Genomic DNA, 115343 nt, shown 5'->3' with positions numbered 1-115343 from the left:
CAACGCTTCGTATGATTGCCGGTTTAGAAGAAATTTCAAAGGGAGATTTTTTCATTGATGGCAAGCGAGTGAATGATGTCGCTCCTAAAGATCGTGATATTGCCATGGTATTCCAAAACTATGCATTATATCCGCATATGACCGTTTATGATAATATGGCGTTTGGTTTGAAACTTCGTAAGTTTCCAAAGGATGAAATTGACCGCCGTGTAAAAGAAGCAGCCAAAATCCTTGGTTTGGAGCCTTATTTAACTCGTAAACCAAAAGCACTCTCCGGTGGTCAGCGTCAACGTGTTGCATTAGGTCGTGCAATTGTTCGTGATGCAAAGGTATTCTTAATGGACGAGCCATTATCAAACCTTGATGCTAAGCTTCGTGTCCAAATGCGTGCAGAGATTGCAAAGCTTCACCGTCGACTTAACACCACAACGATTTACGTAACCCATGACCAAACCGAGGCAATGACAATGGCGACTCGCCTTGTGGTCATGAAAGACGGTATTATCCAACAAGTTGGTTCACCAAAAGAAGTTTATGAAAAACCAGAAAATGTTTTTGTTGGCGGTTTTATCGGTTCTCCAGCCATGAACTTCTTAAGTGGGAAGCTTGAAGATGGAAAATTTGTCATTGGCAAAAACTCCATCGCCGTTCCGGAAGGTAAAATGAAATACCTTCGTGAGCAAGGCTATGTCGGAAAATCCATCATTCTAGGGGTCCGCCCTGAAGATATTCATGATGAGCCAGTATTCATTGAAGCTTCAATCGGTACAAAAATTTCTGCAAAAGTGGATGTGGCTGAATTAACTGGTGCGGAATTAATGGTTTATTCATCCATTGGCGAACAGGATTTTGTTGCCAGACTAGATTCACGCGCTGATGTTAAACCAGGAGATACCATTGAACTTGCATTTGATTTAAATAAAGCACATTTCTTTGATGTCGACAACGAATTCCGTATTCGACCAAACAATGAAAAATAGGTTCTTCTTTGGAATAAGCCCGTTTTATACGGGCTTATTCTTTTATAAATACAACTGTATCGGCTAAACAGGATGGGCATCGATATAGATGAGGGCACTTATTCCCTGAATATGAATCCGGATATCCATCTTCCATTTTCATTAAATCAATCTCCATATAAGGACTGTAGTCATCATAAAAATCCATCAGTCTTCCACTTTCTAACATAGGATCTCCGCAATTCGTGCATAGTAAGTATACTTCCCGTAATCCATTACATACCGGGCACACTGACATAGCTCTCACCCTTTAGGTTATAAGATGAAATTAGTTTGCTCGTTTTGGAAAACAAAAATAGTGGAATAAACTACCAATCACTCATTCGCATAAGCTTCTCATTTTTAAACATAATAGAGAATACAAAGCAACACAAAAACACAAACACACAGAAACACAGAAACATTTCAACGATGGGTTAGGCCAAGGCGGCAATGGTTCAACCATTATGGTTCAATTCCATACTGACCCCAAATTTATTAAGAGGAGTGTTATTCAACTATGGCAAGTAACAACAACTCTAATCAACTTTTAGTACCAGGCGTTCAACAGGCACTTGATCAAATGAAGTATGAAATTGCATCAGAGTTTGGCGTAAATCTTGGAGCAGATACTACTTCTCGTGCAAATGGATCTGTTGGAGGAGAAATCACAAAGCGTCTTGTTGCAATGGCTGAATCTCAACTTGGCGGCGGCGCATTCAACCGTTAATCAAAGGGTAATTTGGTAAATAAAAAAAATAAATAATATGGCTAAGCCCCCTCTTTCGAAGAGGGGGCTTTCATTTTAGACCATTTTTTCAGGTTTAATCCATTCATCAAATTGATCTGGAGAAACATAACCTGTTTTTTCAGCAGCTTCTTTGAGCGTGGTGTTTTCTTTAAATGCCAGTTTGGCTATTTCTGCAGCTTTTTCATAACCGATATGCGGATTTAATGCTGTGACCAGCATTAACGAATTTTCTACATGCTGCCTGATTATATCCACATTTGCCTCTATTCCTTTTGCACAGTTTTCGTTAAAGGAGCGCATTCCGTCAGAAAGTAATGTAATCGACTGAATTAAATCAAAGATAATCATTGGTTTGAACACATTTAATTCAAAGTTCCCCTGACTTGCAGCAAAGCCGATAGCAGCATCATTTCCAAAAATCTGGCAAACAACCATTGTTAAGGCCTCACTTTGAGTAGGATTTACCTTCCCTGGCATAATCGAACTTCCCGGCTCATTAGCAGGAATACTGATTTCACCGATACCGCTTCTTGGACCGCTGGCAAGCCATCTTATATCATTGGCTATTTTCAATAAATCGGCAGCAAGTGCTTTTAATGAGCCGTGAACAAAAACAATTTCATCATGACTGGTTAAAGCCTGAAATTTATTTTGTGAGGAGCGAAAGGGATGCCCCGTCAGCTCTGAAAGTTTTTCAGCCATTTTAGCTCCAAACTCGGGATGTGCGTTGATACCGGTTCCTACTGCTGTACCGCCAATCGCCAAGTCAAGTAAATATTGGCAGGCATCCGTGATCATTTTCTCATTTTTTTCAAGCATCGCTCTCCAGCCGCTTATTTCCTGGCCTAATGTTAGTGGAGTTGCATCCTGAAGATGAGTTCTCCCAATTTTAACTAATCCCTTAAAGGAAATCTCTTTTTCCTCTAGTGTGTTTTTTAGTTCTTGAAGCGAAGGAATTAAGTGCTCAATTAATTTCTTATAAGCGGCAATATGCATGGCGGTTGGGAAGGTATCATTCGAACTTTGTGACATGTTTACATCATCATTAGGATGTATTTTCTCTGCTTTCCCCTCCCCTTTTAGCCTTTCATTTGCACGATTCGCAATCACTTCATTTACATTCATATTCGTTTGAGTCCCGCTTCCTGTCTGCCAGACTGCCAGAGGAAAATGCTCATCATATTTCCCGTTAAGAATGTCATCACATACACTCTTGATGGCCTCCATTTTTGTTTCATTCAACTTTCCAAGTTGCCCATTTACCATTGAGGCTGCTTTTTTTATGTAGGTTAAAGCATAAACCATTTCTAATGGAATTTTTTCTCTTCCAATTTTAAAATTTTCCTTACTGCGCTGTGTTTGTGCCCCCCAGAACTTATCCGCAGGCACATGAACCTCTCCTAGTGTATCCTTTTCAATTCTGAAATTCTCCAAAAAACCCACCTCACTTGTTTTTTCCTCTACATATATATTCCCATTCTTATCCATTTTATTTATAAAAATGGTGGAGGGGGCTTGTGTTAAATTAAAAAACTGCAGACAATCTGTCTGCAGGCTTATACTTTCACGATGGTATATATAATATAATAAGATAGGATTAAAAAACTTCCGATTGTCAGCACTACAGAATACTCAGACATACACATGTCCCTCCTTATAAATATACTTAAACAATTTTAAGTTATCATAGGAAGCAGCGTAATCCTGTGATAAATATCAACAACTTTAAGGTTAGGAAGTGAACTTTTTGTGAACATTTGCCTTTTGGGAGCAACAGGGAGAGTGGGTTCGATTATTTTAGCTAACGCCCTTTCCGACCAACATGATGTACAAGCACTTGTAAGATATCCAGATAAACTATCCTTAAATAAGGATTCCCGGTTATCGATGATTAAGGGGAATGCTTTAGAAGAAAGTAAAATTGCTCAGGTGATCAAAGGTGCGGATGTAGTAGTTAGTGCCTTGAATACGGATGGCATGTCTACACTTTCTGATTCCATGCCACTGATTATAAAAAATATGAAGAGCGAAGGGATTAAACGAATCGTCACGATTGGTAGTGCCGGAATTCTACAAGCCCGTTCAGCACCTCAGCTTTATCGTTTTCAATCAACGGAATCAAAACGAAAAACGACCCGTGATGCTGAGGAACATTTACGTGCTTATTTAATTTTGAAAGAATCAGGCCTTGATTGGACGATTGTCTGTCCGACGTATTTACCGCTTGGTGAAAGAATCGGGCAATACCGCTATGAAAAAGATGTTCTTCCGAAAAATCCTTCGTCGATTTCTGTTTATGATACGGGTGATTTTGCCTATCAGCAATTGTTTCGTGAGGATTTTGTTGGTTTTCGGGTGGGGTTGACTTATTAGTTTTTATAAAAAACCTCTGTTAAACTTAGTTGTTGATTTCCGCTCCAGGATGCTCGCTTTCCGCGGGGCGGGCGGTGAGCCTCCTCGGCACTTGAGCGCCTGTAGGGTCTCACCTGTCCCGCTGCTCCCGCTGGAGTCTCGCACCTTCCGCTCCAATCAACGTTTTTAAAAATCAACATTGTCCTTTTACACAGCCTATAAGAAAGTAGGGAAACCTCTCTCGAGGCTTCCCCCTTATCAAACCGTACGTGCCCTATTAAGGCATACGGCTTACCAAATGTTACAATGTTTATCAAGAGGATGCATTCCAGGCATTTTGCATCTTTTGTAAGCGATGAGGGGTAAAATATTCCTCACCTTTTTCTTTTGCTCTTTTGACTTTGTATTGGAATCTTCTTTTTGCAGATTTACTCATATCGCTTAGGTATTGTTCTATAGTGTATCCGTAGGCTTTATTTAGATAAAGCCAATAGGATGGGATTAGTTTAATCTTTAAAAAGAATTCGTTATTCCAAAGGGTATTCATTCTCATACCTTTTCTTTGGGTTGGGTGCTTATGGATTAACGCAACACGCAGTCTTTTTCTTATATATCCATCAATTCGCTCAAGAATTTTCCTTATCCATCGAGTTCTACAGTGACTCTTTTGTCCGTATTCTTCGTTTGCTTTTACCGCTTTGATAATAGTCACATAGTAATTTACCTTACCTCTAATAATAGGATTTACCCGATTTATCCATTCTTCTTTGCTAAGAGTTAGGGATTTCCTAGTCTTTTCCTTGATTTTCAATCGAAAATCCCTGATGGATTCTTCCTTTGGTGTAACATTAAAGAAGGGTTTATTATCTTTCCTTCTCTTTGTCCAATGATGGAATGTGAACCCTAAAAAGTCAAAGTCGTCCTTATCAAAGTTGACAACTCTGGTCTTCTCTTTAGAGATTTCCAGTCCCAACTCAGCTAACTTATTCTTAGTTAAGGTAGCCGCCTTCTTGATTTCTTCGTTTGATTTAGCAAATAACAAGAAATCATCTGCATATCTGACAAATCGAATACCATTCAAGTCCCACTCCCAGTCAAGTTCATTAAGGTATACATTTGCAAGTAGTGGTGAGATGACGCCGCCTTGAGGTGTGCCATAGTCAGAATGGATAAGTTTCCCCTCTTCCATGTGCCCAGCCTTTAACCATTGTTCAACCAAACTCAGGACCGTACGGTCTGACACATATTTCTTTAAAACCCCAATCAGTTTATTATGGGGTATATTGTCAAAGAAACCTTTTATATCACAATCGTAAATATGGTTATATCCTTGTTCAATATTCCAGAGGATTATTTGCAGGGCTCTTTGTACCCCTCGATTCGGTCTGTATCCAACCGACCAGTTATGAAACAACAAATCTTCAAATTTTGGCTGTAGTACATTTACAATACTTTGTTGAACTATGCGGTCCCCGATAGTTGGAATACCTAAAGGACGTTTCTTTCCATTCTTCTTTGGTATGTATACTCTTCTGACTGGTTGAGCTTGGTAAGTCTTTGCTCTCAATTTGTTTAGAAGTTCCATGATGTTTTCTTGTAATTTGGCATCATAACTTTCAATTGTTTCTCCGTCGATTCCTCCTGCCCCTTTGTTTGCTTTAACTTGTTCGAAGCTTTGGGTTAATTTTCGGTCAAACAATATCTGCCCATATACACTGTGTAATTTAAACTTCCACTCTTGATTCATTGCGTATTCCACGCCTTTCCTTGATGTACATTCAAACGGTTTTACCGCAGTAACATGATTGTTTACATTACACCTAGTTAATGGCTTGGAGCCATAGGTCGTTCCCCTTCCGTTCACTCGATGTTATGGTCATCGAATTACTTCCGTACTATGAGAACGTCTGACTTCTCCACCCGTTCCTCGTCATTTCGGATTACCCTTATAGACTAGAACCCTGCCTGTTTGGTAAGGTGGAGACCTCACGGGGTTATCGCATTTCCCTTCTAGACATACCCTGCACCACCACGTTATAAGTCACATTTTCTCGCTCTGACTTCTAAAGAAAATGCCCCTTTAGCGGGCTTCCTCACTTTTCGAAGAGTCGCCAACTTATCCCGCCGCCGTGCTTCACACTTATTGCATTAGGGTCTATCTAGTTGCCTACGGGTCTCTCGACTTACCGCATCTCCTTCAGACAATACCTCACGGTATTGCCCTAGATTAAGCTTCCCGAGCTAGGTCAGTCTCCTCGGAGATGGACTTTCACCATCTGGGATTCAGTATCATCATCATCAACCAGTCGTTTCACCGAGATGACGTCTCTGTCAGATAATGAAAAGAAGAGTGTCGACAGATCAACACTCCATGCGACTGCCCGTCGCACAAAAAGGGAACCAACTTGGTTCCCTTTAAATCCTATCCTGCGAGCTCTTCTCCACCCTGCTGGAGCTGGTACATTTGATAGTATTTTCCTTTTAAAGCCATTAAATCATCATGAGAGCCTTGCTCGACAATCTCTCCCCGATCTAAAACAAGAATCTGATCCGCATTTCGAATCGTTGAGAGTCGGTGGGCAATGATAAAAGTGGTCCTCCCCTTTTTCAGAACGTCCATCGCTTCTTGAATCAATGCTTCCGTCTCCGTGTCAATACTGGATGTCGCCTCATCTAAGATCAAAATTGCAGGATTAAAGACAAGTGCCCGGGCAAAGGAAATTAACTGACGCTGGCCGCTTGATAACGTACTGCCCTTCTCAATGACGGGTTCATCATAGCCTTTTTCTAAATTCTTAAACACCATTTCAGCGCCTACATCCTTTAAGGCTTTCTCCACTTTTTCCCGCGAAATCCCCGGGTCATCCAAACTTACATTTGAGGCAATCGTTCCCGTAAATAAATACGGATCCTGCAGAACAATCCCCATATGATTTCGAATCGTTTGCCGTGGAATACTTTCAATATCTTTTCCATCTATAGTAATTTTCCCCTTTTGGCAATCGTAAAAACGAAACAGCAAATTCATAATCGAACTCTTTCCTGACCCCGTATGGCCAACGAGCGCTACCGCTTCTCCGTGATTCGCTTCAAAACTAATATTCTTAAGGACGAATTCCCCTTCTTTGTAACCAAAGGAAACGTGATCAAACTTAATGTTTCCTTTGAACCTTGGGATTCGTTCCGTGCTGACATTTTCTCCCGGCTCATCCATGAGCTTGAATACGCGTTCGCCTGCAACCAATGCTTGCTCTAAATTCGCCAATTGGTTCACGATACCTTGAACAGGCTGGAACAGCCGATTCACATAGTCAACAAACGCATATAGCATACCAAGGGAGATGACGGCAGAAGGTGTCAGTGACTGCCCGCCAAAATACCAAATAAAAGCGACAAACACAAGATTTCGTAAAATCCCCACAAGATTATGGGAAGTAAGTGAATTTAAACTTAACAATTTGTTTTGAAATTTAAAATGCTCATGATTTAATTTTTCAAAATCAGCTTGTGTATGGTTTTCCCGGTTAAACGCTTGAATAATATTCATTCCCTGAATCGATTCATTAACCATTGCATTAATATCACTATTTCTTGAGCGAATAACCCGATTATACTTTGAGGCATATTTCCGATACACCAGCATCCAGGCATAAAGAATCGGTAATAATAACAGACAAATCGCAGCAAGCTTTACATTTAAGATAAACAGGGCAATATAGATGCCAGTAATATAAATAGCACTTGTAAAAAAGGTTGCCAATACCGTTACATATAGCTCACGGATGGCTTCTGTATCATTGGTAATTCGGGCCACCACTTTTCCCGCTGGAAGGTTATCAAAATATTGAATGGGTAACCTCTGGATATGACCATACACATCCTCGCGAATTTTTTGGATGATGCGGTTGGCTGACTTTTGCAGGAAAAATTTTTCACCGTATTGAAAGAAGGCCGATACCACCAATAATCCAAAATAAATAAGAATTAATTGAAAAATCCCCGGAATTTCGGGCTGATAAAAGGCAAGTAATTCACGGCCTTTAATAGTTTCTGCCTTGTATTCTGCTTTTTCATTCCCTTTTTTAATGGTTAAGAGTCCATTCTTAAAACTTCTTTTTCCATCAAAATCAATCTTTTGTTCGATAAATACAAATTTTGAACCGATTTGAAGAATACGGACGTGATTCCCTTTTTGTTCACCAGCCGAAAAATATTTTTCCCGTTTATAATATTTTTCGTGATAATTTACCGCCATTTTTCCTTTAGTGGTTTCATACCAATTTGATTCGATTCCCAATATATGCTGATCAATAATAGTCTTTGCAATAAACGGACCTGCCAAATCTGCCGCAACAGAAATCGTCAGCATCAACAGGGCAGCAATAATGATTTTTTTATACGAAAGCGCATATTGGATTAATCTTCTACCTGTAGTCATACTGACACCTCCTCGTCAGCTTTATTTTCAACTTGCTGGCGAATGAATTGTTCCTTATACCAGCCGTTTTGCTGCATAAGTTGTTCGTGTGTCCCTTCTTCTACGATGCTGCCTTCAGCAAGGACAATGATATGATCTGCATGCTGGACAGCTGACATTCGGTGGGTTGTAATAATCGTGGTTTTTTCCTGCCTAACTTTGCGGATATTCTCAATAATTCTTTTCTCCGTTTTGGCATCCACAGCTGATAAGGAATCGTCCAGAATAAGAATTTCCGGTTTTTTAATCAGGGCTCTGGCAATCGAAATTCTTTGCTTCTGCCCTCCTGAAAGAGCAACCCCTTTTTCGCCAACAAGTGTATTTAACCCATCCGGCAGCATTTGCAAATCCTTCCGGAAAGCCGCAAGCTCAATCGCTTCCTCTAAATCCATCTCATTTGCCTCTTTATTTCCGAATAGAATATTCTCTTTTACACTTCTAGAAAATAGAATATGATCCTGTGGAACATACCCAATCCAATTACGAACCTGAGCTAAGCTCAATTCTTCTATAGATGTCCCGGAAATGAATAAATCTCCTGTCCCGAGCGGGTATTGCCTTAGAAGCTGTTTAATAAAGGTCGTTTTGCCACTGCCGGTCTTTCCGACAATTCCAAGGGTTTGACCTTGGAGCAATTGAAGATTGATATTTTGCAGGTTATTAAATTTCGAAGAAGGATAACGAAAGTTTACCTCCTTATATTGAAGTGAGTTTGCTGAAAGAATCTCCTTTGGCTGTAGAGGATTTCCTACCTCTTCACGATAAGAAAGTGTTTCATTTACACGATCAAGTGAAGCATTTCCCCTTTGCATCACATTAATTAACTCACCGATGGCGAACATCGGCCAAATCAGCATTCCAAGATATACATTAAAGGATACAAGGTCCCCCAATGTAATGGCCTGATGGAACACTAAATAGGTGCCATACCCAATTCCTATTAAATAACTGATCCCAACTAAAACCTTGATGGTTGGATCGAATAAGGAATCAATCTTTGCTACTTTAATATTTTTATAAAATACATCTTCGGTTAATTGATGGAATCTTGCTGCATCAGCTTTTTCCTGGACATAGGCACGAATAACCCGGACTCCGGCAACAGATTCGAGGACGCGGTCGTTTAACTCTCCAAAGGCATCCTGTGCTTCCATAAAACGGGTGTGTATCCTTTTTCCATAAATCTGCATCAGGACCGCCATAACTGGTAGAGGAATAATTGCAGCCAAGGTTAATTCCCAGCTGATGAAAAAGCCCATCGTCAGGAGGAGGGTCAGCATCCAGGCACTGGAATCCACCAAAGTAAGAATCCCGAAACCCGCTGTAATGGAAATGGCCTTTAGGTCATTCGTTGCCCGAGCCATCAGGTCTCCTGTACGATTTTTCTCATAAAATGCCGGAGTCATTTTTAAAAGATGCCTCATAAACTTGGACCGTAGTTTTCTTTCCACCAGGAAGGCACCGCCGAATAATTGATACTGCCAAACATAGGTAATTCCATAGGATGAAACCATAATCACTAATAGAATTCCTAGGTATTGTAAAATTTTATTTTTACTCATTTCACCGAAATGAATATCATCTATCGCCATTCCAATTAATTTGGGTGGAAGGACATCCAATATACCGACGAAAATTAATAGAAAGATTGCTATAGTATACCTTTTCCTGTTTTCTTTAAAAAACCAGCTTAATTTTTTTAACACCGAAAACATCGCTGTATTCCTCCTTTTGGTTGTTTAACTAACCGCCATCTAGCTCATTTTTGTTATTTTCAATTCTCATTCCTAAAAATTTAATCATCACCTATTCCTCCTTGTTTTTTTTAATGAAGGCTCTGTTAATTTTAGTTGTTGATTTCCGCTCCAATCAACGTTGTTCAAAAATCAAAATTCTCCTTTAACACAGCCTAAATGAAAATAAAAAGAGGCATACCGCTGTTGTGCAGTATGCCTCTGATTAAAAAAAGAGACAAAAAAACACACATTACGCATCGGAAAAGAAACGTAACCTGTGTTGTTCGTAAAAAAATTCAATCAAAGGAAAGGATTACTTAGTGACCCTACTTGGACAGGTTACATTAAAATATTCAATTTTTACTGACATTTGATTCAATCCATTCATGTTCATTTTGTAACCCTCCTTTTCCTTTTTTTTCTTCCTCTGTTAGATTATCACCAGTTTATTCCAAAGTCAATTCCCATTTTTTAGAATGTTTCAGCCCAGACAGCAGTTCCATAGGCAATAATTTCAGAGGCACCCTGCATAACAGAACAGGTTTCCAGTCTCATCGCAATGATCGCATTTGCGCCCATTTCTTCTGCTTCTATAATCATTCTTTCAATCGCTTTTTGCCTTGCCTCATTTAACATGTCTGTATACTCTTTGATTTCGCCGCCAACAATTGTTTTTAATCCTGCCATTAAATCCTTGCCAATATGCTTGGACTGTACGGTACTTCCCTTTACTAACCCCAATAATTCCTTTATTTCCCAACCAGGTAATGTATCCGCTGTTACAACCATCATCCTAATCACCCCTATCATACTTCTATTTTTATTCATCTACATAACAGGATATTTTCATCATACATCCAGAAAAATAAAAATAAAAGGTACGGATTGGACCGTACCTTTTATTAATAGCCCCAGCCATTACCATGGCGGTTATTCCATTTCTTTTTCCACTTTTCCCTTTGTTGATTCCATTTTTCTTCCCACTTATTCACCTCATTATTAAACTGATGGAAAAAGTTATTTTCTTCCCGTTTTCTCTCTTCAATATAAGTAGAGATATGCGGAACATGAAAACTTTCTGCAGGTAAATTTTTTAGGGCGTCTTTCATGACTTCACGGAAAACAATCGCCGCACCCGTACCGCTTGTTGTAGTTAAATAGTGACTTTTATCTGTTCTATCATAGCCCACCCAAATGGCCCCCACGAGTTGTGGAGTATAGCCAACAAACCATTGGTCCTTGACCCCCGAGATTCCTTTAAGCGGAACTTGAGTAGAACCTGTTTTACCAGCAACTTCCCTTCCCAGTATTTGTGCACCACGGCCCGAACCTTGTTCCACAACACCAAGAAGCATCGTTGTCATCTGATCTGTTACCGATTTGGTTGTCACCCTTATCTTTTTTTCTTTCCATTGGCCAACAACTTTTCCATCCGCATTGACGATTTTTTTAATCACATGTGTTTTTTCCCGGTATCCATTATTGGCAAAAGTCGTATAGGCTTCCGCCATATTCATTGGGGAAACCCCTCTTTCCAATCCCCCGAGAGCGATGGCAAGACTGTGGTCATTTTTTTCTAGTGGGAGCCCAAACCTTTTAATCGAATCAATTCCCTTATCAATCCCGATCTCATTTAATAACCAAACTGCCGGGACATTTTTAGAGTCTTTAACCGCATCATACATCGGAACCTCACCGGCATATTTGAAATCATAATTATTTGGTTCATAATCACCGAACTTCATTGGCTCATCTTTCAGCATATCCGTAACCTTCCAGCCTTCTTCAAGTGCCGGGGTATAAACCACAATTGGCTTAAGTGAAGAACCGGGCTGTGCCTTTAATTGGAATGCACGGTTATAGCCCCGAAATGTATGTTCCCCTCTTCCCCCAACAAGAGCCCGGACACCGCCCGTCTTCGGATCGACAAGGACACCTCCGCTTTGCAAGAGCGGATCATGACCATTCGGAAATAAAGCATCATTTTGATAGACTTTTTCCATTGCCATTTGCATAGACGGGTCAAGTTCTGTGTATATTCGATATCCTTCTGTTAATAATTCATCCTGTGAGAGGCCATAAAGGTTAATTGCTTCATCTAAAACCCGATCCACATAGTAAGGATATTTTCCTCGGAAAGGATCGCTGCCCTTATCATTCAAAACAGCCTTTTCTGTTTTCGCTTGCAAAAATTGTCGATTTGAAAGATATCCCTGTTTTTTCATTTCATATAAAACAAGATTTCGTCTTTTTATTGCCTTTTCCATATGTTCATAGGGGTTTAATGCGGAAGGGGCTCGAATTAAACCCGCAAGTAAAGCGGACTCGCTGATGGAAAGATCCTTTACATCCTTAGCAAAATATTTAGCCGCCGCCTGTTTAATTCCCCACGCTCCATCTCCAAAATAAATTTTGTTTAAGTACATTTGAAGGATTTCCTGTTTGGAGTATTCTCTCTCAATCTTAAGTGCTAAGAAAACTTCCTCTATTTTTCGCTTTAATGTTTTTTGTGAGGTGAGCAACGTATTTTTTGTTAATTGCTGGGTGATGGTACTGCCGCCTTCTACTAGCCCGCCCGCTTTTAAATCACGGACCAATGCTCTTGAAGTACCGATAAAATCAACGCCATGATGCTGATAGAATCGATGGTCCTCTATGGCCACTACCGCGTTTTTCATCGATTCGGGAATTTGCTTAATCGAAATCCCTTCATTTTTATTTGCCGATATTTTACTTGCTACATGGTTATTTTGATCATAAAAAACAGTTGGTTGAGGAAGTTCATCTTTCAGTGCCGATATATCAACATCCTTTGCATAAAAATGTAAGAATCCAAAAAAGCCCAGGACAATCGTAGAAACCGATAAAACTGTCACCTGACTCATATGCCATCTCTTCCAATTTTTCCAAATATCATGAATTTTCATTATGGGCTCCTTGATATAAAAAATACCAAAATAGGCATCAGTTTCTTTTACCCAGATAGTATGAAAATTACTCATTGAATTTAAAAAAGACGGGGGATCCCGTCTTTAAATTTACTTTAATCATCGTTTTTTGTTAGTTCCTTAAAACGTTTTCTTGAGAGTTTTTCATCAAAACTGCTAAAGATTCGATAATTCTTTGAATCCAATATTCGAAAGTGCTTACTAAGAATATTTTGCTGCAGAATAAATTCATTTTTCTTTGTAACGACCCGCCACCAAATACGGCCGCCTAAAGTTTTCATTTTTCGGTAATCAATTCCTTCTCGCGCTACCGTCTCAAGAACCTCGAGCGGTTCGTTCCCGAATAAAAATTGAACGGTTTCCGTTTCCCTAAATAGTGCGCAGATGGCTACTACTGTTGACCAGTTGGCTAGAACTCTTCCTTTTTCAATTTGTACCAGTGTTTTCTTGGACACACCAATTATTTCAGCCATTTTGTCCTGTGTATAACCCGCTTCCGTACGGATCAAACGGAGTTTTTCAGAAACTAATTTTATAATATCTTCCCTGGTCACTTGAAACCCTTCCTTCGGTGGACTCTAGTGTAATTTTACACAAGATTTCTCACTTTTAAAAGTAAAAAACTGCTATCATTCTTGATAACAGTTTTTAAATAGGATTATTTTGTTTCTGACGGGATTCCGCATCCACTCGTGCAGGATTTACGAAGTTCACACGCAGCACATTTTCCCTTTTTAGACTTGTTAATGAATTTAACTACTGCAAAAGATGCATATCCAAATATTGCTGCACCAATGACAATACTCGCAATCATATTTTTCATCCCCTATAAAGTTTATCCAAGTCCGATTAATTTTCCACCTTGATAAACGATTAAAGCTAAGACATAAGCAATCGTTAATGCATAAACCATTGAAAAAACAGTCCATTTCTTTGAACCTGTTTCTTTAAAAATTGTAGCTACAGTTGCTAAACATGGGATATACAACAAGATGAACACCATAAAACTGTAAGCGGAAAGAGGTGTGAAATAATTGGCCAACAGCCCCTGTAAAGTGGCATTCTCAGGAACAAAATAGATAATATTCATCGTTGAGATAATCGCTTCTTTTGCAAGGAATCCTGTGATTAATGAGGCTGCTGCCTGCCATGTTCCAAATCCAATTGGATGTAAAATAGGAGCAATGACATTCCCAATGGCTGCTAAAAAGCTATGGTCCATATCAACTTTTAAACCGCTTGGACCTGCATAGGATAAAAGCCAGATAAATACAGATCCGCCAAAAATAAAGGTCCCTGCTTTCCGAACAAATCCCTTCCCTTTATCCCATGTACTCCTCCATAAGGATTGAAATTGTGGAAGCCGATAAGGCGGAAGCTCAATCACAAATAACGATGTTTCCGATTTTAATATGGTAGTAGAAAACAATTTCGCTAAAATTAATGCCACGACAATTCCAAGTACATAGAGGCTAAGAACAATCAATGCCTTATTCCCAACAAAAAAGCCGCCGACAAATAAAGCATAAACAGGTAAACGAGCCGAGCAGGACATTAACGGTGTCAGCAAAATGGTTAAAAGTCTTTCCCGTGGTGTTTCAATCGTCCTCGCTGCCATGATTCCCGGTACATTGCAGCCAAATCCAATCATCATCGGGATAAACGCTTTACCGTTTAATCCAACAGACTCCATAATCCTGTCCATAACTAGGGCAACACGCGCCATATACCCGGAGTCTTCTAACAAGGATATAAAGAAAAATAAAATAAAAATTTGCGGAACAAACACAAGAACTCCGCCAACACCGGCCACTAACCCTTGCAAAATCAAATCCTGAATAAAAGTGGATGCATGAATAAGGTTTAATACCTTTTCAATTCCGACCGTAACCGGCCCTGTTATCAAGGCATCCAGCCCATCCGATAAAGGTGTACCGAGCCAATCAAACGTCAACATAAACATGCAGTACATAAGCAGTAAAAAGATTGGCATTCCGAAAAAACGATTGGTGACAATCAGGTCTATTTTTTCTGATAATGGAACATGCGCCTCATTTTTATTAACCGAAGTTAAAATAATTTTATCAATTACTTCTTTTCTTTTAATATAAATATAGTTTGGAAGTGACTTTACATCGTGATCTTTTAGAAGCTGTGATTCCACATTGGTTAAAATCTCCTGTAGTCTCTCAGTACTTACCAGTTGTGATAAATAAGCTTTTACATATTCATTTCCTTCCAACCATTGCAAAGCAAGCCATCGTGGTGAATGTTCTGTTTTACCTGTAATTTCAGCAGTCAGCTCATGTATAGCTTTTTCGATTACATCCCCGTAAAAAACTAGATTTTTTTGCTTCGATTGAAATGCTTCTGTACCAATTTCTTCAATCAGCCGGTCGCAGCCTTTCCCAGTTCTTGCTACAACAGGTACAACAGGTACGCCAAGAATTTCTGAAAGCTTGTGTACATCAATTTGAATTCCGCGATTCCTTGCAACATCAATCATATTTAAACCAATTAATGCAGGTTTTTCATATTCAAGCAGTTGCAGCGTTAAATGTAAATTTCTTTCTAACTGAGAGGCATCTAAAATATTAAGCAAACGATCAACATTTTCATTTAAAAAGAAAGAAGTAACAACCCCTTCATCCTTTGAAAGAGGGTTTAAAGTATAAACACCAGGTAAATCTATTAATCTGCCAATATTATTTTTAAAAACCCCTACCTTTTTTTCAACCGTTACACCGCTCCAGTTCCCTACATACTCATAGGATCCTGTTAGATTATTAAACAATGAGGTTTTCCCGGTATTGGGGTTACCAATAAGAGCGATTTCCATTATAATTTTTCCACCTCAATCTGATTGGCTTCCTTGCGGCGAATCCCAATACACTGTCCGCAGGATTCAATCATTATAGGTCCACCGAACGGCATTACGCATTTGACACAAACTTCAGAGCCTTCTGTAATGCCTAAGTCAAGCAAGCGTCTTTGAACAAGGTGACCAACATGTGATACATCAATAATTTTTCCTCTATCCCCTGCTTTTAACAATCCAAACATGTTATCACCCTTTTATAAATGTTAATTGAGAATGATTATCTTTATATATAAGATTATTTTATCACCAACATTAGCCCATCTGCATTAAAAAAATGTGACAAAAGTTCGAAAAAAAATTTCAGTCTTTATCAAAAAGGAATTTTCCCCTTTATCAGCGAATTAAATGGTATTAAGACCTTAGGGGGAAAATTCAGCATGTTATCTGAAGTAAAGTCAGATTTACTCGCTTTTTTTGTAAAAAATAAAGATTGTTTGATAGAAGAATGGGAAAAATTAATTATTATTTCAAATGGGGACCCCTATAAAATGAAAATTCGTGCGAATGGGGAAGCACTGTTTAATGTAATTATTAATATAAACGAACTGACTGAAGAGGAGCTTATCGAAAAAATTCATAAGCTGGCCATTGAAGTTTCTGAGGAAAGAGTAAATGCAGATGTCAACATTGGAGATTTTGTCTATAATGTAAATCTTGGCCGATCTGTTTTATATAGTTATTTAGGAAAAACAGGCTTGGAATGGCCAGATTTACAGGAATCCATCAATAAGATCAATTTTTGCTTCGATAAGTTTATCTTCTTTGCCGCATCCCATTATTCAGAGGCAAAAAATCAAATTATCGAAGAAAAGACAAGGTTTATTGATTCCACCCACCAAGACCGTTTGACCCTCCTTGGACAAATGACATCCAGCTTTATTCACGAATTTCGAAACCCGCTTACATCCATTCAAGGGTTTATTCAATTATTAAAGGCTGATTTTCCAAATATGCGTTATTTAGATATTATCTCCAGCGAGTTAGATCAGCTTAATTTCCGGATTTCCCAATTCCTGCTTTTATCGAAAAAAGAGATTATCGGGAAAGATAAGGAATATTTCAAGCTAAATAAATTAATTGAGGATGTTTTAAATTTTCTTTATCCAAGTATTCTCGACAGTAAAGTCAAAATTAAAAATGATTTACGAGAGGATTTAACTCTTATTGGATATTCGGATGAAATTAGGCAGGTTTTCATCAATATTATCTTTAATGCGATTGATGTCCTCAATCATCATCGTCATTCTCAGCCAACGATTTCCATTAGTAGTTCAGTAGAAGATCAACATTTTGTTAAAGTGGCCATCTCCAATAACGGACCCATGATACCGGCTGAACTGCAAAAGACCATATTTGAACCTTTCTTTACCACTAAAACGCTTGGAACAGGACTTGGTCTATTTGTTTGTAAAGAAATCATTGAGAAACATAAAGGAAGCCTGGCTTGTTATTCCTCACCTGACATAACGACCTTTTCCATTACCTTGCCTATTAATGTAGAAAATTAAACGAACAAGTTTATTAAATCCCAGTTTGTGCACTGGGATTTTTTTATATCCCAATTTTTCTTCCCTGCATATGATGTACTAAAAAATCAGGAGAAGAAGACATGTTTACATTAAAGGTAGATCATGAAATTGAGCTTCAATTATTTCAGCCTCATCATTCATTAAAGCTGTATCAGTTAGTGGAAGAAAACCGAGAACATTTAAGGGAATGGCTGCCGTGGGTGGACAGCATGACATCTCCCATTCAATTCGAACAGATCATCCCCATCTGGCTCCAGCAATTTGCTGAAAATAATGGCCTATATGCCGGAATTCTCTATAAAGGTGAACTGGTTGGCTCTATTGGTCTACAGCAAATCGATTGGCATAATCGTTTTACAAGCATTGGATATTATTTATCTAAAAACGCAGAAGGATATGGCATCATGACTCGCACAGTCCGTGCAATCTTAAATTATGCTTTTTTTCAATTAGGTTTAAATCGGGTTGAAATCCGCTGCGGCATAAAAAACACAAAAAGCCGCGCGATTCCTGAAAAGCTTGGATTCGTAAAAGAAGGAATTATCAGAGATGGAGAGCAATTATACGGACGTTTCCATGATCTCTTTGTTTATAGTAAGCTTGCCCGTGAATGGGCGGGATAAATTTGAAAAACAGCTGTCTAAATAGGCAGTTGTTCTTTTATTTGCCCTTAAAACCCTTTTTTGAAATAATATAGTTAAGGTTTCTTGACCATTGTCAAGTAGAAAATGTAATTAGAGGATATAATGTATACACAGAGTAAATTGTAAGTGAGGTGGCTGCCTTACCGATGTAAGGTGTTCAATGGTTTGGATAAATGTATTGGTTATAGCAATGCTCATTGCATTCACAGCATTTTTTGTTTCTTCGGAATTTGCCATGATTAATGTTCGGACTACAAGAATCGACCAATTGATATCTGAGGGAAAAAAAGAAGCAGAACTTGCTAAAAAGGTGATTACAAATTTGGATGGTTATTTATCTGCAACCCAAGTTGGAATCACCATCACATCATTAATCTTAGGCTGGCTGGGGGAGCCAACCATTCGAGAAATTTTAGATCCCATTTTTGATCGGATTGAATTGCCTTTTTCCTTTAAACAGGTCATATCTTTTATTATCGCTTTTCTCATCATTACTTTTTTTAATGTAGTTATTGGTGAATTGGCACCAAAAACAATTGCCATTCAAAAATCAGAAGATATTATATTACTTTTTGCTCCCCTTCTCATTTGGTTTTACCGACTGATGTATCCTTTTATTTGGATACTAAATCGTTCCGCACGTTTGGTAAGCGGACTCTTTGGGATAAAACCTGTATCTGAGAATGACATGGTACTTTCGGAAGAGGAACTACGGATGATTCTTTCACAGAGCTATGAAAGCGGTGAAATTAATCAGTCGGAATATCGGTATGTTAATAAAATTTTTGAATTTGACAATCGAATTGCGAAAGAAATCATGGTTCCGCGAACAGAGATTATCGCACTGTCAAAGGATGCAACTATGAAAGAGATCATTGAGACAGTAAGGGAAGAAAAATATACCCGATATCCCGTAATTGACGGAGATAAGGACAATATCTACGGGATTGTGAATATTAAAGAGGTTTTGGTGGATTGCATCCAACAAAAATGCAATGAACAGGAACCCTTAAAAACCTATTTAAAACCCGTTATTCATGTGATTGAAACCATTCCCATCCAAGAATTATTAGTGAAACTGCAAAAATGTCAATCCCACATGGCGATTTTATCGGATGAATATGGAGGAACAGCAGGTATTGTGACGGTTGAAGATATCCTTGAAGAAATTGTTGGAGAGATTCGCGATGAATTCGATATCGATGAACTTCCTTTGGTCCAGAAAAAAGCCGAAGATCATTTTATTTTAGATGGAAAGGTACTTATTAGTGAAGTAAATGATTTATTAGGGACAACGCTTGAAGAAGAGGATGTTGATACCATCGGCGGCTGGTTTTTAACCCAAAAGTTTGATGTACATAAAGGAGATTACATTGAAAAAGATGGATTCATTTTCAAAATAAATGAAATCGAAGGTCATCATATCCTTTATATTGATGTAACGAAGACAAAAGCGCCTTCTGAATAGGAAGGCGTAATCGCGGCAAAAATTATTTGAATATTTCGATTTAACTATTCATATATTCGACACTTTACCATAAAATGATAATATCAACCCGTTTTGCAACCGAAACGTTTGACTGTATGGTTTAATTTATTTATAATTATTGTTAATTTTAAAAATAATTGAGGTGGTATGATGGGGCTGTCTATCGTATCGGGGAACTAGCAGAAAGAGCGAATGTATCTAAAAGAACAATTGACTATTATACATCGATTGGCCTTTTAAGTGCTCAACGTTCTAAATCCAATTACCGTATATATACCGAAGATTCATTACAGGATTTACAGTTTATCGAGGAATGTAAGAGTTTGCATTATCCATTGGACGAGATTAGAAGAAAGTTAGATATTAAGAAAGAGAAAATCATTGATTCAGAAGTTGAGAAATACGTATTGTCTGTCACACAGCAAATGAAACAACTTCACAATGATTTATTTGACCTTCTTCCGCTCTTGGAAAAATTGGATGACGGACAAAGAGAAAAATTAACCAATAATCTTAGTTTATTAAGAACTACATTATTAAAATCTCTTTTGAAAGTACCAAATTAATTTTTGTATAAAATTGGGAGGTGACTCCTTACTCGTCTAAAAACGAGCTAAGGGAACTTATTTGGACATATTTAACTTGGTTATTATAGCCACTTTAATTGCTTTGACAGCTTTTTTTGTAGCTTCGGAGTTTGCGATAGTTAAAATTCGAAGCACAAGAATCGATCAGTTGATAGAAGAAGGTAATTCAAGGGCAATTTCAGCCAAAAAGGTAATATCAAATCTTGATGAATATTTATCTGCATGCCAATTGGGTATTACCATTACTGCCCTCGGTTTAGGATGGCTTGGGGAATCAACGATTGAAAGAATACTGCGTCCATTATTCCTTGGATTGCATGTTCCTGAAAGCGTCACCCATGTACTGTCAATCGGTATTGCATTTGCAGCAATTACCTTTTTACATGTTGTAATCGGAGAGCTTGCACCGAAAACATTAGCGATCCAAAAAGCTGAAATGATTACGCTGGTTACATCACGACCACTTATCTTATTTTATAAGGTGATGTTTCCTGTCATTTGGGCCTTAAATGGATCAGCTCGAGTTACAGCCCGCCTTTTTGGTTTAAAGCCTGTCTCTGAAACTGAGATTGCCCACACGGAGGAAGAGCTCCGAATTATCTTATCTGAAAGCTACAAAAGTGGTGAAATTAACCAATCTGAGTTTAAGTATGTAAATAAAATTTTTGAATTTGATAATCGGATTGCAAAGGAAATCATGGTTCCGAGGACTGAAATTGTCTCTTTGTCCAAGGATGATACTTTAGAAACGTTTCTACAGGTCTTACGGGAAGAAAAATTCACTAGATATCCAATTATTGATGGGGACAAAGATCATATTATAGGACTTGTGAATATTAAAGAAATGACAACAGATTTGATTGGAAACGAAAAACCTTCCTCACAAACATTGGAACACTTTATTCGCCCGATCATTCGAGTAATCGAGACCATTCCTATTCATGATTTACTTGTAAAAATGCAAAAAGACCGGATGCATATGGCCATTCTAATGGATGAATACGGTGGAACCTCCGGACTTGTGACCGTTGAAGATATCCTTGAAGAAATTGTTGGCGAAATTCGCGACGAAACAGATATGGACGAAGTTCCCATGATCCGTAAAATTAATGAGAATCATTATATCATAGATTCAAAGGTGTTGGTCAGCGAGGTAAATGACTTGCTAGGTGTCGAAATTGTGGATGAAGATGTAGATACCATCGGCGGCTGGATTCTCACTGAAAACTACGACGCAAAAGAAGGCGACATCGTCCTTCATGAATCCTATACCTTTAAAATCCTTGATATGGAAGAACATCATATTAAATACGTTGAAGTAACGAAAAATGCGAGTGAAGGCGAACAGACTGTTCAAAAAATCGCTTTATCCAAATCTGAAGTACTATCTTAGAAAACCTGCCAAACAGACCATAGTTAAATGGTCTGTTTTTTTGTTTATGTGTATTCAACTAGTCCCCCTTTTTGAACTCAAGCATATTCTACTCATAAGGAGGGGATGAAAAATGAAGGATTTAGCAATTTTATTTTTAGTTTCTATTTTAGCTGGATATGCGTTGGTTCATTTACCAGCCGTATCATTCTTAGCTGGCCTTACACCGTTCTTTGATATCGTTGGGGCACTTGCTATGCTGGTATTTGCTCTCGCAATCCTATATTTAGGTGTAAAAGCATTATTTAAAAAAATGTAACCGAATACACCAAACAGAAAGGAAAAAGATCAGATTAACTGCAATCTGATCTTTTTTCTTTATTTTCCTTTTAACATAATAATTTCTTCCTCAGCTTTCGCAATTTTAATCAGATGCGTATCCAGCCGGCGGTTAATGTAATGAATTTCCTCCGTGTTTTCGTGTTTTTTCGCCACTTTTTCTATTACTGTACCTTGTAACTCTTCAATGCGCTGAAGCGAGTCCTTTATATCTGAAAGGTCAATTTGGTTTACCGCTACACGATGTTCAATACTGTCTACCTTTTCTAATCTTGATAGTCTCTGTTCAATATTTTCTAATGTTGTATTAAATGTATGGATTAATGTTTTAATATCATTCATGTTTTCAGTCAATTTCTCAAGCTTTTGTTCCATTGTCAAAAACCCCTTTTATTAAAGTAACCCCATTTTATCATCATTTTTACTATTAATATGTTACAATAACAGCAACAATCAACACTGTTTAAATTTTCCATACCCTTAGTACATATCCCCCGCATCCACATTGATCAATAAATTTTATTTTCACTTTATTGGTGTACATCTTTTCTAAGAGGGGCTGCAAATAATCAACAGGGTTCCCAAAAGCTTCAGACGTAACAAGATTAACAAAACAGCCCTCCTTTGTATCCTCCACTGCCTGTAATGCATCTTTGAGAATCAAATCAATATCCTGCTCATATTCATCATGCTCAAGGTCCTTCGTCCAATCTTTATCCATATTCAAGACCTCCATTGAAAAAAAAATGATATCTTATTTTAATTAAAACAGTTAATTAAAACAGAGTTGTTGCTCTATTTCACATATTTGAACTTTTTAAAACAAAAATTTGAACATTTTTTTAAAAATATCCAGTTAAACAATGTTCGTGCCTAATATCACAGGCAATATTCAAAAAAAATTATAGTCTTTCACTAGAGGTTAAAAAAATAGATCTATAAACTAAGAAAAGGTTGGTGCATAAATATGTTCATAACAATTGATGAAAAAGCTGCCGCTTGGTTTACAAAAGAATTCGAGCTGAACAAACCATTCAGTATTCGGATGTTTCCTCAATATGCCGGCTTTGGTCTGAAACATAAAGGCTATAGCCTTGCCTTTTCAGCTGAAATACCGGCAAATGCAGGATATTCAAAAGAGGTTAATGGAATTACTTTTTTTGTCGAAGGAAATGACGTTTGGTTTTTTGAGGATACTCAGACCCTTTTATCTGTAGATGACCGACTAGAAGAGCTGAAGGTCAGCTACAGCGAACAAGACAAATTGATTTTGAATTAACCTTTCTTAAACAAAGGCTAAGGTAAAGCTCATTTTGTAACTATGTTGATTGGAGCGGAGATCAACAGACCATTTTAAACAGCCTAAATAAAGGTATCCATGAATTTTCACGGATACCTTTTTGTGTAAACTAATTAGTGTTTTCATCAAATTTGTAGCCAACACCCCAAATGGTGTGGATAAACGGCTGTTCCTCTGTGCCAATTTTCTTTCTTAATCGTTTCACATGAACATCCACCGTACGTTCATCCCCATAATATTGGTAGCCCCAGACTTTATCTAATAATTGTTCACGTGAAAAAACCTGGCGGGGATTTTGAATAAAGAAAAATAATAAATCAAATTCTTTCGGTGTTAAACTTGTAACTTTTTCGCTATTTAAGAATGCTTCCCTTGTTTCCTTACTTATCTTGAAATGCTCTGTTTCTAGATACGGACTTTCATGGATGCTAATATCCTGTTTGAACCTTCTGGAGACTGCTTTTATTCTTGCCATTAAGGTAAGCGGACTAAAAGGTTTGGTCACATAATCATCTGCCCCCATTTCCAATCCCAACACCTGATCAGATTCAGTATCCTTTGCCGTTAAGAGAATAATCGGGACATTGCTTACCTCTCTAATTTTCTTGCAAAGACTTACCCCATCCATTCCCGGGAGCATCCAATCAAGAATGAGTAAATCCCAATCGCCTGCGCGGAAGCGGTCGTACCCTTCCAGGCCATTATGTACAAATTCCCCTTGATAGCCTTCCTTCATAAAAAACATCTCAATCATACTGCATACACTCTCGTTATCTTCAACCACTAGTATCTTCATACGAGTCACCTGCCTTTAAAAAAATCGCTTATCTCCAATTTACTGAAAAATTCATTTAAAGGCTATAGCAATTTTAAAACTATAATATACTATAGAGGGGTGATAAGATGAAATTTTTAATATTTATTGTTGGAATCCTTATATTTATCGGGATTATTGGACTTATTAGAAGTTTAACCGGCAACAAACACGTGAAAAATCAAACTGTGAAACAAGGCGATGATGATACTACCCAATTCCCATTCATTGATGTAACGCTTGAAGAAATCCGTCATGCTGTGAGAAAGTTTTCTGATCAATTACCAAAAGGTGTGTACCGGACTATACTTGTCCGTGATGACCACAGTATCGACCATAAACATATCGCCCCTATTTTGGGAGGTACTCCTTCAAGAAATGTTTACATGTCAAAGGAAACCTATGATTTATTCGAAGAAAGCGAAAAGCATATCCCACCTGTGATGGATCTCGTTCAAAAGGCTGTTGATCAATATGTAAAAGAACATAAAGAATATCCAATGCTAAAATTTGACTCTGAACGTCGAGTAAATTATTATCAATTACTGGAGCACCACTATCTTAAAGAGATTCCGGACATACAATTCTATATTACGAAACTGGACGGCTTAATTACACATGTAAAACCGGAATCAGGCAGCTCCTCTTAATGGGAAGAGGAGTTTTTTTCGGCCTGTTTCAAGTTTGAAAAATTGCATTTTACAGCTTTCTTGAGATAATAGCTTTAGAAGAATATATAAGGTTAAATATGAAGGAGTTAGAAAATGTTCACACGCAAGAAAAAATCACAGCGGTTAGCAACCATATCACTTCTTATAATGGCAGTTGGTTTTGTGGCGACCATTCCATTTCAATCTTCGATTTGGGGCATGCTGCTCCAAGGCGGCTTCGAAGCGGGATTAGTAGGCGGTCTTGCCGACTGGTTTGCTGTTACCGCCCTTTTTCGGCACCCATTAGGGATTCCAATCCCACATACAGCCTTACTGCCGAAAAATAGGAAAAGAATTATCGCCGCAATTATCTCCATGCTTGAAAATGACTGGCTGACAAAAGAAAGCATTCGTAAAAAAGTTGCAGTCATCCCTTTCATGGAAAAACTAGTAGGCATTGCCGAAATAGAACTAGAAACAGCTTCAGCTCGAAAGAATATCATTAATGGGATTCACTACTTAATTGAAAAAGTAAAGGTCGAAAAAATAGCCCCACTGGTAGAAAAAGAAGTTAAACTGCTGATTAATCGTTTGGATATGGGAGTCTATCTTCCCGTGATCATCGATGAATTAACAAAACGAAAATATGATGAAAAAGCTCTTGATTATATTTTAAATGAAGTAGATGAATGGGCCGGAAAAGATACCACTAAGGACCGCTTAGGGAGAATGGCAGTTGAGGCAATCGAAAATATTAAAGCCGATGGTTTTATGCAATTTGCATTAAAGTCATTTAGCAATCTAGTTAATGAAGAAAAGTTGGGTAATATCATTCAAAACCTCATTCAAAAAGGTGTAGATAGTTTTCGGGATCCTTATAATCAAAATCGAGTCACGCTCCTAATGTCATTAAACGATAAACTACAAAATATCAAGAGTGATGAAAATTTGATAGTTGAACTAAACAGCTTGAGGGAAAAACTAGTGACGGATTGGGAACCGGAAGAAAAGATTGTTTCTTTTCTTCAACAATTTAAGCAAAAGGCAATCGATTTTATTCAGGACCCAGCATTTTTTAATACGTACCTTTTACCGTTCTTAACTCATTTATTAAATGATTTTAAATCAAATGAAGAAAAAATCGCACAGGCTGAAAACTGGATTAAGAAACAGATTTCCATCTTTGTTGATAAAAATCATTCAAAAATTGGAAAATTGGTCGAAGAAAACCTGGAAAAATTAGATGATAAAACGCTGATTAACATGATTGAAACGAATGTAGGAAAAGACCTGCAATGGATTCGCGTGAATGGAGCGGTTTGCGGATTTTTAATTGGTTTAGTTTTAGTCGCCCTGAGATCATTCTTTTAGTTTAAAAAGCTGCCTTTAGAGGCAGCTTTTTATTTTCTCCTACAATCTACCTATAAAAAATAACTTCGTCCATGTGAATTGTCAGTTCTTTTTCAAATTCCTAAGTCATATTTACTACTGTAGTCATTATTTTTAAGTAAAAAGGAGGATGAAGAATGGGAATTAAGTTTATCAAAATCTCTGTTGTGTATTTTGTCATTGGGGTCTTAATTGGTATGTATATGTCCATGACGGAAAAATTCGACTTCACACCTGTTCACGTCCACATTAATTTACTAGGATGGATGTCAATGGCATTAGCGGGCCTTATTTATGTTGCCTTTCCAGCCGCAGCAGAAACGACAATGGCAAAAGTTCACTTTTGGCTTCATAATATCAGCCTGCCAATCATGATGATTGGTCTTGCTTTTTTGGTTTCGGGCACAACAGCAGCGGCTCCTGCAGTAGCAACCGGGGGGACGTTAATGGTTTTAGGGATTATCCTCTTCGCCATCAATATTTTAAAAAATTTAAGAAAGTAATCGTGAACTAATTTTAATTTTTTATGACTATAATAAAGGGCTCCGGTTTCAATTTACCGGCAGCCCTTTTTAAATTTTATTTTTCAACTGTAAATTTTTGATTTGGCATGGTATGCATGTCTCTTGCCGTAACATGAGCAGTAACATAGTATTGGCCCTCGTCCTTGAAGGTTTTTGTTATCGAGTAGATCCCTTTCCCTTCATTCTTCGCCTTCAGCATGTCGTGCTTGTCCTGACCAGACTTCCAAATCTCAAATTTTACTTCATCCGCATCCGATACTTTATCTTTTCCTTGTGTGACGACCGCTTCTATTTTTGCTTTTTCATTTGTAGTTATATTTTCAGGAACAAACTTGATAGCAACCTCTACCACTTGCGGTGGCTCACTACTATTATTGGTATTAGACCCACTTTGATTCGAACAGCCCGCAAGCAGCCCTAACAATACAGCTAATCCAATGATCATTTTTTTCATGATAATCTCCCTTATTAAAACATTTTCCTAACTCCTAAAAGCTTACCATTATTTAGGCATGAAACAAAACGATTTATCTCACTTTAATTGAACCTATCCTATAAGAAAGGATAAACAACCTCAGAGTTCCAAACCTACGCTTACTTTACATTTCCTTCGGCATAGATTTTTCTAAATTTAATTTTAAAAAATCAATATATACTTGAACCTCTTCTGGCAATAACACATCGTTTCGTTTCACCAAGCCCACTTGAATCAGATTGCCTCCTTCCAATGGAATAGAAATAATATTGGAGTTCATGTAATTATTCACGATACAGCCTGTTCCCAAATTGTAGCTATCCGTATTTGATAGGAGATTATTCATTGCCCCTCTATCTTTGAGATAGACTAGTTTCCCGATATTGTCTACATTCAGGGCTTCTTCCGCAAAATGTTGCAACATATCGTCCTGCTGATAGGTTTTAACTGTTCCAATGTAATGCTTTTGAGATGAGCCGAGGGTGCTCTATTCGTAGAAAGACGTGCTGTTCCAATGAAGCAAGGGGAGTAAATGTTAGTAACTTTGAAGTGAAATAACGCTCAAAAAAATGCTTGTTTAAATCGGTTAGAGATAGGATTCCAAGAATACTCCTGCTTGCATACACATCATCAATCACATCAGTCGTCTTACCCTCTCGAATCGCCAGCTCATAATTCCGCTCGGCAAAATAATCCATTAAATTTGCAACAGCCTCTATAACGAAACCATAATGTTGAGATGAAATAGAAAACTTTGTTACGTTTATTGTTTTCTCCTTGTTAAAATGATGGACAACAGACTCCATTTGTTCTAGAAGATTTTTTTGCGTAAAATAATAACTCTGTGCCCTCTTTTGTGAAGGCAACGCCTTTATTCGTTCTATCGAGAATAGTAATCCCTAACTCATTTTCGAGTTCACGCACCGCTTTGCTGATACTCGGCTGTGTTACGAAAAGTGCAGAAGCAGCTTGACTAATAGAATTATGCTTGGCAATCTTCACTATGTATCGAAGTTGTTGGGGTGACATGTACTCACCATACCTTAACTGATTTTGTTGGATCGTTTGCTATAACTTTATCCTATAGCAAATAGTTAAAAAGTTGAATTTTACGTTTTGCATGGAACAATCTACAATCAGATATAGGAAGAAAAATTTATTTTGAAAGGAAGAAAAAAATGATAAGGGAAGCAACTCAAAAAGATTTGGTCGACATTTTAAATATCTATAATGATGCCATTCTCAATACTACTGCTGTTTACTCATATAAACCCCAAACGCTTGAAAGCAGACAAATTTGGTTTGAACAAAAGATGGATGAAGGTTATCCAATATTAGTATGTGAACAAGATAATAAAGTGGTTGGATTTGCGACATTCGGTCCTTTTAGAGCATGGCCCGCTTATAAATATTCAATTGAACATTCTGTTTATGTTGATAAGGAATACAGAAAAAAGGGCATTGGGACTTCTTTAATGAAAGAATTAATCGCTATTGCCAGGGAAAGAGAGTATATGACTTTAATTGCTGGAATTGATACTGCCAATGAAAAAAGCATTGCCATGCATAAAAACTTTGGCTTTGTTCATTCAGGTACAATAAGAAAGGCGGGTTTTAAATTCAATAGATGGCTCGACTTAGGTTTTTATCAATTAGAACTTATCGGACCTAAAGAACCTGTGGAAGAATAAGAAAATATGCTTTACGATGCTTAAAATTTAGGGAATACTGAAAACAAAAAAATGAGGAAAGATATGATTATGCTTTCCAGCAAGTAAAATAAGGATAAAAGCTATCTTTTCATTAAGGGAAAGATAGCTTTATATTATGCTGAGTATATCAGGAAAGACTTTTTATCGACCAGGAAGTTTTTTTCATCATAAAAAAAAGACCCCAGAGGGCCTAGAACTATCCTTCCTAATTCAAACTATTTCTGTAAACATAAGGGTCATTCGGTTTTGGAATGGTTTTATAGCTCGTCACTTTTAATACAGGAATTTTCATTTTCATCGGTTGATAAAAAACGGTATCCATGGTTCCTGTTACCTGATACCATTGGTCATTTGGAATGTGTATGTTTTTAGGGAATTGAATCATCATTCCGAAGGCTCCGGAATCTGCCACACAGTGAATGATCCCAAACCGCAGTAAGAAAAGTTGATTCGATTGTAATCCAGGGCCATTATAGGAAAATCCTTTCATTGTGATCGTTTTTCCAGCAAAAGTCCAGGAAAATTATAAATAACTTCTAATCCGACTAAAAAGTCTTTATCTGTTAAAGCAATATTATTTTTTCCAACATAGGATTTAGACTCCTTATGGACTAAATCTTGAAAGTCGCCCTGATTCATGAATTTGCTCATATCAGGATTTAAAACTTGGTGGGTCCCGTATCTGTCATTTCCGTCCTCTAATGCAGGGAATGAAAATCCCTTTGCGTCCACTAGCTGGGAGTCAAGAGTAGCAACAGGTAAAACAACGCCTGATATAGCAGGTATTAATACAAAAGTGTATCCCAAGACTTTTTTGAATTTTTTCTTAGTGAACTTTTTCTCCTTGCCCTCTCCGTGTCCATGATGGTGATGGTGGTCATGGTCATGAAGACAATCACAATTATGTTGATGTTCCCTCTCATTTTTCTTACTTGCAAAATACCAACGAATCCCTTCCACAATGGTCAAGAAAAATAAAACGTATATCATACTATATGAAAGGAAAGAATATTTTTGGTTTATATATTTTGAGATGTTTCCCGTTGAGTGCAACATAAAAAAAAGGTTTGTGAAAAGTAGTAAAATCACAATTCGATACATTTATCCCACATCCTTTACAAAAGAAGTGAACCTACAAATACCAATCCCGAAATTAAAGAAATGAGAAGAATAACAAATCTCGGTTTAAAGGAACCAAACATCATGAGCAGGTTCTTAATGTCAACCATGGCTCCAAAGACTAAAAAGGCGACAATGGAACTTTGAGCGAAACTATTTCTGAAAGACGAAGCTACAAAAGCATCTGCTTCTGAACAAATGGATAAAATGAATGCCAAAGCCATCATTATCAATGAAGCAGTAATTTTTGTATTTCCTAAGGTAACAAGAATCTTGGTTGGTATAAAAACTTGCATGGCCGAGGCAATTAATGCTCCCATAACAAGAAATTTTCCTACACTTAAAAATTCATCAATAGTATGTGTCAGAACACTAATTAGTTTTTGTTTGGTATTTTGCTGTGAATGATCATGTGTATGTTCGACATAGTTCAGTTTTAACGGGGTTTCCTTATAGAAAAAAGAAAGAATGATACCGACTAAAATAGAAACGCCAATGGCCAACCCTGCCCTGTACCAGACCATCGTCCAACTATCACCGAATGCGATAAAGGTAGCGAAAAGAACGATCGGATTAATGATCGGGGCGGAAAGCATGAATGAAATAGCAGAATACGGCGCTAACCCCTTCTTTATTAAACGTGCAGTAATGGGAACAATCCCGCATTCACAACCTGGAAATAATGCTCCAATTATACTGGCCGTTATAACAGATAGGAATCTATTTTTAGGCATAATTCGAATAATCGTATTTTCAGAAACAAAAACTTCAATAAGTGCAGAAACAAGCGCCCCAACAATAATAAAAGGAATCGCTTCAATTACAATGCTGATAAAAATTGTATTTAATTGCAATAATCGGTCCATGGAATTCCTCCTGGTGGAAACAACTAATTAAGAACTTTGTTTATTAAAAAACATCCTCTATCATATCAAAAATTAAAGTAAAGTGTTATGTTTTCATTTTCCATAAGTAGTAGATACCTATATTAAAAGATGAATTCCCCCGAGAAATATATCGGCTATTAGAATCATAGGTTGTCTGGTCATTTTACAAAAACTTTAAGAAGCATACCAAATAACAGTTAAAATAACATTAAAAAAAAATTATAAATAGAAACACACTAAGTGATACAATTTTGTAGACTTATGGAAACAACTATACTCTCCTTTAGTAATATCGTCGAATGAAAAAACTTGGAATTACAAAAAAGCACAGCCAATGATGATGGCTGTACTTTTCTTCTATGGCTGGTATGGAACTAACCCTTCTTTTCTTAATTTAGCTTTTTCGGCATCCGATTTACTGAAATCATAATTATAAATCGCCCCTTCCCAGTCCCCATACATTGGGTTAGGGAAAACAATCATCTTTTTACCAAACTCATTACGACGGTTGTCAACTGCCTGTGACCTAGCGGATAATGATAAATCATCGAAACCGCTGAAATCTCCCAAGTTATCTCCAAACAATAGGACGATATTATGTGTTTTCGCGACTTGCTGACGGCGTGTTTCTTTCCCTTTTTCCCCAGGCTGCTTCAATAAGACATGTGCAGCATCTGCCTGTGGCGCTCCAACACTTTTTAAATTTTTAATCGTTGCATCCTTTTGTGCCTCAGTTCTGTTTGATATGTAGTATATTGCTACACCCTTGGAGTTAGCATACTTCAAAAAGTCAATTGCCCCCGGAAGCGGTTTAGCTTGAGCACTATTAATCCACTCATTCCAATTTAATGGATAGGCTTTTCCTGTAACCACATTCCACGCTTGATACGGACTGTTATCCAATATCGTTTCATCAATATCAAGGACCACTGCAGGCTTTAACGCTCTTTTCTTTGGCTTTTTCTTCAGAATTTCAGCTAATCTCATTTTTCCAACATTATAGCCTTGATAATACAAAGCTTTTGCTTCTCCTGCTTTTTGAAACCAAAGAACGGACATTGTATTTTGGTCTTGCAGTGCAGCAGTTGGGTCCGCAACATTTTGTGCTCTAGCATTGGTACTAAATATCGAAATGGTAAGGACTGCCGTTGCCACGAATGCAGTAAATTTTTTCATCGCTATTCCCTCCTTTATATAATCAAAATTAGTATGTGACAAATCTCTGGAAGGATTCATTCCTTTTTGAAGAAGAAAAAATGGAGTCCGATTGCCGGACTCCATTTTCATAATTTATTTAACTTGCTTGATTTTTTGATTTTGACGAAGAAGAATTTCTTTTATGAAAACCTTTAAAATAATAATATCCAGTAAGAGCTAATATAAAGATTGGTCCAACGATTACAGCTATTCTTTGATCAGGGTTAATCGCCATAATCACCACAACAAAAACAAGAAATGCGAGTGAAAGATAGGAAGATAGCGGATATAAGGGCAGTTTATACTTTAACTGCTGAACCTCGTTAGATTTCATGTCTTTACGATGGCGTAGCTGGGATAAAAGAATAACCCCCCAAGTCCAAATTGCTGAGAATGTTGCAATACTTGTAACCATCGTAAAAACTTTTGCTGGTACAACATAGTTTAAAACTACACCAATTAATAATACTGCTGCTGAGGCAATAATTGCAAGACCCGGAACACCAGTCCTTGTAACCTTACCAAATTTCTCTGGAGCCTCACCATGCTTCGCTAGGTCAAACAACATTCTTGCCGTACTAAAGATTCCACTATTACATGAAGAAAGAGCTGCCGTTAGTACAACAAAGTTAATAATTCCAGCTGCACCCTTAATTCCAATTTGTTCGAAAGTTAATACGAACGGGCTGCCCTTTGTTCCGATTTCCTGCCAAGGATAAATGGACATAATAACAAACAGTGCACCTACATAGAAAATCAAGATACGCCAGAAAACAGAATCAATCGCTCTTGCAATCGTCTTTTCCGGGTTCTTAACCTCTCCTGCTGTAACCCCGATCATTTCAATTCCTAAGTAAGCAAACATGACCATTTGTAATGACATTAGGATTCCTTTGAAACCATGTGGGAAAAATCCACCATGATTCCATAAATTGTTTATTCCTGTGGCAATCCCACCATTACCTATTCCAAAGAAAATCATTCCTAATCCAACAACAATCATTAAGCAAATGGTGACAATTTTAATAAGTGCAAACCAAAATTCCAGTTCGCCATAGGCTTTTACCGCAAGGAAATTGACAGTTGCCATGATGACCAGTGCGGCTAATGCCCAAATCCAACCCGGAGTCCCCGGAAACCAATATTTCATATATACTCCGACAGCCGTAATTTCTGCCATACAGGTTACAACCCATAAAAACCAATAATTCCAGCCAGTTATGTAACCTGCGAGCGGTCCCAAGTAATCTCGTGCATACTTACTAAATGATCCTGCTACAGGTTTTTGTATAGCCATTTCCCCTAGAGCACGCATGATAAAAAACATGATTAATCCACTAAAACCATATCCAAGAATAATTCCAGGCCCCGCCATTTTTATAGCTGTTGCTGAACCGAGGAATAATCCTACTCCGATTGCAGCCCCTAGGGACATTAAATTAATATGCCTTTCTTCCAATCCACGATGAAGATCTTTTCCTTGAGGGTTCTTACTCATAAATTCATCTCCTCTTTTTAATCATTTCCAAAAGCATGTAATTCTTTGATAGATTTTAAACAACTTTCACTAGAGGTTATCTTTATTAATATAGTAATAATATTATATAATTTCTATGCTCCAAAAGAAAAAATTCGTTCTCAGTAAATGCATTCGCCTCCTACCCCAAGTGTTAACGCTTACATTTTACAATTATACAAATATTTTTTATTTTTGCAAATACCTAAAATTATTTTAATAATATTACAATTTATTTCTTTTGTGTAAAAACTAGAATTTTCGGTTGTCATTTTGTATATTTAAACAAAATACATCTATTAATTTGTTTCTACCATATAGGGGGAAATCTCTTGAATTCATTATTAAATGATCCTTTTAGGGCTGACTTTGATAGTTTAGATGAGTTTGCCGATCTAATCAGTCAGGTGCTTCAATGCCCAATTACAATTGAAGATTCCAACCATCGATTGCTTGCCTATAGCACCCATGATGAAAGAACGGATCCGGCGAGAATTTCTACGATTATTGGCAGAAGGGTTCCTGAAAAGGTAATTAATCAATTATGGAAAGAAGGAACCATCCCCGCTCTGTTAAAAACCGACCAGCCCATTCGTGTAAAAAGTATGGACGATATTGGACTCAGTGATAGGGTAGCCATTTCGATCTGGAAACAAGAAGAAGTACTAGGCTTTATTTGGGCGATTGAAATTGATAAGACCTTGAACGACAAGGATTTTTTCTTGCTTAAAAAGGCTGCCGATGCTGTAAAAAATAAATTATTGCAATTACAGACAAGAAAAAACAAAAAAGGCGAGCATTTTCAAGAATTCTTTTGGAGATTATTAACGGGTCATTTAACGATTAAAGAAGAAATCATTCATAATTTCCAAACCTTAAAAATTACTCCTTCCCCTTCCTACGCTGTTCTTGTTTTTCAATTTCAGCACAACATTACCCGAAAAGAGGAGCAATCCATTTCTTATCTGCTGAAAACAAGCCAGCGCTTAACCATTATGCTATATACAATTGATTGTAACCAGCTCATACTGCTTGTATCCGCATCAAAAAACGAACGGCCGTTGGAGGAAATAGACCAATTTGCGCAATCATTTGTGTGGAAAATGAATGAACGTTATAACATTCAGAATATTACTCCTGTTTTCAGCAGTATCAATGATGATTATGGCAAGATTGGAAAAACCTATCAGGAAACATTAAAGGTTTTATCGATCAAAGAAAAATTTCCATTTGAAACCAAAAATATCTACCATTATCAACAACTGGGGATTTACCAATTTTTCGATGTCCTTTTAGAGAAGAGAAAAAACGAGGAATATGAAAACCACTCGTTAAAATCCCTTCATAAGTATGACCAAAAGCACAACAGCAATCTTGTGGAAACCCTGGAGGTTTTTCTAAATAACGACACGAATATTGCAGATGCTGCAAAGGAATTAAATGTTCACGCAAATACATTAAATTATCGATTGAAGCGGATTGCCGAAATTGGAGAGGTTAATTTTAAAGATCCCAATCAGAAAATGCTTTTATTTATAGATTTAAAATTAGAAAAATATCACCGTTTGTGAAAATCAACAAAAAGGAGAAAAATATTTCTCCTTTCTTCACAAAGAAAAAATTCATCAAACATTCTATACTAAGACCAGAGCAAAAATAACCTAAGTTTTTAAGGGGGATTTATAGAATGTTTATTGGAGTACCTAAGGAAATTAAAAACAATGAAAACAGGGTTGCGCTTACACCAGCTGGAGTTGTTTCATTTTTAAATGCAGGTCATACTGTATTAGTTGAAAAAGACGCTGGAATTGGAAGCGGTTTCTCCAATGAAGATTATGCAAAAGCCGGTGCTGAAATTATTGATAGCGCTGACCAAGTTTGGGAAAAAGCACAAATGATTATGAAGGTTAAAGAGCCTTTATCAAGTGAATATAAATACTTCCGTCAAGGTTTAATTCTTTTCACCTATTTACACTTAGCTGCTGAGCCGCCATTGGCAAAAGCACTTAAAGATAGCGGCGTCATTGCAATCGCCTATGAAACAGTAGAAGTTAACAGAACTCTTCCACTTCTTACACCAATGAGTGAAGTTGCAGGACGTATGGCTGCACAAATCGGTGCACAATTCTTACAAAAATTCTACGGTGGCCAAGGTATCCTTCTTGCAGGTGTTCCTGGGGTTAACCGCGGCAAGGTTACCATCATTGGCGGAGGAGTTGTTGGAATCAATGCAGCTAAAATGGCTGTTGGTTTAGGGGCGGATGTAACCATCATTGATTTAAGTGCAGACCGCTTACGTCAATTAGATGATATCTTTGGAAACCAAGTAAAAACTTTAATGTCTAATCCATTTAATATTGCTGAAGCAGTAGCCGAAGCAGACCTTCTAATTGGAGCAGTATTAATCCCTGGTGCGAAGGCTCCTAAACTTGTTACTGAGGAAATGGTAAAAGCCATGAAGCCTGGTTCTGTCATCGTTGATGTTGCGATTGACCAAGGTGGTATTGTTGAAACTAGCGACCATGTAACAACACATGACAATCCTACTTTTGTTAAGCACGGTGTGGTTCATTATTCTGTAGCAAACATGCCTGGTGCGGTTCCTAGAACTTCAACTATTGCTTTAACAAATGTTACAGTCCCATATGCCCTTCAAATTGCTAACAAAGGTGTATTCAAAGCTATTGTTGAAAATCATGCCTTAAAGCTTGGCGTAAACGTTGCAAACGGTGAAATTACGTACGAAGCAGTTGCAAAAGATCTTGGGTATGACTTCGTAACAGTAGAAGATGCATTAGAAAAAGAACTAGCATCTATTTAATAAAATGATATCAGGTCCCTACAAGTTTCTTGCTTGTGGGGATTTTTTAATAGTTCCACTTAGAATGAATATGGTTACAACGGAGAACGATAAAAGCAAGATGATTGAGGAGGAGTGATCCGATGCAAAGAATTTTGCTTACTATTATCGTTTTATTTACCCTTTCGCTATTTCCCGTCCCAAACCAAATTTCCGCCAAGGAATCTGCTGTAAATCCACTAGGCTCACAGCAGCCGATTCGCGGGATTTATGTAAAGGCTGAAAATACAGGCGGCCAAAGGTTTCATAAACTACTTTCATTCGTTAACCAAACAGAGTTAAATGCCATGGTCATTGATGTAAAAGATGATTACGGTAATATGACCTTTCTCCCATCAAAAAACTCACCCTATTTTTCTATCAGCAAGCCTTATATTAATAACCCTAAAGAATTAATGGATACATTAAAAACCAACGGAATTTTTCCAATTGCGAGGATTGTTGTCTTTAAAGACAGTGTATTGGCAAAAAAATCACCTAGCCTTACCTATAGAACGTCAAATGGGATTTGGAAAAACGCGCGGGGAGATTCCTTCACCAATCCATTTTTGAAAGAGGTTTGGGACTATAATATTGGGGTTGCTATCCTAGCCGCCAATATGGGGTTTAAAGAAATTCAATTTGACTATGTCCGTTTTCCAGAGAAGTTTGAAACCTTTGAAAAACAGCTAAGCTTCGAACAGGGAACCTTTCCTTCCAAGAATGGACAAAATAGAATTGCGGCGGTATCATGTTTTGTTAAGTATGCTTCAGAAACGTTAAGACCTTATCATGTTAAAGTATCTGTAGATGTTTTCGGTAACGCTACTGTCATTCCGGAAGCACCAGGTATTGGGCAAAATTTCTCTAAAATTGCCGAAAATGTGGATGTTATTTCCGCCATGATCTATCCAAGTCATTGGACAGGGATTTTTGGAATAAAGAAACCTGATTTGCACCCCTATCAGCTTGTCAAAGAATACGCGAAGGTAGAAAAGGGCCGGTTAGAAGAGTTAAGCAACCCTCCTATTTCCAGGCCATGGCTCCAAGATTTTACTGCAGCATGGCTTGGTAGTGGAAATTTTAAAGTATATGGCAAGAAAGAAATTGAAGACCAAATTCGCGGGCTGCACTCCCAAGGAATTCATGAATTCCTGCTCTGGAATGCCAGCAATAAATACACGCCAAACGTTGATTATACACCGTACTAAAAGGAATCCGAATCCGGATAACGTGAAAAACCAAGGCACCGAACACGTGCCTTGGTTTTTGTTTGCTTTAACCATCCACTAGATATATTTCCTGTGAACTCCCTTACCATCGTAGGTGAATAACATTTTTCTGTCTTCGACATTTGTTTCCATATGAACTGGTCTTCCCCAAAGCTGTTGAATATAAGGTAATACTTTTTCGAGGTATTTTACGTCCAGTTCTACCCCCTCATACCAATGCTTCAAATAAAGTTCTCCATTTTTCAAATAATCTCCATCATTTACAGTAATATATGGGAATCCCCCATTTACACGCATGTTTACAAGCTGGTCGCGAATATGCTCCCACTGCTTGTCGACAACTTTGTAGTCCCTGCCTTGTTTTTGGAAAAGATACATATCCTCACGCATCACAAGGTCCTTATTTAAGTAATTGCGCAGGAAGGAAATATCAGATTCTACCTCACGGACCTCAAACATTTTTTCCCTGCCGGAGCCTGGCTGAACGCCTCTACGTTTCATTTCTTCTGTTGGATTATTATAACGTTCTTCAATATCCTCAAAAATCTTGATACCAAGATAGTATGGGTTAATACCTGTTTTTGATGGCTGAACGACGCCGGCATTTAATTTAGCAAATTCAATCGCCTCATCACTGGTTAGGTCCATCTCTCTTAAGATACGCTGATGCCAATAGGATGCCCAGCCTTCGTTCATGATTTTCGTTTCAAGCTGCGGCCAGAAATACAGCATTTCTTCGCGCATCATTGTTAAAATATCCCTCTGCCAATCCTCTAGCTCTCTGCTGTATGTTTCAATAAATAACAATAAATCCTTTTCAGGCTTTGGTGGAAATTTCTTTTTTGTCGGCTTTTTTTCAACCTTTTTATCTTTATCATCCAATGACCAAAGATCATCATACGGAGAAGGGCTACGGTGCTCACCGCTCTCTTCTTCCTCCAAATCATCCATTGACCATGCTAATTTTGGTCTCATCAAAGATGGATCAATATGTTCGTCAATGGCTAATACAGCATCTAAAAATGTCTCTACTTCTTTTTTCCCGTATTGTATTTCGTATTTTCGAATTCTTTCTGCCGTTGCAGCCATACTTTCCACCATGTCCCGCTTGGTATTTTGGAAACGAACATTATTCTTAAAGAAATCACAGTGGGCAAGTACGTGAGCCACAATCAGTTTATTTTGAATTAATGCGTTAGAGTCCAACAAGAAGGCATAACATGGGTTTGAATTGATAACAAGCTCGTATATTTTACTTAATCCCAAGTCATAGTGAAGCTTCATCTTATGAAATTGTTTGCCAAAGCTCCAATGTGAAAACCGGGTTGGCATGCCATATGCACCAAATGTATAAATGATTTCCGCTGGACAAATTTCATAACGCATCGGATAAAAATCTAGGCCAAAGCCGCTTGCGATTTCTGTAATCTCGCTAATGGCATATTCCAGTGCTTTGCGCTCTTCCGCATTCATGAGCCATTCCCCCTTTTCCTCTTACCACAATGTATGAAGAAAAGGCAGGAATGATGAAACAAGATAGAAAAAACATAGACAAAAGACTAGATATTACTTTATTTTTTTTGCTTCTTTTGCAAGCATCAAGCCCACCTTCTTGTTCCGTTTCCATTCCTTTTTAAATACGGATAATGGGGGGTTGGTTTCTCCAACAAGATAGCTGATCTCAATCGTGAGAGCCGGTCGGTGATAAGTAGTAATAAACCAATCCGTAAAACCTCCACCCACTGCATCTTGATCGGGTCTACCTAATTTGTAGCCAGTAAGTTTGGAGATTTTTTTCGCAATTTTTCGGTCACGTTTAAGATGTTTGCCGTTTTTATACTTCCAAAAGATTTCTCTCCCGGCGGTATGATAGGCAACAGCTACTATTGGCTGCCTATGATGAATAAACTTTGTTAAGGCGATTACCTCTTCTGCCTCTAAAGGGGCTTTTCCCTTAAAAGACTTATATGATGGTCCCTTCGGATCATTCTTTATTGCTTCCCATCCTGCAGGATATTGGCGATTCAAATCGATTCCAATACCATTTGCTTTCCATCTGTCAAATTGCTCTAAACCTTCGTTCATTTTCACTAAACTAATTATTTGGCTCCGGGAAAGCTGAGCAAAATGATTTTGTTGAATCATGACACCATCTGGATTCAACATCGGAATAAACCAAATTGAAACTTCGTTTAAAATATCAGTTGACCTTTTTCCCTTTTCATATTCATCAGCATAAGTTTCGAGCATTTTCATCAGCACCATGCTAGTCAGCCATTCCCGTCCATGATGACTGCCAATCAGAACAATATTTTTTTTACCCGACCCAAGTCTGACGGCCCAAATATTCTTTTTATAATAAGTGGTTCCAATGGATTTAATCTCAACTACTGATTTATATTTTTTTTGAATCTTTGAAAGGTCCTGTTTTAAAATTTCGTACGTATAGGGTTTTTTAACTTCAACTAATTTTTCTCCAAAGGCATTGTCAGGCTGAAGTGTAAATAAAATCATGAAGCACAAGAAGTATTTGAACATATCTTCCCCCCTAAAGTAGTGGCTTACCACTAAAATTTTATACAGGTAAAAGTTGAAAAACGCGTCAATTAAGGGTGTCCAACATTTTCTGTGAAAGTTTTCGGCAAAAAATCATAAAATAAACTCAACTCCTAACAAGGAGGAGACAACTAAATGAATAAAGTGGATTATGACCGTGCGTTGTATTATACACACCGGTCCGAGTGGGATAACTTATTAATTTTAATGGTTCGAACAAAAGACCAATTTTTATCAAAGAAAATAGAACAATTCCTGCATGCCTACCATTTCGAACATGATTACTCAGTATTAGAAAAAAAATTGTATGCCTTGCTTCGATACATCGACCATGCAAACGAAGCGGCAGAAACCGACCCAAATGAGATTCCGATGTATAGTCTTTCCTGAAACAGCAAGTGAATACAGTTTTGTGTGAGAAAAATATTTACAACCGGGCTAAAGAATTCCACCACAAAAAACGGCTCCTTTTTAAGGGGGCCGTTTTTCAAATTTATAATATTTGTTCAAAAACTCCATTCCGAATAGAATAAAATACTGCTTGGATCAGATCTTGAAGTCTCAAGCTTAGCACTGTAGACGTAAAAAACCTGAAGAGAACTCTTCAGGCATTTAACAATTATGCTATTGGGTATTGTTGAATTAAAGGATGAAGGACAATTTCATCAATTAGCATATATTTTGATGCGGACGCCATATAAACAACAGCATTCGCAATATCTTCGACCTTCAGCCAATCTTTTTTCTCTGGCAGGCCTTGGGTTGACTCCGCAAAATAGGTATCCACCATCCCTGGATTGATCGTTCCAACCCGGATTCCATATTCACGTACTTCCTGAGCAACAGAACCGGAAAAGCCTTGGACGGCATATTTCGTGGCAGTGTAGGCTGCTCCATTCGGAATCGTGTATCTTCCAACATCGGAAGAAATGGTAATGATTGTACCTGATTTTTGTTCTTTCATATGCGGCAAAACCGCTTTAATTCCAAGAAATACCCCTTGCACATTTACTTCAAATACTTTTTTCCATTCTTCGACAGTCACTTCTTCGGTTAATTTAAAAAAGCCAACTCCTGCATTATTAACGAGGAGGTCAATGTGACCATATTCATCAATGGTTTTTCTTACAACCTCTTGCATATCACTCTCATTGGAAACGTCTGCCTGAATCGGAAGGACATGAGAAAAACCTTTATTCTTCAGCTCTTCTGCCGTTTGGTTAACCTGCTCAGAACTGCCGACTAATGCTAATTTCACACCTTGTTCAGCCAATTTTAGAGCAATTTCCTTCCCAATTCCCCTGGATGCACCTGTCACAATGGCTATTTGACCTTTTAACATTTTTGAAACTCCCTTTCATATTGTGGCTCTTTCTATGCTGTTATCGTGTTTCAGATACTAAATTTATTTTTTCATCGACAAGCGCCATAAAATCTTTTTCAATTTTTTCAAGCTTGCTTTTACCTTCTTCTAAGCTTCCACTATTTACACCAAAATAGAATTTCACTTTTGGTTCCGTTCCAGATGGTCTTAGGCAAACCCATGAACCATCCTCAAACGTATATTTCAAAACATTGGATTTTGGCAAATCAATTCTTTCCTCGCCATTTTTCGATAAACGAACTCCCGTTAAATAATCCTCTGAAGTCAAAGTTTTTACGGACCCAAGATTTGTTAATGGTTCAGAACGGAAAGAAGCCAAAATTCGCTGAATCATTTCCGCTCCATCTTTTCCTTTCAATGTTAAAGAGCGCAGTCCTTCCAGATAAAAACCATATTTAGCAAATACCTGCATTAGCCCTTCATAAAGGGTCATTCCTTGTTTTTTATAATAAGCACAAACCTCTGTTGCCAAAAGCGCTGCTTGAACAGCATCTTTATCGCGGGCGAAGTCTCCAATTAAATAACCATAGCTTTCTTCATACCCAAATAAGAAGGTATGTTCACTTGTATTTTCATATTCATTGATTTTCTCAGCAATAAATTTGAAGCCTGTTAATACATCAATGGTTTTCAATTGATAGGATTCTGCAATTTTTCTGCCGATTTCAGAGGTTACAATCGTTTTTAAAACGACTCCGTTTTGAGGAAGGGTGCCCTTTTCCTTTTTCTGTGAAAGCAAATAGTCAAGTAGCAATGCACCTGTTTGGTTTCCAGTCAGGACAACATATTCTCCCTCGGGATTTAGAACCGCTATTCCTAATCGGTCCGCATCTGGGTCTGTGGCAATTAAAATATCGGCGTCAATCCGTTTACCGTCCCGAATTGCTAACTCAAATGCTGCATGTTCCTCTGGATTCGGACTTTTTACAGTTGAAAACTCGGAATCTGGCAGCTCCTGTTCCTTAACAACGGTCACATTTTTATACCCAAAAGCAGAAAGTGCGTTCCGTACAGGTTTATTAGCTGTTCCGTGTAAAGGTGTAAAAACGATTCGAATATCCGACTCTTCTGCAAGAGTTGGATTTTCCGAGATGGTTTTCAATTTTTCTAAATAGGCGTTATCAATTTCGGAACCGATAATCTTAATGAGTCCTGCATCTCGAAGGTTCTCTTCTGAATCCACCTCAATCAATAGCTCGTTTTCGATTTCATTGACCCTAGCAATCACCTGATCAGCACTTTCAGGCGGAAGCTGGCCCCCATCATGCCCGTATACCTTGTACCCGTTATATTCCGGCGGGTTATGACTTGCTGTAACGACAATCCCGGAGAATGCATTTAAATATCTTAATGCAAAGGAAAGTTCCGGAGTGGGTCTTAATTCATCAAAAACATAGGTTTGAATGCCTTTTGTTGCTAATGTTTTCGCGGCTTCCATTGCAAATTCGGGAGATTTATGCCGGGAATCATAGGCAATAACCACTCCGCGTTTTTTTGCTTCAAGACCATTTTCTTCTATGTATGCAGCTAATCCGGCAGAAGCTTTTCTCACTGTATAAAGGTTCATTCTGTTTGTACCAACACCAATTTCCCCTCTCATGCCGCCGGTACCAAATTCTAAATTCTTATAAAAAGCTTCCTCCAGCTGTTTATCATCTTTCTTTAGTTCCAATAATTGATTTTTTAACTCTGAATCTAACCCCTCAAAGTTGATCCATCTTGTTGCATTTTCTTTCCAGTCCATTTTATCTCCTCCTGATGATTCTTTCTACTCTATATTGTTTCGAAGTTCAAGATTGTTACTCCTTTTAAAATTGCTGGAATTATTCCGACATTTTTCGCAGTGGAAGAAATTTTAACGAATTTTTACCATTACTATTTTAAATTTTCTTCATATCAAGCACAAGGAAATAATGGAATAAAAAATAAAGTACCTGCTTGCAGGTTTTACTTTATCAAATCTAAATTCCAATTTTTTATAATCTTTGAAAAAGGGCCTGTTGATTTCCGCTCCGGTCACTCGCTTTCCGCGGGGAGATCCTGGAGCCTCCTCGGCGCAAGCGCCTGTGGGGTCTCCAGTGACCTCTCTATCCCGCAGGAGTCGAGTGCCCTCCGCTCCAATCAACAGACCAGATAAGAGAGAGAACCATACACAAAAAAAGGGGGTGCCCCTAATTTTACTTTTAGGACACCCTCTTAGATAATTAATTCATTTGCAGCTTTTGTATAGATACTGAATATACTGTTTTTCATATTTTTCGCGTCCACAAATTGATCAAATTCAAATGGGAAGAATAGCCCAAATTCTTGTAAATTTGAAACATTCTTATTAAAAAGTGACGAATATTGATCATCAAGAGTGGGAGACTCGAGGATGGAAATAATCGTTTGCATGCTGGTCATCACTTGAAAAGCATCTTTTAATGTGCTAAAATCATCGAATTGTTTGCTAGAGGTGTGCAAAACCTTTAGCTGTTCAAAAGAACGAATTTCATCATCCGAAAAATAGAGTGGAAAAACAGTTGAATAAATATACCCCACAAGTCCGCAAATTTCTTCCTCTTGACTTGGTGTTGAGGCAAAAACAATTTTCACTTGTAACCCACCTTTGCTATCGCTTTTTTCTAATGTATATTTAATTTATCATAAGGATAACATAATTTCTTGTGTTAAAACTGTGGTAATTAAAACCATGCAAACCCTGTATTTTTAAGGAGAATAAAATGTTAAAAACAAGCAAAAAAGGTAATTGGCTCGAGTTAACGATCCCAGAAATTTGGGAAGGAATAACGATTGAAGATCTATTTCAAAAAAAATGGAATTCTCCGAAGAAGCTAACCCATCAATTTCGTATGGAACAAAAAGTATTAGTTAACGGTCAAACGTATCCTTGGAATAAATCCATTACAGCCGGCAGTAAATTACAAATAAAATTATTTGAAGAAGAGGAAATGAACCTACCTCTCCATTATATGGAGGTTACCGTTTTATATGAGGATGATCATGTTCTTGTATTAAATAAGCCGCCATTTATAAATACTCATCCAAATGACCTAACAAAGGATACCAATACACTTGTAAATGCTGCTTCTTTTTATCTGCAAGCAAAGGGGGAAATGAGAAATATTCGGCAAATCCATCGTCTAGATAAAGATACCTCTGGTGCCATCCTTTTTGCAAAGCACCCATTGGCAGGTTCCATTTTGGATCGCATGTTGGGAAATCGTAAGATTAAACGAACCTATATTGCTCTTGTTCACGGCCTGCTTAAGCAAAAAAAGGGAGAAATTAATGAACCAATTGGACGCGACCGCCACCATGCATCAAGAAGGCGGGTATCTTCCACTGGTCAAAAAGCCGTTACACATTTTCAGGTAATGAAAGTGGATGCTAAAAAGCGGCAATCATATGTAAAATGCTGGCTTGACACTGGCAGGACTCACCAAATCCGTGTTCATTTAAGTCATATCGGACATCCACTTGTGGGTGATACGCTATATGGAGGTAAACCACTTGTTAACCGGCAAGCCCTTCATGCTGCAAAGCTTGAGTTTATTCATCCTTTTACAGAAGAAAAAGTGATCTGCAATGCCCCTTTTTTAGACAAGCCGGAAATTTTTAAAGAAATTGATGTATATTCTCTCTAATAACAAAAAGCCTCCGAAAATTGGAGGCTTTTTGTTTTAGCGGTCTGTTTTTCGGAAGGCTCTCATCACTAGACTTAGCAGGAAGACTAGAACTATTGCCCCGATGACTGCCGGGATAATGGCAAAGTTTGCGACGTTAGGGCCCCAATTTCCCAAAATTAATGACCCAAGCCACGCCCCAACAAATCCCGCAATTATATTACCAATAACGCCACCTGGAATATTTCTCCCCACGATAAGGCCTGCTAACCATCCAATAATACCACCTACGATTAATGACCAAATGAAGCTCACTTGCGAACACTCCTTTTTAGTATTCATTATTTCATTTGATACAAGCATTCAGTTCCATGGACTGAATTGCTTGTATGTATAAAGTACCCAAAATTTATACTTCTAATCATATATATAAAGAAGAACCGGATTAAACATCCGGTTCTTCTTTATAAGGTCGGGGATTCATGATTTAAGGTAAATCAATAAGCATGAATTTCGCATTCTTTACGGCTTTAATTTGTAAACTCTCTGTTTCTGTAATACGGGCAGAATCCCGTCTGTTCAAATGGTGGTCCTGATTAAGGATTACTTCCCCTTCAAGCACAAAGAAAAAAATTCTGCGTCCCGTTTCCTGATGAAAACTAAGGTCCTTTTCTGGCTCTAATTCTGATAAATATATCGTAAGATCTTGATGGATATAGGCTACATCCTCACCATGATGTTTTGAAACAACTGGTAAAAGGGCATTTTTCATTTTAGCAGGATCAAAATCGGTTCTTTCATATGATGGTGTGAGTCCGTATTCCTCAGGCATAAACCATAATTGTAAAAAGTTTACTTCCTCGTCTCCGGAAGGATTTACCTCTGAATGGACAACTCCTGTTCCTGCCGACATTCGTTGAATACCGCCAAATGTAGTGACAGCACTTTTTCCTGTACTATCCTCATGCTTTAATTGTCCTTTTAAAACGATTGAAACTATCTCCATTTCGCGGTGGGGATGAGCTCCAAACCCTCTTAAGGGCTGAACGATATCATCATTTAAAACACGCATCGGCCCAAACTGCATGTTGGAAGGATCATAATACTCAGCAAAAGAAAAACTAAAATTACTTTTAAGCCAGCCATGATCTGCAGTATATCTTTCCTCCGCCTTATAAATATCAAACATGTATAAACACTCCTTACGTATTGATGATTCATGATTACTATATCCATATGAAATCTCAAAGCCAATTATCTCTAATTCGAGATAATTATATTCCTTTCCAAATGATTCGTCAACCTAGTCACTTCTCTTCCTTCGCACATAAAAATCATTTATTTGGTAAAAGTATTAGGTATCTATTAAGCCATATATATATCCACTTTCAGAAAATTCTAATGTTAAGTTTTTGTAAAGTTTGTTAAAAATAATTCTTTTTTCGACATTTATCAGATAGAATGTTTTTCGGTAATGACAACTTTTCAACAATTATATGGGGGTAAATAGACTATGGCATTCAAAAAACATGACAAGTTTTCAGTTTTGTTAAACAATATTTCTTCTAATTCAAAAGAAAGTGTAAATTTCTTTACCGAATATAAATTAAAAACCATCAGTGATTTAAAGATTTTTTCTGAAAAAATGAAGGAATATGAATCAAAAGGAGATACATTTGTTCATGAAATCATTAAAGAATTAAATGACGCCTTTATTACTCCAATTGAACGGGAAGATATTCTCCACCTTGCAATGAGTATGGATGATGTACTGGACGGGCTTGAAAGCTGCGCGGCATTATTCGAAATGTACTCCATCACACAAGCTGATGACTTTATGCTTAAATTTGTTGAAGCCATTCAAGGTAGTGTACACGAAATCGATAAAGCTGTTGGCCTTCTTTCTAATAAAAAATTACCTCAAATAAGAGAACATGCCATTAAAATTAAAGATTTCGAATCAAAATGCGATAATATTTTACGTCAATCGATTAAAAATTTATTCGCCATCGAAAAGGATCCAATTCGTATCATTCAATACAAAGAAATTTATGAAACATTTGAAGACATTGCCGATAGCTGTCAGGAAGTTGCCAATACACTTGAAACCATCATAATGAAAAATGCGTAAGGAGCAATCATATGAGCTTAATTTTTATCCTAACGGTATTAATTGTTATTGGTGCCTTGGCATTTGATTTCATAAATGGTTTTCATGATACAGCCAACGCCATTGCAACATCTGTATCTACAAAAGCATTAAAGCCAAGGCATGCAATTCTTTTAGCTGCAGTAATGAATTTTATTGGAGCAATGACATTTACTGGTGTTGCAAAATCCATTTCAAAGGATATTGTTGATCCCTTTACCCTTCACAATGGATCTGTCGTTATTCTTGCAGCAATCCTCTCAGCGATTATTTGGAACCTAGTCACATGGTATTTCGGAATTCCGAGCAGCTCTTCACATGCCATTATTGGTTCAATAGCAGGAGCAGCCATTGCTGCAGAAGGATTTGCAGCGTTAAACTATAGCGGATTTTTAAAGATTCTTGAGGCACTTATTCTTTCACCGATTTTAGCTTTCGTTGTCGGTTATATTGTTTACAGCATTTTTAAAGTAGTATTTAAAAATTTCAATTTAACAAAAACCAATCGGAGCTTCCGATATATTCAAATCGGGACAGCCGCATTGCAATCTTATTCCCATGGAACAAACGATGCACAAAAGTCGATGGGGATAATCACGATGGCACTAATTGCAAATAATATTCTTCCTCATAACGCAGAAGTTCCCCTTTGGGTTCAAGTTTCCTGTGCGATCGCAATGGGTCTTGGAACATCAATTGGCGGCTGGAAAATTATTAAGACGGTTGGCGGTAAAATCATGAAAATCCGTCCGATTAACGGGGTTGCTGCTGACTTAACAGGTGCTGCCATTATCTTTGGTGCAACCTACATCCATTTACCTGTTAGTACAACACATGTTATTTCGTCTGGAATTTTAGGTGTTGGTTCTGCGCACCGGATTAAAGGTGTTAAATGGGATACAGCACAGCGGATGATCATTACATGGGTCATCACCTTGCCTATCTCAGCTTTATTAGCATCCGTTTTGTTTTTCCTTCTTGATCTCATTTTTTAATCATTAAAGACCAGAGTTCACAAGATCTCTGGTCTTTTTTGTTCAATTTTTTATTGACTCCCTTTCTTTTAGATCCTGACCCTGGCAATTAATCTGAAAATTATTTTAAAATAATTAAATCCCTACTTTCGGTATATTAAAAACAATGTGTACAATTCCGTAAATTCCTAATATATCAACTCTTTTTACTGTTATAACTTTCTATTGACCGTTCTCTATTTATTAATTTAGAATAATAACATAATCTTTTTATCATGGACATTAGGAGGTATACAATGGACAATACAGCTTCAATAAAACAGTCCGAGCAGGCTAAAGTTGCAAAAAAGCATCCACCTGGCCTGTACTTACTATTTTTTACAGAAATGTGGGAAAGATTCAGCTATTACGGAATGCGTGCAATCCTTGTATTATACCTTACAACAGAATTCGTAAGCGGTGGGTTAGGATTTAGCGATGCTACTGCAATGAGTATTTATGGATTCTTTACAGGTGCGGTTTATTTTACACCAATGGTTGGCGGTTATTTATCTGATAGATTTTTAGGTAGACGCCTCGCGATCACTTTAGGCGGAATTATTATGGCGGTTGGTAACTTTGCATTATTTGCCGATCAAAGTAAAGCGGCTTTCTATCTTGGATTAGTATTACTTATCGTTGGAAACGGTTTCTTTAAACCAAATATCTCAACCATTGTTGGAGAATTATATGCTCCAGATGACCGTCGTCGTGATGGCGCTTTCACCATCTTCTATATGGGGATTAACGTTGGTGCCTTTTTCTCTCCTTTAGTAGTTGGATATTTATCTGATGACCTTTTCAAGACAACAATCAATGGTGTGGTTCATCACGGATTCAAATATGGCTTCTTAGCTGCTTCCATCGGTATGATTATTGGGCAGTTAATTTTTAACCTTTTTGGCAATCGTTATTTAGGTGACATTGGTAAAAAGCCAACGGGTAAAGTTGCATCGAAAACAACAAATGCAACATTAAATAAACAGCCTTTAACAAAGATTGAAAAGAAACGTACAGCCGTTATTTTTATCCTTACTGCGTTTGTCGTTTTCTTCTGGGCAGGGTTTGAACAAGCAGGAAGTTCCTTAACACTTTATACGGATCGCTTCGTTGACCGTGACCTCTTCGGATTTACGGTACCAACAGCTTGGTTCCAATCTTTAAATCCACTATTTATTGTTATCCTTGCACCAATCCTTTCTGCTTTATGGTTAAAGCTTTCTTATACGAAACGTGGTGATATGAGCGGCCCTAAAAAAATGGGATTAGGTATGGTGCTTTTAGGTTTAGGATATATGATTCTTTTATTAGCTGTATTAAAAACAGGAAGCGACGAGCATCATATCGCAATAAAAGCAAACATGATGATCATTGTCTTAACCTACTTAATGCATACACTCGGTGAATTACTTCTTTCTCCAGTTGGTTTATCACTTGTAAGTAAAATTGCTCCACTTAAACTAGCATCCCTATTAATGGGTGTATGGCTTGCCGGTTCCGGGGTTGCAAACATTCTTGCAGGACAATTAGCGGCACTAACACAGTCACTAGGTTACTTTGAAATTTTCAGTGTAATTGGTCTATTGGCCATCGTACTTGGATTAGTTTTATTAGCCCTTTCTGGAAAACTGCAACGGATGACCGAAGAAAGTTCAAAATAAATCTTTAAGAGGAAGAATCGATTGATTCTTCCTCTTTTTTATACATTCACTTCTAATTTAGATTCCTTTTCATATTTTTTAATTAAAGGGACAAGTATGGGGTGAAATAGGATGAAACAAAAAATATTAGCGATGCTTATTGGCAGTTTGCTGTTAAGTTTAGGCGTAAATGGATTTCTAGTTCCCTATCATCTGCTTGATGGCGGAGTAATTGGAATCGGATTAATCATCCATTATTTTTACGGGTGGCCGACAGGTTTAAGTATGATTATTTTAAGCCTGCCGCTTTATATCTTGGCTTGGTTTTTTGAACGGCGTTATTTCTTTTACAGCTTACATGGACTAATTATATCTTCCTTTTGTATTGATTTGTTTTCGTTCATGGACGGGAAAATTAATATAGGAATTTTACCAAGTACTATTATTGGCGGAATTCTCGTTGGAATTGGTATTGGACTCATGCTTCGCTATGAAACAAGTACAGGTGGAACAGATCTTCTCGCCCAGCTTCTAACAAAATTTACTTCTATAAATATAGGAATCATTATTTTCTTAATCGATGGTCTAGTGATTACAAGCGGTATCCAAGTGGTTGGCCTCGAAAAATTCTTTTATTCGCTAGTAACAATAATATTTGTCGGTCTCATGACCACCGTAACTGTTACAAGCAGACCCCAAACGTTTTAACATAAACTTAACAAAACTATCTAGAAAATTATTAAATAAATAGTTTTATTTTCCATTTTATTATGATAATATTCTTATGGTTGTATAGGAAAAAATAACCATAAGAGGAGAGAAAATGAAATATGTCTTGGTTTACAAAATGGTCCTTTCGGAACAAAGCCGCGATGTGGATTATGTCGATTCTAATTCTAATCATGGGTGTTGCAAGTTATTTCACCTTACCAATGGAATTCTTACCCTCTGCAGACAATCCACAAATATCGATTATTGTTATGGGGCAGGGCACTGATTCAAAAACAATGGAGGATCAGGTGACAACCCCAATTGAAGAGTCGATTTCTGGTGTAAAAGGGAAAAAGAATATCTTCTCAACAACAGGTGATGGTTACGCTAAAGTTGATATTAATTATGATTCTAAAACCGACATGAAAGATGCAAAACAAGAAGTGCAGGAGGTATTGTCAAATGTTCATCTACCTGAAAATGTTTCAAAGCCCACTGTTGTTCAATTAAATACCTCCATGATTCCCATCGCAGACGTAGCTGTAACCTTTAAAGAAGGATTGACCCCGGGAAATTTAAAATTTGCCGACAAAAAAATCGTTCCACTTTTTAAAGATATTAAAGGCGTGGCATCCATTCAAACCTATGGGATGGCCAGCTCCTATGTTTCTGTAAAAGTAAACAACTCATTATTATCAGAGAAAAAAGTAACAATTCAATCCGTGATGGGTGTTCTCCAAGGACAAAATAGCGCAATTGCAATTGGTGAAAAAACAATTGAAGGTAAAGCAAGTAATATTAAAGTAATTGGAAACATCGACCATTTATCTTCTTTAGAAAACCTTACCGTTGCGCCAGGTGTTCATTTAAAGGATATAGCTTCTATTAACGTTACAAAACCACAAGATACGATGACCCGAATCAACGGAGCGGACGGATTATTGCTAATTGTAACAAAGGATAGTCAATCAAATGCTGTAGCCATAAGTAAAGACTTAAGAGATGTTACGAAAAAAATAAACAAAAAATATAATCAACTAGAAACATCTGTGATTGTAGCGACCGCGGATATGGTGAAAACATCCGTAACGTCGATGATGAAGGAAGTCCTGCTGGGGGCCCTATTTGCAACGATTGTGATTATGCTCTTCTTAAGAAATATCCGATCTACATTTATAACAATCGTCTCGATTCCATTGTCATTAGCCTTTACATTATTCTTGTTATCCCGCTCCGGTGTTACTTTAAATATTTTAACCTTGGGCGGTGTTGCGGTAGCAGTAGGTCGTTTAGTAGATGATAGTATAGTAGTAATTGAAAATATCTTCAGGAAAATGCAAAACGAAAAATTCACCGTTCAATTAGTAATGGATGCAGCGAAAGAGGTATCTTCAGCTATTACGGCCTCTACCTTAACAACAGTTGCTGTGTTTTTGCCTATCGGATTAGTTAATGGCGGATTACAAGACTTTTTAATGCCATTCGCTCTAACGATTACCTACTCATTGCTTGCTTCATTAATCGTCGCCCTAACCGTTGTACCTTTAATGAGTGCAGGGCTTTTAAAAAATGCAAAGCTTCCTGAACATAAACCGTCAAAAAAATTTATCGGATTGGTCACTTGGTCGCTTAACCATAAATGGATCATCCTCTCACTTTCCTTTTTGTTATTCGTGGGTTCCATTGGAGTCTATTCCGTTATGCCAAAAGGTGCTGTAGACAACTCTTCTGCTGATTTTGTCCAGACTGTACTTAATTATCCAAATGATACACCAATAGGAGAAGTGAAAAATGGAACGTTAAAGCTTGAAAAATTTATTCTTGCCCAGAAGGAAGTTAAAGATGAATTTACAATGTTTGGAAACAATGAGGATGCAGCAAAGTTTGGGGCAATCGACTCTCCTACGAAAGCAAACATTAATATTGTATTAAAGGATAAGGACAATACAGATCAATTAATCAAAAAAATAGAAGCTCAAAAAAATCAATTTCCAAATGCAACGCTTACCGTTGCTGCATCGTCCTTAATGGGTGGCGGAAACCCGCAAATTACAATTGATGTCGTCGGAGACCAGCTAACCAAGCTTGAGTCCGTTTCAACCTTAATTAAAGAAAAAATAAAAGAAATTGACGGAATTGAGAAATTGGCGACCAATGAAGATGCAAAGAAGACCGTTTACTCGCTTGAAGTGAATCCTGAAAAAGGAAATCCGGCTCAAGTGGCCCAGCAGCTGTCTGTAATGCTAAATCGAACACCGCTAGGTTCCATGGATTTAAATGACCAAGAAACCGCAGTATTTCTTAATCCTGTTTTAGATCCGAAATCACCTAAGGATTTGAAAGAAATTCCTATAATGACTACATCCGGTCCCGCCCCCGTTTCGTCGGTAGCAAAATTAATAAAAGAGGAAAAAACAACAAACCAGTTCCATAAAGACGGCGACCCTTATATTCAAGTTACCGCCACTGTTGACCCGAAGAAACTTTCGAAGGTTTCTACTGAAATCGCTAAAATTATTAACGGAGATAAAAAGGATCATAAGGGGATTAAGCTGCCTTCAGGTGTTGAAGTCTTTATCGGGGGAGCAAGCGCACAACAGGCGGATGATTTCACTGATTTATTTATGACAATGGGAGCTTCAATTGGAATCGTCTTTTTAATTATGGTCATTACCTTTAAAACGATTCGAGCTCCGATTTCAATATTATTTTCATTACCACTTGCGGCTGTGGGGGCTGTGCTTGCATTACTCATCAGCAGAATTACGGTTGATATTACCTCCCTGCTCGGTGCCTTGATGTTAATTGGAATTGTAGTCACAAATGCGATTGTACTTCTAGATCGAATCAAACAAAACGAACAAAAGATGATTATTCGCGATGCGATTGTCGAAGCTGCTTCTATTCGAATGAGACCGATTTTGATGACTGCCGTTGCGACAATCTCAGCCATGCTTCCGCTATTGTTTAAAAAGGCGGAAACAGGGAATCTTGTTTCCCAAAGTCTTGCGATCGTCGTGATTGGCGGGCTTGCTGTTGCAACGCTTTTAACTCTTGTGGTCATTCCGGTGATTTACGAATTATTCCACTTTAAAAAAGCAAAAAAACAACGAAATCGTCAAAAACAATCTGGCGAAATTTCCGTTTAGTGAAAGTAAAAAGAAAGGCTGGTACTCCAGCCTTTCTTTTATTTGCGAAGATCGGTTGAAAGATATGTGTTTTTCAAAATATCATACGATTTTTTTAGGCGTTCATAATAGGCAGGCTGGTCCCATTCTTTCCAGGAATATATTTTTGCATTCGCCTGCTGAAGCTGGCCATTCACCATTTCCGGAAATGTTTGTGAAACAGTATCATTTTCCAACATTACAATTGATGTCCTAATCCCATTCAACTTCACACTGCCAGTTAATCCACTTTTCCAAATATCCCCTATCGCCGCTTTAAGACTTGGGTCCTTAATATTCAACAGCTGCCAAGGAGTTCGACCTTCTAAGACCAATTTATCCTTACTGATACTAAGAATTAAAATCTTGACTTAATGGATTGGCATTACCAAACTTTAACACTCCCGTTTCATAATCCTGAAAGGGAATCTTTTTCTTTGTTATGACCCCTTCTACTTTCAATATGCTAAATAGCTCAAGATGTTGAAGCCAGAAGCGTATGCTAGTCATAAGGATAATGGATATTCCATCCAATTCGTCTCACCCTTAACAAAGTTAAAGGTGAGTTTACGATGTGTCCAAAGGCTCTCGAATAATCCCCGGTGCCAGCGCCTTCTTTGCCTTCGAAGAATCGAAATGCTTTCAGGGACCTCCGTCCAGCATACAGGGTCAGGCACATACACAATCTTTTTCTTTAATCCTCTTTCCTTTACCATTCGATGAATACGGACTACTAATTCCATATCCTCACCAACGGTATCGGTTTTATATCCCCCTGCTTCGATCACCCAGTGTTTAGAAAAAACACCAAACGCTCCCGATATAATGAGGAGAAGATTATGTCTGCTCAGGCCAATCCGCCCCATCAAAAAGGCCCGTAAATATTCAATAATTTGCATGACAACTAAAGGTTTTTCTGATAAGCCAATTTTTATAATATGGCCATTTCGGATTTTACATCCGTTAGCAATTCGGACACTTCCGCCTGAAGCAATCACCTCTTCATTTGAATCAATAATCGGCTTCATCACTTTTAAAAATGCATCCGGCTCGAGGGCAGAGTCACCATCGAGCGAGCAAAAATAGGGATAATGAGAAAAATTAGGACCTACATTCAGAGCATCCGCTTTTCCTCCATTCTCTTTGTGAATAAGGAAAAGGTTGGAAATAATGGAGGATTGATAGATGGTTTTTATCCGCTTCGTTTCTACCTGTTTTCGGATTACTTTCTTTATTTCCTTCATATCATAATGCTCAATCATTTTTTGCAGCGTCATATCTGTTGAACCATCATTTACGACAATGATTTCAAACGAAGGATAATTAATACTTAACAAAGAACGAACGCTTTGGACAATTCCCACCTCCTCATTATAGGCGGGAACAATAATCGATACCGGTTTTGAATAGATTTCATCCATATAGTCGTCATAGGCTTGATCTCGGTCAAGTTGATATTCTTTTCTAGCGTATAACAATACTACGGTATTCAAACTCTGATAAAGTCGAAAAGTCTTTTGTTAATAATCCAAGAATATCTTCGAATTGAAAAGATGCTAGAATTCTTAAAATATGTACTGTTTCCTCATAGGAAAGTCCCCTCTTCTTTACCATCTTATAAACATCCTCTAAAAGGGGCTTAATATGGAAATTCTCAATATGATACAATACATTCATCCGACGGCTCCACCTTTTACTTTTGAGCCGTTTTCGATAATAATTTTTTAGATAAAGAGAGGCTAATGCTGATAGGGCTTTTTTCTCCTGTTCCCCTTCTAAAACATTTGCATATCTGCTAAGCATCTCCTCAATCGCTTTTAGCTGATGGTTGTTCTGCGGATTTAATTCCCTTGAATAACCACCATCGGTCAGCAGCTTAAAGATAACGGAATTATATCTTTGTTTATAGGTTTCAATGGTTCTCCTTTTTCTTATATCAAATGCTTTTCGTATAATAAGGTACGTTAATAAAATCACCAATAAACTACTAAAAGTCAGAGTGAGAATTGCCAGGTAAAAAAACTCAGTATGCAGCATTTCAAATCATCCCTATTAACAGCCTGCGTATTCTTTCTTTTAATTCTTGAATACCAAACGGTTTTGTAACATAGTCATCTGCACCAAGTAATAAAGCACGCTGAACATAAGACTCACTTTTTCGTCCCGAAAGCATGAAAACAGAAATATTTGACCCATTAGTCATCTTTTTTACAATCTCTATTGTTTTTAATATCTTTAGTAACAGGGCTCGAATGATTTCATCGTCATCAATAATAGAAACGAACTCTCTATTTTTCATTTTATGATTTGTACATCTCATTTTCTAAAATAATCACTTTTTCAGCAAATGAGGTTTTGCCAATTTCTTTCGTATTCTCAACAAGCCGAAAAATATTGTCGCAACATTTCTTCGCCCCTTTAATCAAAAGAGGTACACCTATAGCGTCAATCTTTATCCCTCTTGAAAAAAACCCACCCATGGACATTACGAATGGAACGGTTGGAGATGTATTAGAGAATATGATCTTTTCCTCAAAAGCAAACTTTGATTGTAGTAATAGGCTTAATTCCTTTAAGGCTGGGACAACTAATTTATTTCTCTTCCTTCCTATTGTATAAACTGAATTCCCGTCTTCATCAATTCCATGAAAAATGATTTTTCCAAAATCGGCATGAGTTAATTTATTAAAATATTGTACATTTAGAATTTCTTCTGTCGTTAATTTCCTCTCAGATTGAGGTAATTGTTTTAAATGATAGGCCGCTGCCAATGAGGTTGTATGTGTTCCGCCGTAATCATTATAGATATAAATCATGGCCATCACCCTTTTTCCTGTTGTGTATGTATATTATGGACATTTTTTCATTTGATTATTTTTAAAAAAAGGCTCTTAAATTGGTGGTTGAATTTCCGCTCCAGGCACAAGCGGTTCGTGGGCGTTCCGGGGAGCCTCCCCGTCACTTCGCTCCTGCGGGTCTCCCCTGCCCCGTACTCCCACAGGACACTGAATTGCTTCCTTGATTCAGCCCACGCACGAAGAAAATGCGTTAGCATTTTCGAGGAGTCTTCGTGCCTTCCGCTCCAATCAACATTGCTCAATAGTTAACATTGCCCTTTAACATAAAAAAGAGGTACTCCATATTAGCGTGGAGATACCTCTTGGGACCTAAATTTCATTTTTTAATAATTACTTAAAGATAGTTCACCTTTGCTGATTGCAACTCCTGAGCTCGCACCAATCCGGGTAGCTCCTGCTTCTACCATTGCAAGGGCATCTTCACGGCTCCTGACACCACCCGATGCCTTAACACCTATTTCCGGTCCAACGGTTTCACGCATAAGCTGGATATCTTCAACAGTCGCTCCGCCAGTTGAAAAACCCGTTGAGGTTTTTACATAATCAGCACCGGCTTTAACCGCAAGCTCACAAGCCCTTACTTTTTCTTCATTTGTAAGCAGGCAGGTTTCAATAATCACTTTCGTTAATGCGTTTCCTTTTGCTGCTTCCACCACTGCCCTAATATCTCGTTCCACTAATTCGTCATCACGGTCTTTTAGTGCTGCGATGTTAATAACCATATCAACTTCATCCGCGCCATTTTCAATTGCGTTTTTTGTTTCAAATGCTTTGGTTTCCGGTGTTGAGGCACCGAGCGGAAAGCCAATTACCGTGCAAACTTTAACCTCAGGAGTATCTGCAAGCATTTGTGCTGCCGTACGAACCCATGTCGGATTTACACAAACGGATGCAAAAGAATACTCTATTGCCTCTTCCACCAGTTTTATAATATCCGCTTTTTTTGCATCTGCTTTTAATAATGTATGATCAATCATTTTTACAATATTTTGAGTCATTGTTACCTTCCCCCTTATTTAAATAAATGCAAATTAATATTCTTTGTTCACTCTGTAACTATAGCAGATAAATGAACATTTGTAAAAACTAAAATGAACATTATTTTATACAATTACATTTCTTGTCTCTTTTAACAGTTCATTTTTGGGGAAAAGTAAATCAAAGGGGGCAAATGATTATGAATAAGCTTGGCAGTTTCATTTATCGACACCGAAAGCTTGTCCTTTTCACCTGGTTTTTTGCCATTATTGTATTAGGCTTTTTCGCAACGAAATTGCCATCCGTATTAAGTGGCAATGGTTTTGAATATAACGGGGAATACAACAAAACTAGAGAGATTCTTGAAAGAGATTTTGGACAGCCTAAATCCTCGATTATCCTTGTGTTTCAACGCGAGAAATCGATTAGTGACCAAGACTGGAAATCATTTATAAAGGAAACATTCATAAACCTAAAAAACTTTGATGGGGCAAAAGAAATCATCTCCCCCTATGAACAAGAAGGAATGGTAAAAGAAAATTATGCTTACGGGCTGATCACCTTTCAAAAAAAAGCCGAAGCTCTTGGAAAAGAAATTGTCCAATTAAAGCAAAAACTAAAAAATCGAAAGGGTCTAAAGGTAACCATTACGGGTGAACCCGTTATTGTGAAAGATTTGAATACTGCAAGCCAAGAGGACCTTGCTAAGGCAGAAATGATCGGACTTCCCATCACTTTACTTGTCTTGATCCTTGCTTTCGGTGGATTGGTTGCTGCTGCTACACCGCTCATTATAGGTGTTGTGTCCATTTTAATAACGATGGGGACGGTTTTTTTCTTTAGCTACGGAGCAGATTTGACCATTTTCATTTTAAATATTATTCCAATGATTGGACTCGCCTTAAGTATTGATTTTGCATTACTTTTTATCAATCGCTATAAAGAGGAGCTGCAGCGGAATTCCGTACCGGAGGCCGTTAAAATCACTGTTGCAACCGCCGGCCGTTCGATCATTTTTTCAGGACTTTGTGTGTTTATTGGTTTGTCAGGACTTTGGTTCATTCAAATCGATATCTTTCAAAATGTGGCTCTCGGTGGAATGACGGTTGTGTTTATTTCTGTATTTTGTGCGTTAACCTTTCTTCCTGCCCTCCTATCTGTCATTGGGAATGGAATTAATAAATTTAGCCTTATAAAGATTGCGGAAAATCAAACAAGCATTTGGCATCGGTTTGCGAAGTTTGTCATGAATCATCCTATTTTTTTAACCATAGTAGCCCTTGCGATTTTGCTGGTTGGTCTAATTCCAGTAAGACAAATGGTTCTAACCATTCCTGGCACAGATTCCCTGCCGTCAAACTATCCTTCGAGAATGGCGTATGAAGTGTTTCGCGACCATTTTATCCCGAAGAACAAGCGGGAGGAGAAAAAAGTAACGGTAGTCCTTGAATCGAAGAATGATTTTCTAAATAAAGAAAACTTAATCATGGCAGAAAAAGTCGTTAATAAAATACAAAAGGACTCATTAGTCCATACAATCAATTCTCCTTTTTCCATTACGGGAATGAAACATGCTGAACAGTTAGATCAATTTTTGAAATACGGACCAAAACAAAAGGTTATACCAGTAAAGGATTATTATTTAAGCGGAAATAAAATGCGTCTGGAAGTTTTTTTAAACACCGGTGAGCATTCCGCAAAAGCCAGGGAATGGGTTGATTCTTGGTCTAAACGGGATTTAGGAATCAAGGCTTCCTTTGGAGGCACGATAAAATTTGAGCAAGAAATATTTGATGAAATTTTCATAAAGGCTCCCTACGGCTTATTGTTAATTTTTTCATCCACCTTTTTGATTCTAATGGCAGCCTTTCGCTCGATTCTTATCCCTTTAAAGGCTATTTTGATGAATGTTTTAAGCTTGGGATGTACATTCGGCATTGTGGTTTGGATATTCCAACAGGGACATTTCGGATTAAAACCGGTGGATATTGCTTTAATTTTACCTGTATTCGTTTTTACGCTCGTATTTGGTTTATCCATGGATTATGAGGTATTTTTGATTTCAAGGATTCAGGAGTTTTATTTAAAAACAGGCGATAACAGCGTGGCAACCATAGCCGGGTTAACGTATACGAGTAAAATTATTACTTCTGCCGCTGCTATTATGATTGTTGTAACCGGTGCATTTGCCTTTACAGGTGTTATGCCGATCAAACAATTGGGTGTCGGGATTGCAATTGCGATTTTTATTGATGCTACCATAGTGAGAATGGTCCTTGTACCGGCTTTAATGAAGCTGCTTGGTGATTGGAACTGGTGGTTTTTTGGGTATAAAAATAAACAGCTTCGTAAAAATCAAAAAAGGCCAGCCTGAAATAAAATGTACCCTATAGAGTAGACACTTAAAAAAAGTGCTTTCTATAGGGTACTTTTTTTATATAATTTAATAACACAACTAGAGACATACTGGAGACGGAAAAATCATGAGTAAAAAGACTTTTACAGAGAAAGAAATCGCTATACTATCTAAGAATCCATATATACAATCTGTTAGTTCAAAAGGAATTACATACTCTGATGAGTTTAAGCAACACTTTATCTCAGAGTTCAATAAGGGGAAATTCTCGAGACAAATATTTGAAGAAGCAGGGTTTGACGTTGATATTATCGGGATACAAAGAATTAAATCAGCTTCAGAACGTTGGAGGAATGCCTTTAAGAAGGCTGGGGTATTGGGACTTAATGACACTAGGAAAGAAAGTTCTGGTAGACCACGTGTAACGGAGTTATCCCTTGAGGAGAAATATGCCAGGTTAGAAGCTCAAATGAATCTCTTAAAGGCAGAGAATGAACTCCTAAAAAAGATCCGCATGCTAGAAAGGGGGCTGGTGAAGTAAAACTCCCTGCTAGTCAAAAATATATCCTCATTCGGTACGTCATTGAGAAATACAACTTGAAGCACATGGTGAGTTTCCTTTGTGAGGCAGCTAATGTTTCACGAAGCGGGTATTATAATTATTTCTCTCAGAAGTCCGTAGAACAGAGAAAACGGCAAGATGCAAAGGATGAAGAATCAAAAGCGTTGATATTAAGGGCCTTTCACTTTAAAGGTAAAATGAAAGGGGCACGTCAAATTAAAATGACATTGGCGGGCCAATTTCAGTGTGTCTTCAATTTGAAGAAGATCCGTAGAATCATGAAAAAATATGATATTGTCTGCCCAATCAGGAAAGCAAATCCATACCGAAGAATGATGAAAGCCACTCAGGAACACAGAGTGGTTCCTAACCTATTAAACCGTCAATTCAAACAAGATGCACCAGGTAAAGTACTGCTCACGGACATCACATACCTAAACTACCATAGTGGACAAAGAGCGTACCTGTCTGTGGTTAAAGACGGGTCTACCGGGGAAGTATTGGCGCACTATCTTTCTAATCGCATCACCATGGATTTGGCCACTAACACCTTACTCAAATTAAAGAAGAATCGAAACTTTAAGAAGGCTGAAAATGCTCTTATCCACTCTGATCAAGGGACACATTATACCCATCCCGATTTCCAAAAACTCGTTCGGAAACTAAGGTTACGTCAGTCTATGTCTAGGAGAGGGAACTGTTGGGATAACGCCCCAATCGAATCATTCTTTGGTCATCTGAAAGACGAGGTAAACATAAAAGCGTGTAAGACGTTCGAGGAGCTTCAATGTGAAATAGACAAGTATATCCGCCACTATAACCATACCAGATATCAATGGAACCTAAAAAAGATGACCCCTGTACAATACAGAAATCATCTTCTTCAGGTTGCTTAATCCCTTTTTTCAAAATGTCCTTTACAAAGGGTACATTTTAAAAATCGGCTGGCTCTGTTTTATTAAATATTTTTCGCGTATTGATCACTTGGAAATTTGCTTAAGACTACATGTAGGCTGACAGTTTCATTCCCATTATTTTCAAAGGACATTTCTTCATCACTGCTTACATGGATAAGATCTGCTTTGGTAACATCCGTTTCCTCACCATCAATGACGAGCGTTCCAGCCCCTGTTATCACATATAAGTAAACCTCCGTTCCCGGATGCTTATGGACTGGAAGTTCCTGTCCAGGTAGAAAGTTTAAAACAAAGGCTGTCGTTTCTCCCTTTTTATAGATCACCCTTTTTGTAAATCTTTCTTCGCTATATTCCATAAAGGCTTCTACTGAATTCTTTTCCACTATAATTACCTCCTTAATGTAACTAATTTCATTTTAATTGAAAACCATTTTCATTTAAGTGACTGAAATCACACCGTTTAATATGTTCAAATAAAAGAAAAGGCTTTGTTAAAGAACAATGTTGATTTTTAAACAAAGTTGATTGGAGCGGAAGGTGCGAGACTCCTCGAAAATGCTATCGCATTTTCTTCGTGCGTGGGCGGATTCAAGGATGTAATTCAATGTCCTGCGGGAGCAGCGGGACAGGTGAGACCCCACAGGCGCTTAAGCGCCGAGGAGGCTCACCGCCCGCCCCGCGGAAAGCGAGCATCCTGAAGCGGAAATCAACAACCTCGTTTAACACAGAAAAAGAAAAAAATAAAAAGGAGTTCAAAGAACCCCTTTTATGACATATATGAAAGAACTACTTTTTGCGGAGGATATTTCGCATCTTGCGATTTACTCTTTAATCTTTCACATGACGGCATTTCGAAGGAAAAATCCACCACCTTTGAAGGGATAACCCCTTCTGTTTTTAATTGATCAAATACCTTCTGCATTGCTTCTTCTGTTGAGAGCTTATCGTCAGAATCATTTACTTGAAAACATTCAACACAGGTCTCAATGATATTTTCATCAATTTTTTCTTGAGCAAATACTAGCTGGGCTCCCGTTATTGCTTCTACTTCGTTGTTTTCTAATTCAATGATGGTTGTTATATTCATTTTCATTACCTCCCGCTTTGGATACCTCCATTATAGTTAAATATAACCGCGTAAAAGGGGAAAATCACATTTTTTCACTTTTTATTCATATGTTTATGACAATTTTCTGTCTAATTATATTTAACCATTAAAAACTCATACAACCTTCTTTTAAACAAATACTAAAAATACTAAACTTTTGGAGGAGATTGTTTTGAGAAGTTCTAAAAGACTTATCCTGCTATTGCTGACTCTCATGCTTATTTGGCAATCCTCCCCTACACCATCCTTTGCTGTAGAGAGCGGGTCCAATACGAGTGAAATGGTTCAGTTACGGATTCTTGAGACGACAGATCTGCATGCCTCTCTAGTGAATTATGATTATTACCAGACGAAAGTGGACAACCGAATCGGGCTTGTTAAAACGGCAACGCTAATCAAACAGGCTAGGAGAGAAGTGAAAAACTCCCTGTTGTTTGACAATGGCGACCATTTAAAGGGCAACCCTCTCGGTGAATATTTGGTACGTGTAAGAGGACTTCATAAGGGAAAAATCCATCCTGTATACCGTGCCTTTAATTATTTGCATTATGATGCAATTACCATCGGAAACCATGAATTTAATTACGGACTCCCCTTTATCAAAGACGCGTTAAAAGGACTGAAAATGCCCTACGTGAATGCAAATGTGTACTCCGTAAAAAAGCAAAAACCTTTTTTTAAACCCTATGTCATTTTAAATAAGGAGGTTCTCGATGAAAAGGGAATACCTCACGCAATTAAAATTGGCGTTATTGGCTTTATGCCAACTCAAATCATGAAATGGGATAAAACAAACCTTGAAGGAAAGGTGTTTGCCCAACCGATTGTGGATACAGCCAAAGCATTTATTCCGAAGATGAAAGCAGAAGGAGCTGACCTCATTATTGCTCTTGCCCACACAGGGATAAGCAATGAACCCTATCATCCTGATACCGAAAATGCTGTTTATTACCTTACGAAAATTCCCGGAATTGATGCCATCCTCGCTGGGCATTCGCACGGTATTTTCCCAGGACCTGCCTATTCTTTTATGCCCAATACAAATTTAGAAACGGGAAAAATCAATATGAAGCCGGTTGTGATGGCAGGCGCATTTGGAAGCAGGCTGGGGATGATCGATCTTAAGTTAAAAAAAATAGCGGGAAAATGGGTGGTTTTACAAAGCAGTTCCACTACAAGAGCGATTGCAGATGAAAATGGAGACTCACTTGTGAAAACGGATAAAACATTATTAAAACGAATTAAAAATGACCATCAAGAAACTGTTGAATTTATTAAAAAACTTGGCCTTTAGCCGGCCAAGTTTTGATAATTGAAAATAATTCTCTTTACAGCCTATTCCCCGCTCTACTATAATAAAAAAGTAAATAAATAAGCTTGTTTTTTGGGGGAGTCTGTCAACACAGGCTCCTTTTTGCTTTTTTTAGGAAATACATACGGAAAGAGGGGAAAAAATGTCAACACAAGCAATCATTGCGATAGGTGTATTTTTAATTACATACGCATTTATCGTTACAGAAAAAATCCATCGAACCATTATTGCTATGGCCGGTGGAATCATGATGGTACTACTTGGAATTGTAAATCAAGAAAAAGCCCTACATCATATTGATTTTAATACACTTGGTTTACTGACAGGGATGATGATTATTGTCGCCATCACATCCGAGACGGGCCTATTTAATTATATTGCCATCTTCGCAGCAAAAAAGGTCAAGGGAGATCCCATCAAACTTCTCGTAGCTTTAGGAATCATTACGGCACTTGGTTCAGCTTTTTTGGATAATGTCACTACGGTGCTGTTAATGGTTCCAGTCACTTTCAGTATTACAAGACAATTAAAGGTAAATCCCATTCCCTATTTAATTACTGAAATTATTGCATCCAATGTAGGCGGAACATCTACACTGATTGGGGACCCTCCGAATATTATGATTGGCAGTGCCGTAAAGGAACTTACCTTTATGGAATTCATCTACAATCTAACGGCTATTTCCTTTTTTATTTTGATTGTCAACGTGGTGATTCTTGCTTTTATATATCGAAAGCAGCTGAAGACTACTCCGGAATTAAAAGCGAATTTAATGGATTTGGATGAAAAACAAGAAATTACCGATAAAAAGCTATTGGTAAAATCTCTTATTGCCCTTGCCTTTACCATTTTAGGCTTCTTTTTGCACCAGTTATTCCATTTGGAATCAGCATCCGTTGCCTTAGCGGGAGCTTTCCTTTTGCTATTATTAACCGGGGAAAGACATTTGGAAAAAGCATTTTTTAAGGTTGAGTGGTTGACTATTTTTTTCTTTATCGGGCTGTTCGTCCTTGTTTCAGGATTAATTGAAACAGGAGTTATTTCCCTTTTAGCCGATTACTCCGTACATCTTACCGGCGGTAATGTGGCTTCATCCTCTATTTTAATTTTATGGGTCAGCGCAATTGCATCGGCTTTTATTGACAATATTCCTTTTGTGGCAACCATGATTCCGATGATTAAAGACATGGGGTCGCTTGGAATTGATAATCTGGAACCACTTTGGTGGAGCCTATCACTTGGAGCCTGTCTTGGAGGTAACGGAACTCTAATTGGCGCTAGCGCTAACGTGATTGTTGCAGGATTGGCTGCAAAAGAAGGGCATCATATTTCCTTTGGAAAATTTCTATTGATTGCTTTTCCACTAATGATTCTCTCCATTATCATTTGTACCGTTTACATTTATTTACGATATTTAGTATAAGGAGCTAAAAAAGATGAAAATAATTTATTCGTATGATGAAAAGCTTCTGGACTTAAATGAGACAGCAAATGACGATGACATTGAATTTAATATCAACAGCTTAGGTATGGATATAAAACAACAAGTATATAAAATTCGAGAAATTTTTAATGAAAATAAGGTCTTAACAGATATTCTTGTATACGCTCACACAAACCAAAGATATCAAATTATTGTTAGAAAAGATTTTTATAATGACTTTATCATTGAACTTTTTAGACAACAATTAGTTACGGAAGTAAAATGGGCATAAATAAATAAGGCTGCCATTACTGGCAGCCCTTTTTCTTTATTCAGCCCACTTTTTTCGAAAATTGGAGATGTTTTCATATTCTTCTTTAAAGAGTCTAGATAATCGAATATAGATGGGGATAATCTCTTGATACACTCTCACGTTTTCTTCAATTGGTTTATGGTGGTTGGTAGCTCCAACCATTTCAGCGACTACATTTAAGGAATCAATCTCCCCTAAACTGTACAAGCCGAGGATGGCTGCACCAAGACAGGAGCTTTCAAAGCTTTCCGGAATATTTACCTCTTGATTGAAAATATCCGCCATCATTTGCCGCCAAAGTTCAGACCTAGCAAACCCTCCAGTTGCCTGAATACTTCTAGGCTCACCAATCACCCAAATCGGAGCCCGCTCTCCCGTCATATAAGGATGAAAAATCAAACCGTCAGAGTCGGGATTTACATTCTCCGCAATTTATAATTTTTCCAAATAATAAATGTTTAAAAAAATCCACTTTCATGAATTAAACCTACAGATAGGTATACTATAAAAATATAAGGAGGGGTTAAGTTGGAAACACATAAAAAACAAGATAAAACTTTAACCTATGAATCAGATGGGAAAATGGGAAATCGCAAGAAAGAAAGTACCAATAAAAAACGAGATTTTTTTAACACAACACAAAATAGTGAGTGACGAAAAAGCTTCCCAAAAATAATGGGAAGCTTTTTCATTTACATTTTTCAACAAAAATTTAACATTTCGTTAATCCATAGTATAATTGATAAGATGTAAATTTTTACTTTATCATTATATTAGAAACGTTTTATTACAGGAGAACCATAAAATGTTAAAAGATTTTGTTTCAAATGCAGCAATTTTAATTGCTTCCTTTTCTATTATGGGACAATTATTCAAAGATAAACCATTACACCTTTCCTCTCCCCTATCGGTCAAATTTTACTGGGGATTAAGTTTTGGAATCCTTGGAAATATCTTAATGATCTACAGCATCCATATAAATGTAACAACCATTGCTGACTTACGGCATTTGGCAATTGTAACAGCCGGGGCCTTTGGGGGTTTTATCCCTGCAATGGTCGCATCCATTCTAATCGGATTGGGAAGGATTTTATTCTTTGGATTTAATAATACTTCCATCCTGGCATCCTCCGGAGTCATCCTAACAGGGCTAATTTGCGGAGGGATTTCGAAGTTTAGATATAAACCTATCATAAAAGCCTTCCTCATGAATCTTATGGGCTTAATCATAATCTCAATCATTCTCTTTATTACTATTCAAGATCGCGTTGTACTAACAAATATATTGGCGTACCATTACGTTATTTCGTTAATTGGCGGTATTTTTTCCTATCATTTAGTAGTCTTTATCACTAAATCAAATGAGGCCGAGCAACATCTTAAAGAGGCCAATAGCCTATTGAACCAACTTTCCTATATTGATGGCCTTACAGGTATTTCCAATCGAAGATATTTTGATCAAACCCTTGAAAAGGAGTGGGCAAATTTATCTTCCACAAACTCTCCGCTAACCTTGCTAATGTTCGATATAGATTATTTTAAAAAATACAATGATACGTACGGCCATCTAGAAGGAGACCGCTGTCTTCAATCCATAGCCGATGCGATAAAGAACTTAATTTATATGAACACTTCCTACACCTTTTGCCGTTATGGAGGAGAAGAGTTTGCCCTTGTTTTACCCTTCGCAGAGCAGAATGAAGGAATTCAAATGGCAGAAAAAATTCAAAAAGCAATTCAATCGCTTAAAATTCCTCATATTAGCTCAAAAATATCGGATATTGTTACATTAAGTATTGGGACTGCTACAATGTTTCCTAAAACTTCCTTAGACAGGGAGAAAATCATCCAATTGGCCGATCAATCTCTCTACTTATCAAAAACTAATGGAAGAAATAGAATTTCATCTGTTCAATCATAAAAAGCCTGGAAGGCTGGTTCACCAGCCTTTTTTCACGGGGTAAAATCACAAAATTTAGAAAATTTTGCATGAATTTGTTGAATCTTTGGGAAATAACCTGTAAAATTTTCCTATCAGCTATTTTTGGACGGTGAAATGAATGGAAATTACTAAACATCTCTTCCTAAACCTTTCCATTTTAATAATTCTCCTGTTTTTTTACTTGATATGTTTTGATAAATATAAAAAACTACTTACCTTAAAACCTATCTTGATTTTTTTATTCACGGGCTTAATATGGGTTTGTGTTCAACTTTCCTATAATCCAGTACCGTTTTCCCACTATGATCTAAGAATTATCCCTTTAGTGATTGGCGGTTTGTATCTTGGAATGGGTCCAATCCTTGTTTTAGCTTTATTAATCATTAGAAGTTTTTACGGATGGGATATCGGTTTATTGGAAACTTCCATACTCTATGGTCCACTTGCCATTGTATTTTGGCTCATAACTCCCTGGTATTGGAAGCAGAGTTCTTCAAGACGAATCCTTATTGCTGTGTTACTAGGGATGATCCTTGGTATCCTTACGATTGGCGGAATGGAACTATTCCATCCCTATACTAATTGGATTGACGCCTGGTTTGCCTTCTTAGTGATTCCTCCGCTAGGAATAGCTATTGTTTCGTATGCAATTGAATTTGTTAAAAAAAATAACCAAATGCGTCTGCAATTGATTAAAACAGAGAAATTAAAGGCAGTCGAACAAATGGGGGCGGCAATATCTCATGAAATTCGCAATCCCCTGACAGCAGCCAGTGGCTTTGTTCAGTTATTGCAGGATGATTATCTGCCACGCCATAAAAGAAGAGAGTACCTTGCACTCGTGAGGGACGAATTACTTTCTGCTGAACGGGTTATTCAAGATTACCTGACCTTTGCAAAACCTGCCCTAGAGGCGTATGAGGAACTGAATGTAAAAAGTGAACTTAAGCAAATCATAAATATACTGCAGCCTTTAGCCAATCAAAATTCTGTAGAGATTAATACAGACTTTTCGGTCATTGGTTTTATAAAAGGCGACCAGCAGAAATTTCGTCAGTGTTTTATTAATGTCCTCAAAAATGCAATTGAGTCCATGCCAAACGGAGGATACCTTTCCTTAAAAACGGAATATGACCAGGAATATGTGTCTGTTACTGTTAAGGATACAGGTGTCGGGATGACAAAAGAACAGCTTGAAAGGCTTGGCGAACCCTTTTATTCTACAAAAGGTTCAAAGGGGACCGGACTTGGAATGATGGTCGTGTATAGCATTGTTCGGGCCATGGGCGGATGGATTCGGGTAGAAAGTGAAGTAGAAGCCGGAACCGTCTTTCATTTTCATTTTCCTGCCATCAGGCCATATAGAAAAGCAGAAAATCAATAAGAAATGGACAGATGGATTTTACATCCTCTGTCCATTTTTAACGTTTCATTCGGATCATAAATTTATAACGGTCTGCACGATAGGTGGACTTTACAAACTCAACTGGAGTCCCGTCATGTAAGAATGTATTTCGATGGATGAGCATGACAGGTGCACCTGCAGAAATCTTCAAATAAGGTGCCTCAAGCCGATTGGCAATCGATGACTCAATCGTCTGCGTAGCATAATCAATTCGCAGGTTTAACTGGCCCTCAATATACTCGTATAGTGACCGATTGACAATCTCCTCTGTTATTCCCTTAATGAGATTAGCAGAGATATAATTGATTTCTATCGCCATGGGGAGATCATCCGCCAAACGGATCCGTTTAATTTCATATACAGGACCATATTCTTTTATGGCCAATTGATTAGCGATTTGGGCGGTTGCAGGAATCACCTCAAAAGACAGCAGCTGACTTCCCGGGTTTAATCCCCTAGATTTCATATCCTCTGTAAAGCTTGTTAGCCCTTGCAATGCCTGTTCAATTTTTCGGTCCGCTACAAATGTTCCCTTACCTTGCAACCGAAATAAATATCCATTATTTACCAGTTGTGTAAAGGCTTGTCTAACCGTCATCCTGCTTATTTGATATTTTTCAGCATATTCTCTTTCAGGAGGCAGCGCATCTCCCGGCTGTAATTCGCCTTTTTCAATTAAATCCTTTATATGTTCTTCCAGTTGATAATAAATTGGAATGGGGGAATGTTTATCAATCATGCTCCTCTCAACTGCGTCCTTTCTTGGCCATATCAATCGAAAGAATATCTATTCTTTCAACATTGGAATTTTCAAATCTAAAATAGCTGCTTCATCTGCAATAATTGTAACACATGGGTGATTTTTCAGTACAGAAGCAGGGAAATTTTCATTTAATTCCGAGTGCAAAAGTTGGTACATAGCATCCCTTTTGCTTTCCCCAGAAACCAATAGTAGAATTTCTTTACTCTTCATAATCGTTGAAATCCCCATTGTAATGGCCTGTGTCGGAACTTCTTCCGGACGATTAAAAAATCTTGCATTCGCTTCAATCGTCGAAGGCGCCAGGTTCACAATATGTGTTTTTGATTGAAAGGATGTTCCCGGTTCATTAAAACCTATATGCCCATTACTCCCAATTCCAAGAACCTGCAGATCAATACCGCCGTGACCCGCTAGTAAATCCTCATAACGATTACATTCCTCTTCAATATTCCTGCCATTACCTTTTGGAACAAAAGTATTCGCTTTTTTAATATCAATATGGTTAAACAAATTCTCATCCATATAATACCGGTAGCTATTTTTATCTGTTCCAGCAAGGCCGATATATTCATCAAGATTAAAGGTCGTGACGTGCTGATAGGAGGTTCCATTTTTTTGATGATCTTTTATAAGGTTTTGATAGGTCCCAGTTGGTGTACCGCCAGTAGCTAATCCAAGGGTGATGGAAGGATTATCAAGAACCTTTTTCATTATATATTCAGCAGCTGTTTCGCTCATTTGCTGATAATTTTTTACTTCAATAAATTTCATTTAGATTTCCTCCTTTTTAAAGGCCACTTTTCCTCGGCATATCGTCATATAAACTTCCAACTGATCATCTAATATTACGATGTCTGCATCTTTTCCTTCAGCAATACTTCCTTTACGATCATAGATATTTAGTTGCTTAGCCGGGTTTACTGAAGTCATTTCGATGGCGTCTTCAAGTGAACAACCTGTAAATGTAAGAAAATTTTTCACAGCATCCCCGAGTCTTAAAATACTACCCGCCAGTGTCCCATCATCAAGGAATGCTTTACCATCCCGTACATTTACCTGCTGACCGCCAAGATCGTATTGGCCGTTTTTCAAACATTTTGCCCGCATTGAGTCTGTGATTAAAATTAACCCTTCTTTGCGTTTTAGTTTGTAAGCCAGTTCAATCATTTCTGGGCGGACATGGACTCCATCTACAATCATTTCAGCAATTAGTTCATCCCGTAAAAGGGCAGCTCCCGCCACACCCGGCTCGCGGTGGTGCAGCCCGCGCATTTGATTAAAAAGATGAGTGACGTGATTGGCACCTGCATCAATGGCAGTAATTACTTCTTCATAAGCTGCATCGGTATGACCAATCGAAGCAATCACCCCATTTTCCTTAAGATAACGTATCAGTTCTAAACCACCGGGACGTTCAGGTGCTAACGTTACAAGTTTAATATTCCCCTTTGAAAGGTCCTGCCATTTCTTAAATAAAGAAAGATCCGGATCAATAATATGCTCAATCGGCTGCGCACCCGCCCTTTTTTTATTGACAAATGGCCCTTCAAGATGAATCCCCAGGATTTCAGCACTTCCTTCGGTCGATTGTGTTTCTATAAATTTTCCCGCATTGATTAATGCGGTTTCTATTTCCGCTTTTTCCTGTGTCATGGTAGTAGCTAAAAAGCTGGTCGTGCCTTCTTTCGGAAGGGCTGCCGTCATATTTTCCAAAGCTTCAGGTGTAGCGTCCATCACGTCAGCGCCATTCACCCCATGTATATGAACATCAATAAAACCGGGAATGGCTTTATATTGCGATGAAATTTCTATCATTTCGTATTCTTCTACATTTTTAAGCTCATCTGTTAATCCCAATTCCACTATTTTTTGATCTTTAATTTTTATATAACCATTTTGAATAATCTTGTCTTCTGTATAAATTTGAATACCCTTTAGTAAAATATGATTAACTTTTGCAGGCATCTTCATTACCCCTTTCAAGTTACTTTCATATTAGCACTTTTAACTTATAGTTGTCTATACCAATTAAACGCTCTTGATTCATTATAAATAAATGTTAACGTCTTTATTATTAAAGATTTTGGTAATAAATTATCCCCTTTTAATTTTTAAATTGGTATAGACATCTATAATAATCGAGTGGTATGATAACAATGCATTTTAAAAACGCTTTCACAAATAACTTCTAAAGCAAAGGAGAGAAACAGATATGTTAGGATTTTTACAAAGAATCGGAAAAGCATTAATGCTTCCAATTGCGGTGCTTCCAGCTGCCGGATTATTACTCCGATTTGGACAGCCTGATCTATTGAACATCCCTTTTATCGCCAATGCCGGTAATGCTATTTTTGCAAATTTAGCATTGATTTTTGCCATTGGTGTGGCAATGGGTTTCGCTAAAGATAACAATGGTGCTGCCGCATTAGCAGGTGCTATTGGTTATTTAGTATTAACAGAAGGTACAAAAGCAATTGATAAAAATATAAATATGGGGGTTCTCGGCGGGATTTTAGCCGGGATTATTGCAGGGCTTCTTTACAATCGTTTCCGTGATGTAAAACTGCCAGAATGGTTAGGTTTCTTTAGTGGCAGAAGATTTGTTCCAATCATCACCTCAGTCGCGATGGTGGTTTTGGCAGGCATCGCCGGGTTTGTTTGGCCGCCTATCCAAGATGGTATTAATAGTCTTGGGAATTGGATTATTGGTTTAGGTGCAATAGGTTCTGGCCTTTTTGGATTTTTAAACCGGTTACTAATTCCATTAGGACTTCACCATGTATTAAACAGTTTATTCTGGTTCCAATTTGGAGAATTTCAGGGGAAAACAGGGGATATTGCCCGCTTCTTTGCAGGAGATCCAACTGCCGGCGGTTATATGACAGGATTCTTCCCCATCATGATGTTTGGACTTCCTGCAGCAGCCTTTGCGATTATTGCTGCAGCTAAGCCTGAAAAAAGAAAATCAGTATCCGGTATGTTTATCGGGCTTGCGTTGACTTCATTTCTAACAGGAATTACAGAACCAATTGAATTTTCATTTATGTTTATTGCCCCATTACTTTATGGTGTTCACGCAGTTTTAACGGGCCTATCGATGTGGATTACTTCATTATTAGGAATTAAAGATGGGTTTACCTTTTCTGCAGGGGCCATTGATTATGCATTAAACTTCAACATTGCTCAAAAGCCATTATTGTTATTATTGGTTGGTGTAGTGTACGCAATTATCTATTTCATCATTTTTTATGGATTAATTAAGGCTTTTAATATTAAAACCCCTGGCCGTGAGGATGAAGAGGCAGCCGAGCTTAATCAAGATACTCCAAGCACGGTTGGAGGAAACAAATATGAGACCATGGCTTATCATTTTATTAACGATATTGGCGGCAGAGAGAACATCACTTCAATTGACAATTGTACAACCCGTTTACGCTTAAATATTAAAGATATGGAAAAAGTAAAGGATTCTTCTTTAAAAGCGCATGGAGCCAAAGGAATTATGAAATTGAATAAAAACAACCTGCAAGTTGTCGTTGGTACCGAGGTGGAATTTGTTGCGGATGCAATGAAGAGAATGGATATGAATCAAGTACAAGTTGACGATTCTATCACGGATTCTGCTGCTCCAATGACGGATAGCAGGATGGAATTAACGGAAGAAGACTTTGTTATGCCAATTAAAGGAGAAATTATTCCACTTTCCGAAGTGCCAGATCAGGTTTTCTCGCAAAAAATGATGGGAGATGGTTTCGGGATTATTCCAGAAAATGGATCTGTTGTATCTCCTGTTGACGGGGAAATCCTTAATGTGTTCCCTACAAAGCATGCCATCGGTATTCGTTCTAACCAAGGCTACGAAATTCTCATCCATATTGGGTTAGATACGGTAAATTTAAAAGGAGAAGGCTTTACGGTTCTCGTGAATGAGGGAGACAAAGTGACAAAGGGACAAGCGATTCTTAATTTTGATTTAGAATTCATTAAGAAATCAGTTCCATCTACGGTTACACCAGTGATCTTTACAAACTTAACAAAATTAAATGTTAAAAAGCATGGTCAAACCGAGCAAGGAAAGAACGGAATCCTCTCAATAGAATAACGGAAAAACGACAGGTGCCTGACACCTGTCGTTTTTGTTATGCGTATAATTTTGATTCTTCCTGTTGGAAGAAGCTCTTCATGGCATGGAATACATCGGCTTTTTGCTTGAGGATATAATAGCGGAAATGCTCATCCTTGATATTTTTATAAGCAGACATTAAGGTGGAGTGGCGGTTATACTGATTAACCTCGCCGTAACCAAACATATTCGACACCTTCATTAACTCCTCCACCAATTTGACACAGCGTGCGTTATCAGATGTTAGATTATCACCGTCTGAAAAATGGAATGGATAGATGTTATATTTTCTTGGACTATATTTGTCATCAATTAATTCTAATGCCTTCCTATAGGCAGATGAACAGATTGTTCCACCGCTTTCTCCTTTAGAAAAGAAATCTTCCTCCGTAACAACCTTTGCTTCGGTATGGTGAGCAATAAATTCAATTTCCACCGTTTCGTATTTCGTTCTTAAAAAGCGTGTCATCCAGAAGAAAAAGCTTCGTGCCATATACTTTTCCCAAATTCCCATACTTCCGCTTGTGTCCATCATCGCGAGTACCACTGCTTTAGAATCTGGCTTAATGACCTCATTCCAGGTCTTAAATTTTAAATCATCCTTATAAATTGGATGAAATGCAGGTTTCCCACTCATCGCATTGCGTTTGAATGCAGACATCATCGTCCGCTTTTTATCAATATTCCCCATTAGCCCTGTTTTTCGAATATCATTAAATTCAATATTCTCAACCAAATGTTCTTCTTGTTCTTTTCTCTTTAAATTTGGAAGCTCTAACTGTTTGAATAATGCTTCCTCTAATTCCATTAACGAAACTTCAGCCTCAAAATAGTCCTCTCCAGCTTGATCGCCGGCGCCTTGCCCTTTTCCCGGACCCTTTTGCCCGCTAGAACCGTCACGTGCTACTACATCCCCGACTTGGCTGTCACCGTTACCTTGGCCCACGTGTTTGTTTTTGTCGTAATTATAACGAATTTTATATTCGTCCAGTGAACGAATCGGAATTTTTACCACATCTCGACCGTTTGACATAATGATGCTTTCTTCTGTGATAAGATCTGGAAGATTATTTCGAATCGCCTCTTGAACTTTTTCCTGGTGCCGCTGCTGGTCATCGTGGCCTTTACGGTGGAGGGACCAATCTTCTCTAGAAATCACAAATTGATGGTTATCGTCTGACAATTAAAACCCCTCCCTATAAAATTTTGAAAATCCTTTGCACACATTTTTTTCTACCACATACTATAACTCGAGTGTAAAAATCCAATTGAAATATTGATTACTTTATCCTATGCAGAAACAGCGAATAATTTACAAATAATTTTGACAATTGGTGTTTTGCCTATGAAAATGGACAAGAATTTTGATAGAAAAAGACTGGCAAAATTACTTCTGCCAGTCCGTATAGCCGTTAGCGATTTAATAAGCTTCCTACATATCTCAATAGTTCGTTTGCTGATGTCGAATTATAACCATGCTCATCAATCAGCCTTGCAACAACATCATTGATTTTTTTCAATTGCTGTTCATCCGGCGTTTTCGATGATGTGGTTATCTTTACAACATCCTTAAGATCAGCAAACAGCTTCTTCTGGATGGCTTCACGCAGACGGTCATGGGAATTATAATCGAACCGCTTGCCTTTTCTCGCATAGGCCGAAATACGGATTAAGATTTCTTCCCTGAATGCTTTTTTCGCATTCTCGGAAATACCAATTTGTTCCTCAATGGAACGCATTAGTTTTTCATCTGGATTAATTTCTTCACCAGTTAATGGGTCGCGAAGCTTTGCTTTATTGCAGTAGGCTTCGACATTATCCAGATAGTTATCCATAAGTGTCTTGGCAGACTCTTCATAGGAGTAGACAAATGCTTTTTGGACTTCATTTTTCGCAATATTATCATACTCTTTCCGAGCTACTGCAATATAGTTCATATAACGTTCACGCAGTTCTGCTGTGATGGACGGATGCTGGTCTAGCCCATCCTTCAACGACCTTAATACGTCTAAGGCATTAATAGAAGGTACCTCTTTACGAATGATTGTAGAGGAAATTCGGTTAATGACATAACGTGGGTCAATACCGCTCATTCCTTCATCCTGGTACTCTTTCTTAAGTTCCTCAATATCTGCTGTATTAAATCCTTCAACACTTTCGCCATCATATAGGCGCATTTTCTTAACTAAATCGATATCACCTTTTTTCGGTTCCTTCAATCGAGTTAGTATGGTAAACATTGCAGCAACCTTTAGTGTATGCGGCGCAATGTGAACATTCGACACATCACTTTCCCGGATCATTTTTTCATAAATTCTTTCTTCCTGTGACACCTTAAGATTGTAAGGGATTGGCATGACGATAATCCTGGAATGAAGGGCTTCATTCTTTTTATTGGAAATAAATGAACGGTATTCCGTTTCATTCGTATGTGCGACAATTAATTCATCCGCACTGATTAACGCAAACCTGCCCGCTTTGAAATTTCCTTCTTGTGTTAACGAAAGCAGATGCCATAAAAACTTTTCATCACATTTTAGCATCTCTTGGAATTCCATCATTCCTCGGTTAGCTTTATTTAGTTCCCCGTCAAAACGGTATGCCCGTGGATCTGATTCGGAACCAAACTCTGCAATGGTTGAAAAGTCAATACTTCCAGTTAAATCGGCAATATCCTGTGACTTTGGATCGGATGGACTAAAGGTTCCGATACCGGTACGTTTATCCTCTGAGAAAAAGATTCTTTCCACTTGAACATCTTCAATTCTTCCGCCATATTCTTGTTCAAGGCGCATCATGTTTAATGGCGACAAATTCCCTTCAATGCGAATCCCATATTCTTCATGAAATTCATCCCGTAAATGATGGGGAATTAAATGCAATGGATCTTCGTGCATCGGGCAGCCTTTAATCGCGAAGACAGACCCTCGATCTGAGCGTGAATAACTCTCTAATCCTCTTTTTAGCATCGTTACCAATGTAGACTTACCGCCGCTGACTGGGCCCATTAACAACAAAATACGCTTTCTGACATCTAGCCTTTTAGCGGCCGGATGAAAGTATTCTTCCACAAGGCGTTCAAGTGCTTCCTCTAATCCAAATAATTGATTACTAAAGAAATTGTACTTCTTCGTCCCTTTTTCTTCTTCAATCCCCGCATCCTTAATCATATTATAAACTCGAGAATGTGCAGACTGTGCAACCCATGGCTTGTTCTTCAACAACTCCAAATAATCGGCAAAAGTTCCTTCCCAACGCAGCTTTTCTTCCTCTTCACGAAACATCTCGATTTTTTTTAAAATATCCATAAGGCCCTCCCCCTGTAGCTTAGTCAGAGACGATTAATATACTCTATGCACGTAGGAACTTGAACATGCGTAACCAAGACATTTAGTCCCTATCTTTTTTGTTACAGCCCTTTTCATTTATTAAAGTTAGGCTATAATAAAACTATATGCTCGACTAATCGAAAAAATTTGCGGGAGGGTTTACATAGTGAATACTTTTATTGTAGTTTTAGTTATGATCACATTCTTAGCTGCCATCTTCACAGCAGGATACAACGACAAGCCAGGCGCAAATAAATAGAAAAGCGGAAGCGCCTTGATCAGCACCGACAAGTGCTGGAGGTCCTGCCGGTGAAGTCGTTCTTTGACTTCATCGGCAGGACCGAAGCAACCTCGAGGGGCTAGGCGCTGGAGCTGGACAATGTAAAAGGCTGCCCAATGCCAGGCAGCCTTTTTTTATTGACCTAAAGCAGGTCCTTTATTAAGTAGGTTAGAGTAGTTTTGCTGCCTTAGTGCTTCATATACCAGAATAGCCGCTGTATTGGATAAATTTAATGAACGGACATTTTGATTCATGGGAATCCTTAACGCGCGGTCCTTATTATTGGCAATGACATCTCTAGGAAGACCTGTCGTTTCCCGGCCAAAAATAAAATAATACTCCTTGTTCAGATCGCTGTAGTCAAAAGAGCTATGCGGGATTTCACCAAATTTGGTTAAATAAAAAAATTCACCGCCTGCATTCTTTTCAAAAAATTCATCTATTGAATCATAATAAATAATGTTCACAAACTCCCAATAATCCAAGCCTGCCCTCTTCAGCATTTTATCTTCTGTTGAAAAGCCTAATGGGCGGATTAAATGTAAACTGGTATTCGTGGCAGCGCATGTACGAGCGATATTTCCGGTGTTAGAAGGAATCTCCGGCTGGTATAGTACAACGTGGTTTGACATCAATTTCACCTCAAAAAAAATCTCTACCTGCAATTATACCACTATGTTGTTTACGGACAAGAAATCAATCCAAAATCGAAAAGAACTTATATTTTATGTTTGGCGTATAGGCTGATGAATCTTCGTAGGCCCAGTACCTCATACGGCTATTGTACGTATTGGCGTTTACCAACGGCATTCCATATGCATCCTTCCCGGTCACCATCGTATTATGATTAAACCGGCCATCCCCTTCAAAATCGTAGCAAATCACGTCCCCCAATAATAATTGATCAGGACTGCTGACCTCTCTTGCCCTTAAACCACTCTTAGAGTTCCCCAAATATAATCTTAGAGAATGGGCCATCGCCCAGCTGTAGCTATAATTATGATTTTGCATCCACCAGCCGCTTCCGCGGTTCGGATACCCTCTCATCGGGGCTCCACCGGCACGAAGACATTGTGATATATAATTGGTACAATTGTTTTCAAATTTTTTATACGCAGGATTATAACTATTCCACCAGCGTTCCGCATATTGCACTGCCTTTAAACGGTCATACTGGAAGCTTGAACGTTCCTCCAATTCTTCGGTTGGAATGGATAATTCCTGATGACCATCGCCAGTTTGAACAGGTGCGATTTCTTGATCAGAGATTACTTCTCCTTTATAAAGCTTAGCGAGCCTCATTTCTGTCTCCTCTTCTAGATAAAGCGCGTCTTTTTGTTTAATAAGATATTGAAAATGAGCCATATAATGGACAGTTTCGTAATTCCCATTTTCAATTTTTTCTATGATATTGCCCGCAGCCTTTACTTTTACAATTTCAGCCGACCGTTTGGACAAAGAAGCTAATTTTCTTTCTGCCTTTGGATATAAACTTTTCTGCTCCCTCGTATTTGAAATAAATTGATGAATTCTTTTATCAAATAATTCTTGAAGGGATTCTTGCATCTCTCTCCACTCCTTTCCATTCATACATATGTGGAAAGGACGAAATTCAATCAAAAAAAGAGCCAATCATCATGATTCGCCCTTTTTTACGTATTCAACATACGTAAACCTTTTTCGATTTCCTGCTGGACCTCTATATCTGTTTCGGTTTTCCTAGCTTTCTCAAGGGCGGTATATGCGCTCTCGCCGCCAATTTTACCAAGGGCCCATGCAGCTGTTCCCTTCATTACTGGACTTTGTTCATTCTGCAAAACCTCAACTAAATCGGGAACTGCTGTTTCATCTTTAAAATGAGCAAGGGCAATCATGGCATTACGTTGGATTGGCTTCTTCCCACGCCAAGACCCTGATAAATGGCCAAATTTATTTTTAAATTCACGATTACTCATCTTTAAAATTGGGGTTAATAATGGTTTTTCAATTTCCGGATTGGTTTCCATTTCTTCATGAAAATGAAAGTCCTTACCTTTATTTGCCGGACAGGCGGTTTGACAGGAATCACAGCCATACACCCTATTACCGATTTTCTCCCTAAATTCATCAGGTATAAGGCCCTTTGTTTGCGTTAAAAATGAAATACATTGCTGAGCATTGATCTGTCCGCCGTGTACCAATGCACCTGTAGGGCAAGCCTCAAGACATTTTGAACATGTTCCGCACTGATCTTCTATTGGAGTGTCCGGTTCAAAAGGAATACTGGTAATCATTTCACCTAGGTAAACATAAGAGCCAAATTCAGGCGTGATTACCGCACAATTCTTTCCGCTCCAACCAATCCCTGCTCTCTCTGCCACAGCTCGGTCTGAAAGTTCTCCAGTGTCAACCATTGATTTAACCCTGGCATCCGGTACCTTTTCAAGGATAAATGCTTCCAGTTTTTTTAGTCGATCACGGAGAATATGGTGATAATCCATTCCCCAAGAAGCTCTTGAAAAAATTCCTCTTCGCTCTCCCTTTTTGCTCACGAGCCTGATTTTCATTTTAGATGGATAAGCTAACGCAATCGCTATGATGGAACGCGGCTCTTCAAGGAGCAGGGAGGGATTAACGCGTTTTTCTATATCCGGTTCCTCAAAACCTGATTGGAAACCTAGCTCCTGCTGGCGTATTAATCTATTTTTCAGTTCAGTAAAGGGGGCAGCAGTAGTAAAACCAATTTTATCAATGCCAATTTCCTTACTGTATGCAATTAGTTCTTCTTTAAATTGGTTAACGTTCATTTTTAAAGCCTTCTTTCAAACGGTTTCCATCAATATGATGCGGTTAATTATTCATTACACACTTTTTTATGATAAACTATTTCCAACAAATTTTGGAGGTTAAAAAGCTTGGAAATTCAATTGTCATCAAGTCTGATTGAAAAGATTCCTAATTTTAAAGTGGGAGTTATTGAATACGAGAATATCACTGTCGGGAATTCACCGCAAATGGTTAAAGGCCGTCTTCAGTTGTTTCAAGAGTCGATCTATTTTGAGCTGGAAAATAAAAATGTGACGGATTTACCTGGAATTCAGGAATGGCGAAGTGTGTTTAAAATGACGGGAAAGGACCCGAACCGCTACCGTCACTCTGCAGAAGCACTATACCGAAGGGTTCAAAAGCAGAATTATCTTTCCCCTGTTCAAAGTGCGATTGATCTCAACAACTTTTTCTCGCTAGAATATCAAGTGCCGATTGGGATTTATGATCAAGAGAAATTAGAGGGACCAGTTACAATCCGAATTGGTGCTGCTGGGGAAGAATATCGCGGTTTAAATGGAAGAATGAACTCATTAGAGAACTTAATTGTATCGGTAGATCAACAAGGACCATTTGGCAGTCCGTTTGTAGACTCAGACCGAACACCTGTAACGGTAGAAACCAAACAGGCGGTGCAAATGATCTATATTCGGCCATCTATGGATGTAGTTAACGCGAAACAGCTAACGGAATCTTTAATGAATATGTTTATTCAAGTCCATGGCGGGGATGCTTCTTATCGCATATTAGGATGCTGATAGAGGCATTCTTTTTTTGGGCAAATAAAAAAACGTAACGCATCGTTTTTCTTTGAAACGATACACTACGTTAGTCACAATATTGGAGCGGGTGATGGGAATCGAACCCACTACATCAGCTTGGAAGGCTGAGGTTTTACCAGTAAACTACACCCGCAAATTATTATAATGTAATATTTATTTTCAACACGCATTTACATGCCTCTTCCTCTAAAAGCATATTCGAAGAAGAATGATGCGTCGAGGCAACTCGAAGCTTATTCTCAGATGCTATGCTCGTGGCTGAGGTTTTACCAGTAAACTACACCCTCAATTATTACTTGAACGCTTTAATTAACTGACTTTTATTATATTACACACTTTTCATTTTTTCGTCAAGGTTTTTTGCGAAATTTGTCGATTTTTTAACTTGATTTTTAGATTGAGTGGATTAGTAGGAGAAAAAGGGCTTTTCGGTGAATGGTAGGGCGGTGCTTTTCCCTTTTTATGATAAATAACACTCTTTGCGGGTACTTTGAATCTTTGACAGTTACCACGGCCATTCTTTTTTCTCGTTTACGGGCAATTAGAACCCTCGTCAGTGACCGCTTCCACTCTTTTTTCTCCTTTACGGGCACTTAGAACCCTTGTCAGTGACCGCTTCCACTCTTTTTTCTCCTTTACGGGCACATAGAACCCTCGTCAGTGACCGCTTCCACTCTTTTTTCTCCTTTACGGGCACATAGAACCCTCGTCAGTGACCGCTTCCACTCTTTTTTCTCCTTTACAGGCACTTAGAACCCTTATCAGTGAAGAAACCACTCTTTTTTTCATTTACAACCTATGTTCAACCCTAGATGGTAAAAGTCTATTTGAGTTCGTATTTTTCAAAATTAAAGATGCTCATTCATCCACCCAATAATATCCGCAACCACTTCATCCTTATTAATCTCATTTAATATTTCATGCCTGGCATCTTCATAAAATTTATAAGTGACATCGATAATACCGGCATTTTTAAATGCTTGATAGGTTTTTAACACACCTTTTGTATTTCCTCCAACTGGGTCCATACTTCCGGAAACCAAATAGATCGGCAACTTTTTTTGAATCAACTCAATATTAGCGATTTTATTTATCGTTTCAAGACCGCCAAGCAGATCATTAAAAAAGCCTGATGAGAAAATACCACCACAATTGGGATCTTCAATATACAAATCTACTTCTCTTTCGTCCCTGCTTAACCAATCAAATTCCGTTCGATTCGGTTGAAAGCTCTTATTGTAGTTACCAAATGTAAGATTATTTAATAGTGGACTAGGAGTCCTTCTTCCTATCTTCTTCATTTGCCTGGAAGCGATCATCCTGCCGATTTTCCCCATAATCCCCGGGTCTCCGCCTGTACCTGATAAAATCACACCTACAATCCGATCACCGTGCAATTGAATATAACGACGGGATAAGAATGATCCCATACTGTGACCAAATAGAAAAATCGGAACATCTGGATAGTCCTTTTCAATGATCGTGGTAAGGGTAAACAGATCCTCCACTACTTTTTCAAAGCCCTGTTCATCTGCAAAATAACCTGAACAGTTATTTAAACTCGCCGTTTTTCCATGGCCACGGTGATCATTACCAAAAACGACTATATTTTGAGATACGAGTTCTTCTGCAAAGGAGTGATATCGCTCGATATGCTCTGCCATACCATGGGCAATTTGGACAATTGCCCGCGGATTTTCCTCCCCATCCCATTTGCTAACATGGATCTTAATACCATCATTCGTTTCAAAGGTAAAAGCAGATTGCTTAACCATCCCAATCACTCCTTAGCATCTTGACAATTGAACTTCACTAAAAAGCATTTACTTCATGATGTACCTATAGCGTTCAGCTTGACTTACCTTATCTTCCACAGCATTTTTTATACTTTTTCCCGCTTCCGCAAGGGCATGGATTATTTCTGCCGATTTTCTCGTTTGTTTTACCTTCAGTTTGTTTGGGGCTCGTTAAAAGTTCCGGTTTCAATGAATGTTCCCTTAGCTCAATTGGTGTATAGCCTTTCAAAAACCATTGCTTCGTGTTATTCATCAAATGAACCACTTGATCCATTATCGCTTGGACCGTTTCCAAACTTTCAAATTCAAGGACACTTCCTAAATAATGCATAACCTCATTCGGGCCGTCACCAATTCGAGTCGCATAGACACACTCTTCTACAATACTATCAGCTGCCTCCCTGTCCATTTCAAAATACAGCGTAAGGAACTGGACAAACTCCAGATAGCTTTGATTCTTTTCAACAAACCCGGCTTCCCCCGCTTTGAGAAGTTGTTTTTTAGTAAAAGGAAAAAATGCCACACTTTCTCTCATCCGGTGTTCTTGCTTCACTCTTTTTGGATCATACACTCTTATATTTGAGAAGCCTTCTTCATTAAGACTAATTTCTTTATGATAGGGATTGGCATGATGAATAACGTCAAGAAATTCCCGTAAACGTAACGGTTCTTTCGTGAAGGTTTCCAGCATCTCTGATAGTTGTGCTGTACTTAATGCTCCATAATAGTAACAAAGACCGTATGTAAGTTTGATCCACTCTGTATTTCTATTTATGATAGATGTGAACTTTTTATTATCTTCAAGGGATAAAATTGGAACAATCAGTTCATCCGGCACAGCCAATATCCTTTTTCCTTGAAAGATTCCCGTAAATATCAAACCACGTGCACGAAAATATTCGATTTGATGCGGTTCTAATTCTTGGGCAATCATATGCCCGCCATTATGGGCGATTTTTGTTAATAATCTCAAACGCTCGGCATCAAATGGAAGGCAAACCTTTTCGAGCGTTTTAGGAATCATTTCTTGTAACACTGTAACAAGTTCGGCTTTTTTCAAACTGCTGACGCCTTTTAATTCTAAATTTTTTCTGATGTTATCTAACTCACTCTTTGTCATTTTACCTAGTTGTTCCTGTAAGGTTACAGGAACATTCAAATTGCCCCAATGTTTTTGATCCTGTTTTACCTCTATATCTTTGGACACTTTTTTTAATCCAGACAAAGCCTTGAGAAGGCCTTCTTCTAATTGTTTATCCATCACGTTGTTGCTCATAAAACTCCCTACTTTCTAAATCCTCTCATTTTCGCAGAATGCAAGCCCCGACCTACTATCCGTATTTCTATTATATATATAAATAATATAATGCTTTCAAAGAAATCAATTTTACAAGAAATTTGAAAGGGAGTGAAGCGGTATTGGCTAAAATGGTAATAATGTATGAGAGACCTTAAAGACCCAGAAAAATTTGATTAGTACTATAACAGAAAATGTTTTTTCTATAAACAGGATAATTTACGCTAGTATATTTCAAACTAAGTTATAAAAAGGTGGCATATATGAAATCAGATTATTTTGTGTTGTTTTTATTGTGGATAATATTTCCAATCTCAATATGGAAAGTTATCCCTCGAAATCGACTTCGCGAAGCCATTGCGACTCTTTTGTTATTTCAGATGTTAACGTGGCTGTTCAGTATTTATCTAACCTATTTCGGCTTACTTGAATCACCCGTTCGAATTTTCAAACATGCAACAAAAATAAATTTTACGATGGAATATTTAGCTTATCCTTTTTTTGCTCTTCTGTTCCAGCTAAAATTTCCAAAAAACGCACATTTTATAAGACGTGTGTTACATTATTTTTTGGGGATAAAGAATGTATAAAATCAACGGTTCAATCTTCATTTGTCTCTAACCTTTCAAAGTCAGGATGTGCCATAATCCATATCACATAACGACGACATATCCAAAGCTCAATGATAAAATTAAAAAAGCTTCTTATGAGATTCTCCATACTAATCTTCATAATGTTTGTAAATTTCCCTATCAAAAACATAAAAGTTAGCATAATGCCATGCCTGCACTTTTATTTCTGTAGCATTCATACCAAAGGATAAAGTAAGAGAGGCCAGCGTCATCTTCCTTTTTCAACAGTGTGTTACATGGTTTGCTGGAATTCTCGCTGTGGGATTCCACTTATTAGAGTACCCTGTTCGGGAACTCGCAAAAGTGAATGGCACCAGCTTTTTATATGAGTTCTTTTTATATCCCGTCGTAACCATCTTCTTTTGTCTCTTTTACCCCAAAACCAATTCATTTTGGAAAAAACCCCTATATATAAGTGCATATTCCACAGCACTAACCTTACCTGAAGTCATCATGGAAAAGTATACAAATCTGATTTCATATATTCATTGGCAATGGTATTTTACCTGGACATCCGTTTATGCTACCTTATTTTTAGCATGGATATTTTATAAATGGTATTTTAAGTTAAATAACCACTAAATATTTTGTTCTCCCCTCTTGCCCTTTAGGTGGGCTTCTGGATATTTATGTTAAAATTCAGAGAGATGTTGTTTAAATAGCAGGAAAGGTTAGTTAAATGAAAACCAGGCACATCAATCAAAAATTGATTGTATGCACCTCATTCACTCAGGAGGGGAAACCAAGTGAAGAAGTTAAAATATTGGGGAGCGACGGCGGTTATTGGGTTGTTGATTGGAACAGCATTTTGGTGGGCAACATCCAAGGTGAAAGACCTAAAGGACCCGCTGAACAAATCGGATGCATTTGTGTATAGTGATAACGGCATACTTCATTGGTTTGAACTAACTAGTAGAAGAGGGGAAGTTAAGGGGAAACTTCACCAACAGAGATTCATAGAAAAAGCTGGGAAAGCTCCTATAATGGAAGAGAAACTATTCCCCCTGACTGGGGAAACAACTGAAAAGGGGTATAAATTCAAGTTGAATAATGGCGGGGAAATTATAAGCTATGAAGCTTGGTTTTCTGGTCCACATCTTTCAGTACAAGAGCAAGGAGAAAAAGACATCACACTTTACAATCCCGTAAATCATAAAGAACTCGATGGATATATAAAAGCGCTAAAAGACTATCACGCTGAAGAGAACGAAAATAAAAGAATAAGATACTTTTTTTCCAATCTTCGTAGTGTTTACGGCTATCTTTACACCGCTCAGGACGACTCCTTCCAATTGTTCGTCAAAATAGATGAAGCCTTACTAGAAGGCGAATTGACAGGTTACCTACTCATGATGGATGACAAGGGGAAAGAATCCAGGTATGTATTAAACGGAGTAACAGATGGGCGTTTGGTGAAGTTTTTCACTACAGTAGACGGAAAAACAACCAAATTGGAAGGCAAGTTTCATGAAGGTGCCACTGGATTCGACCTGTCGTTCTGGACGACCGACCAAAAACTATCGTTTCATGCTGTAACTAAGGAAGTATTTAAACATAGTTACAAGGAATTTAAAAATTAGTAGGCATTGAGAAATAATGTTCTTCCTATAAATGTAAGAAGGGGTGTCCCAAAAGTTTGACTTTTGGGACACCTTCATCAAAACACTTAACCCAAAACAACCTTATTCCTTTCTTTTGCAATCTCCGCAGCCACATCGACGATCATATCCTCTTGACCGCCCACTACTTTTCGTTTGCCCAATTCAACTAAAATATCACGGGAATCAACGCTAAATTTAGTAGCTGCGCGTTTTGCATGAAGGGCAAAACTTGAGTACACACCTGCAAACCCGAGAGTTAAGCTATCTCTTGTAATTTCTTGCGGCACTTGCAAAATGGGTGCAACAATATCTTCCGCCAAATCCATCATTTTATATAAGTCTACCCCTGTTTTAATTCCCATTCGTTCACAAACGGCAACAAGTACCTCTGTTTGAGTATTACCGGCACCTGCTCCTAAACAGCGTACACTGCCATCAATCCGAGTCGCACCCTCTTCAATTGCCACAAGTGTGTTGGCCATGGCAAGTGACAAATTATTATGGCCGTGGAAGCCGACATGAATCCCTACCGATTGCTTAAGGGCGCGAATACGTTCACGAACCTGGTCTGGAAGCAAATAGCCTGCTGAATCAACAACATATACGGTGTCAGCTCCATAGTTTTCCATTAATTTTGCCTGCTCAACAAGTTTGTCTACTGGGGCCATGTGGTTCATCATTAAGAAACCGACTGTTTCCATTCCTAATTCTTTTGCATAGGCAATATGCTGCGGTGCCACGTCTGCTTCTGTTACATGTGTAGCAATACGGGCCATTTTTGCACCTAAATGGGCGGCTTCTTTTAATTCATGCAGTGTACCGATACCTGGTAATAGAAGAACAGCAATTTTCGACTTGTCTGCTACTGAAACCGCCGCTTCGATTAATTCCATTTCATTTGTCCGTGAAAGACCATATTGTAAGGAAGATCCAGCTAAACCGTCACCATGAGAGACTTCAATAAAAGGAACATTTGCATCATTTAATGCTTTTGTTACGCTAAGTACTTGATCTACCGTATATTGATGATTAATGGCGTGGCTTCCATCTCGCAGCCCTACTTCTGTAATGAGAATATCTCTTTCAATTGGCATGGTTTTTTTGCCCCTTTCTACAGCTTAAACTGTTTCTTTCGTTAATAATTTTTTCGCGAACGCCTCTGCAATTTTCACACCAGCTGATGTCATGATATCAAGGTTACCAGCATATACAGGCAGGTAGTCACCAGCTCCTTCTACCTCAAGGAAGATGGTTACTTTATTTCCGTCAAAAATTGGTTCGGTGCGCACGCGATAACCCGGGACATACGATTGAACAACTTTCTCCACTTCCCTGATAGAGTTCCGAATCGCTTCTTCATCCATTTTCCCTTCCTCTACAAGCGTGTAAACGGTATCACGCATGAGGATTGGCGGTTCAGCAGGGTTTAAGATAATAATCGCCTTCCCTTTTTTAGCACCGCCAACTACTTCTATCGCACGAGCGGTTGTTTCTGTAAATTCATCAATATTGGCACGAGTTCCCGGCCCCGCACTCTTACTTGCAATCGTCGCAACAATCTCAGCATATTCGACTGGCGCTACTCGGTTGACGGCATGGACCATTGGGATCGTTGCCTGACCACCGCAAGTAATCAGATTGATATTGTCCTTATCTAAATGCTCTTCAATGTTTACGGCTGCGCAGACTAAAGGTCCTATCGCCGCTGGAGTCATATCAATAACCTTTATTCCCGCTTCTTTTAACACCTTTGCATTATATAGATGGGCTTTTGCGGAAGTGGCATCGAATACAATGTCTGCTTTTAATTCCGGGTCTGCCAAAAATCCATCAATTCCTGTATCAACCCCGGCATACCCTAATTCCCTTGCACGGCGTAAACCGTCAGAGTGTGGATCAATTCCGATTACAGCAATCAGCTCTAAAAATTTAGAGCGTGCTAATTTGATCATTAAATCTGTTCCGATGTTCCCTGAGCCTAGGATCGCAACTTTTACTTTTTCCATCCTATTTTCTCCTCCTATATCAAAAAGAGTTGAGGTTGATTTCCGCTCCAATCAACCTTTCATAAAAACTATTTATAAACAATAATCTTCTAGAAAACAGCCTTTGAAATAATTAATCCAAACTAATGTAATACCTCAAATTGTTTAAAACCGGTTTTGTCTGGTAAAAAATCTAATGTTTTATGATTAAAATAATGGCACTCACCTTGATCAATGATAAAATGCAGACCATCCAACATCACTTCTGTATCATTAGGCTGAATCGAATCTTCCAGCGTTAATTTTACTTTCATGAAACAACTTTTCCGCATCTGCAGGCGGATCAATGAGTTTTCATCTGAAGAATTCAATCTATTTTGCAGTTCTATTTTTGCTGCATTCGTTACAGTAAACATATAATCACCCTTATAGAAACAACTCCGGAATCATAAAGCAAAGGGACAGTTCTTTCTGCTTCCTTAAAAAGAACAGTCCCCATGCTTCATTCCTTGCAATACATCGAAACACTGCCTAATCCTTCGAAATTGGCAATGACTGAGTCACCCGGTTTAAACGCGATTGCTTCTGACATGGCTCCGCTGAGGATGATATCTCCCTTTTTCAGTCCTCTCCCGCGGGCCCCTAATTCATTTACCGCCCAGGCGATAGCTGTTGCCGGATGCCCTAATACCGCAGCGCTCGAACCTGTTTGCGCCACTTCACCGTTTTTGGACATCACCATGCCGATGTTTCCTAAATCAATCGCCCCAGGCGCGACCCATTTACTTCCGACTACAAATTTAGCCGAAGAACAATTATCTGCAATAACATCAACTAAGGTAAAGCGAAAATCCTTATACCGGCTATCAATCACTTCCAGAGCGGGAGCAACATATTTAGTTGCCGCTAACACGTCTTCCTCAGTGATGTTTTCACCTTGTAAATCTTTATCCAGCAAAAAGGCAATTTCCGGTTCCACCTTTGGATGGATCAAGCCCGAATAGGAAATTCCCTCCCATTCAAAGCCGAGCATATCTTGATGCAGATAACCGTAAATCGCTTCATTCACGCCCATCATGACTTGTTTCGCTTTACTTGTTAATCCTAATTTCAGACCAACTGTTTTGCTTCCGGATTCCGCTAGTTTACGGGCAAGCAAGCCATCCTGCAGTTCATATGCTTCCTTTACTGTCAACTCCGGATATTCGTCCGTCACTTTAATGACTTCCCGTGCATCTCGCTCTGCCGTATATAAATACTCGATAATTTCTTTGTGTTTATCCACTAGTAGAGTCATAATTTATGCCCTCACTTTATTTAGTTTCAACCGCCAGGCTTCCACCTGCGGGTCTGCTTCAACTTGAATTTTAGAATCCAGTAAAACCAATTATTCAAAATGAACAGTCACGGATCCCAGTGCACCAAAGTCGGCCTTAATTGTGTCTCCGGCTTTAACCGGTACAGCGGCAGATAAAGCTCCTGGTAAAATGATTTCATCTTTTTTCAAGGAGATTCCGAATTCATGTAATTTGTTGGCAAGCCAGGCAATCGCATGCGCCGGATGGCCAAGTGCGGCCGCACCTGCGCCTGTTGCCACAAGCTCCTCATTCTTAAATAGAGACATGCCGGCCGCACGCAAATCCACACCATCAAGCTCGGTGAATTTGTCACCCACCACAACTTTTGCGGATGATCCATTATCTGCTACTGTATCGATTAATTTAATCTTCCAATCCTTCACACGGCTGTCAATGATTTCAATCGTCGGGACAACATATTTTGTCGCCATTATCACATCTAAAAAAGTAATATTGGGACCGGTTAAATCCTCCGCTAGCACAAAACCGATCTCTGCTTCAATCTTTGGCGAAATCAATGAATCAACCTTTACGGCTTCCCCATTTTCCACCCGCATATCATCCAGCAAATGACCGTAATCCGGTTCATTTACATTCAGCATTTTTTGCATAGCCGAACTGGTTAATCCTACCTTTTTCCCGATCACCTTTTTCCCCTGCACCAACTTTGCATTTACGGCCTCCAGCTGAATCTGATAGGCATCCTCCACCGTTAAGTCCGGATCACGGTCCGTCAAGGCAGGGACAGCCTCCCTCGTTTCCTCCGCCTTCAATAGCTCACTTGCAAAATCAATCGTTCGTACTGCCACTAGAAAAACCTCCTAAGAAACGATAAACAAAAGGTGAACAAGGCGCCTTTCGCTTATCTCCATTATTTTTTCATTGTGATGGTTTTCGCTTCCGTGTAGAAATCGAAACTGTGACGGCCGCCTTCCCGGCCGATGCCGCTCGCTTTTGCACCGCCAAATGGTGTACGCAAATCACGGACATACCAGCAATTTACCCATAATAATCCTGAGAATACTTGAGATGTCACGCGGTGGGCGCGCTTTAAATCGTTTGTCCAAACCACCCCGGCCAATCCGTAGATGGAATCATTAGCAATTTGGATCGCTTCTTCTTCTGTCTTAAATGGAATGATCACTGGGACAGGACCAAAGATTTCTTCCTGTGCAACGCGCATTTTATTATTCACATCATAAAGTACAGTCGGTTCATAGAAGTTTCCTTCTGTTAGGCCCGCAACTCTCTTACCGCCAGCCGCAAGCTTTGCACCCTCTGATAAACCGATTTGTACATACTCATCAACTGATTCTAAATGCCCCTTAGACACAAGCGCTCCCATATCTGTCGATTCATCCGTTGGATTTCCGACTTTAATTTTCTTAACTGCGGCAACGAACTTCTCTAAGAACTTGTCGTAAACACTTTCTTGAACTAGAATTCGGGAACCGGCTAAACATATTTCCCCCTGGTTGCGGAAAATCGCTTCAATTGAACCGGCAACGGCTTCGTCTAGATCAGCATCTTCAAAAACGATATTGGCCGATTTGCCACCAAGCTCAAGTGAAACAGGGATTAAATTTTCAGCTGCATTTCGCATGACGGTTTTCCCTGTATTCGATTCACCGACAAAAGAAATTCTCCGGACGGATGGATGGGATGCCATCACATTGCCGACCGTGCTCCCCGGACCGGTAATGATATTCAGGACACCTGGCGGTAATCCAGCTTCATTCGCAATTTCACCAAGTAAAACCGCGCTTAATGGTGTATAAGAAGCTGGTTTAATCACTACTGTATTTCCCGCTGCAAGTGCGGCCGACGCTTTCCAGGTCATCTGCATAAACGGCAGGTTCCACGGAATGATTAAGCTGGTGACTCCTGCAGGTGCATACTGAACATATGACATATGACCGCTCATATCAAAATGCTCGTGTACCATGTATTTCGCCATTTCGGCAAAGAAGCGGAAGTTCTGCGCGGCGCGAGGGATATCAAACCCGCGGCTTTCCTTAATCGGCTTACCGACATCCAATGTTTCAATCATGGCCAGCCGGTCGACATTTGCCATGATTAAATCCGCCATTCTGCAGAGGATCCTTGATCTTTCTTCTACAGGCATATTGCTCCAAACTCCACTTGCAAATGTGCGCTGAGCCGTTTCGATGGCAAGCTTGGCATCCTCCTGTCCGCCATTTGCCACGGAAGCATGCTTCTGATTTGTTGCTGGATTTAAAGAATCAAACGTTTCCCCCGAAAGAGCGTCCCGATATTCTCCATTGATAAACAGTTTTGCATCTTGAATGATCGTATTTTCAACAACTAATCCATTTGCCACATCTATTCCTCCTGCTCCTCAATCTCAAGAATCATTTCAATTTCAATTGCTGTATTGTTCGGTAATTGTGCAAATCCTACTGCTGAACGGCCATGCTTCCCTTTTTCTCCGAAAACCTTCATGATTAGATCGGATGCACCGTTCATGACTTTCGGATGGTCGGTAAACTCTTCCGTACTATTGACCATCCCGAGCACTTTGACGAACTGCTTTACCCTGCTTAATTCGCCAATTTCATTTTTCACAACACTTAAAAGGTTCAGCATCGATTGCTGTGCAGCTAAGTATCCTTCTTCCACTGTTAACTCTCTTCCCAGTTTGCCGTGGTATTGATCCACACCTTGACCAGCGGTGAACAGCAGATTCCCCGTTCTGACACAGCCGACATAATCTCCATGTGCAGGACGTAATGGTGGCAATTCTAGCCCTAATTCTGCCAGCTTTTCTTCCGGTGTACTCATGATTTAACCTCTTCCTTTATTTCAATATTTAGAAAGGCGAGGGCATTTCTGCCTAATATATCCTGTTTTTGCCCTTCCGTAAGCTCCACGGTTTGATCAACAACATTTCCAGGAGGAATCTCTCTTAATAAAAATGGATAATCGGATCCCATGACAATTTTTTCATGGCCAAAACGGTCGGCCAAATATTTAATGTTCAACGGATCATAATTCAATGAATCAAAATAAAAGTTCTTCGCATAATGGCTTGGCGGCTTGCTTATCACTCGTAAATGCGGCCATACCTTCCACCCTTGATCCAAGCGAGGTAAGATATAGGGGAAGGATCCTCCGCCATGAGCGAAACAAACTTTGAGACCTGGGAATTTCTCAATCACACCGCCGCAGATTAAACTAGCGGCAGCAAGAGCTGTTTCACTTGGCATGCCGACTGTGTACATGAAATTATGGCGCGGCATCCGCTCTCTGCCTAATGTTTCCCATGGGTGAACAAATAACGGCACTCCCCATTTTTCTGCCATTTCGAAGAACTTCGTAAAGTACGGATCATCCAAGTTTTTCCCATTAACATTTGTCCCAATTTCGATTCCTTTTAAGCCAAGTTCATGAATGCAGCGATCCATTTCGCGAATGGAGGCTTCCACATCCTGCATTGGCACCGTACCTAATCCGACAAAACGGTCCGGATACTTCTTCACGGTTTCCGCAATAAAGTCATTCTGGATTTTCGACATTTCTTCAGCGGCGCCGGGCTCTGCCCAATAAGAGAATGTCACAGGAATTGGTGACAATACCTGAATATCGACCCCTTCTTCATCCATATCCTTGATTCTTTTTTCAGGATCCCATACCTGATCCGTTACTTCGCGGAACACCTTCCCGGCCACCATAATATTTGCACCGCAGGAACATGTTTTCTCGAGCGTCGGCCAGCGTTCGCCTCCAAATTTTTCAACGAAGTTGGGAATGTGTTCAGGAATGATGTGTGTATGAAAATCTACTCTCATTTCCATAACCCTACTTCTTCAGACATGACATGCCCACATTTTTCACAAGTGCGAAGGTCTGGGCTGCTATTGAATTCTTGAATGGCTCCTTTAACCTGCGTTTCAATATCTGTTAATTGAACCGTTTTACGGTGCATTTCATGATCACAGTTATCACAGAACCAAACGAAGTCTTCCAGTTCCCCTTGGTCACGTTTTCGTTCAATGACTAGACCAAAGGTATCCGCAATACGGTGAGGGGAATGCGGAACATTCGCTGGCAGCATGAAAACTTCCCCCTCTTTCACTGTAACGACTTCACGTTTTCCATTGTTAATGACTTCTACAAAGCAATCGCCTTTGATTTGATAAAAGAACTCATCTGAAGGATCAACATGGAAATCGCGGCGTTTGTTCGGTCCGCCAAGAATCATACAAATAAATTCGGAGTCTTCCCAAAGCACCTTATTGTTTACCGGCGGCTTAAGCTGATCCTTATTTTCTTCAATCCAGTTTAATAAGTTAAACGCTTTCAACTTTCTCATAGTAGATTTTGTCATTTTACATTCCCTCCGATTTTTAATCTATTTTGTATAGAAAATTACCAAAGAAATCTATGAGCCTTGGAATTTACTAAGTTTCTAATCCGAGTATAATGAAAAAGCGCTTTCAAGATCATTCACTTTTTTCATATTATGAAATTAGTCAAATTTTTCGAGAAATATTTATTTTGTATTTATAACTCTTTTTTCTCCAATGCCCTAAAACAATCCTTGAAATGCTAAAAAGGCACAACTTAGTCAATGCTAGCTGTGCCTTTTTTACGATTAAACTTTCATTTATCTGATTATTCCCTTATGTCCATCCGAGTAGCGGAACTGCTTGCTCCTGCTTACCCTGTAAAATAAGCTCTCTAATTCTGGTAGAGGAAATCCTTTCTCCATCTGTGCTGCAAATAGGGTTGATTGATTGGACCGGAAAATGTTCTTTTAATAATTGAACATCTCCTGAGCGTTTATGGCCGAATCGAAAATCATCCCCGACGAAAATTTTTGCAGGGTTCAATAACGATAGCTCTTCAAGGAAATCATCTGCTGTCCGCTGAAGATATCTTTCATTAAACTGTGCAACAACGACATGCTCTACTCCTAAACTTTTTATTAGTTGAATCTTTTTCTCCGGGCTAGTCAATATTTTCGCACCTTGAAAATAAGAACGCGGGGGCGGATAAAAGGTATAAACGACACTCGGCAACCCTTCCACTTGGCTGTCTTTTACCATCTCTCGGAGGACAGACTGATGTCCGCGATGTACTCCATCGAAGGCACCTATCGCAATGACGGAACCATTTAATTTTAGCCCTTCAGTCTGATGGATTTTCAAGCAAATTCCTCCTTACCCTTGAATGTTTTAGTGTCATTTACACCTTTTGCATTTTCGCCTTATATTCCTCCGACATCAACAGGGATTCTTCCAATGCCCGTTCAACACGCGGATAGGAAGGATTGTTTCTCTTATGGACATTGTAGAACATTCCCATTTTACGGACTGGGTCACCGGAATAATAACGCTCATATTGCAGCAGTCTTTGACCAAATGCCTCCCCGCATAAATCCCAGGCTAACTTGAATAATCTCACTCTTTTTTCAGAAGTAACACCCTGACGGCCGACATAATATTTCTCCATGTCTAGAGCTAGTTCCGGATTTACAAAGTCTGCACCCGTTGGTGACATTAAGAGGCCGCCTGCACCAATCGTCTGTAATATTTCAATGGCCCTAGGATACAGTTTCGGAAGCAATCCCCTGATCGTTTCGAATGGCACAATGTTTGGTAATGCTTCTCCTTGCTCTGTAATCGTATATTCATACTCAGCAATTCGCGCCAATGCTCTGATGGTCTCGACGCCTTGAATTAGCTCAGATAATTGATTTTGAACATTTAAGAATCCGTCTACACCAATAGCATCAGCTACAGAACATGCCACATCCGTTACAAATGAAAGCTTACATAATCCTCTAACGGCAGACTGATGGGCTGGCTGTAGGTTTGCACCCGTTTTAGGATAGAGTAAATTCCCTGCCTCTACATTTTGGTTAATAAATACCCGTTCCCATGGTACAAGAACATCATGAAATACTAAAATGGCATCCATTTCTTCAAATCGTGACGCCAATGGATGATCCCAAGTCGATCGTTTCCCATCCTGAGTTTCCTCTCGGCAATAGATGCTAAGTCCAGGAGTATCAAGTGGAAGGGCAAATGAGATGGCATATTTATCATCACCTGGCTTAAAGCCGGGATAAGAGTAAACAATTACCTCATCCGTAATAGGTGCAAGTGTTGCTAACATTTTAGCACCGCGTACAATTAATCCATCTTCGGTCTCTTTTACTACACCCAAGTGAGTAAACTCATCATTTTGTTCAAATGAAGCCTTGCTGCGATCATTCTGAGGATTTACGATGGCATGTGTAAGAAACAAATCATGATCTCTTATATATCGGTAATAGTTAACAATGTTATCGCCATATTGTTCACCATACTGCCGGAAAAACCAATCGTTTGTTGCCATCGATGTTACGACAATATTTAAAAAATCTGGTGTTCTCCCCATCAAACCAAAAGTGGCCTCAGCCCACACTTCGAAAAGCTGTCTGCGAGCCTTAAGATCATCACCATTTCTTGGAATGAGGAAACCGTTATTCACCCGTTCGCCAGTCTCCTCACAAATATGTGTAATTTTATCTTGATATTCAGGGTCATGCTGCAGATCGTACAACTTGGCAATCTCCTGGATTGGCTGTTTGAATACTGGATGGTTGACCAAATCTGTGATTCTTTCACCACGAAGCCACACCTCTGGAGTACGAGATTCCAATGCATTAATATATTGTTCTCCTGTTCTAATACCCATTCTTAATTCCCTCCAAATTTTATAAGTTTCAGCTATAAAAATGACGGATTGGCCAACTTCCACCATACAGAGGAAACAGCATATTCGTAACGTTTAAATAAATGGCAACGTTTACATAACTGCCATTTATTAAACTTTCAATCCACCAATCTCTATCACTTGTTTATCACTATACAAAAAAGTTCATTACACTTCGCTTAAGTGATTTAAAATAGTGAAACATTATGAAAATTTAGGGAATTTTTTTACTCGTTAAAACGTTTAAGGAATTTTACCCTTTGATTTATTTCCTATTATCCCTTTTCAACTCAATGTAGCCTAACTCACGGGAAATCGCTTTAGCAGTATGTACAACGCTTTGGATAATGTGTGCGCGATGAAGTCCTTTCATATAGCTTATTGGACCAACTAAGTTAATCGAAGCAATGGTTTCCCCCGAATAGGAGAAAATGGGAGCAGCTATAGCATAGGTGCACGTATCATTTTCATTATCGCTTATTGCATAACCTTGTTCCCGAATCGATTTCAAATCCCTTTCAAGCAATTTGACATCCGTAATCGTGTTCAAACCTTGTCTTGTTAATCCTTTTTCGACTGTCTTTTGAAGGTATGCCTTATTGTAAGCAAGCAATGCTTTTCCTGCACTCGTACAATAGGCAGGATTTCTTGCCCCGAGATAGGTTGGCACTGAATCAATATCTTTTGAAGAAAATCTTAAAACATGGATTACATCTCCCTGATCAAACATGGAGATGTGCGCTGTCCCATTAAATCTTTCTATTAATTCCTTCACTAACGGCATTGCTTTATCATAAAAATCCTGCTGAAACATTACTTGATTATTCCACTCAAAAATCTTCCAGCCTAGTCTATACTTTTTATCTTCATCTCTTATTAAAACTCCCTCCTTGCAAAGGGTTTTAATAAGATGATGTGTAGTACTTATGCTTAATCCCAGCTTTTCTGCAATCTCCGCATTTCCAAGCACTGGATCGTCCTGAGTAAAACAATTTAAAATTTGACATGCCCTGCTAACTGAAGTAATCAAAATGACTCACGCTCCTATTTTTATTTAATCCTTCTTCAAAAAAATAAATAAGAGGAAATCTAACTATCGAAAAATTCAAAATACACGCATAATAGTACTATAAAATAGGTTAACTTCTATTAGCAACTTTTAAATTGTAAAAACCTTCTTTTATTACCTTCGCCATGCCTTTAAAAGTTTGGCTTTGTTAAAGAACAATGTTGATGTTTAAACAAAGTTGATTGGAGCGGAAGGTGCGAGACTCCTGCGGGAGCAGCGGGACAGGTGAGACCCCACAGGCGCTAAAGCGCCGAGGAGGCTCACCGCCCGCCCCGCGGAAAGCGAGCATCCTGGAGCGGAAATCAACAACCACGTTTAACACAGCCAAAAGTTTCATAAAAGAATTTCATACATTTCACAATGTTAAATGCAAAGATAAATCCCTCATAATATTCAGATTATAATAATATAAAGTCAAAATTTATTTTTAAAGGAGAAAGATACATGCAAAAAGAAATGAATCAGGATTTATTCAAACAAATTATGGGCAACTACCCGACCGGTGTAACAATCGTTACCACAACAAAGGAGGATGGGACACCAGTTGGGCTGACAGTAAATTCATTTGCTTCCGTATCGCTCGAGCCGCTAATGGTTCTTTGGTCTATTGATCACAGATCGTCCTTACTTAAGGAGTTTAAAGAAGGTGGGAAATTCACTGTTCATGTATTAGCAGAAGATCAGGTTGAACTTTGTAAAACGTTTGCGACGAAACATGATGACCGTTTCAGTACATGTGATTGGGAGATATCGAGCAACGGATTGCCTATTATTGATGGAGTGCTTGGAGTATTTGAATGTAAAACATTTAAAGACATTGAGGCGGGGGATCATACAGTTTTCATAGGGGAAGTTACTGACCTTCAAATCAATAAAGAGAAAGATCCAATGCTGTATCACCGTAGAAATTTTGGCCCTATTCCGAAAGAGTTTTATCAGCCAAAGCAAACTATGTAGATTGATAAAAAATACGCAAGCGCCTTGGTCAGTACCGACAAACATAAGCCAAGCCGGTGAGAAGGTTGTTCTTTAAACCTCTTGACGGACTGGCTTATGACCTAGAGGTGCTTGGGTGCTTGCGCTAGACCATTCTCAAAGAAAGATTCCTGCTGCTATAGAGAAATCATTCCTCCATTTCTGCTCTGTGTTTAATTGCCTTCAATTTCCTGTCCCAATCATTTGCAAGGTTTGCCATCCATTGAGCCGTCGATTCTATTGGTTGTGTGCAGACTGTATAACGCATCTCACGCCCTACACGATTACAAGTTACTAGTCTAGCCTTCTCAAGAACCCACAAATGTTTGACCACCGCTTGGCGGGATATCGTTACTTGAGTAGCTAAAGCCGTTGCAGAGGCTTCTCCATACGCTGCGAGGATATCGAGCAACTGACGACGGGTGGAATCTGCGAGTGCCGCCAAAACTTGTTCGTCTTGTTCCTTATCCAATTTCATTCCACCGTCTTCTCAGCACGTTGGCGTAAGTAATCTAGCTGCTGCTTCCATCCATCCGAATTTTCTCTAAAAAACTTCATTCGTTCATCATGTGTGGTGGTTAAATTAGCAAAACCACTTTCCACCACACGTAGCATAGTGCCTTCATCTTTAGCAGTCAAAGTAAACTCAACCAATGTGGAATTACCTTCTCTTGGCTCCTCACCAGGAAAGGAGCTTGCCCATCGACATGCTAAATAGTTTGGTGGATCCATTCTCTCAATCTCCACTGGAAAATTGCCGAACCTTGTTTCCGCAACCACACGTTTGCCATCAACATGAACAGAATTCGGACCTGGGGCATCGCCAACCCACCAGGCTGGCTCGCTAAATAACAACCAAACCTTTTCCAGTGGCGCAGCAATGAATATCTCTCGCTCAATTTGATCATTTTCCATCTCATAATTCCTCCTCAATTTAATCTGCAACCACATGGTAGCACATTTTGAATTTCCATGCAACTAATCGGTTGCACTGCTTTCGTTACTGTGCTTGGAAACAAACGGGGATACAACTTTAACTTCTCACAAAATCGTCCGCGAGTTCGTCAGAAGTTAAAGAAATTTATCGCTATTTATTTTCACCTGGAAACAAAATTGCCCATTACGAGTTCCCGTAGCCTGAAATCCTTTTCCGAAATTGACTTTAGGTCTGAAGGAAAAAGGGGCCGTCTCTATCTAGGACCGCCCCCTCATCCAAAATTATAAGTCGTTAATCACAATATAAGTAGCCTTTATCGGACCATGTACGCCGACAACCAGATTCAACTCAATATCGGCTGAATTACTTGGACCGGTAATAAAATTGATGCAGGACGCCACATGTCCGGTCTTTTGATAGATTTCCCGCATTTTTACTGCCGCCTGTGTTGCCCTTGGAACAAGAGTGCTTTTTGGAATCAGCATAATCGATGTAGCCGGTAAAAAACTAACCGTCCTACCCTTGTCCTTGTCGCTAAACAAAACCACTGTTCCAGACTCAGCAAGGGTAATTTCACTAATGGTAATGCCGACATTTGCGTTTTCTGCTTTTTGAACATTCTCCTCGCCTAATTTGTAATCCCATTCAAACACATCAATCTTCTCAGAAGGCCACTTCTCCTTCATTAAGGAATCAAGCCCCCACTTCGAGAACCGTTCGTCTTTCCACGTCACAACCGGGCCTCCGCCGTATTCAGCGACTACATCATTTACAATCCCCGGCAGCTCTATTAAATCAGTAGTAAAAATTTTCGTATGGATTTTCTTACAATGCTCCTTTAAAATCTCCAGCAGTTCATCCTGCGTTGCATCCTTAAATACTTCATATTGCGGCTGGAATTTCCAGTTCGGCTTTTCAATCGGAGCGGAAATTCGCGGCCGGTTCAGCTGACTGGCAATTTGATTTAAGAATTTATCTCGATTATGGATAGTGCCAATCATAGTTTTTTGTCTCCTTTATCGCGATTATTAAACCAATCTCTGAATCTCTCTTTATTCGGGGCAGGGAAATCTCGAATATCCGTCCAAGCTTTAAGCGGTCCCGGTCCTTTGGAGATTTTATCCCCCGAGGTAAATGGAGACATGGCGGCTGGCGCGATTTTTGAACCAAATTTATAGAGTGTTGGAGAAGCAGCCCCAAGACCGAATGCCTTCATTAATAATTTTTCTGAAACAGGTGCTTTGCCTTCTTTTTCAACAATGACTTCACGGTGTTTATGCAGCAGGTTGTGCAGAGGAATTTTCACCGGACATACTTCTGTACAGGCACCGCAAAGGGTAGAAGCATATGGAAGCTCCTTGTATTCATCATAACCACCAAGCAATGGTGTGAGTACGGCACCAATTGGTCCAGGATAAATTGAACCATAAGAGTGACCGCCAATATGACGATACACCGGACAAACATTAATGCAGGCGGCACAGCGGATACATTGTAATACCGACTGAAATTCACCACCAAGAATATTCGATCTGCCATTATCAACAATTACCAAATGGAAATCCTCAGGTCCGTCAACATTCAATTCCTCACGAGGCCCTGTCAATACAGTAATATAACTGGTTAGCTTTTGCCCAACAGCATTTCTTGTTAGCAGGCTGACGAGTACTTCCATTTCCTCAAAGGTTGGCACAATCCGCTCCATCCCCATGACGGTAATTTGCGTTTTCGGCAGCGCCGTTACTAAATCAGCATTTCCTTCGTTTGTAACTAGACTGAAGGAACCTGTTTCAGCAACCGCAAAGTTACAGCCCGTTATCCCAATATCCGCTTCCAAAAATTTCTCGCGGAGGGTGACACGTGCTTGATAGGCAAGTTCTTCAGGTTTTGATGTTTTCGTATACCCTAATTTCTTTTCAAAAACTTCGCGAATTTGTTCTTTATTTTTATGCAAGGCAGGTACAACGATATGGGACGGCGGATCATGATCGTCCAGCTGGAGAATATATTCACCAAGGTCCGTTTCAACGACCTCACAGCCTTCCTCATGCAGCAGAGCATTTAAGCTGATTTCTTCTGTTACCATCGATTTGGATTTGACAACCTTTTTTGCCTTTTTCTTCTGGACAACACTTCTAATATATTCATTTGCTTCTTCCTTAGTTTGTGCAAAAAAGACGTGCCCGCCACGTTTTGCGACATTTTCACTCAGCTGCTCCAGGTAATAATCCAAATACTCCAGAACATGCTGCCGGATTTCTTCACCGTGATTGCGCCAATCTTCCCAGTTGCTCATTTCATCAGTTGTCACTGCCCTGCGCTTCAAACCCATTCCATCCTGTGCACCGGCAACTGCACCGCGCATGAAATCATCGTGTATTCCATGGTCAACACGTTCCTTAAATTGCTCCGTGCCAATTTTCATTGCCATAGGAAATCCCCCCATTTTTTAAAAAAATAAATGCATTAACGGCTGTTTAATACTTCGGCAATATGCAGCACTTTTACCGGTTTCCCCAATCGTTCCATCCTGCCGCCGATATTCATCAAGCAGGCTCCGTCCGCTCCCACCAGGTACTGTGCTCCGGTTTCTTCTACGTGCCGGACCTTCTCATCGACCATCTGCTCCGAAATTTGTGCCATTTTAACTGAAAATGTGCCGCCAAATCCGCAGCATTGTTCTTTACCAGGTAATTCGGTGAACTGTAAGCCTTTAACATTTCTTAACAAAATCATAGGCGGTTCTTTTACGCCTAGTAATCTGGTCATGTGGCAGGAAGTATGATACGTTACATTGCCTACAAATCTTGCACCGACATCTTCTATTTTTAAAACCTCGACGATAAATTGTGTCAGCTCATAGGTTTTGTCTGCTAATGCCTTTGCCTTTTGCTCCCATACAGGGTCGTCTGCAAAAACATGAGGATACTCATGGAACATAAAAGCACATGAACCAGATGGTGAAACTACATATTCGGCGTCACTAAACGTTTCAATCATACGTTTCATGGCTTCTTTTGATTCCTTCACATAACCGCTGTTGTATGCAGGCTGACCACAGCAGACCTGCGATTCCGGGAATTCCACTTCACATCCAAGTCTTTCAAGCAGTTCAACCGTTGCCTTCCCCACATTGCCTTGGAACATATCGACGATACAAGTTGCAAAAAGAGTAACCTTCATTTTTCTCTTCCCCTCAAAAATAAATTCTGTCACTATGTTTATAAAACTAGTTAACCGGTCATCTGATGACTGAATAATTTATATTGTACATCTTACACCAAAAGTATCAAGTTTAGAAAGGGCTTTCAAAAAAAAAGTCCTTTTTTATCTGATTGAAAAATGCAAAAAAGGGCCCCTCAACTATTATAGGAACCCTTTTTTATCAGTATTTTACTCCCTATTAAACTTTGTTGTATGTTGGAAATACTTCCCTAGAATAGCATCGACATTTTCAAGGTGAATCAGCATGTTGGTCCTTGCTGCCTCTTTGTCCTGTGCTTTAATTGCTTCATAAATGGCCAAGTGCTCCCTATGTAACTGCTCAATGGTAGTTTCTTTTGAAAACAACCAAACCCTGCGCGTTTCCCTCATTGTTTCTACCATAAGCTCAGAAACATGGTTCATTAAATTCAGCAATAATCGGTTTTGGGCAGCTTCGGCAAGCGCCATGTGAAATTGTAAATCTGCCGTTTCACCAAGTTCTTCATCACCTTTTGCTTCAAGCATTGCTTCAAGAGCAGCCTCCATCATCATTAAATTCTGATCGGTTCTTCGCTTTGCCGCAGCAGCTGCAGTCCCGCTTTCAATAATTTTCCGCACTTCTACTAATTCTGCAATATCTTCCTGGTTCATTAAGATAGCAGTTGATAATGGAAAAGTAATTTGATCTGGTTCAAATTCCTTTATATAGGTCCCTTCACCCTGCTTCATTTCGACAAGTCCCATTGCCCGTAATGAGGTTAATGCCTCACGTATGGCCGAACGTCCTACCTGAAAATTTTCCGCAAGCTGTTGTACAGAGTCAAGCTTATCCCCGGGTTTAAGCTCCTCAGACCGAATCATTTCATAAATAGCTTCGGTAACCTCTTCATATATTTTTTTAGGTTTGATTTTTTTATAATTCATTCCAGTGCCCCTTTATATAATTCATCAGCTTTGACACGCACTTTAATTATACCTATTTTCATATGATTTGCATCTACTTCAAAATTTTATGGGCGATTTTTATAAAAACCATAGTAAAAAATACTGTTGTAATTTTTAAAAAATATTAATATAATCTTTTCTATCACCATGTTGAACATCTAATCATCTGATGACCACATCATCACTTGTAAGCGATTACTCTATTTGTAAAGTGGGTGGTAATTTTTTCTTTGAAAATGCAACGCTATAACAAAACCAATTAAGGGAGACTATGCCAATGACATTTACCCAAAATTTTACTGCAGTAGGAAACAATCTAGCACTCACCGCGATTGTTGCATTAATACCCATTCTTTATTTCTTCTGGGCCTTAGCTATTAAAAGAATGAAGGGCCACATTGCCGGCCTGACTACACTTATACTTTCTATTATTATTGCTGTTATTGCTTACAAAGTTCCTGCCGAAATGGCCGTCATGTCGGCTACTCAAGGGGCTGTTTACGGCGTTCTGCCGATTGGCTGGATCATTGTTGCCTCCGTATTTTTATACAAGCTAACCGTAAAATCGGGCCAATTTGAAATCATTCGCCATTCTGTCTTATCCATTACTGAGGACCGGCGTTTGCAAGCATTGTTGGTAGCGTTTTCGTTTGGGGCGTTCCTTGAAGGGGCAGCAGGATTCGGTGCACCGGTTGCAATTTCCGCTGCACTATTAGTTGGTTTGGGATTTAATCCGCTATATGCTGCTGGGATTTGTTTAATTGCGAACACAGCACCGGTTGCGTTTGGCGCCATTGGTATTCCAGTTATTGCGATGGAAGGGCCTACCGGTATTGCCGCAAAAGAAATTTCAAAAATGATCGGTCGTCAGCTGCCATTTTTATCAGTGTTTATTCCATTTTATCTTGTATTTATTATGGCTGGTTTTAAGAAAACGATGGAAGTATTGCCGGCAATTCTTGTATCAGGGTTTGCATTTGCCATTACACAATACTTAACATCTAACTTTTTAGGACCAGAACTGCCTGATATCTTATCAGCACTTGTTTCGTTGTTTGCTTTAGCTATTTTCCTAAATTTCTGGAAGCCAAAAACGATTTTCCGTTTTTCGGCAGAACAAGAGCTTGCCGCTGCTGTTACCATTTCTTGTAGAAAAACAAATGAAGTTCACTATACTGGGGGACAAATTTTTAAAGCTTGGTCACCATTTATTTTGTTAACAGCAACCATTTCACTTTGGGGAATTCCGACGATCAAGCTTGCATTAAGCGGGCATTATGAAGGGGCTAATGCTATTCTAAAGGCTATTAATTCAATTGGACATGCTTTAACCTTTATGCCGGAAGTACCATTTGTCCATAACAAAGTGATTAGTAAAGCCGGGGCAGTACCGGCACCCGCCTTTTACAAAATTGAGCTATTGGCAGCCGCTGGTACTGCGATTTTAATTGCTGCAATTATCACGAAGTTTATTATAAAAATGTCATGGAATTCTTGGGTGCAAACATTTGGGGAAACATTAAATGAAGTAAAGTACCCACTGTTAACGATTGCTACAGTTGTTGGTTTCGCCTATGTGATTAACGTTGCCGGAATGAGTACAACTCTTGGATTAGCATTGGCAAAAACAGGACCAATCCTGTTCCCATTCTTCTCACCTTTCCTTGGATGGCTGGGGGTTTTTATAACTGGATCGGACACATCGGCAAACGTGTTATTCGCCAATCTGCAAAAAGTTACCGCCGAATCGATTGGCATGAATCCCATTTTGGCACTTGCAGCTAACTCATCCGGCGGAGTCACAGGTAAAATGATTTCACCACAATCGATTGCCGTTGCCTGTGCAGCCGTAGGACTTGCCGGTAAAGAATCCGAGCTGTTCCGCTTTACAATCAAACATAGTATTTTCCTAGTCATTATTGTCGGAATCATCGTTTGGCTACAAAATTCAGTTCTTAGTTTCATGATTCCTTAAAATATTGAAAAACTCGAGAGGCTCTTTCCTTATTGGAATCAGCCTTTCGAGTTTTTCATAAGAAAAGGGTTCTCATTTTTGCTATAATTTAATTTGAATATTATTAATATTCAAATAGCGTTATTGGAGGGAAAAAGCCCAAAATTTTAAAAATTTACCGCTCTATAAATCTTTAATTATTAAGGAGAATTAGATATGGAAAGTAGAATAAAAAAGATTAACAAAGTTTTAGTTGCAAATCGTGGGGAAATTGCAATCCGAATTTTCCGTGCCTGTACCGAGTTAGACATTCGAACCGTTGCCATTTACTCAAAAGAGGATAGCGGCTCTTTCCACCGGTATAAAGCAGATGAAGCCTATTTAGTTGGGGAAGGAAAAAAACCAATTGATGCTTATCTGGATATTGAAGGAATTATTAAAATTGCAAAGTCCCATGAAGTTGACGCTATCCACCCGGGCTATGGATTTCTATCAGAAAATGCTGAATTCGCAAAACGTTGTGAAGATGAAGGAATTATTTTTATTGGTCCAAAATCAAAACATTTAGAGATGTTCGGGGATAAAGTGAAGGCCCGCCACCAAGCGATTCAGGCTAATATTCCAGTAATTCCTGGAAGTGATGGTCCTATTGAGAGCCTGGAGGAAGCGAAAACTTTTGGGCAAAAATATGGATATCCGCTCATGATCAAGGCATCTCTTGGCGGAGGCGGCCGTGGAATGCGGATTGTACGAAGTGAAGACAGTTTAAAAGAATCATATGATCGCGCCAAATCTGAAGCAAAAGCCGCATTCGGAAACGATGAGGTTTATATTGAAAAATTTGTGGAAAATCCCAAACATATTGAGGTACAGATATTAGGTGACCATAATGGAAACGTTGTTCATTTATTTGAACGTGATTGTTCCGTCCAACGCCGCCACCAAAAGGTTGTGGAAGTAGCTCCAAGCCTTTCATTGCCTGAAGACTTGCGGCAAGCTATATGTGAGGCTGCTGTTCATTTAATGAAAAACGTTTCCTATCTAAATGCTGGAACAGTAGAGTTCCTTGTTACAGATGATGAATTCTTTTTTATTGAAGTAAACCCACGGGTACAGGTTGAACATACGATTACAGAAATGATTACCGGTATTGATATTGTTCAGTCCCAAATAATAATTGCGGCCGGCTATTCTCTTCATAGTCATGAAGTGGGAATTCCTAGTCAAGAAAATATTCAGGTACACGGTTATGCGATTCAATCGCGTGTTACTACCGAAGATCCTTTGAATAACTTTATGCCAGATACAGGAAGAATCATGGCCTACCGTTCAGGCGGAGGGTTTGGGGTACGTTTAGATGCAGGAAATGGATTCCAGGGAGCAGTCATTACCCCCTTTTACGACTCCCTTCTTGTAAAAGTAACAACTTGGGCCCTAACCTTTGATCAAGCTGCGGCAAAAATGGTCAGAAATTTAAAAGAATTCCGGATCCGTGGAATCAGAACCAATATTCCGTTCCTCGAAAAAGTGGTAAAGCATGAGAAATTTCTAAAAGGTGAATATAATACATCGTTTATCGATTCTACACCGGAGTTATTCATTTTCCCGAAATCGAAAGACCGTGGGACAAAAATGCTCACTTATATTGGAAACGTAACGGTGAATGGTTTTCCGGGAGTGACTAAAAAGGATAAGCCTCTTTTTGAAAAACCAACATTACCTAGGATTAATCCATTTGAGCCAATTCTAAACGGAACAAAACAAATACTTGATGAAAAAGGTCCAGAAGGAGTCGTAAATTGGATTAAAGAACAAAAGGAAGTTTTATTAACCGATACAACTTTCCGTGATGCCCATCAATCATTGTTAGCCACTCGTGTTCGAACAAATGACTTGCTGCGAATTGCCGAGCCGACTGCCCGTTTAATTCCTAATTTATTTTCTGTTGAAATGTGGGGTGGTGCGACATTCGATGTCTCCTACCGCTTTTTAAAGGAGAATCCATGGGAACGCTTATTAAAGTTGCGGCAAGCCATGCCGAATATGTTGTTCCAAATGCTTCTTCGTGCATCAAATGCTGTCGGTTATAAAAATTATCCGGATAATGTAATCAAAGAATTTGTTAACAAGTCTGCGGAAGCAGGTATTGACGTTTTCCGAATCTTTGACAGCCTCAATTGGGTAAAAGGAATGGAACTGGCGATTGATGCAGTAAGAGATAGTGGAAAAATTGCAGAGGCAACCATGTGTTATACGGGTGATATTTTGGATCCGTCTAGAAGAAAATATGATTTGGATTACTATAAAAATCTGGCAAAAGAGCTGGAACAATCAGGAGCACATATATTAGGAATTAAGGATATGGCTGGTTTGTTAAAACCACAGGCTGCGTATGACTTGATTTCCGCTTTAAAGGAATCGGTTGAGATACCGATCCATTTACACACCCATGATACAAGCGGCAATGGACTATTTATGTACGCAAAGGCAATTGAAGCAGGAGTAGATATTGTGGATGTTGCGGCAAGCTCTATGGCTGGACTAACATCACAGCCAAGTGCAAATTCTCTCTATTATGCTTTAGAAGGACATTATCGTAAACCGCTTATTGACATAAAGGCATTGGAGCAGATTTCTTATTATTGGGAAGAGGTTCGCAAATATTACGCAGATTTTGAGAGTGGCATGAATGCTCCTCATACCGAAGTATATGTTCACGAAATGCCAGGCGGACAATATAGTAATCTACAGCAACAAGCAAAAGCTGTAGGATTGGGAGACAGATGGGATCAAGTAAAAGAAATGTATTCCCGTGTAAATCAGTTGTTTGGCGATATTATAAAAGTAACCCCATCCTCAAAAGTTGTTGGGGACATGGCCCTTTATATGGTACAAAATAATATAACGGAAGACGATATTTTTGAACGCGGGGAGACACTTGATTTTCCTGACTCAGTTATAGAATTATTTGAAGGCTACCTTGGCCAGCCTTATGGGGGATTTCCTAAAGAGCTTCAACGTATTATTTTAAAAGGAAAAGAACCAATAAATGTTCGCCCCGGAGAACTCTTGGAGCCTGTAAACTTTCAAGAAATTAAAGAGATGTTGTATCGTTCATTAAAACGTCCTGTGACAAGCCACGATGTGATTGCCTATGTCCTATATCCAAAGGTGTTTATGGAATACCATCAAACAGTCGAGAAATATGGAGATATTTCCGTTCTTGATACGCCAACGTTTTTATACGGAATGCGCCTAGGCGAACAAATTGAGGTGGAAATTGAAAAAGGGAAAACCCTTTTTGTCAAACTCATTTCCATTAGCGAACCGAAACCGGACGGGACTCGCGTGCTTTATTTTGAACTAAATGGTCAGACACGTGAAGTTCTTATTAAAGACGAGAATATTAAAACGACTGTTCAAGCAAAATTGAAAGCAGATCCTGGAAATAAAAGCCATATTGGAGCTTCCATGCCAGGTAACGTTCTGAAACTCCTTGTTGAAAAAGGACAAATAGTTTCAAAAGGTGATCATCTCATGATTACAGAGGCCATGAAGATGGAGACAACTGTTCAAGCACCATTCAGTGGTACAATTAAAGAGATTTATATAAATAATAACGATACGATTGAACCCGGTGATTTATTACTTGAATTATCAAATTAAAAAATCTTAAATCTCCTATCCCGTCGATAGGAGATTTTCCCCCTTCTATTCTCCTTCAATACATTATTTGAAGGCAACTACTCTATCATTTCATTCAATCACTTTACAATTCTGAGATTATCAAAAACTGATAGAAATTTGATAGTTGAATAATCAAAGACAAAATAAAAAGTCAACATTGAAAATGTTGACTTAGACTGTCGACAAATCCTAAAATTTCGGTTTGCCTGCATTGAAAATCGTTCCAAAATATGTTTCCCTCTTATATCTTTCAAGCTCTTTTCTTTAAGCGTGCTGCAATTGGGATTACAATGATACCGGCTAATACGACCTGCATAATGTTTCCTGGGACGGATCCGAATGGCTGTACCCAGTTACCGTAAAGAATCACTTCGGCAAAATAGTAGCCCACAACTTTTATAATAAGTGCAACCGCAATGGCCAGTGTGCTTGCAAGGACTCTATTGCCGGTTGACTTTTCAGATATGAGACCAACTACAAAGCCCATTGCACCAACAATGACAAATGTGAACGGTGACCATATTGCCCAACCAGATACAATATCAAAAAGACCCATTCCGAAGGCGCCTGCGATAGCTCCTGTTTTTTTGCCGTAAACCAAGGCTGCTAGAAAAAGAGGCACATTCCCAAGATGGATTAAACCACCGTTACCCATTAATGGCAGCCTTATGTTTATGAACATTGTTGCGACAAAGGTCATTGCGATGAAAAGTGCGTTTATGACGATGGCCTTTGTTTTAGTTGATTCTGTTTGTACGAATGTTGAATTCATATGCTTTCCTCTTTCTTTATTTAATATAAAATAAATTGCACAGGTAAAGATTCTGATAAAAACTGATTTACAAAGCCTTTTTTTATATTAAAGTCTTTTAAAAAAAAACATAGCTGAACTTGTCATATTCCATTTTATCTTCATAAAAACGATGAGCATCTCCCCGTTGTAAGCCGGATGAGAGTGAGACAATCCCAAATCCATTCTCTTTTGCCCATAGATGGACAAAATTTAAAAGTTTTTTTCCATACCCTTTCGACCGCTTTTCTTCATCTGTCACTAAATCGCAGACCCAAATGGACCTGCCATTATATAAGGTGATCATGGGCATAAATCCTGTTACAGCAACAATGTTTTCGTCTTCATATAAGGCCGCTAATTGATACCCCTCTTTTTCCACAGCTTCCTGAACCAATTGAAGAAAACTTGCTTCATTTAAATGCGCCCGCAGCTGTTTCATTATTGGAAATGCTTCTTTAATTTCCTGTGAATTTTTTAATATCCTTATTATTGTTCTTGCCATCTTCCCCCATTCCCTTTAAGGATCTTTTAACAATATTAAATCACAATCTGGTATAATCAAAAGTACCAGTTTTGATAAATTTAATGGTTCCAGAAATAGACTGGAGGATAAAATCATGATTGAAATCACACCCGTTTTGGATAATAGCATGAGTAAACCGCTGTATTTACAGTTGGCCGACTACATTAAAGAAGAAATCTCATCAGGTAGAATAAAACCGAAAGAAAAATTACCGTCAAAAAGAAGTTTATCTAATTATCTTGGTTTAAGCCTTAACACCGTGCAGTCTGCCTACGATCAGTTATGTGCAGAGGGATATTTAGAAAGTAAACCCCGAAAAGGACTATTTGTTACGCCATTTGAAGATGACCTATTCTCAAGCCAGGATTATCCTCAAAAAATGGAGGTAATCAGTGATCATGTACCACAAGAAATTGCTAAAATTGATTTCAATTCAGGCCAAGTGGATTTAGAAAACTTTCCAAATACCGCATGGCGGAAATTGACGATTCAATCTTTGGATCGGGGAGAGTTGTTCTATAATGGAAATCCTCAAGGAGAACTGTTACTCCGCGAGCAAATTGCAAAGTATTTATTTGCCTCCAGGGGGGTAAAATGTTCTGCCCAGCAAATTATCATTGGAGCTGGGACCCAGTTTCTAATCGGATTATTGTGCATGTTACTAGGAAAAGGCCAAACCTATGGACTGGAGAATCCTGGATTTCATCGAACGAAAACAGTTCTACAAGATTTCGGGGCGAACACGATTTTTATCCCACTTGATGAAGATGGATTGAATATACAGGAACTGAATAGTAGTAATGCTAGTGTTGCTTATGTGACTCCCTCTCATCAATTCCCTTTTGGAATGGTAATGCCGATATCACGAAGGTTGGAATTGTTAAAATGGGCGGAGGAAAAGAATGGTTATATCATTGAAGATGATTATGACGGTGAATATCGCTATAAGGGAAAGCCAATTCCTTCGTTGCAAGGGTTGGACCAAAAAGGACGGGTGATCTATTTAGGGACTTTTTCCAAGTCTTTAATACCTTCAATCCGGATCAGTTATCTCGTTTTACCGCCGAATTTGTTAAAGAAGTATCACGACCGCTATACCATTTATAAGCAAACGTCCTCCCGATTGCATCAGGATACCCTTTATCGCTTTATGAGTGAAGGTTATTGGCAAAGTCATTTAAATAAAATGAGAACCCTTTACCGCAAGAAGCATGTTGTTTTAATGCAGTCGATTAAAAATTTTCTTGGGGACAACGTGCTTGTCATTGGTGAAAATTCTGGGCTTCATATTGTCTTGGAAGTAAAAAACGGGATGGGGGAAGAGCAGCTAATCAGAAAAGCCTTAAAGGTTGGGGTAAAGGTATATCCCTTATCGGCCTATTATTATTCTAAAGGAAGCTTTGGTTCTCGGGTCTTACTCGGTTTTGGCGGTTTATCCGAATCTGAAATTGAAACAGGAATTCAGTTATTAAAAGAGGCATGGGAGCTTTAGGAGATTGGTTTATGATCTTAGATTTGGACTGGATTTAAGCTTTCCTTCTTCTCCTGTCCGAATATGCTTTTATATAAGAAAATTCATAAATAAATCCGGCGCTATTCGAAATGGCGCCGGATTCTTTTTTTACTCCAAATGGAATCCTTTGCTTTCAACAAATTCTCGCATATGAACTCTTCTTTTATTTTCCATAAAATGAGCCATTGATTCAGTCCAGTTGGTTTGTTTGTTATTGGTAGAGCGCTGCTGATAATATGTATTCATGGTTTGATCATACTCGTCAAGCAGACTTTCATATTTCTCCGTGTTATATTGATTTTTGTGGAGAATCGCATCTAATGGCAATCTTGGTTTTACCTCGTTCCTTTCGGCAGGAACCCCTAAGCATAATCCAAATATCGGAAACACTTTGTCAGGAAGACCAACAAGCTTGCTAATAGGATCGGGATTATTCCGAACACCGCCAATATAACAGCCGCCATATCCAAGTGATTCTGCTGCTGTAATGACATTTTGGGCAATCAGGGCAGTATCGATAATTGCAACCATAAAATTTTCTAAATTATCGTGTTCAATGACGATTCCATGCTTCCTGCCGGCCACTTCCAGGCGTTTTAAATCTGCGCAAAATATGAAGAAATCTGAAGCATTACTAATATGGCTATTTTTTGCAAGTTCAGCTATTTTGTCTTTTTTCTCCTTGTCTGTAACATGAATGATGGAATAAGCCTGGACAAAATGGGAGGTAGCCGCACCCTGTCCTGATTTAAGGATTTCCAATAAATGTTCTTTTGGGATTGGTTCCGCTAAATACTTGCGGACAGAGACGTGACTTTGCATCACCTTAATTGTTTCCGATATATTCTTAGAATATTTCATATAAACTCATCCTTTTCTTCTAATTAGTTTTATTATAACCTATTAGAAGAGAATGAATATCCTTCCAGCTCCTACAAGCCTTAAAGAACATTTTCTTGCTAGAATCCCTTCAAAATGTTCTGCATCTCTTTAATCTGATTTGTTCAATATGATTTTCATCAAACGACAAAAAACGGCCTGACAAAATAGTCAAACCGTTGCTGCGACTGTGTTTCTAACACTGTCTGTGATACCGGTGGTCGGGGTCGAACCGACACTCCTTGCGGAACACGATTTTGAGTCGTGCGCGTCTGCCAATTCCGCCACACCGGCGTGTATAAAATTTTAAAGCTAATGCCGAGGACCGGAATCGAACCGGTACGGTAGTCACCTACCGCAGGATTTTAAGTCCTGTGCGTCTGCCAGTTCCGCCACCCCGGCGAAATCTTATTCTTCTAATTCTCCAATCTCAACACAATCTGTAAAGATGGAGGCGGCAACCGGATTCGAACCGGTGGATAAAGGTTTTGCAGACCTTGGCCTTACCACTTGGCTATGCCGCCATAATTATTGGAGCGGAAGACGGGATTCGAACCCGCGACCCCCACCTTGGCAAGGTGGTGTTCTACCACTGAACTACTTCCGCAAATTGGCTGGGCTAGCTGGATTTGAACCAACGCATGTCGCAGTCAAAGTGCGATGCCTTACCGCTTGGCTATAGCCCAATAGTATAATAAATTTACCACTTATTCAATAAAAATTAAATGGGGCGACTGATGGGAATCGAACCCACGAATGTCGGAACCACAATCCGATGCGTTAACCACTTCGCCACAATCGCCATAATGAAAATAATTGGCAGGGGTAGTAGGAATTGAACCCACACCAAAGGTTTTGGAGACCTTCGTTCTACCTTTAAACTATACCCCTAAAATGGTGGAGGGGGACGGATTCGAACCGCCGAACCCGGAGGGAGCGGATTTACAGTCCGCCGCGTTTAGCCACTTCGCTACCCCTCCACATTTGAAAGTTGAGTTGTCAGCTTAAGGTGCCGACGAGAGGAATTGAACCCCCAACCTACTGATTACGATTCAGTTGCTCTACCAATTGAGCTACATCGGCGTATCTTTTAAAAATTAAAGGTGGCTCAGGACGGAATCGAACCGCCGACACAAGGATTTTCAGTCCTTTGCTCTACCGACTGAGCTACTGAGCCACTTAAATGGCGGTCTGGACGGGACTCGAACCCGCGACCTCCTGCGTGACAGGCAGGCATTCTAACCAACTGAACTACCAGACCAAATTGCGGAGGCAGGATTTGAACCTGCGACCTTCGGGTTATGAGCCCGACGAGCTACCAGACTGCTCCACCCCGCGATAACAATATGGTGGAGGATGACGGGATCGAACCGCCGACCCTCTGCTTGTAAGGCAGATGCTCTCCCAGCTGAGCTAATCCTCCATATTAATGACAATTGTTTTCACTACTGTAAAAAACTTTGGTGACCCCTACGGGATTCGAACCCGTGTTACCGCCGTGAAAGGGCGGTGTCTTAACCGCTTGACCAAGGGGCCATTTTAGAAAAATTTTAATGGCGGAGAGCAAGGGATTTGAACCCTTGAGACAGGGTTACCCGCCTACACGATTTCCAATCGTGCTCCTTCGGCCACTCGGACAGCTCTCCATTAAAATGGCTCCGCAGGTAGGACTCGAACCTACGACCGATCGGTTAACAGCCGATAGCTCTACCACTGAGCTACTGCGGAATAATTATATAACAGCCTGGCAACGTCCTACTCTCACAGGGGGACAGCCCCCAACTACCATCGGCGCTGAGAAGCTTAACTTCCGTGTTCGGTATGGGAACGGGTGTGACCTTCTCGCCATTATTGCCAGACTATTTATCAGACACTATTTTATTATAATGTCTTTTTGAGATTTTTCAAGAGGTAAATTTATTTTTTTTCATTCCCTCAAAACTAGATAATACAGAAGAAGTTTCAGTAAAAACGAGTTCACCTTAAGACTATGGTTAAGTCCTCGATCGATTAGTATCAGTCAGCTCCACATGTCACCACGCTTCCACCTCTGACCTATCAACCTGATCATCTTTCAGGGATCTTACTAGCTTGACGCTATGGGAAATCTCATCTTGAGGGGGGCTTCATGCTTAGATGCTTTCAGCACTTATCCCGTCCGCACATAGCTACCCAGCGATGCCTTTGGCAAGACAACTGGTACACCAGCGGTG

109 protein-coding genes, 17 tRNA genes, 2 rRNA genes and 2 pseudogenes (2 of these 130 only partly in view) are annotated in these 115343 nt (G+C 38.8%); 41 read left to right on the top strand and 89 right to left on the bottom strand.

What is annotated here, in order from left to right; all coding sequences use genetic code 11:
- On the top strand, positions 1–980 hold the 3' portion of the coding sequence (locus tag RCG21_RS08120) for an ABC transporter ATP-binding protein (protein ID WP_026574434.1). 133 nt of this gene lie to the left of the window's left edge; 980 of the gene's 1113 nt are visible here — the last part of the coding sequence; the start codon falls outside the window, past its left edge; its stop codon occupies positions 978–980.
- A 34-nt stretch (positions 981–1014) separates the two neighbouring features.
- Here the strand turns inward: RCG21_RS08120 and RCG21_RS08115 are convergent, their stop codons facing one another.
- Positions 1015–1167, bottom strand: coding sequence for a hypothetical protein (locus RCG21_RS08115; protein ID WP_308913059.1), 153 nt, complete (start codon positions 1165–1167; stop codon positions 1015–1017).
- 351 nt (positions 1168–1518) lie between these two features.
- Here RCG21_RS08115 and RCG21_RS08110 point away from each other — a divergent pair, with 351 nt between their 5' ends.
- The gene (locus tag RCG21_RS08110; RefSeq protein ID WP_026574432.1) at positions 1519–1728 is read left to right on the top strand and encodes an alpha/beta-type small acid-soluble spore protein; all 210 of its coding nucleotides are present in this window, start codon (positions 1519–1521) and stop codon (positions 1726–1728) included.
- A 75-nt stretch (positions 1729–1803) separates the two neighbouring features.
- Here RCG21_RS08110 and fumC read toward each other — a convergent pair whose 3' ends face one another.
- The gene (gene fumC / locus RCG21_RS08105) at positions 1804–3183 is read right to left on the bottom strand and encodes a class II fumarate hydratase (RefSeq protein WP_133332751.1); all 1380 of its coding nucleotides are present in this window, start codon (positions 3181–3183) and stop codon (positions 1804–1806) included.
- Between the two features lie 315 nt (positions 3184–3498).
- On the opposite strand from fumC, the gene RCG21_RS08100 reads away from it, so the two are divergent.
- Positions 3499–4122: an NAD(P)-dependent oxidoreductase gene (locus tag RCG21_RS08100; protein ID WP_308913058.1), complete on the top strand. Its 624-nt coding sequence runs from the start codon at positions 3499–3501 to the stop codon at positions 4120–4122.
- Between the two features lie 292 nt (positions 4123–4414).
- On the opposite strand, the gene ltrA is transcribed toward RCG21_RS08100, so the two are convergent.
- The 9 genes from ltrA to RCG21_RS08055 form a co-directional block, all read right to left on the bottom strand.
- Positions 4415–5848, bottom strand: a complete 1434-nt coding sequence (gene ltrA, locus RCG21_RS08095) for a group II intron reverse transcriptase/maturase (RefSeq protein ID WP_133340727.1) — start codon at positions 5846–5848, stop codon at positions 4415–4417.
- A gap of 675 nt (positions 5849–6523) precedes the next feature.
- Positions 6524–8539, bottom strand: a complete 2016-nt coding sequence (locus RCG21_RS08090) for an ABC transporter ATP-binding protein (protein WP_308913057.1) — start codon at positions 8537–8539, stop codon at positions 6524–6526.
- A complete protein-coding gene (locus RCG21_RS08085) occupies positions 8536–10293 on the bottom strand; it encodes an ABC transporter ATP-binding protein (protein WP_133338436.1) in 1758 nt (585 codons plus the stop codon). The genes RCG21_RS08090 and RCG21_RS08085 overlap by 4 nt, the downstream gene beginning before the upstream one ends.
- A 492-nt stretch (positions 10294–10785) precedes the next feature.
- Positions 10786–11106, bottom strand: a complete 321-nt coding sequence (locus RCG21_RS08080; protein WP_133338438.1) for a YbjQ family protein — start codon at positions 11104–11106, stop codon at positions 10786–10788.
- Positions 11107–11216: 110 nt separating this feature from the next.
- The gene (locus RCG21_RS08075) at positions 11217–13241 is read right to left on the bottom strand and encodes a transglycosylase domain-containing protein (RefSeq protein ID WP_208025412.1); all 2025 of its coding nucleotides are present in this window, start codon (positions 13239–13241) and stop codon (positions 11217–11219) included.
- Positions 13242–13357: 116 nt separating this feature from the next.
- Complete coding sequence (locus RCG21_RS08070; protein ID WP_133338442.1) at positions 13358–13816, bottom strand: helix-turn-helix transcriptional regulator; 459 nt, start codon at positions 13814–13816, stop codon at positions 13358–13360.
- A 104-nt stretch (positions 13817–13920) separates the two neighbouring features.
- The gene (locus tag RCG21_RS08065; protein WP_308913056.1) at positions 13921–14076 is read right to left on the bottom strand and encodes a FeoB-associated Cys-rich membrane protein; all 156 of its coding nucleotides are present in this window, start codon (positions 14074–14076) and stop codon (positions 13921–13923) included.
- Positions 14077–14097: 21 nt separating this feature from the next.
- Positions 14098–16101, bottom strand: a complete 2004-nt coding sequence (gene feoB, locus RCG21_RS08060; protein ID WP_308913055.1) for a ferrous iron transport protein B — start codon at positions 16099–16101, stop codon at positions 14098–14100.
- Positions 16101–16325, bottom strand: coding sequence for a FeoA family protein (locus RCG21_RS08055; protein ID WP_133338448.1), 225 nt, complete (start codon positions 16323–16325; stop codon positions 16101–16103). The genes feoB and RCG21_RS08055 overlap by 1 nt, the downstream gene beginning before the upstream one ends.
- 195 nt (positions 16326–16520) lie before the next feature.
- On the opposite strand from RCG21_RS08055, the gene RCG21_RS08050 reads away from it, so the two are divergent.
- The 6 genes from RCG21_RS08050 (at position 16521) to RCG21_RS08025 (ending at position 22083) form a co-directional block, all read left to right on the top strand.
- Entirely contained in the window at positions 16521–17651 is a 1131-nt protein-coding gene (locus RCG21_RS08050) for a histidine kinase N-terminal domain-containing protein (protein ID WP_133338450.1), read from the top strand.
- 101 nt (positions 17652–17752) lie between these two features.
- Positions 17753–18295 (top strand): GNAT family N-acetyltransferase, encoded by a 543-nt coding sequence (locus RCG21_RS08045; RefSeq protein WP_026574421.1) that lies wholly within the window; start codon positions 17753–17755, stop codon positions 18293–18295.
- A gap of 181 nt (positions 18296–18476) precedes the next feature.
- Complete coding sequence (locus tag RCG21_RS08040; protein ID WP_308913054.1) at positions 18477–19784, top strand: hemolysin family protein; 1308 nt, start codon at positions 18477–18479, stop codon at positions 19782–19784.
- A gap of 158 nt (positions 19785–19942) precedes the next feature.
- Positions 19943–20371 carry a MerR family transcriptional regulator gene (locus RCG21_RS08035; RefSeq protein WP_133338454.1) on the top strand — a complete coding sequence of 143 codons (429 nt, stop codon included), beginning with the start codon at positions 19943–19945 and terminating at the stop codon, positions 20369–20371.
- Positions 20372–20432: 61 nt separating this feature from the next.
- Entirely contained in the window at positions 20433–21785 is a 1353-nt protein-coding gene (locus RCG21_RS08030) for a hemolysin family protein (protein WP_133338456.1), read from the top strand.
- Between the two features lie 112 nt (positions 21786–21897).
- Positions 21898–22083, top strand: a complete 186-nt coding sequence (locus RCG21_RS08025) for a hypothetical protein (RefSeq protein ID WP_026574417.1) — start codon at positions 21898–21900, stop codon at positions 22081–22083.
- Between the two features lie 59 nt (positions 22084–22142).
- Here RCG21_RS08025 and RCG21_RS08020 read toward each other — a convergent pair whose 3' ends face one another.
- The gene (locus RCG21_RS08020; RefSeq protein ID WP_133338458.1) at positions 22143–22478 is read right to left on the bottom strand and encodes a hypothetical protein; all 336 of its coding nucleotides are present in this window, start codon (positions 22476–22478) and stop codon (positions 22143–22145) included.
- A gap of 88 nt (positions 22479–22566) precedes the next feature.
- Complete coding sequence (locus RCG21_RS08015; protein ID WP_133338460.1) at positions 22567–22824, bottom strand: CGCGG family putative rSAM-modified RiPP protein; 258 nt, start codon at positions 22822–22824, stop codon at positions 22567–22569.
- Between the two features lie 246 nt (positions 22825–23070).
- On the opposite strand from RCG21_RS08015, the gene RCG21_RS08010 reads away from it, so the two are divergent.
- Positions 23071–23382 carry a HesB/YadR/YfhF family protein gene (locus RCG21_RS08010; protein ID WP_133338462.1) on the top strand — a complete coding sequence of 104 codons (312 nt, stop codon included), beginning with the start codon at positions 23071–23073 and terminating at the stop codon, positions 23380–23382.
- A 130-nt stretch (positions 23383–23512) separates the two neighbouring features.
- On the opposite strand, the gene RCG21_RS08005 is transcribed toward RCG21_RS08010, so the two are convergent.
- Positions 23513–24199, bottom strand: coding sequence for a winged helix-turn-helix domain-containing protein (locus RCG21_RS08005; RefSeq protein WP_308913053.1), 687 nt, complete (start codon positions 24197–24199; stop codon positions 23513–23515).
- A gap of 107 nt (positions 24200–24306) precedes the next feature.
- On the opposite strand from RCG21_RS08005, the gene RCG21_RS08000 reads away from it, so the two are divergent.
- The 3 genes from RCG21_RS08000 (at position 24307) to RCG21_RS07990 (ending at position 26759) form a co-directional block, all read left to right on the top strand.
- Positions 24307–24867 (top strand): DUF3939 domain-containing protein, encoded by a 561-nt coding sequence (locus RCG21_RS08000; protein ID WP_133338466.1) that lies wholly within the window; start codon positions 24307–24309, stop codon positions 24865–24867.
- Positions 24868–24981: 114 nt separating this feature from the next.
- On the top strand, positions 24982–26238 hold the full coding sequence (locus RCG21_RS07995) for a DUF445 domain-containing protein (RefSeq protein WP_308913052.1): 1257 nt from the start codon (positions 24982–24984) through the stop codon (positions 26236–26238).
- Between the two features lie 155 nt (positions 26239–26393).
- Entirely contained in the window at positions 26394–26759 is a 366-nt protein-coding gene (locus RCG21_RS07990) for a cytochrome-c oxidase (protein WP_308913051.1), read from the top strand.
- Positions 26760–26835: 76 nt separating this feature from the next.
- Here the strand turns inward: RCG21_RS07990 and RCG21_RS07985 are convergent, their stop codons facing one another.
- The 4 genes from RCG21_RS07985 to RCG21_RS07970 all read right to left on the bottom strand — a co-directional run bounded on the left by RCG21_RS07985 (position 26836) and on the right by RCG21_RS07970 (position 28284).
- The gene (locus RCG21_RS07985; protein ID WP_133338472.1) at positions 26836–27234 is read right to left on the bottom strand and encodes a FixH family protein; all 399 of its coding nucleotides are present in this window, start codon (positions 27232–27234) and stop codon (positions 26836–26838) included.
- A 145-nt stretch (positions 27235–27379) separates the two neighbouring features.
- A complete protein-coding gene (locus RCG21_RS07980) occupies positions 27380–27679 on the bottom strand; it encodes a hypothetical protein (protein WP_308913050.1) in 300 nt (99 codons plus the stop codon).
- Positions 27680–27698: 19 nt separating this feature from the next.
- On the bottom strand, positions 27699–27953 hold the full coding sequence (locus tag RCG21_RS07975; RefSeq protein WP_308913049.1) for a hypothetical protein: 255 nt from the start codon (positions 27951–27953) through the stop codon (positions 27699–27701).
- Between the two features lie 82 nt (positions 27954–28035).
- Positions 28036–28284: a LysR family transcriptional regulator gene (locus RCG21_RS07970; RefSeq protein WP_133338480.1), complete on the bottom strand. Its 249-nt coding sequence runs from the start codon at positions 28282–28284 to the stop codon at positions 28036–28038.
- 149 nt (positions 28285–28433) lie between these two features.
- On the opposite strand from RCG21_RS07970, the gene RCG21_RS07965 reads away from it, so the two are divergent.
- The gene (locus tag RCG21_RS07965; RefSeq protein ID WP_133338482.1) at positions 28434–28946 is read left to right on the top strand and encodes a GNAT family N-acetyltransferase; all 513 of its coding nucleotides are present in this window, start codon (positions 28434–28436) and stop codon (positions 28944–28946) included.
- Positions 28947–29172: 226 nt separating this feature from the next.
- Here the strand turns inward: RCG21_RS07965 and RCG21_RS07960 are convergent, their stop codons facing one another.
- The 5 genes from RCG21_RS07960 to RCG21_RS07940 form a co-directional block, all read right to left on the bottom strand.
- The gene (locus RCG21_RS07960) at positions 29173–29457 is read right to left on the bottom strand and encodes a TIGR03943 family putative permease subunit (protein WP_308913048.1); all 285 of its coding nucleotides are present in this window, start codon (positions 29455–29457) and stop codon (positions 29173–29175) included.
- A complete protein-coding gene (locus tag RCG21_RS07955; RefSeq protein ID WP_308913047.1) occupies positions 29454–30068 on the bottom strand; it encodes a DUF1980 domain-containing protein in 615 nt (204 codons plus the stop codon). Before RCG21_RS07955 ends, RCG21_RS07960 begins: the two co-directional genes overlap by 4 nt.
- A 14-nt stretch (positions 30069–30082) precedes the next feature.
- Entirely contained in the window at positions 30083–30952 is an 870-nt protein-coding gene (locus RCG21_RS07950) for a permease (RefSeq protein ID WP_133338486.1), read from the bottom strand.
- Between the two features lie 378 nt (positions 30953–31330).
- A complete protein-coding gene (locus RCG21_RS07945; RefSeq protein WP_235824916.1) occupies positions 31331–32155 on the bottom strand; it encodes a 5'-nucleotidase, lipoprotein e(P4) family in 825 nt (274 codons plus the stop codon).
- 112 nt (positions 32156–32267) lie between these two features.
- On the bottom strand, positions 32268–33668 hold the full coding sequence (locus RCG21_RS07940) for an amino acid permease (protein ID WP_026574402.1): 1401 nt from the start codon (positions 33666–33668) through the stop codon (positions 32268–32270).
- 350 nt (positions 33669–34018) lie between these two features.
- Here RCG21_RS07940 and RCG21_RS07935 point away from each other — a divergent pair, with 350 nt between their 5' ends.
- From RCG21_RS07935 to RCG21_RS07925, 3 genes are all read left to right on the top strand, one after another.
- Complete coding sequence (locus RCG21_RS07935) at positions 34019–35257, top strand: PucR family transcriptional regulator (RefSeq protein WP_133338490.1); 1239 nt, start codon at positions 34019–34021, stop codon at positions 35255–35257.
- Positions 35258–35373: 116 nt separating this feature from the next.
- Positions 35374–36507, top strand: coding sequence for an alanine dehydrogenase (gene ald, locus RCG21_RS07930; RefSeq protein ID WP_026574400.1), 1134 nt, complete (start codon positions 35374–35376; stop codon positions 36505–36507).
- 122 nt (positions 36508–36629) lie between these two features.
- Positions 36630–37736, top strand: a complete 1107-nt coding sequence (locus tag RCG21_RS07925) for a putative glycoside hydrolase (protein ID WP_133338492.1) — start codon at positions 36630–36632, stop codon at positions 37734–37736.
- A gap of 78 nt (positions 37737–37814) precedes the next feature.
- Here the strand turns inward: RCG21_RS07925 and RCG21_RS07920 are convergent, their stop codons facing one another.
- The gene (locus tag RCG21_RS07920; RefSeq protein ID WP_026574399.1) at positions 37815–39230 is read right to left on the bottom strand and encodes a SpoVR family protein; all 1416 of its coding nucleotides are present in this window, start codon (positions 39228–39230) and stop codon (positions 37815–37817) included.
- A 93-nt stretch (positions 39231–39323) separates the two neighbouring features.
- Complete coding sequence (locus tag RCG21_RS07915) at positions 39324–40295, bottom strand: M14 family zinc carboxypeptidase (protein WP_133338494.1); 972 nt, start codon at positions 40293–40295, stop codon at positions 39324–39326.
- Between the two features lie 153 nt (positions 40296–40448).
- Between RCG21_RS07915 and RCG21_RS07910 the strand changes: the two genes are divergently transcribed.
- Positions 40449–40703 carry a YhdB family protein gene (locus RCG21_RS07910; RefSeq protein ID WP_026574397.1) on the top strand — a complete coding sequence of 85 codons (255 nt, stop codon included), beginning with the start codon at positions 40449–40451 and terminating at the stop codon, positions 40701–40703.
- 229 nt (positions 40704–40932) lie between these two features.
- Here the strand turns inward: RCG21_RS07910 and RCG21_RS07905 are convergent, their stop codons facing one another.
- From RCG21_RS07905 to RCG21_RS07895, 3 genes are all read right to left on the bottom strand, one after another.
- Entirely contained in the window at positions 40933–41655 is a 723-nt protein-coding gene (locus RCG21_RS07905; RefSeq protein ID WP_308913046.1) for an SDR family oxidoreductase, read from the bottom strand.
- A 40-nt stretch (positions 41656–41695) separates the two neighbouring features.
- On the bottom strand, positions 41696–43441 hold the full coding sequence (locus RCG21_RS07900) for a phospho-sugar mutase (protein WP_133338498.1): 1746 nt from the start codon (positions 43439–43441) through the stop codon (positions 41696–41698).
- A 452-nt stretch (positions 43442–43893) separates the two neighbouring features.
- Positions 43894–44292: a YhcU family protein gene (locus RCG21_RS07895; protein WP_308913045.1), complete on the bottom strand. Its 399-nt coding sequence runs from the start codon at positions 44290–44292 to the stop codon at positions 43894–43896.
- Between the two features lie 128 nt (positions 44293–44420).
- Between RCG21_RS07895 and RCG21_RS07890 the strand changes: the two genes are divergently transcribed.
- Entirely contained in the window at positions 44421–45344 is a 924-nt protein-coding gene (locus tag RCG21_RS07890; RefSeq protein WP_308913044.1) for an RluA family pseudouridine synthase, read from the top strand.
- 36 nt (positions 45345–45380) lie between these two features.
- Here RCG21_RS07890 and RCG21_RS07885 read toward each other — a convergent pair whose 3' ends face one another.
- Both RCG21_RS07885 and RCG21_RS07880 read right to left on the bottom strand, forming a co-directional pair.
- A complete protein-coding gene (locus RCG21_RS07885; protein WP_308913043.1) occupies positions 45381–45638 on the bottom strand; it encodes a GlsB/YeaQ/YmgE family stress response membrane protein in 258 nt (85 codons plus the stop codon).
- A 172-nt stretch (positions 45639–45810) separates the two neighbouring features.
- Positions 45811–46512 (bottom strand): pirin family protein, encoded by a 702-nt coding sequence (locus tag RCG21_RS07880; RefSeq protein WP_133338504.1) that lies wholly within the window; start codon positions 46510–46512, stop codon positions 45811–45813.
- A gap of 324 nt (positions 46513–46836) precedes the next feature.
- Between RCG21_RS07880 and RCG21_RS07875 the strand changes: the two genes are divergently transcribed.
- The 5 genes from RCG21_RS07875 to RCG21_RS07855 all read left to right on the top strand — a co-directional run bounded on the left by RCG21_RS07875 (position 46837) and on the right by RCG21_RS07855 (position 53985).
- Complete coding sequence (locus tag RCG21_RS07875; protein WP_133338506.1) at positions 46837–47454, top strand: DUF47 domain-containing protein; 618 nt, start codon at positions 46837–46839, stop codon at positions 47452–47454.
- A gap of 11 nt (positions 47455–47465) precedes the next feature.
- Complete coding sequence (locus RCG21_RS07870) at positions 47466–48467, top strand: inorganic phosphate transporter (protein ID WP_133338508.1); 1002 nt, start codon at positions 47466–47468, stop codon at positions 48465–48467.
- A gap of 275 nt (positions 48468–48742) precedes the next feature.
- Positions 48743–50146 (top strand): peptide MFS transporter, encoded by a 1404-nt coding sequence (locus RCG21_RS07865; RefSeq protein ID WP_133338510.1) that lies wholly within the window; start codon positions 48743–48745, stop codon positions 50144–50146.
- A gap of 111 nt (positions 50147–50257) precedes the next feature.
- Positions 50258–50833: a YitT family protein gene (locus tag RCG21_RS07860; RefSeq protein WP_133338512.1), complete on the top strand. Its 576-nt coding sequence runs from the start codon at positions 50258–50260 to the stop codon at positions 50831–50833.
- A 122-nt stretch (positions 50834–50955) separates the two neighbouring features.
- Positions 50956–53985 (top strand): efflux RND transporter permease subunit, encoded by a 3030-nt coding sequence (locus RCG21_RS07855; RefSeq protein WP_133338514.1) that lies wholly within the window; start codon positions 50956–50958, stop codon positions 53983–53985.
- A gap of 38 nt (positions 53986–54023) precedes the next feature.
- Here RCG21_RS07855 and RCG21_RS07850 read toward each other — a convergent pair whose 3' ends face one another.
- From RCG21_RS07850 to deoC, 6 genes and pseudogenes are all read right to left on the bottom strand, one after another.
- On the bottom strand, positions 54024–54338 hold the full coding sequence (locus tag RCG21_RS07850) for a hypothetical protein (protein WP_133338516.1): 315 nt from the start codon (positions 54336–54338) through the stop codon (positions 54024–54026).
- Positions 54339–54521: 183 nt separating this feature from the next.
- Positions 54522–55505, bottom strand: a pseudogene (locus tag RCG21_RS07845) (glycosyltransferase family 2 protein); the annotation flags it as partial.
- The gene (locus RCG21_RS07840) at positions 55468–56040 is read right to left on the bottom strand and encodes a hypothetical protein (protein ID WP_133338518.1); all 573 of its coding nucleotides are present in this window, start codon (positions 56038–56040) and stop codon (positions 55468–55470) included. The pseudogene RCG21_RS07845 and the gene RCG21_RS07840, both read right to left, overlap by 38 nt.
- Before the next feature lies 1 nt (position 56041).
- Entirely contained in the window at positions 56042–56323 is a 282-nt protein-coding gene (locus RCG21_RS07835) for a response regulator (protein ID WP_133338520.1), read from the bottom strand.
- Complete coding sequence (locus RCG21_RS07830; RefSeq protein ID WP_133338522.1) at positions 56304–56819, bottom strand: DUF3189 family protein; 516 nt, start codon at positions 56817–56819, stop codon at positions 56304–56306. The genes RCG21_RS07835 and RCG21_RS07830 overlap by 20 nt, the downstream gene beginning before the upstream one ends.
- A 365-nt stretch (positions 56820–57184) precedes the next feature.
- On the bottom strand, positions 57185–57859 hold the full coding sequence (gene deoC / locus RCG21_RS07825; protein ID WP_133338524.1) for a deoxyribose-phosphate aldolase: 675 nt from the start codon (positions 57857–57859) through the stop codon (positions 57185–57187).
- A 179-nt stretch (positions 57860–58038) separates the two neighbouring features.
- Between deoC and RCG21_RS07820 the strand changes: the two genes are divergently transcribed.
- A complete protein-coding gene (locus RCG21_RS07820; RefSeq protein ID WP_133338526.1) occupies positions 58039–60213 on the top strand; it encodes an MMPL family transporter in 2175 nt (724 codons plus the stop codon).
- Positions 60214–60322: 109 nt separating this feature from the next.
- A protein-coding gene (locus RCG21_RS07815; protein WP_308913042.1) for an IS3 family transposase occupies positions 60323–61653 on the top strand; the annotation gives its coding sequence in 2 pieces (ribosomal slippage) (positions 60323–60695 and positions 60695–61653; 1332 coding nt in all).
- Positions 61654–61715: 62 nt separating this feature from the next.
- Here the strand turns inward: RCG21_RS07815 and RCG21_RS07810 are convergent.
- Positions 61716–62057 carry a cupin domain-containing protein gene (locus RCG21_RS07810; protein ID WP_133338528.1) on the bottom strand — a complete coding sequence of 114 codons (342 nt, stop codon included), beginning with the start codon at positions 62055–62057 and terminating at the stop codon, positions 61716–61718.
- Positions 62058–62440: 383 nt separating this feature from the next.
- The gene (locus RCG21_RS07805; protein ID WP_133338530.1) at positions 62441–62761 is read right to left on the bottom strand and encodes a hypothetical protein; all 321 of its coding nucleotides are present in this window, start codon (positions 62759–62761) and stop codon (positions 62441–62443) included.
- Between the two features lie 193 nt (positions 62762–62954).
- Between RCG21_RS07805 and RCG21_RS07800 the strand changes: the two genes are divergently transcribed.
- The 3 genes from RCG21_RS07800 (at position 62955) to RCG21_RS07790 (ending at position 65809) form a co-directional block, all read left to right on the top strand.
- Positions 62955–64076 (top strand): metallophosphoesterase, encoded by a 1122-nt coding sequence (locus RCG21_RS07800; protein ID WP_133338532.1) that lies wholly within the window; start codon positions 62955–62957, stop codon positions 64074–64076.
- A 160-nt stretch (positions 64077–64236) separates the two neighbouring features.
- Positions 64237–65517, top strand: coding sequence for an ArsB/NhaD family transporter (locus RCG21_RS07795; protein ID WP_133338534.1), 1281 nt, complete (start codon positions 64237–64239; stop codon positions 65515–65517).
- A 13-nt stretch (positions 65518–65530) separates the two neighbouring features.
- Positions 65531–65809 (top strand): hypothetical protein, encoded by a 279-nt coding sequence (locus RCG21_RS07790; RefSeq protein WP_133338536.1) that lies wholly within the window; start codon positions 65531–65533, stop codon positions 65807–65809.
- A gap of 36 nt (positions 65810–65845) precedes the next feature.
- Here RCG21_RS07790 and RCG21_RS07785 read toward each other — a convergent pair.
- Positions 65846–66262 (bottom strand): annotated as a pseudogene (locus RCG21_RS07785) (FGGY-family carbohydrate kinase); the annotation flags it as partial.
- A gap of 96 nt (positions 66263–66358) precedes the next feature.
- Here RCG21_RS07785 and RCG21_RS07780 point away from each other — a divergent pair.
- The 3 genes from RCG21_RS07780 (at position 66359) to RCG21_RS07770 (ending at position 69156) form a co-directional block, all read left to right on the top strand.
- Positions 66359–66484 carry a hypothetical protein gene (locus tag RCG21_RS07780; protein ID WP_268884131.1) on the top strand — a complete coding sequence of 42 codons (126 nt, stop codon included), beginning with the start codon at positions 66359–66361 and terminating at the stop codon, positions 66482–66484.
- Between the two features lie 151 nt (positions 66485–66635).
- Positions 66636–67751, top strand: a complete 1116-nt coding sequence (locus RCG21_RS07775) for a GGDEF domain-containing protein (RefSeq protein WP_133338538.1) — start codon at positions 66636–66638, stop codon at positions 67749–67751.
- 139 nt (positions 67752–67890) lie between these two features.
- Positions 67891–69156: an ATP-binding protein gene (locus tag RCG21_RS07770; protein WP_133338540.1), complete on the top strand. Its 1266-nt coding sequence runs from the start codon at positions 67891–67893 to the stop codon at positions 69154–69156.
- Between the two features lie 37 nt (positions 69157–69193).
- Here the strand turns inward: RCG21_RS07770 and RCG21_RS07765 are convergent, their stop codons facing one another.
- The 3 genes from RCG21_RS07765 to nagA are packed head-to-tail and all read right to left on the bottom strand — an operon-like array spanning position 69194 to position 71905.
- On the bottom strand, positions 69194–69916 hold the full coding sequence (locus tag RCG21_RS07765; RefSeq protein ID WP_133338542.1) for a GntR family transcriptional regulator: 723 nt from the start codon (positions 69914–69916) through the stop codon (positions 69194–69196).
- A 48-nt stretch (positions 69917–69964) separates the two neighbouring features.
- Complete coding sequence (gene nagB, locus RCG21_RS07760) at positions 69965–70711, bottom strand: glucosamine-6-phosphate deaminase (protein WP_133338544.1); 747 nt, start codon at positions 70709–70711, stop codon at positions 69965–69967.
- Positions 70712–71905 (bottom strand): N-acetylglucosamine-6-phosphate deacetylase, encoded by a 1194-nt coding sequence (gene nagA, locus RCG21_RS07755; protein WP_133338546.1) that lies wholly within the window; start codon positions 71903–71905, stop codon positions 70712–70714.
- A 247-nt stretch (positions 71906–72152) separates the two neighbouring features.
- Between nagA and nagE the strand changes: the two genes are divergently transcribed.
- Positions 72153–74042, top strand: coding sequence for an N-acetylglucosamine-specific PTS transporter subunit IIBC (gene nagE, locus RCG21_RS07750; protein WP_133338548.1), 1890 nt, complete (start codon positions 72153–72155; stop codon positions 74040–74042).
- Positions 74043–74079: 37 nt separating this feature from the next.
- Here the strand turns inward: nagE and yhbH are convergent, their stop codons facing one another.
- The 5 genes from yhbH to queG form a co-directional block, all read right to left on the bottom strand.
- On the bottom strand, positions 74080–75246 hold the full coding sequence (gene yhbH, locus RCG21_RS07745; RefSeq protein ID WP_026574369.1) for a sporulation protein YhbH: 1167 nt from the start codon (positions 75244–75246) through the stop codon (positions 74080–74082).
- Positions 75247–75475: 229 nt separating this feature from the next.
- Positions 75476–77371, bottom strand: a complete 1896-nt coding sequence (locus tag RCG21_RS07740; protein WP_133338550.1) for a PrkA family serine protein kinase — start codon at positions 77369–77371, stop codon at positions 75476–75478.
- A 435-nt stretch (positions 77372–77806) separates the two neighbouring features.
- The gene (trmL, locus tag RCG21_RS07735) at positions 77807–78304 is read right to left on the bottom strand and encodes a tRNA (uridine(34)/cytosine(34)/5-carboxymethylaminomethyluridine(34)-2'-O)-methyltransferase TrmL (protein WP_133338552.1); all 498 of its coding nucleotides are present in this window, start codon (positions 78302–78304) and stop codon (positions 77807–77809) included.
- Positions 78305–78368: 64 nt separating this feature from the next.
- A complete protein-coding gene (locus tag RCG21_RS07730) occupies positions 78369–79238 on the bottom strand; it encodes an amidase domain-containing protein (protein WP_308913041.1) in 870 nt (289 codons plus the stop codon).
- A gap of 86 nt (positions 79239–79324) precedes the next feature.
- Positions 79325–80458, bottom strand: a complete 1134-nt coding sequence (gene queG, locus RCG21_RS07725) for a tRNA epoxyqueuosine(34) reductase QueG (RefSeq protein WP_308913040.1) — start codon at positions 80456–80458, stop codon at positions 79325–79327.
- Positions 80459–80566: 108 nt separating this feature from the next.
- On the opposite strand from queG, the gene RCG21_RS07720 reads away from it, so the two are divergent.
- Positions 80567–81235 (top strand): B3/B4 domain-containing protein, encoded by a 669-nt coding sequence (locus RCG21_RS07720; RefSeq protein WP_133338558.1) that lies wholly within the window; start codon positions 80567–80569, stop codon positions 81233–81235.
- Positions 81236–81318: 83 nt separating this feature from the next.
- On the opposite strand, the gene RCG21_RS07715 is transcribed toward RCG21_RS07720, so the two are convergent.
- The 3 genes from RCG21_RS07715 to RCG21_RS07705 form a co-directional block, all read right to left on the bottom strand.
- Positions 81319–81392 (bottom strand) — tRNA-Gly (locus RCG21_RS07715).
- Positions 81393–82107: 715 nt separating this feature from the next.
- The gene (locus tag RCG21_RS07710; protein WP_133338560.1) at positions 82108–83034 is read right to left on the bottom strand and encodes an alpha/beta hydrolase; all 927 of its coding nucleotides are present in this window, start codon (positions 83032–83034) and stop codon (positions 82108–82110) included.
- An 88-nt stretch (positions 83035–83122) separates the two neighbouring features.
- Positions 83123–84331 carry an SEC-C metal-binding domain-containing protein gene (locus tag RCG21_RS07705; protein WP_133338562.1) on the bottom strand — a complete coding sequence of 403 codons (1209 nt, stop codon included), beginning with the start codon at positions 84329–84331 and terminating at the stop codon, positions 83123–83125.
- Between the two features lie 284 nt (positions 84332–84615).
- On the opposite strand from RCG21_RS07705, the gene RCG21_RS33490 reads away from it, so the two are divergent.
- The 3 genes from RCG21_RS33490 (at position 84616) to RCG21_RS07700 (ending at position 86564) form a co-directional block, all read left to right on the top strand.
- On the top strand, positions 84616–84942 hold the full coding sequence (locus RCG21_RS33490) for a CBO0543 family protein (protein ID WP_372512599.1): 327 nt from the start codon (positions 84616–84618) through the stop codon (positions 84940–84942).
- Between the two features lie 204 nt (positions 84943–85146).
- A complete protein-coding gene (locus RCG21_RS33485) occupies positions 85147–85566 on the top strand; it encodes a CBO0543 family protein (RefSeq protein WP_372512750.1) in 420 nt (139 codons plus the stop codon).
- Positions 85567–85730: 164 nt separating this feature from the next.
- Positions 85731–86564 (top strand): hypothetical protein, encoded by an 834-nt coding sequence (locus tag RCG21_RS07700; protein WP_133338564.1) that lies wholly within the window; start codon positions 85731–85733, stop codon positions 86562–86564.
- An 86-nt stretch (positions 86565–86650) separates the two neighbouring features.
- Here RCG21_RS07700 and dmpG read toward each other — a convergent pair whose 3' ends face one another.
- The 12 genes from dmpG to RCG21_RS07640 all read right to left on the bottom strand — a co-directional run bounded on the left by dmpG (position 86651) and on the right by RCG21_RS07640 (position 97681).
- On the bottom strand, positions 86651–87679 hold the full coding sequence (gene dmpG, locus RCG21_RS07695) for a 4-hydroxy-2-oxovalerate aldolase (protein ID WP_133338566.1): 1029 nt from the start codon (positions 87677–87679) through the stop codon (positions 86651–86653).
- A gap of 24 nt (positions 87680–87703) precedes the next feature.
- Positions 87704–88591, bottom strand: a complete 888-nt coding sequence (locus RCG21_RS07690) for an acetaldehyde dehydrogenase (acetylating) (protein ID WP_308913039.1) — start codon at positions 88589–88591, stop codon at positions 87704–87706.
- A gap of 122 nt (positions 88592–88713) precedes the next feature.
- A complete protein-coding gene (locus RCG21_RS07685; RefSeq protein WP_133338570.1) occupies positions 88714–88986 on the bottom strand; it encodes an iron-sulfur cluster biosynthesis family protein in 273 nt (90 codons plus the stop codon).
- A gap of 86 nt (positions 88987–89072) precedes the next feature.
- Positions 89073–89867: a 2-keto-4-pentenoate hydratase gene (locus tag RCG21_RS07680; protein WP_133338572.1), complete on the bottom strand. Its 795-nt coding sequence runs from the start codon at positions 89865–89867 to the stop codon at positions 89073–89075.
- A 90-nt stretch (positions 89868–89957) separates the two neighbouring features.
- Positions 89958–90737, bottom strand: coding sequence for a 2-keto-4-pentenoate hydratase (locus RCG21_RS07675; RefSeq protein WP_133338574.1), 780 nt, complete (start codon positions 90735–90737; stop codon positions 89958–89960).
- A 62-nt stretch (positions 90738–90799) separates the two neighbouring features.
- Positions 90800–92269, bottom strand: a complete 1470-nt coding sequence (locus RCG21_RS07670; RefSeq protein ID WP_133338576.1) for an aldehyde dehydrogenase — start codon at positions 92267–92269, stop codon at positions 90800–90802.
- Between the two features lie 2 nt (positions 92270–92271).
- The gene (locus RCG21_RS07665; RefSeq protein ID WP_133338578.1) at positions 92272–92730 is read right to left on the bottom strand and encodes a RidA family protein; all 459 of its coding nucleotides are present in this window, start codon (positions 92728–92730) and stop codon (positions 92272–92274) included.
- Complete coding sequence (locus tag RCG21_RS07660) at positions 92727–93743, bottom strand: amidohydrolase family protein (RefSeq protein ID WP_208025413.1); 1017 nt, start codon at positions 93741–93743, stop codon at positions 92727–92729. Before RCG21_RS07660 ends, RCG21_RS07665 begins: the two co-directional genes overlap by 4 nt.
- Positions 93734–94276 carry a 3-hydroxyanthranilate 3,4-dioxygenase gene (locus tag RCG21_RS07655; protein ID WP_133338582.1) on the bottom strand — a complete coding sequence of 181 codons (543 nt, stop codon included), beginning with the start codon at positions 94274–94276 and terminating at the stop codon, positions 93734–93736. Before RCG21_RS07655 ends, RCG21_RS07660 begins: the two co-directional genes overlap by 10 nt.
- A 295-nt stretch (positions 94277–94571) precedes the next feature.
- Complete coding sequence (locus tag RCG21_RS07650) at positions 94572–95099, bottom strand: FAD synthetase (RefSeq protein WP_133338584.1); 528 nt, start codon at positions 95097–95099, stop codon at positions 94572–94574.
- Positions 95100–95136: 37 nt separating this feature from the next.
- Positions 95137–96633 carry a 4-hydroxyphenylacetate 3-hydroxylase family protein gene (locus RCG21_RS07645; protein ID WP_133338586.1) on the bottom strand — a complete coding sequence of 499 codons (1497 nt, stop codon included), beginning with the start codon at positions 96631–96633 and terminating at the stop codon, positions 95137–95139.
- Positions 96634–96916: 283 nt separating this feature from the next.
- Positions 96917–97681 carry an IclR family transcriptional regulator gene (locus RCG21_RS07640; RefSeq protein WP_133338588.1) on the bottom strand — a complete coding sequence of 255 codons (765 nt, stop codon included), beginning with the start codon at positions 97679–97681 and terminating at the stop codon, positions 96917–96919.
- Positions 97682–98164: 483 nt separating this feature from the next.
- On the opposite strand from RCG21_RS07640, the gene RCG21_RS07635 reads away from it, so the two are divergent.
- The gene (locus RCG21_RS07635; RefSeq protein ID WP_133338592.1) at positions 98165–98677 is read left to right on the top strand and encodes a flavin reductase family protein; all 513 of its coding nucleotides are present in this window, start codon (positions 98165–98167) and stop codon (positions 98675–98677) included.
- Positions 98678–98843: 166 nt separating this feature from the next.
- Here RCG21_RS07635 and RCG21_RS07630 read toward each other — a convergent pair whose 3' ends face one another.
- The 6 genes from RCG21_RS07630 to RCG21_RS07605 all read right to left on the bottom strand — a co-directional run bounded on the left by RCG21_RS07630 (position 98844) and on the right by RCG21_RS07605 (position 103760).
- Positions 98844–99167: an ArsR/SmtB family transcription factor gene (locus RCG21_RS07630; protein WP_208025414.1), complete on the bottom strand. Its 324-nt coding sequence runs from the start codon at positions 99165–99167 to the stop codon at positions 98844–98846.
- Between the two features lie 2 nt (positions 99168–99169).
- The gene (locus tag RCG21_RS07625) at positions 99170–99610 is read right to left on the bottom strand and encodes an SRPBCC domain-containing protein (protein ID WP_133338596.1); all 441 of its coding nucleotides are present in this window, start codon (positions 99608–99610) and stop codon (positions 99170–99172) included.
- A gap of 303 nt (positions 99611–99913) precedes the next feature.
- On the bottom strand, positions 99914–100633 hold the full coding sequence (locus RCG21_RS07620) for a LutC/YkgG family protein (RefSeq protein WP_133338598.1): 720 nt from the start codon (positions 100631–100633) through the stop codon (positions 99914–99916).
- Positions 100630–102063, bottom strand: coding sequence for a LutB/LldF family L-lactate oxidation iron-sulfur protein (locus tag RCG21_RS07615; RefSeq protein WP_133338600.1), 1434 nt, complete (start codon positions 102061–102063; stop codon positions 100630–100632). Before RCG21_RS07615 ends, RCG21_RS07620 begins: the two co-directional genes overlap by 4 nt.
- Positions 102064–102098: 35 nt before the next feature.
- Entirely contained in the window at positions 102099–102815 is a 717-nt protein-coding gene (gene lutA, locus RCG21_RS07610) for a lactate utilization iron-sulfur protein LutA (protein ID WP_133338602.1), read from the bottom strand.
- Between the two features lie 210 nt (positions 102816–103025).
- Positions 103026–103760 (bottom strand): FadR/GntR family transcriptional regulator, encoded by a 735-nt coding sequence (locus tag RCG21_RS07605; RefSeq protein WP_133338604.1) that lies wholly within the window; start codon positions 103758–103760, stop codon positions 103026–103028.
- Positions 103761–104058: 298 nt separating this feature from the next.
- Between RCG21_RS07605 and RCG21_RS07600 the strand changes: the two genes are divergently transcribed.
- Positions 104059–105756 (top strand): L-lactate permease, encoded by a 1698-nt coding sequence (locus tag RCG21_RS07600; protein WP_133338606.1) that lies wholly within the window; start codon positions 104059–104061, stop codon positions 105754–105756.
- 195 nt (positions 105757–105951) lie between these two features.
- Entirely contained in the window at positions 105952–109401 is a 3450-nt protein-coding gene (gene pyc, locus RCG21_RS07595; protein WP_133338608.1) for a pyruvate carboxylase, read from the top strand.
- Between the two features lie 271 nt (positions 109402–109672).
- On the opposite strand, the gene RCG21_RS07590 is transcribed toward pyc, so the two are convergent.
- Positions 109673–110194: an ECF transporter S component gene (locus RCG21_RS07590; RefSeq protein WP_133338610.1), complete on the bottom strand. Its 522-nt coding sequence runs from the start codon at positions 110192–110194 to the stop codon at positions 109673–109675.
- A 97-nt stretch (positions 110195–110291) separates the two neighbouring features.
- Positions 110292–110717: a GNAT family N-acetyltransferase gene (locus RCG21_RS07585; RefSeq protein ID WP_133338612.1), complete on the bottom strand. Its 426-nt coding sequence runs from the start codon at positions 110715–110717 to the stop codon at positions 110292–110294.
- Between the two features lie 115 nt (positions 110718–110832).
- Here RCG21_RS07585 and pdxR point away from each other — a divergent pair, with 115 nt between their 5' ends.
- Positions 110833–112230: a MocR-like pyridoxine biosynthesis transcription factor PdxR gene (gene pdxR, locus RCG21_RS07580; RefSeq protein WP_308913038.1), complete on the top strand. Its 1398-nt coding sequence runs from the start codon at positions 110833–110835 to the stop codon at positions 112228–112230.
- Positions 112231–112359: 129 nt separating this feature from the next.
- Here the strand turns inward: pdxR and nfsA are convergent, their stop codons facing one another.
- From nfsA to RCG21_RS07485, 19 genes are all read right to left on the bottom strand, one after another.
- Entirely contained in the window at positions 112360–113094 is a 735-nt protein-coding gene (gene nfsA, locus RCG21_RS07575) for an oxygen-insensitive NADPH nitroreductase (protein ID WP_133338618.1), read from the bottom strand.
- Between the two features lie 248 nt (positions 113095–113342).
- Positions 113343–113424: transfer RNA gene (locus RCG21_RS07570), tRNA-Leu, on the bottom strand.
- Positions 113425–113446: 22 nt separating this feature from the next.
- Positions 113447–113532: transfer RNA gene (locus RCG21_RS07565), tRNA-Leu, on the bottom strand.
- A gap of 47 nt (positions 113533–113579) precedes the next feature.
- Positions 113580–113654 (bottom strand) — tRNA-Cys (locus RCG21_RS07560).
- 8 nt (positions 113655–113662) lie between these two features.
- Positions 113663–113737, bottom strand: a tRNA-Gly gene (locus RCG21_RS07555).
- A 4-nt stretch (positions 113738–113741) separates the two neighbouring features.
- Positions 113742–113816: transfer RNA gene (locus RCG21_RS07550), tRNA-Gln, on the bottom strand.
- 40 nt (positions 113817–113856) lie between these two features.
- A tRNA-His gene (locus RCG21_RS07545) sits at positions 113857–113932 on the bottom strand.
- Positions 113933–113947: 15 nt separating this feature from the next.
- A tRNA-Trp gene (locus RCG21_RS07540) sits at positions 113948–114021 on the bottom strand.
- A gap of 4 nt (positions 114022–114025) precedes the next feature.
- Positions 114026–114110, bottom strand: a tRNA-Tyr gene (locus tag RCG21_RS07535).
- Between the two features lie 30 nt (positions 114111–114140).
- Positions 114141–114213, bottom strand: a tRNA-Thr gene (locus tag RCG21_RS07530).
- Positions 114214–114234: 21 nt separating this feature from the next.
- A tRNA-Phe gene (locus tag RCG21_RS07525) sits at positions 114235–114307 on the bottom strand.
- Positions 114308–114314: 7 nt separating this feature from the next.
- Positions 114315–114391, bottom strand: a tRNA-Asp gene (locus RCG21_RS07520).
- Between the two features lie 3 nt (positions 114392–114394).
- A tRNA-Met gene (locus tag RCG21_RS07515) sits at positions 114395–114468 on the bottom strand.
- Between the two features lie 9 nt (positions 114469–114477).
- Positions 114478–114553 (bottom strand) — tRNA-Val (locus tag RCG21_RS07510).
- Positions 114554–114591: 38 nt separating this feature from the next.
- Positions 114592–114666: transfer RNA gene (locus tag RCG21_RS07505), tRNA-Glu, on the bottom strand.
- A gap of 18 nt (positions 114667–114684) precedes the next feature.
- Positions 114685–114776, bottom strand: a tRNA-Ser gene (locus tag RCG21_RS07500).
- A 7-nt stretch (positions 114777–114783) separates the two neighbouring features.
- A tRNA-Asn gene (locus RCG21_RS07495) sits at positions 114784–114858 on the bottom strand.
- A 14-nt stretch (positions 114859–114872) separates the two neighbouring features.
- Positions 114873–114989: ribosomal RNA gene (gene rrf, locus RCG21_RS07490) — 5S ribosomal RNA — on the bottom strand.
- A gap of 131 nt (positions 114990–115120) precedes the next feature.
- Positions 115121–115343 (bottom strand): 23S ribosomal RNA (locus tag RCG21_RS07485) (it continues 2716 nt past the right edge of the window).

Source organism: Bacillus salipaludis, from assembly GCF_030938565.1.
Taxonomy (GTDB): domain Bacteria; phylum Bacillota; class Bacilli; order Bacillales; family Cytobacillaceae; genus Neobacillus; species Neobacillus salipaludis_A.
This window is presented reverse-complemented; position numbering and strand designations above follow the sequence as displayed.

What these genes read in the sequence shown, in the direction of transcription:
- RCG21_RS08115 (WP_308913059.1), bottom strand. Translation starts at nt 1,167, where the DNA reads ATGGATTTTTATGATGACTACAGTCCTTATATGGAGATTGATTTAATG.
- RCG21_RS08110 (WP_026574432.1), top strand. Translation starts at nt 1,519, where the DNA reads ATGGCAAGTAACAACAACTCTAATCAACTTTTAGTACCAGGCGTTCAA.
- ltrA (WP_133340727.1), bottom strand. Translation starts at nt 5,848, where the DNA reads ATGAATCAAGAGTGGAAGTTTAAATTACACAGTGTATATGGGCAGATA.
- RCG21_RS08090 (WP_308913057.1), bottom strand. Translation starts at nt 8,539, where the DNA reads ATGACTACAGGTAGAAGATTAATCCAATATGCGCTTTCGTATAAAAAA.
- RCG21_RS08085 (WP_133338436.1), bottom strand. Translation starts at nt 10,293, where the DNA reads ATGTTTTCGGTGTTAAAAAAATTAAGCTGGTTTTTTAAAGAAAACAGG.
- RCG21_RS08080 (WP_133338438.1), bottom strand. Translation starts at nt 11,106, where the DNA reads ATGATGGTTGTAACAGCGGATACATTACCTGGTTGGGAAATAAAGGAA.
- RCG21_RS08075 (WP_208025412.1), bottom strand. Translation starts at nt 13,241, where the DNA reads ATGAAAATTCATGATATTTGGAAAAATTGGAAGAGATGGCATATGAGT.
- RCG21_RS08065 (WP_308913056.1), bottom strand. Translation starts at nt 14,076, where the DNA reads ATGATTGCGAGTATTGTCATTGGTGCAGCAATATTTGGATATGCATCT.
- feoB (WP_308913055.1), bottom strand. Translation starts at nt 16,101, where the DNA reads ATGGAAATCGCTCTTATTGGTAACCCCAATACCGGGAAAACCTCATTG.
- RCG21_RS08055 (WP_133338448.1), bottom strand. Translation starts at nt 16,325, where the DNA reads ATGTTTGGATTGTTAAAAGCAGGGGATAGAGGAAAAATTATTGATGTA.
- RCG21_RS08050 (WP_133338450.1), top strand. Translation starts at nt 16,521, where the DNA reads ATGTTATCTGAAGTAAAGTCAGATTTACTCGCTTTTTTTGTAAAAAAT.
- RCG21_RS08045 (WP_026574421.1), top strand. Translation starts at nt 17,753, where the DNA reads ATGTTTACATTAAAGGTAGATCATGAAATTGAGCTTCAATTATTTCAG.
- RCG21_RS08040 (WP_308913054.1), top strand. Translation starts at nt 18,477, where the DNA reads ATGGTTTGGATAAATGTATTGGTTATAGCAATGCTCATTGCATTCACA.
- RCG21_RS08025 (WP_026574417.1), top strand. Translation starts at nt 21,898, where the DNA reads ATGAAGGATTTAGCAATTTTATTTTTAGTTTCTATTTTAGCTGGATAT.
- RCG21_RS08020 (WP_133338458.1), bottom strand. Translation starts at nt 22,478, where the DNA reads ATGGAACAAAAGCTTGAGAAATTGACTGAAAACATGAATGATATTAAA.
- RCG21_RS08015 (WP_133338460.1), bottom strand. Translation starts at nt 22,824, where the DNA reads ATGGATAAAGATTGGACGAAGGACCTTGAGCATGATGAATATGAGCAG.
- RCG21_RS08010 (WP_133338462.1), top strand. Translation starts at nt 23,071, where the DNA reads ATGTTCATAACAATTGATGAAAAAGCTGCCGCTTGGTTTACAAAAGAA.
- RCG21_RS08005 (WP_308913053.1), bottom strand. Translation starts at nt 24,199, where the DNA reads ATGAAGATACTAGTGGTTGAAGATAACGAGAGTGTATGCAGTATGATT.
- RCG21_RS08000 (WP_133338466.1), top strand. Translation starts at nt 24,307, where the DNA reads ATGAAATTTTTAATATTTATTGTTGGAATCCTTATATTTATCGGGATT.
- RCG21_RS07995 (WP_308913052.1), top strand. Translation starts at nt 24,982, where the DNA reads ATGTTCACACGCAAGAAAAAATCACAGCGGTTAGCAACCATATCACTT.
- RCG21_RS07990 (WP_308913051.1), top strand. Translation starts at nt 26,394, where the DNA reads ATGGGAATTAAGTTTATCAAAATCTCTGTTGTGTATTTTGTCATTGGG.
- RCG21_RS07985 (WP_133338472.1), bottom strand. Translation starts at nt 27,234, where the DNA reads ATGAAAAAAATGATCATTGGATTAGCTGTATTGTTAGGGCTGCTTGCG.
- RCG21_RS07980 (WP_308913050.1), bottom strand. Translation starts at nt 27,679, where the DNA reads ATGTTGCAACATTTTGCGGAAGAAGCCCTGAATGTAGACAATATCGGG.
- RCG21_RS07975 (WP_308913049.1), bottom strand. Translation starts at nt 27,953, where the DNA reads ATGGATTATTTTGCCGAGCGGAATTATGAGCTGGCGATTCGAGAGGGT.
- RCG21_RS07970 (WP_133338480.1), bottom strand. Translation starts at nt 28,284, where the DNA reads ATGTCACCCCAACAACTTCGATACATAGTGAAGATTGCCAAGCATAAT.
- RCG21_RS07965 (WP_133338482.1), top strand. Translation starts at nt 28,434, where the DNA reads ATGATAAGGGAAGCAACTCAAAAAGATTTGGTCGACATTTTAAATATC.
- RCG21_RS07960 (WP_308913048.1), bottom strand. Translation starts at nt 29,457, where the DNA reads ATGAAAGGATTTTCCTATAATGGCCCTGGATTACAATCGAATCAACTT.
- RCG21_RS07955 (WP_308913047.1), bottom strand. Translation starts at nt 30,068, where the DNA reads ATGTATCGAATTGTGATTTTACTACTTTTCACAAACCTTTTTTTTATG.
- RCG21_RS07950 (WP_133338486.1), bottom strand. Translation starts at nt 30,952, where the DNA reads ATGGACCGATTATTGCAATTAAATACAATTTTTATCAGCATTGTAATT.
- RCG21_RS07940 (WP_026574402.1), bottom strand. Translation starts at nt 33,668, where the DNA reads ATGAGTAAGAACCCTCAAGGAAAAGATCTTCATCGTGGATTGGAAGAA.
- ald (WP_026574400.1), top strand. Translation starts at nt 35,374, where the DNA reads ATGTTTATTGGAGTACCTAAGGAAATTAAAAACAATGAAAACAGGGTT.
- RCG21_RS07925 (WP_133338492.1), top strand. Translation starts at nt 36,630, where the DNA reads ATGCAAAGAATTTTGCTTACTATTATCGTTTTATTTACCCTTTCGCTA.
- RCG21_RS07920 (WP_026574399.1), bottom strand. Translation starts at nt 39,230, where the DNA reads ATGAATGCGGAAGAGCGCAAAGCACTGGAATATGCCATTAGCGAGATT.
- RCG21_RS07915 (WP_133338494.1), bottom strand. Translation starts at nt 40,295, where the DNA reads ATGTTCAAATACTTCTTGTGCTTCATGATTTTATTTACACTTCAGCCT.
- RCG21_RS07910 (WP_026574397.1), top strand. Translation starts at nt 40,449, where the DNA reads ATGAATAAAGTGGATTATGACCGTGCGTTGTATTATACACACCGGTCC.
- RCG21_RS07905 (WP_308913046.1), bottom strand. Translation starts at nt 41,655, where the DNA reads ATGTTAAAAGGTCAAATAGCCATTGTGACAGGTGCATCCAGGGGAATT.
- RCG21_RS07900 (WP_133338498.1), bottom strand. Translation starts at nt 43,441, where the DNA reads ATGGACTGGAAAGAAAATGCAACAAGATGGATCAACTTTGAGGGGTTA.
- RCG21_RS07890 (WP_308913044.1), top strand. Translation starts at nt 44,421, where the DNA reads ATGTTAAAAACAAGCAAAAAAGGTAATTGGCTCGAGTTAACGATCCCA.
- RCG21_RS07880 (WP_133338504.1), bottom strand. Translation starts at nt 46,512, where the DNA reads ATGTTTGATATTTATAAGGCGGAGGAAAGATATACTGCAGATCATGGC.
- RCG21_RS07875 (WP_133338506.1), top strand. Translation starts at nt 46,837, where the DNA reads ATGGCATTCAAAAAACATGACAAGTTTTCAGTTTTGTTAAACAATATT.
- RCG21_RS07870 (WP_133338508.1), top strand. Translation starts at nt 47,466, where the DNA reads ATGAGCTTAATTTTTATCCTAACGGTATTAATTGTTATTGGTGCCTTG.
- RCG21_RS07865 (WP_133338510.1), top strand. Translation starts at nt 48,743, where the DNA reads ATGGACAATACAGCTTCAATAAAACAGTCCGAGCAGGCTAAAGTTGCA.
- RCG21_RS07860 (WP_133338512.1), top strand. Translation starts at nt 50,258, where the DNA reads ATGAAACAAAAAATATTAGCGATGCTTATTGGCAGTTTGCTGTTAAGT.
- RCG21_RS07855 (WP_133338514.1), top strand. Translation starts at nt 50,956, where the DNA reads ATGTCTTGGTTTACAAAATGGTCCTTTCGGAACAAAGCCGCGATGTGG.
- RCG21_RS07840 (WP_133338518.1), bottom strand. Translation starts at nt 56,040, where the DNA reads ATGCTGCATACTGAGTTTTTTTACCTGGCAATTCTCACTCTGACTTTT.
- RCG21_RS07835 (WP_133338520.1), bottom strand. Translation starts at nt 56,323, where the DNA reads ATGAGATGTACAAATCATAAAATGAAAAATAGAGAGTTCGTTTCTATT.
- RCG21_RS07830 (WP_133338522.1), bottom strand. Translation starts at nt 56,819, where the DNA reads ATGATTTATATCTATAATGATTACGGCGGAACACATACAACCTCATTG.
- deoC (WP_133338524.1), bottom strand. Translation starts at nt 57,859, where the DNA reads ATGACTCAAAATATTGTAAAAATGATTGATCATACATTATTAAAAGCA.
- RCG21_RS07820 (WP_133338526.1), top strand. Translation starts at nt 58,039, where the DNA reads ATGAATAAGCTTGGCAGTTTCATTTATCGACACCGAAAGCTTGTCCTT.
- RCG21_RS07805 (WP_133338530.1), bottom strand. Translation starts at nt 62,761, where the DNA reads ATGAATATAACAACCATCATTGAATTAGAAAACAACGAAGTAGAAGCA.
- RCG21_RS07795 (WP_133338534.1), top strand. Translation starts at nt 64,237, where the DNA reads ATGTCAACACAAGCAATCATTGCGATAGGTGTATTTTTAATTACATAC.
- RCG21_RS07790 (WP_133338536.1), top strand. Translation starts at nt 65,531, where the DNA reads ATGAAAATAATTTATTCGTATGATGAAAAGCTTCTGGACTTAAATGAG.
- RCG21_RS07775 (WP_133338538.1), top strand. Translation starts at nt 66,636, where the DNA reads ATGTTAAAAGATTTTGTTTCAAATGCAGCAATTTTAATTGCTTCCTTT.
- RCG21_RS07770 (WP_133338540.1), top strand. Translation starts at nt 67,891, where the DNA reads ATGGAAATTACTAAACATCTCTTCCTAAACCTTTCCATTTTAATAATT.
- RCG21_RS07765 (WP_133338542.1), bottom strand. Translation starts at nt 69,916, where the DNA reads ATGATTGATAAACATTCCCCCATTCCAATTTATTATCAACTGGAAGAA.
- nagB (WP_133338544.1), bottom strand. Translation starts at nt 70,711, where the DNA reads ATGAAATTTATTGAAGTAAAAAATTATCAGCAAATGAGCGAAACAGCT.
- nagA (WP_133338546.1), bottom strand. Translation starts at nt 71,905, where the DNA reads ATGCCTGCAAAAGTTAATCATATTTTACTAAAGGGTATTCAAATTTAT.
- nagE (WP_133338548.1), top strand. Translation starts at nt 72,153, where the DNA reads ATGTTAGGATTTTTACAAAGAATCGGAAAAGCATTAATGCTTCCAATT.
- RCG21_RS07740 (WP_133338550.1), bottom strand. Translation starts at nt 77,371, where the DNA reads ATGGATATTTTAAAAAAAATCGAGATGTTTCGTGAAGAGGAAGAAAAG.
- trmL (WP_133338552.1), bottom strand. Translation starts at nt 78,304, where the DNA reads ATGTCAAACCACGTTGTACTATACCAGCCGGAGATTCCTTCTAACACC.
- RCG21_RS07730 (WP_308913041.1), bottom strand. Translation starts at nt 79,238, where the DNA reads ATGCAAGAATCCCTTCAAGAATTATTTGATAAAAGAATTCATCAATTT.
- queG (WP_308913040.1), bottom strand. Translation starts at nt 80,458, where the DNA reads ATGAACGTTAACCAATTTAAAGAAGAACTAATTGCATACAGTAAGGAA.
- RCG21_RS07710 (WP_133338560.1), bottom strand. Translation starts at nt 83,034, where the DNA reads ATGGTTAAGCAATCTGCTTTTACCTTTGAAACGAATGATGGTATTAAG.
- RCG21_RS07705 (WP_133338562.1), bottom strand. Translation starts at nt 84,331, where the DNA reads ATGAGCAACAACGTGATGGATAAACAATTAGAAGAAGGCCTTCTCAAG.
- RCG21_RS33490 (WP_372512599.1), top strand. Translation starts at nt 84,616, where the DNA reads ATGAAATCAGATTATTTTGTGTTGTTTTTATTGTGGATAATATTTCCA.
- dmpG (WP_133338566.1), bottom strand. Translation starts at nt 87,679, where the DNA reads ATGCCAATTGAAAGAGATATTCTCATTACAGAAGTAGGGCTGCGAGAT.
- RCG21_RS07690 (WP_308913039.1), bottom strand. Translation starts at nt 88,591, where the DNA reads ATGGAAAAAGTAAAAGTTGCGATCCTAGGCTCAGGGAACATCGGAACA.
- RCG21_RS07685 (WP_133338570.1), bottom strand. Translation starts at nt 88,986, where the DNA reads ATGTTTACTGTAACGAATGCAGCAAAAATAGAACTGCAAAATAGATTG.
- RCG21_RS07680 (WP_133338572.1), bottom strand. Translation starts at nt 89,867, where the DNA reads ATGACTCTACTAGTGGATAAACACAAAGAAATTATCGAGTATTTATAT.
- RCG21_RS07665 (WP_133338578.1), bottom strand. Translation starts at nt 92,730, where the DNA reads ATGAGTACACCGGAAGAAAAGCTGGCAGAATTAGGGCTAGAATTGCCA.
- RCG21_RS07660 (WP_208025413.1), bottom strand. Translation starts at nt 93,743, where the DNA reads ATGGAAATGAGAGTAGATTTTCATACACACATCATTCCTGAACACATT.
- RCG21_RS07655 (WP_133338582.1), bottom strand. Translation starts at nt 94,276, where the DNA reads ATGACAAAATCTACTATGAGAAAGTTGAAAGCGTTTAACTTATTAAAC.
- RCG21_RS07645 (WP_133338586.1), bottom strand. Translation starts at nt 96,633, where the DNA reads ATGGGTATTAGAACAGGAGAACAATATATTAATGCATTGGAATCTCGT.
- RCG21_RS07635 (WP_133338592.1), top strand. Translation starts at nt 98,165, where the DNA reads ATGCAAAAAGAAATGAATCAGGATTTATTCAAACAAATTATGGGCAAC.
- RCG21_RS07625 (WP_133338596.1), bottom strand. Translation starts at nt 99,610, where the DNA reads ATGGAAAATGATCAAATTGAGCGAGAGATATTCATTGCTGCGCCACTG.
- RCG21_RS07620 (WP_133338598.1), bottom strand. Translation starts at nt 100,633, where the DNA reads ATGATTGGCACTATCCATAATCGAGATAAATTCTTAAATCAAATTGCC.
- RCG21_RS07615 (WP_133338600.1), bottom strand. Translation starts at nt 102,063, where the DNA reads ATGGCAATGAAAATTGGCACGGAGCAATTTAAGGAACGTGTTGACCAT.
- lutA (WP_133338602.1), bottom strand. Translation starts at nt 102,815, where the DNA reads ATGAAGGTTACTCTTTTTGCAACTTGTATCGTCGATATGTTCCAAGGC.
- RCG21_RS07605 (WP_133338604.1), bottom strand. Translation starts at nt 103,760, where the DNA reads ATGAATTATAAAAAAATCAAACCTAAAAAAATATATGAAGAGGTTACC.
- RCG21_RS07600 (WP_133338606.1), top strand. Translation starts at nt 104,059, where the DNA reads ATGACATTTACCCAAAATTTTACTGCAGTAGGAAACAATCTAGCACTC.
- pyc (WP_133338608.1), top strand. Translation starts at nt 105,952, where the DNA reads ATGGAAAGTAGAATAAAAAAGATTAACAAAGTTTTAGTTGCAAATCGT.
- RCG21_RS07590 (WP_133338610.1), bottom strand. Translation starts at nt 110,194, where the DNA reads ATGAATTCAACATTCGTACAAACAGAATCAACTAAAACAAAGGCCATC.
- RCG21_RS07585 (WP_133338612.1), bottom strand. Translation starts at nt 110,717, where the DNA reads ATGGCAAGAACAATAATAAGGATATTAAAAAATTCACAGGAAATTAAA.
- pdxR (WP_308913038.1), top strand. Translation starts at nt 110,833, where the DNA reads ATGATTGAAATCACACCCGTTTTGGATAATAGCATGAGTAAACCGCTG.